Source organism: Ferrimicrobium acidiphilum DSM 19497 (genome assembly GCF_000949255.1).
GTDB lineage: Bacteria > Actinomycetota > Acidimicrobiia > Acidimicrobiales > Acidimicrobiaceae > Ferrimicrobium > Ferrimicrobium acidiphilum.
Map to the genome: position 1 here is coordinate 1 of NZ_JXUW01000007.1, position 107386 is coordinate 107386.

General features: G+C 55.3%; 84 protein-coding genes, 4 tRNA genes and 4 pseudogenes. 54 read left to right on the forward strand and 38 right to left on the reverse strand.

Going from position 1 to position 107386, the window contains the following annotated elements; all coding sequences use genetic code 11:
• Window positions 1-387: pseudogene (locus FEAC_RS15920) on the reverse strand (hypothetical protein); the annotation flags it as partial.
• A gap of 220 nt (window positions 388-607) precedes the next feature.
• Here FEAC_RS15920 and FEAC_RS16325 point away from each other — a divergent pair.
• On the forward strand, window positions 608-745 hold the full coding sequence (locus FEAC_RS16325) for a zinc ribbon domain-containing protein (RefSeq protein ID WP_201773845.1): 138 nt from the start codon (window positions 608-610) through the stop codon (window positions 743-745).
• A 167-nt stretch (window positions 746-912) separates the two neighbouring features.
• Here FEAC_RS16325 and FEAC_RS04910 read toward each other — a convergent pair whose 3' ends face one another.
• Entirely contained in the window at window positions 913-2127 is a 1215-nt protein-coding gene (locus FEAC_RS04910; RefSeq protein WP_035388902.1) for a M20 family metallopeptidase, read from the reverse strand.
• Between the two features lie 356 nt (window positions 2128-2483).
• Between FEAC_RS04910 and FEAC_RS04915 the strand changes: the two genes are divergently transcribed.
• Window positions 2484-3932, forward strand: coding sequence for an amidase (locus tag FEAC_RS04915; RefSeq protein ID WP_035388934.1), 1449 nt, complete (start codon window positions 2484-2486; stop codon window positions 3930-3932).
• Window positions 3929-4789 (forward strand): metallophosphoesterase family protein, encoded by an 861-nt coding sequence (locus FEAC_RS04920; RefSeq protein WP_052565636.1) that lies wholly within the window; start codon window positions 3929-3931, stop codon window positions 4787-4789. The genes FEAC_RS04915 and FEAC_RS04920 overlap by 4 nt, the downstream gene beginning before the upstream one ends.
• Window positions 4790-4990: 201 nt before the next feature.
• On the opposite strand, the gene FEAC_RS04925 is transcribed toward FEAC_RS04920, so the two are convergent.
• From FEAC_RS04925 to FEAC_RS04940, 4 genes are all read right to left on the reverse strand, one after another.
• Window positions 4991-5800, reverse strand: coding sequence for a class I SAM-dependent methyltransferase (locus FEAC_RS04925; protein WP_035388901.1), 810 nt, complete (start codon window positions 5798-5800; stop codon window positions 4991-4993).
• A 240-nt stretch (window positions 5801-6040) separates the two neighbouring features.
• A complete protein-coding gene (locus FEAC_RS04930) occupies window positions 6041-6457 on the reverse strand; it encodes a hypothetical protein (protein ID WP_035388900.1) in 417 nt (138 codons plus the stop codon).
• A gap of 106 nt (window positions 6458-6563) precedes the next feature.
• Entirely contained in the window at window positions 6564-7427 is an 864-nt protein-coding gene (locus tag FEAC_RS04935; protein ID WP_035388899.1) for a hypothetical protein, read from the reverse strand.
• Between the two features lie 2 nt (window positions 7428-7429).
• On the reverse strand, window positions 7430-8923 hold the full coding sequence (locus FEAC_RS04940) for an APC family permease (RefSeq protein ID WP_052565638.1): 1494 nt from the start codon (window positions 8921-8923) through the stop codon (window positions 7430-7432).
• A 352-nt stretch (window positions 8924-9275) separates the two neighbouring features.
• Between FEAC_RS04940 and FEAC_RS04945 the strand changes: the two genes are divergently transcribed.
• The 4 genes from FEAC_RS04945 to FEAC_RS04960 all read left to right on the forward strand — a co-directional run bounded on the left by FEAC_RS04945 (window position 9276) and on the right by FEAC_RS04960 (window position 13513).
• The gene (locus tag FEAC_RS04945) at window positions 9276-10706 is read left to right on the forward strand and encodes a phospholipase D-like domain-containing protein (protein ID WP_160290332.1); all 1431 of its coding nucleotides are present in this window, start codon (window positions 9276-9278) and stop codon (window positions 10704-10706) included.
• 663 nt (window positions 10707-11369) lie between these two features.
• On the forward strand, window positions 11370-11657 hold the full coding sequence (locus FEAC_RS04950) for a hypothetical protein (RefSeq protein ID WP_152623090.1): 288 nt from the start codon (window positions 11370-11372) through the stop codon (window positions 11655-11657).
• A 51-nt stretch (window positions 11658-11708) separates the two neighbouring features.
• Window positions 11709-13133, forward strand: a complete 1425-nt coding sequence (locus FEAC_RS04955) for a DUF4331 domain-containing protein (RefSeq protein ID WP_035388897.1) — start codon at window positions 11709-11711, stop codon at window positions 13131-13133.
• Complete coding sequence (locus FEAC_RS04960; protein WP_152623091.1) at window positions 13130-13513, forward strand: hypothetical protein; 384 nt, start codon at window positions 13130-13132, stop codon at window positions 13511-13513. The genes FEAC_RS04955 and FEAC_RS04960 overlap by 4 nt, the downstream gene beginning before the upstream one ends.
• A 99-nt stretch (window positions 13514-13612) precedes the next feature.
• Here the strand turns inward: FEAC_RS04960 and soxR are convergent, their stop codons facing one another.
• Window positions 13613-14080 carry a redox-sensitive transcriptional activator SoxR gene (gene soxR, locus FEAC_RS04965; protein ID WP_035388895.1) on the reverse strand — a complete coding sequence of 156 codons (468 nt, stop codon included), beginning with the start codon at window positions 14078-14080 and terminating at the stop codon, window positions 13613-13615.
• 78 nt (window positions 14081-14158) lie between these two features.
• Between soxR and FEAC_RS04970 the strand changes: the two genes are divergently transcribed.
• Together FEAC_RS04970 and FEAC_RS04975 are read left to right on the forward strand one after the other, a co-directional pair.
• Entirely contained in the window at window positions 14159-14854 is a 696-nt protein-coding gene (locus tag FEAC_RS04970) for a thiamine pyrophosphate-dependent enzyme (RefSeq protein ID WP_035388930.1), read from the forward strand.
• Between the two features lie 45 nt (window positions 14855-14899).
• Window positions 14900-15787, forward strand: a complete 888-nt coding sequence (locus FEAC_RS04975) for a transketolase family protein (RefSeq protein ID WP_035388894.1) — start codon at window positions 14900-14902, stop codon at window positions 15785-15787.
• An 89-nt stretch (window positions 15788-15876) separates the two neighbouring features.
• On the opposite strand, the gene FEAC_RS04980 is transcribed toward FEAC_RS04975, so the two are convergent.
• Window positions 15877-16893, reverse strand: a complete 1017-nt coding sequence (locus tag FEAC_RS04980) for a YihY/virulence factor BrkB family protein (RefSeq protein WP_052565646.1) — start codon at window positions 16891-16893, stop codon at window positions 15877-15879.
• A gap of 428 nt (window positions 16894-17321) precedes the next feature.
• Between FEAC_RS04980 and FEAC_RS04985 the strand changes: the two genes are divergently transcribed.
• Together FEAC_RS04985 and FEAC_RS04995 are read left to right on the forward strand one after the other, a co-directional pair.
• Entirely contained in the window at window positions 17322-18374 is a 1053-nt protein-coding gene (locus FEAC_RS04985) for an aldo/keto reductase (RefSeq protein ID WP_035388893.1), read from the forward strand.
• A gap of 1135 nt (window positions 18375-19509) precedes the next feature.
• Window positions 19510-20400, forward strand: coding sequence for a G1 family glutamic endopeptidase (locus FEAC_RS04995; RefSeq protein ID WP_035388891.1), 891 nt, complete (start codon window positions 19510-19512; stop codon window positions 20398-20400).
• Between the two features lie 557 nt (window positions 20401-20957).
• On the opposite strand, the gene FEAC_RS05000 is transcribed toward FEAC_RS04995, so the two are convergent.
• On the reverse strand, window positions 20958-22370 hold the full coding sequence (locus tag FEAC_RS05000; RefSeq protein WP_052565649.1) for an aminotransferase class V-fold PLP-dependent enzyme: 1413 nt from the start codon (window positions 22368-22370) through the stop codon (window positions 20958-20960).
• Window positions 22367-23086 carry a GntR family transcriptional regulator gene (locus FEAC_RS05005; protein ID WP_052565650.1) on the reverse strand — a complete coding sequence of 240 codons (720 nt, stop codon included), beginning with the start codon at window positions 23084-23086 and terminating at the stop codon, window positions 22367-22369. The genes FEAC_RS05000 and FEAC_RS05005 overlap by 4 nt, the downstream gene beginning before the upstream one ends.
• A gap of 410 nt (window positions 23087-23496) precedes the next feature.
• Here FEAC_RS05005 and FEAC_RS05010 point away from each other — a divergent pair, with 410 nt between their 5' ends.
• Window positions 23497-26778 carry a DEAD/DEAH box helicase gene (locus tag FEAC_RS05010; RefSeq protein ID WP_160290333.1) on the forward strand — a complete coding sequence of 1094 codons (3282 nt, stop codon included), beginning with the start codon at window positions 23497-23499 and terminating at the stop codon, window positions 26776-26778.
• A gap of 139 nt (window positions 26779-26917) precedes the next feature.
• Here the strand turns inward: FEAC_RS05010 and FEAC_RS05015 are convergent, their stop codons facing one another.
• From FEAC_RS05015 to FEAC_RS05035, 5 genes are all read right to left on the reverse strand, one after another.
• Complete coding sequence (locus FEAC_RS05015) at window positions 26918-27169, reverse strand: hypothetical protein (RefSeq protein ID WP_035388890.1); 252 nt, start codon at window positions 27167-27169, stop codon at window positions 26918-26920.
• A gap of 545 nt (window positions 27170-27714) precedes the next feature.
• On the reverse strand, window positions 27715-28998 hold the full coding sequence (locus FEAC_RS05020; RefSeq protein ID WP_052565658.1) for an MFS transporter: 1284 nt from the start codon (window positions 28996-28998) through the stop codon (window positions 27715-27717).
• Window positions 28999-29036: 38 nt separating this feature from the next.
• The gene (locus tag FEAC_RS05025) at window positions 29037-29285 is read right to left on the reverse strand and encodes a hypothetical protein (RefSeq protein ID WP_035388887.1); all 249 of its coding nucleotides are present in this window, start codon (window positions 29283-29285) and stop codon (window positions 29037-29039) included.
• A 432-nt stretch (window positions 29286-29717) separates the two neighbouring features.
• Window positions 29718-30353, reverse strand: coding sequence for a maleylpyruvate isomerase N-terminal domain-containing protein (locus FEAC_RS05030; RefSeq protein WP_035388925.1), 636 nt, complete (start codon window positions 30351-30353; stop codon window positions 29718-29720).
• 41 nt (window positions 30354-30394) lie between these two features.
• A complete protein-coding gene (locus FEAC_RS05035) occupies window positions 30395-30682 on the reverse strand; it encodes a hypothetical protein (protein WP_152623092.1) in 288 nt (95 codons plus the stop codon).
• A 1491-nt stretch (window positions 30683-32173) separates the two neighbouring features.
• Between FEAC_RS05035 and FEAC_RS05045 the strand changes: the two genes are divergently transcribed.
• From FEAC_RS05045 to FEAC_RS05070, 6 genes are all read left to right on the forward strand, one after another.
• Entirely contained in the window at window positions 32174-33049 is an 876-nt protein-coding gene (locus FEAC_RS05045; RefSeq protein ID WP_035388883.1) for an FAD binding domain-containing protein, read from the forward strand.
• A complete protein-coding gene (locus FEAC_RS05050) occupies window positions 33049-33531 on the forward strand; it encodes a (2Fe-2S)-binding protein (protein WP_035388882.1) in 483 nt (160 codons plus the stop codon). Before FEAC_RS05045 ends, FEAC_RS05050 begins: the two co-directional genes overlap by 1 nt.
• 68 nt (window positions 33532-33599) lie before the next feature.
• Window positions 33600-35951, forward strand: coding sequence for an aerobic carbon-monoxide dehydrogenase large subunit (locus tag FEAC_RS05055; RefSeq protein ID WP_052565696.1), 2352 nt, complete (start codon window positions 33600-33602; stop codon window positions 35949-35951).
• 7 nt (window positions 35952-35958) lie between these two features.
• Window positions 35959-36870, forward strand: a complete 912-nt coding sequence (locus FEAC_RS05060; RefSeq protein ID WP_035388880.1) for an XdhC family protein — start codon at window positions 35959-35961, stop codon at window positions 36868-36870.
• Entirely contained in the window at window positions 36867-37754 is an 888-nt protein-coding gene (locus FEAC_RS05065; protein WP_201773848.1) for an AAA family ATPase, read from the forward strand. The genes FEAC_RS05060 and FEAC_RS05065 overlap by 4 nt, the downstream gene beginning before the upstream one ends.
• A 46-nt stretch (window positions 37755-37800) precedes the next feature.
• Window positions 37801-38991, forward strand: a complete 1191-nt coding sequence (locus FEAC_RS05070; RefSeq protein ID WP_052565661.1) for a vWA domain-containing protein — start codon at window positions 37801-37803, stop codon at window positions 38989-38991.
• 1172 nt (window positions 38992-40163) lie between these two features.
• Here FEAC_RS05070 and FEAC_RS05080 read toward each other — a convergent pair.
• A complete protein-coding gene (locus FEAC_RS05080) occupies window positions 40164-40625 on the reverse strand; it encodes a nuclear transport factor 2 family protein (protein ID WP_035388879.1) in 462 nt (153 codons plus the stop codon).
• Entirely contained in the window at window positions 40618-40851 is a 234-nt protein-coding gene (locus FEAC_RS05085; protein ID WP_035388878.1) for a hypothetical protein, read from the reverse strand. Before FEAC_RS05085 ends, FEAC_RS05080 begins: the two co-directional genes overlap by 8 nt.
• 921 nt (window positions 40852-41772) lie before the next feature.
• On the opposite strand from FEAC_RS05085, the gene FEAC_RS05090 reads away from it, so the two are divergent.
• The 4 genes from FEAC_RS05090 (at window position 41773) to FEAC_RS05105 (ending at window position 46444) form a co-directional block, all read left to right on the forward strand.
• Window positions 41773-42396: a hypothetical protein gene (locus FEAC_RS05090; RefSeq protein WP_035388877.1), complete on the forward strand. Its 624-nt coding sequence runs from the start codon at window positions 41773-41775 to the stop codon at window positions 42394-42396.
• A gap of 334 nt (window positions 42397-42730) precedes the next feature.
• Complete coding sequence (locus FEAC_RS15105) at window positions 42731-44992, forward strand: hypothetical protein (RefSeq protein WP_160290334.1); 2262 nt, start codon at window positions 42731-42733, stop codon at window positions 44990-44992.
• Window positions 44993-45776: 784 nt separating this feature from the next.
• On the forward strand, window positions 45777-46070 hold the full coding sequence (locus tag FEAC_RS05100) for a type II toxin-antitoxin system Phd/YefM family antitoxin (RefSeq protein WP_035388876.1): 294 nt from the start codon (window positions 45777-45779) through the stop codon (window positions 46068-46070).
• Between the two features lie 8 nt (window positions 46071-46078).
• A complete protein-coding gene (locus FEAC_RS05105; RefSeq protein ID WP_035388875.1) occupies window positions 46079-46444 on the forward strand; it encodes a hypothetical protein in 366 nt (121 codons plus the stop codon).
• Window positions 46445-47608: 1164 nt separating this feature from the next.
• Here the strand turns inward: FEAC_RS05105 and fdhA are convergent.
• The 6 genes and pseudogenes from fdhA to FEAC_RS14585 all read right to left on the reverse strand — a co-directional run.
• Window positions 47609-48826, reverse strand: a complete 1218-nt coding sequence (gene fdhA, locus FEAC_RS05115) for a formaldehyde dehydrogenase, glutathione-independent (protein ID WP_035388873.1) — start codon at window positions 48824-48826, stop codon at window positions 47609-47611.
• Between the two features lie 104 nt (window positions 48827-48930).
• Window positions 48931-49713, reverse strand: coding sequence for an MIP/aquaporin family protein (locus FEAC_RS05120; RefSeq protein ID WP_201773849.1), 783 nt, complete (start codon window positions 49711-49713; stop codon window positions 48931-48933).
• A gap of 403 nt (window positions 49714-50116) precedes the next feature.
• Window positions 50117-50776, reverse strand: coding sequence for a response regulator (locus tag FEAC_RS05125; RefSeq protein WP_035388872.1), 660 nt, complete (start codon window positions 50774-50776; stop codon window positions 50117-50119).
• Window positions 50770-52167: a sensor histidine kinase gene (locus FEAC_RS05130; protein WP_035388871.1), complete on the reverse strand. Its 1398-nt coding sequence runs from the start codon at window positions 52165-52167 to the stop codon at window positions 50770-50772. The genes FEAC_RS05125 and FEAC_RS05130 overlap by 7 nt, the downstream gene beginning before the upstream one ends.
• On the reverse strand, window positions 52151-53383 hold the full coding sequence (locus FEAC_RS05135) for an iron-containing alcohol dehydrogenase (protein ID WP_201773850.1): 1233 nt from the start codon (window positions 53381-53383) through the stop codon (window positions 52151-52153). The genes FEAC_RS05130 and FEAC_RS05135 overlap by 17 nt, the downstream gene beginning before the upstream one ends.
• An 889-nt stretch (window positions 53384-54272) precedes the next feature.
• Window positions 54273-54549, reverse strand: a pseudogene (locus FEAC_RS14585) (transposase); the annotation flags it as partial.
• 25 nt (window positions 54550-54574) lie between these two features.
• On the opposite strand from FEAC_RS14585, the gene FEAC_RS05150 reads away from it, so the two are divergent.
• The 7 genes from FEAC_RS05150 to FEAC_RS16330 all read left to right on the forward strand — a co-directional run bounded on the left by FEAC_RS05150 (window position 54575) and on the right by FEAC_RS16330 (window position 62932).
• Complete coding sequence (locus FEAC_RS05150) at window positions 54575-54973, forward strand: hypothetical protein (protein ID WP_152623094.1); 399 nt, start codon at window positions 54575-54577, stop codon at window positions 54971-54973.
• A gap of 242 nt (window positions 54974-55215) precedes the next feature.
• Window positions 55216-55977, forward strand: coding sequence for an IclR family transcriptional regulator (locus tag FEAC_RS05155; RefSeq protein ID WP_052565667.1), 762 nt, complete (start codon window positions 55216-55218; stop codon window positions 55975-55977).
• Window positions 55978-56020: 43 nt separating this feature from the next.
• A complete protein-coding gene (locus FEAC_RS05160; RefSeq protein ID WP_201773851.1) occupies window positions 56021-57226 on the forward strand; it encodes a CaiB/BaiF CoA transferase family protein in 1206 nt (401 codons plus the stop codon).
• 12 nt (window positions 57227-57238) lie between these two features.
• Complete coding sequence (locus FEAC_RS05165; protein WP_035388868.1) at window positions 57239-58006, forward strand: amidohydrolase family protein; 768 nt, start codon at window positions 57239-57241, stop codon at window positions 58004-58006.
• A gap of 307 nt (window positions 58007-58313) precedes the next feature.
• Window positions 58314-59198 carry a hydroxymethylglutaryl-CoA lyase gene (locus tag FEAC_RS05170; protein WP_035388867.1) on the forward strand — a complete coding sequence of 295 codons (885 nt, stop codon included), beginning with the start codon at window positions 58314-58316 and terminating at the stop codon, window positions 59196-59198.
• Between the two features lie 232 nt (window positions 59199-59430).
• Entirely contained in the window at window positions 59431-60807 is a 1377-nt protein-coding gene (locus FEAC_RS05175) for an MFS transporter (RefSeq protein ID WP_052565669.1), read from the forward strand.
• A 1954-nt stretch (window positions 60808-62761) separates the two neighbouring features.
• Complete coding sequence (locus tag FEAC_RS16330; RefSeq protein WP_081901005.1) at window positions 62762-62932, forward strand: IS3 family transposase; 171 nt, start codon at window positions 62762-62764, stop codon at window positions 62930-62932.
• A gap of 130 nt (window positions 62933-63062) precedes the next feature.
• Here FEAC_RS16330 and FEAC_RS05185 read toward each other — a convergent pair.
• Window positions 63063-63135 (reverse strand) — tRNA-Arg (locus FEAC_RS05185).
• Window positions 63136-63371: 236 nt separating this feature from the next.
• Here FEAC_RS05185 and cutA point away from each other — a divergent pair.
• From cutA to FEAC_RS05200, 3 genes are all read left to right on the forward strand, one after another.
• Window positions 63372-63725, forward strand: a complete 354-nt coding sequence (gene cutA / locus FEAC_RS05190; RefSeq protein ID WP_052565671.1) for a divalent-cation tolerance protein CutA — start codon at window positions 63372-63374, stop codon at window positions 63723-63725.
• Complete coding sequence (gene tadA, locus FEAC_RS05195) at window positions 63722-64177, forward strand: tRNA adenosine(34) deaminase TadA (protein ID WP_035388865.1); 456 nt, start codon at window positions 63722-63724, stop codon at window positions 64175-64177. Before cutA ends, tadA begins: the two co-directional genes overlap by 4 nt.
• A gap of 24 nt (window positions 64178-64201) precedes the next feature.
• Window positions 64202-64291, forward strand: a tRNA-Ser gene (locus FEAC_RS05200).
• A 5-nt stretch (window positions 64292-64296) separates the two neighbouring features.
• Here FEAC_RS05200 and FEAC_RS05205 read toward each other — a convergent pair.
• Together FEAC_RS05205 and FEAC_RS05210 are read right to left on the reverse strand one after the other, a co-directional pair.
• Window positions 64297-65232: an MBL fold metallo-hydrolase gene (locus tag FEAC_RS05205; RefSeq protein ID WP_035388864.1), complete on the reverse strand. Its 936-nt coding sequence runs from the start codon at window positions 65230-65232 to the stop codon at window positions 64297-64299.
• Window positions 65233-65267: 35 nt separating this feature from the next.
• Window positions 65268-66473 (reverse strand): MarP family serine protease, encoded by a 1206-nt coding sequence (locus FEAC_RS05210; RefSeq protein WP_052565672.1) that lies wholly within the window; start codon window positions 66471-66473, stop codon window positions 65268-65270.
• Between the two features lie 275 nt (window positions 66474-66748).
• Between FEAC_RS05210 and gltB the strand changes: the two genes are divergently transcribed.
• The 6 genes from gltB (at window position 66749) to FEAC_RS05240 (ending at window position 74035) form a co-directional block, all read left to right on the forward strand.
• Entirely contained in the window at window positions 66749-71248 is a 4500-nt protein-coding gene (gltB, locus tag FEAC_RS05215) for a glutamate synthase large subunit (protein ID WP_236684607.1), read from the forward strand.
• Complete coding sequence (locus tag FEAC_RS05220) at window positions 71248-72711, forward strand: glutamate synthase subunit beta (RefSeq protein WP_035388863.1); 1464 nt, start codon at window positions 71248-71250, stop codon at window positions 72709-72711. Before gltB ends, FEAC_RS05220 begins: the two co-directional genes overlap by 1 nt.
• 5 nt (window positions 72712-72716) lie before the next feature.
• A tRNA-Arg gene (locus FEAC_RS05225) sits at window positions 72717-72789 on the forward strand.
• 97 nt (window positions 72790-72886) lie between these two features.
• Window positions 72887-73165, forward strand: a complete 279-nt coding sequence (locus tag FEAC_RS05230; protein ID WP_035388862.1) for a hypothetical protein — start codon at window positions 72887-72889, stop codon at window positions 73163-73165.
• Window positions 73162-73683, forward strand: a complete 522-nt coding sequence (locus FEAC_RS05235; protein WP_035388861.1) for a tyrosine-type recombinase/integrase — start codon at window positions 73162-73164, stop codon at window positions 73681-73683. The genes FEAC_RS05230 and FEAC_RS05235 overlap by 4 nt, the downstream gene beginning before the upstream one ends.
• Window positions 73684-73687: 4 nt before the next feature.
• Window positions 73688-74035: a site-specific integrase gene (locus FEAC_RS05240; protein WP_035388860.1), complete on the forward strand. Its 348-nt coding sequence runs from the start codon at window positions 73688-73690 to the stop codon at window positions 74033-74035.
• A 404-nt stretch (window positions 74036-74439) separates the two neighbouring features.
• On the opposite strand, the pseudogene FEAC_RS15930 reads toward FEAC_RS05240, so the two are convergent.
• Window positions 74440-74631: pseudogene (locus FEAC_RS15930) on the reverse strand (IS30 family transposase); the annotation flags it as partial.
• 791 nt (window positions 74632-75422) lie between these two features.
• On the opposite strand from FEAC_RS15930, the gene FEAC_RS05250 reads away from it, so the two are divergent.
• Window positions 75423-76652, forward strand: a complete 1230-nt coding sequence (locus FEAC_RS05250) for a right-handed parallel beta-helix repeat-containing protein (RefSeq protein WP_035388859.1) — start codon at window positions 75423-75425, stop codon at window positions 76650-76652.
• A 1196-nt stretch (window positions 76653-77848) separates the two neighbouring features.
• Entirely contained in the window at window positions 77849-78073 is a 225-nt protein-coding gene (locus FEAC_RS16335; RefSeq protein ID WP_306722608.1) for a transposase, read from the forward strand.
• Window positions 78074-78176: 103 nt separating this feature from the next.
• Here the strand turns inward: FEAC_RS16335 and FEAC_RS05255 are convergent, their stop codons facing one another.
• The 4 genes from FEAC_RS05255 to FEAC_RS05265 all read right to left on the reverse strand — a co-directional run bounded on the left by FEAC_RS05255 (window position 78177) and on the right by FEAC_RS05265 (window position 83585).
• On the reverse strand, window positions 78177-79523 hold the full coding sequence (locus tag FEAC_RS05255) for an alpha/beta hydrolase family protein (protein WP_201773852.1): 1347 nt from the start codon (window positions 79521-79523) through the stop codon (window positions 78177-78179).
• A 12-nt stretch (window positions 79524-79535) separates the two neighbouring features.
• The gene (locus FEAC_RS15795) at window positions 79536-80132 is read right to left on the reverse strand and encodes a hypothetical protein (RefSeq protein ID WP_201773853.1); all 597 of its coding nucleotides are present in this window, start codon (window positions 80130-80132) and stop codon (window positions 79536-79538) included.
• Window positions 80133-80759: 627 nt separating this feature from the next.
• Window positions 80760-81812 (reverse strand): lysylphosphatidylglycerol synthase transmembrane domain-containing protein, encoded by a 1053-nt coding sequence (locus FEAC_RS05260; protein WP_035388858.1) that lies wholly within the window; start codon window positions 81810-81812, stop codon window positions 80760-80762.
• 975 nt (window positions 81813-82787) lie between these two features.
• Complete coding sequence (locus FEAC_RS05265; protein WP_035388857.1) at window positions 82788-83585, reverse strand: SDR family NAD(P)-dependent oxidoreductase; 798 nt, start codon at window positions 83583-83585, stop codon at window positions 82788-82790.
• 1155 nt (window positions 83586-84740) lie between these two features.
• Here FEAC_RS05265 and FEAC_RS05270 point away from each other — a divergent pair.
• Window positions 84741-88787: a DEAD/DEAH box helicase gene (locus FEAC_RS05270; RefSeq protein WP_052565675.1), complete on the forward strand. Its 4047-nt coding sequence runs from the start codon at window positions 84741-84743 to the stop codon at window positions 88785-88787.
• 121 nt (window positions 88788-88908) lie between these two features.
• Here FEAC_RS05270 and FEAC_RS05275 read toward each other — a convergent pair whose 3' ends face one another.
• Complete coding sequence (locus tag FEAC_RS05275; protein ID WP_081901000.1) at window positions 88909-90162, reverse strand: MFS transporter; 1254 nt, start codon at window positions 90160-90162, stop codon at window positions 88909-88911.
• Between the two features lie 368 nt (window positions 90163-90530).
• Here FEAC_RS05275 and FEAC_RS05280 point away from each other — a divergent pair, with 368 nt between their 5' ends.
• Complete coding sequence (locus FEAC_RS05280) at window positions 90531-91259, forward strand: fatty acid desaturase (RefSeq protein ID WP_052565681.1); 729 nt, start codon at window positions 90531-90533, stop codon at window positions 91257-91259.
• Between the two features lie 342 nt (window positions 91260-91601).
• Window positions 91602-92192, forward strand: a complete 591-nt coding sequence (locus FEAC_RS05285; protein WP_152623098.1) for an HD-GYP domain-containing protein — start codon at window positions 91602-91604, stop codon at window positions 92190-92192.
• Window positions 92193-92436: 244 nt separating this feature from the next.
• On the opposite strand, the gene FEAC_RS05290 is transcribed toward FEAC_RS05285, so the two are convergent.
• Window positions 92437-93789 carry a D-alanyl-D-alanine carboxypeptidase family protein gene (locus FEAC_RS05290; RefSeq protein WP_081900998.1) on the reverse strand — a complete coding sequence of 451 codons (1353 nt, stop codon included), beginning with the start codon at window positions 93787-93789 and terminating at the stop codon, window positions 92437-92439.
• An 83-nt stretch (window positions 93790-93872) separates the two neighbouring features.
• Between FEAC_RS05290 and FEAC_RS05295 the strand changes: the two genes are divergently transcribed.
• The 6 genes and pseudogenes from FEAC_RS05295 (at window position 93873) to dnaB (ending at window position 97946) form a co-directional block, all read left to right on the forward strand.
• A complete protein-coding gene (locus tag FEAC_RS05295; RefSeq protein ID WP_052565687.1) occupies window positions 93873-94259 on the forward strand; it encodes a DUF5318 family protein in 387 nt (128 codons plus the stop codon).
• Window positions 94260-94469: 210 nt separating this feature from the next.
• Window positions 94470-94805, forward strand: coding sequence for a 30S ribosomal protein S6 (rpsF, locus tag FEAC_RS05300; protein WP_052565689.1), 336 nt, complete (start codon window positions 94470-94472; stop codon window positions 94803-94805).
• Window positions 94806-94836: 31 nt separating this feature from the next.
• On the forward strand, window positions 94837-95307 hold the full coding sequence (ssb, locus tag FEAC_RS05305; RefSeq protein ID WP_035388856.1) for a single-stranded DNA-binding protein: 471 nt from the start codon (window positions 94837-94839) through the stop codon (window positions 95305-95307).
• Between the two features lie 2 nt (window positions 95308-95309).
• A pseudogene (gene rpsR / locus FEAC_RS15935) lies at window positions 95310-95573 on the forward strand (30S ribosomal protein S18); the annotation flags it as partial.
• A 147-nt stretch (window positions 95574-95720) separates the two neighbouring features.
• Window positions 95721-96170, forward strand: coding sequence for a 50S ribosomal protein L9 (rplI, locus tag FEAC_RS05315; RefSeq protein ID WP_035388855.1), 450 nt, complete (start codon window positions 95721-95723; stop codon window positions 96168-96170).
• Window positions 96171-96182: 12 nt separating this feature from the next.
• The gene (gene dnaB / locus FEAC_RS05320) at window positions 96183-97946 is read left to right on the forward strand and encodes a replicative DNA helicase (RefSeq protein WP_052565691.1); all 1764 of its coding nucleotides are present in this window, start codon (window positions 96183-96185) and stop codon (window positions 97944-97946) included.
• A 619-nt stretch (window positions 97947-98565) separates the two neighbouring features.
• On the opposite strand, the gene FEAC_RS05325 is transcribed toward dnaB, so the two are convergent.
• Window positions 98566-99225 carry a hypothetical protein gene (locus tag FEAC_RS05325; protein WP_035388854.1) on the reverse strand — a complete coding sequence of 220 codons (660 nt, stop codon included), beginning with the start codon at window positions 99223-99225 and terminating at the stop codon, window positions 98566-98568.
• Window positions 99226-99430: 205 nt separating this feature from the next.
• Between FEAC_RS05325 and FEAC_RS05330 the strand changes: the two genes are divergently transcribed.
• Both FEAC_RS05330 and FEAC_RS05335 read left to right on the forward strand, forming a co-directional pair.
• Window positions 99431-99862 (forward strand): hypothetical protein, encoded by a 432-nt coding sequence (locus tag FEAC_RS05330; protein WP_035388853.1) that lies wholly within the window; start codon window positions 99431-99433, stop codon window positions 99860-99862.
• On the forward strand, window positions 99859-100569 hold the full coding sequence (locus FEAC_RS05335; RefSeq protein ID WP_035388852.1) for a hypothetical protein: 711 nt from the start codon (window positions 99859-99861) through the stop codon (window positions 100567-100569). Before FEAC_RS05330 ends, FEAC_RS05335 begins: the two co-directional genes overlap by 4 nt.
• Here the strand turns inward: FEAC_RS05335 and FEAC_RS05340 are convergent.
• Window positions 100558-101634 (reverse strand): cation:proton antiporter domain-containing protein, encoded by a 1077-nt coding sequence (locus FEAC_RS05340; RefSeq protein ID WP_035388851.1) that lies wholly within the window; start codon window positions 101632-101634, stop codon window positions 100558-100560. The two genes, FEAC_RS05335 and FEAC_RS05340, sit on opposite strands and share 12 nt — an antisense overlap.
• A 107-nt stretch (window positions 101635-101741) precedes the next feature.
• Between FEAC_RS05340 and FEAC_RS05345 the strand changes: the two genes are divergently transcribed.
• Window positions 101742-102398 carry a COG4315 family predicted lipoprotein gene (locus FEAC_RS05345; RefSeq protein WP_052565693.1) on the forward strand — a complete coding sequence of 219 codons (657 nt, stop codon included), beginning with the start codon at window positions 101742-101744 and terminating at the stop codon, window positions 102396-102398.
• Here the strand turns inward: FEAC_RS05345 and FEAC_RS05350 are convergent.
• Together FEAC_RS05350 and dcd are read right to left on the reverse strand one after the other, a co-directional pair.
• Window positions 102395-104395, reverse strand: a complete 2001-nt coding sequence (locus tag FEAC_RS05350) for a (Fe-S)-binding protein (protein WP_035388850.1) — start codon at window positions 104393-104395, stop codon at window positions 102395-102397. The genes FEAC_RS05345 and FEAC_RS05350 overlap by 4 nt on opposite strands.
• Before the next feature lie 86 nt (window positions 104396-104481).
• Entirely contained in the window at window positions 104482-105042 is a 561-nt protein-coding gene (dcd, locus tag FEAC_RS05355; protein ID WP_035388849.1) for a dCTP deaminase, read from the reverse strand.
• A 75-nt stretch (window positions 105043-105117) separates the two neighbouring features.
• On the opposite strand from dcd, the gene FEAC_RS05360 reads away from it, so the two are divergent.
• A tRNA-Gly gene (locus FEAC_RS05360) sits at window positions 105118-105191 on the forward strand.
• A 221-nt stretch (window positions 105192-105412) separates the two neighbouring features.
• Here FEAC_RS05360 and FEAC_RS05365 read toward each other — a convergent pair.
• Window positions 105413-106528: a tyrosine-type recombinase/integrase gene (locus FEAC_RS05365; RefSeq protein ID WP_052565695.1), complete on the reverse strand. Its 1116-nt coding sequence runs from the start codon at window positions 106526-106528 to the stop codon at window positions 105413-105415.
• A gap of 436 nt (window positions 106529-106964) precedes the next feature.
• Between FEAC_RS05365 and FEAC_RS05370 the strand changes: the two genes are divergently transcribed.
• The coding region (locus tag FEAC_RS05370) for a transposase (RefSeq protein WP_419195360.1) at window positions 106965-107386 on the forward strand (422 nt) is incomplete at its 3' end.

Below are 107386 nucleotides of genomic sequence, written 5' to 3' on the forward strand. Positions count from 1 at the left end.
CTCAGTGCCGGCGAGTTCACTAATTGCGACGCTTTCGTCACACGAGGGGCAATGCCCCCCGATTCCGACTCGTCGCATGAAGGTGTGACACTCTAAGCAGCGTTGCTCTCCAAGAGAGCGCTCGCCGCAAGAATCGCACTCATAGACGGTGATCTCCCGACGTGACCGTGACTTGGCTACGGTGATATTCTCCCTATCCACACTGCGTCGTCTGCGATAGCCAAGAGAACGACAAGCATCTGAGCAGTAGGTTCTCCTCCCTGATGAGGGGAAGCTATTCCCACAGACTGGGCACGTTATCGTGACGCTATCGTGACGCAACGGGGATTTGACTCCTGGTGACCCCACACTCGGGTGGAGTTGGTTGATTTCATTGACGCTGGACATGGTGACACTCCAATTCTTAGGCAGTTGTGCATTGCTGGACATGATGTGTGCTCTGGTGCGTTCTCGAGTCGCCATTGACAAACCCGATGCTCTCGCTGTTGCGCCTCAACGATGTACGCGTACTTCACCTTGAACCAGCCACCCTTGGAGGGCAGTGATGTGCGTGCAGTTTTGGTGTCCGCTACCGTGCAATTATTTGGCCGCATCTATGCATTATTGCATGGCCGCTAACACTATCAGTCCCGCATACACGAGCCTGCGTTGTTCTGAGTGTGGTTACACGGACAAGAAGAATCGCGAGAGTCAAGCTCTCTTCCACTGTCTATCGTGTGGCTCTATACGGATAACGCAGACGTGAATGCGGCCAAGAATATCATTGCCGCAGGGTTTGTGGTCCAAGAGCGTGGAGGACAATCGCACATTGTGTCTACCAAGACACAACACAGCGACCCTATGAAGCGCACCACCAATCCTAAAGTTGCGTAAGCAGCTTGGGAAGCCCCGTCCGTAAGGTCGGGGAGGATGTCACCTAGCGCTATGGAGCAGGTCCCTTGCCGCCAACAGATATACCTTGGCCGCTGCAATTATCTCTGTAACCTCGACGAATTCGTTGGCTTGATGGGCTATCCACTTGCCCCCCGGCCCATAGACGACTACCGGCAGATGGCCGTCACGGTGGAGAATGGTTCCGTCGGTTGTTCCAGGCACTCCGCCCAAGACGGGTTCGTTCGCGAGGACCACCCTGTGCGCCTCCGAGAGCGACTTGACTAGCGCTGCATCTGCCGCGATCGAGGTTGGAGGCCGATCGTCGATCACCTCGACCTCTCCCTGGCAGCCGGTCTTTGCGGCGATTCGTTGAACTTCAGTGACGAATGAGCTAACGAGCTCGTCGTGATCGACGAGAGGAGTGGTCCGCAGGTCGAAGTCGGCGGTGGCGACCGGGGGTGTCAAGTTGAGCTGAACTCTAGAACCCGCCTGGAGGACGGTCGGGGTTATAGAGATAGCACCGAGGAGGGGATCTGTGTCGTGCTGGGTCTGCAACTGGAGCTCGGTCCGCTGCGCAAAGTCAAGGATATCCATCAAGGCGGGTATCGGGTTGATGCCTTGAGTCGGCATGGCGCCATGTGAAATCCGACCATGGAAACGTACCTCGAGCCGAATGGCACCCTTTTGGGTGATGCAAATCTCGCCAGCTTCTGGCTCACAGACTATCGCGCCGAGGGCGCCCTCGGCGTATCCTTTGGCCACGAAGTCCTTTACTCCGAGCATTAACTCCTCTTCATCGACCAGAGCCGCAAGCGTGAGAGTCCCAACCAAGTCACCGCTTAGTTCGAGTGCGCGGGCGGCGTATAGCATGGCCGCGAGCCCACCCTTCATGTCTGCAGATCCACGACCGAGCAGTCGACCCTCGACGATGTCGCCGCCGAAAGGATCGAAGTCCCAGAGGTCTCGAGAACCCTCCGAGACGACATCGGTATGGCCCTCGAAGATGAGGTGGGATCCAGGGGCCGATCCGTGAAGCCTGATGATCACATTCGGACGCCCCGGGCGCACGTAGTCGACGATGGGGGTCCACCCAAAGCCTGTCGCGAGCTCGATCACAGCTTGTGCTGCGTCTTGTTCGGTCGACCCGGAGGAAGGATCGTTCACGCTGCGAATTTTAACGAGACGTTGTGCAAAGTCGATGAGCCCATCGGTGTCAAGGTAGTGAAACAGCTCGCTGGGCGACGACGTATCCATGGACCTCTCCCTTTTTGCTCAGTCTATCTGTCCTGACATCTCGCAGTAGACGACCATATCCCAGCCGCATTGCGCCGACTAAACATCGAATATATGCTTGCCAGTAACCTGATTCATGACTCCGATTCGTCAGCTGACAGGCTTTGGGGTCCAACATTATTATCCGCCTCCTATTGCTTGGACTCGCTTTGCGCTCTGGGTGTCGATGACTTGTTATAGCTTTGGTATGGTGGCCGTGTGTGCGGATTGCTTGCACAACGTCATTGGATCGAAGGTTTAAGTGACTGCTAGTGTTAGCTTTGGAGGAAGGCGCTGGTGACGGGTGCGCCTCGAAGGTCGAAAGGTACGAATCGAAGATGAGTGAACTCTGGCGCCATGACGCAACCGCTCTTGCTGAACTGATCCGATCCAAAGAGGTGAGTGCGGTCGAGGTAGTTGACGCCGCTATCGATCGCACCGAGGCGCTGAACCCCCAGATTAACGCCGTCATCTCTGATCGATTCGAGCGTGCCCATGACGAGGCGGTCAATGGTCGAACTGGCCAATTCGGTGGCGTCCCCTTATTGCTCAAGGATTTAGGAGCCGCCCAGGAAGGTGAGCCATTTTGGCTTGGCTCCGCGGTGCTACGTCGGGCCGACCACCGTGCTGGGGTGACGAGCTATTACGTCCAGTCCCTGCTCGATGCTGGTTTCATCGTCATCGGCAGGACCAACGCGCCTGAGTTTGGTACCAACATAACGACTGAGCCTGTCTCCACCGGCGCTACTCACAACCCCTGGGATCTCGAATACTCATCGGGTGGATCATCGGGTGGATCGGCTGCGGCGGTGGCGACCGGCATGGCTCCGGTTGGCCAGGCCAGCGACGGTGGCGGATCGATTCGTTTTCCAGCGAGCTACTGCGGTTTAGTTGGGCTGAAGCCCTCGCGGGGCAGGGTCTCGAAGGGGCCATTGGCTGGCGACGGTTGGGCGGGGTCGACGATTGACGGAGCTCTGACACGTTCTGTTCGAGATGCAGCTGGTGTCCTCGATGTCATGGCCGGGTATCGGAGCGGCGATCCCTACACCGCACCGGCATTCGCTCGGCCGCTTGCCGAGGAGATCGACGAACCCTTGGGTCGCATGCGGATAGGCGTGCTCGACCACCCTCTCCTACAAGCAGCGCGCCACGACCCAGTTGTCACCGCAACGGTAAGGAGCATCGCGGACCTTCTTAGTGAACACGGTCATGTCGTCGAGGAGGCGTGGCCGGAGGCTCTAGCGGAGGAGGAATTCCAGACCAGGTTTGTAGATGTAGTGAAGGGATCTATAGCCCAACAGCTGCGCTCGATTGAACGGATGCTAGGTCGTAGCGTTGAACTCGAGGAGATCGAGTCCGATAACCGTGTCTTCGTGGAGCTTGGGCGTCAACTTCCAGCCTATCGCTACGTCGAGTCTGTCGATTGGTTACAGGCGTATGGTCGACGCGTCGCCAAGTTTTTCGAGATCGATGGATATGACCTACTGCTTACTCCGGTCGCCCCTCGCCTACCTCCCAAACTCGGTTACCTCAGCGATCCCAAACTCGGCCTCGATCGTCAACTCGAGTTCCTTGGATTTACTGGACAGTTCAACGTCTCCGGACAACCGACGATCTCTTTACCACTCGCTATGAATGCTGGCCATCCAGAGCTCCCAATCGGTATCCAATTCGTCGCAGCCTACGGACGGGAGGACTTGCTGATCCGGCTCGGATCCTGGTTCGAATACGTGACTCCGTGGGCCGATCGTTGGCCGGCGCTCGCGTTCGAAGGCGGCCGACGGTGACACGAATCGTTCATGTTTCTGACCTCCACTTTGAACTTGCTCCAGAGCGCTTCAAGCCTGGAGTTCGTCAAGAGTTGGATCTGTCGATCCCCGCCATACGGGCAGCCCGACCAGATTGTTTGGTCGTGACGGGAGACCTCACCAGTTATGGATGTTTCGATCGTAGCCAGCTCGTTGGAGTGCGTCGATGGCTCGATGGCATTGGCGTCGATTATCTTGCTATTCCCGGCAACCACGACCTGTCGGCGAACGTGGTACGCGGCAGCTCATATCCGATTATGGAGACCTATGAACCCGTTCCGTGGGCTGCCACAAATTTTGCGCGAACCTTTTCCCAGGAGCCTTTGGTTCACCGTGGAGAGGGCCCAGTGACCTTGCTCGCGCTAGCGCTTCGAGAGGATGATCCCGATGGGAGTCTAGACCTACTAGCTCAGGCGCTCGATAGGCTCGAAGGTCCGGCTCTCGTGCTAGGTCACTATCCGCTGGCGGTGACCAAAGAGGTGGGAGTTCTGGCATCCTTTGGCTATCAGGGTTACATAGATCGCGTGCGGGAACGAATGCTCGAACTCTTGCACAGCCAACCGTTGGTTCGAGCCTATCTGTGTGGTCATGTTCATGCGCAGACGGTTACCCCTCTGGGCGCGGACCTGATTCAACTGAGTGCAGGGGGACTAGGTCCTGGGGCTAGTGCAGGTTGGATCATTGATGTCGTCGACTCAACGCTGGAGATCCGCTCTCTCAGAGGTGGGGGATCCAAGGTATTTTGGCCCGCAGAGATGCTCGATGGTAACGATGCACTCGATTACCATCTCTGGTGTGGTCAGGAACCTGTCGTCGTCCCTCTCTATGTTGCCTAGTTCTGTCCGCCGAGACAGATGATCGAGGTAGCGATGACTAGGACGTCATTTTCAAGCGTCTATTTTAAGGAGCCGGCAGGCACCGACGAGTTGACTTAACCCTAAGGACAGTGTGCCTGGCAGTAGGAGATCGACCAACCGGGCTCTGTTGGAGGTGCAGGTAAGACCTGAGATAGACGGGCTCAGCCAAGGTGTTGATCCTTATGGTTTGGTCGCGCAAAGTGAGAACATCAGTGGAAGTCGTGGCATCTCCGGCGGCAACTCGTACACCCTGCCATCCGCGCTTTTCCTAAGCACGGGCGACTGTTGAAATTCGGTGAATGGAAACTCATGCAGCCACCGGATCGTCAGTCCTGCACCCGCAATAGCCGATACAATATCGGCTAGGGTATGTTGCCACTCGGCGGTAGTGTTAGCGCTCGTAGTCGCCTCAGGAACGGCATAGCTGCCCTCTGGGTCGTGTTCTATATACGGGTCACCAGTAGTGAAGTAGTCGTTCTTGATCGCCCACTCCTCATCGCCAAGTATCCACGAGATAGGGTGGAACTCGACTAAGTAGAGTCGTCCACCCGAGTTCAAGAGTTTCGCCACCACCCACGCCCAGCGCTCGATATCATCAAGCCAGTTCAACGCTCCCTTGCCGGTGTAGACGATGTCGTAGGTCTTGGCGAGTGTTTCGGGTGCCTCGTATAGGTCCGAGGCAACCCAACGAATCTCGATCCCGCAACGGTTTCCAATATTCTTTGCCTGTTCTAGTGAGGCCACCGAGAAGTCAAGCCCAGTTGCCTCAAGCCCTCGGCGTGCCCAAGAGATCGTGTCTGTACCGATGTGGCACTGTAGATGTACGAAGGAGCGAGCTGACCCAATGTCGAACTCTGCGAGTTCAAAATCGTCTAGAGAGGTGGCTCCGGCGATTAATCTATCGATCCCATAGAAGGGCGATGTTGCATGCAGAGGGCCGCGTTCATCCCACCAGTTGCGATTCGCAGCGAAGAGTTGATCGCGATTCATCTAGAAGATTATAGATTGGCGCCTTGGCAGGTTAGACATAGCGTCGGAATTGAAGTGATGGGCATGGAGATCAGCCGCCTACAAGTCGCCTAGGTCACTGGCTCGTGTTCAGCGAACCGCCGAAGCTAGCCGCCGGAACTGCTGATAATTTAGCTTCTCGTCGAGGAGAGACCATCGGCAACGATGAAGAGCTGCTCCAAGAGGACAGAGGCGCTACCTCGGTGTTCTCGATCCAAGAGGTTATCGCTTTGGATACCCAAGCAGCTCCTGTTCCCAGGTTTCGATTGCCCAGTCGCCGGGTGGATCGACTCGGTAGATTCGTGTGCCGAAGGGATAGAGAACTTCGAAACCTTCGCCCAACTGTTGTTGGACGCGGTTTGCAAGCACACGACCACGCTCTCGCAGCGCCGACAGTTCGCTTGTGGCGGAAGGCGCAGTATCCATCATCTCATCGTTCCAACGTTTCAGTTCGTCGCGAAGCTCGTCGGATAACTGTGGCCACGCCGGAGTTGACCTTTGATCGTTGTTGCGAGCTGGATGCGTACTCCAAGAGCCTTGGGGTGTGGGCGCACTCATCTCATCGGAGGTGAGCACCCACCAGATACCATCTGCGCCATAATCAGCGTCGATGAGGACTCGCCGTATGCCATCATCCATCTCATCGATTCTAGTTATGGAACTGCCAGCTGTCAGTTGAGTTCGGGGCGGTCGTCCCATCCAGACGATAGCTGGTTAGTGTACGACCCTGGGTTGCTTGGAGACTCTATAGTTTGTGCGGGTCGTCTGCGCTAACACCTCTGGCAGGCAGCTGGTTGAGGCCAAAAGCGAGAGCGTTAGCTACTTTGGCCGCAGGAGTGCTGGCGTGACGCGCCATCGATCGAACCTTAGTGTTTGAATCTTGTTCCAGGCGCTGGCGTAGATGGCTGGACGTGGTTGGGTTAGCCGCCACGAAAAAGCGTACCCACGGCTCTGGATCGCTGGCGAGGAGGGCGAGCGCGGTTAGAGGAGCATCCTGGCGTTTAGCGATCGAACGACGTATCTCCCATCGACCATCGGAAGCTAGTTTGACCAGCGAATCTTTCGAGCACCGGGGGTGTTCAGCCGCGGCATCGCGGACACCGAAATCGGAGTCTTTCGCCAGGATGTCTATGCAGGCTGAATCGGTGTTCTGATTCTCAGCGAGTGCACGTCTGACCCATGGATTGTCGTCGATGGCTAGTGTGTGCTGGACCTGATGTGGACAACGTGCATTCGAGGCCACACCAGCCCGAACCTCCCACCACCAGTCATTGGCAAGCTCTGTAAGTACTCGGAGAGGGCAACGCTCGCTTCGAGCCGAGATAAGGCGGCTGTTGGGATCAGGAGAGGCTGCGAGTTCGGCGAAGGCAACCTCAATCGTTCCAGGATCTACGTCGATGGTGTCGATTATGGACTCGAGTTGATGGTCCCACGCGCGGCGTAGACGCGACCTGCGTTGCAGTTGGCAGTTCGTATCGCCTTCGTGATGTGTGCGACAGCGAATGATAATTGGAAGTGTCACCAAGATTTCAGGTGCGTAGATTTCACAGTTTCCCAGGGTGATCGTATTTCCCTGTCCTAAGCCGCGAAGTTTTGCGGAGGTCGTCATCGCTACGTCTCCTGCCAAAGGCCGAGCTCATGGATGGTCTCTCCGTGGGCTACACCGAGTTCATGGCCAGCCTGCGAAGAGGGGCCGCGGTCGCCACCTATCTTGAGGTAGGTCCAGATGATGGCTCCGACTAGAAGCAAGAGCCAAAAGATGGCTGCCCACGCAAGTGGGAAGACAAAGGGGATGATCGACTCGTAGAGCACAAACCAAAAGAGTCCCATGGCGATGATCGGAAGGACAAGATGAAAGGCGAGTTGGGTCACACGACGCTCCCGATAGGAGATGCGCATGAGTGAGAGATTCATGAGTGTGTGCGCTGTGACGAGGCCAAATAATACCGCCGTAGTGAGCACGTCAAACGCCTGAGCCGGACCCAGCCAGAGACCAAAAGCTAACCCAACGATGATCGCGGTAACCCCGACGAAGGTCACGCTCGCAGCCGGTGCTCGTCTGCCGTTGACGGTAGCAAAGCTCGTCTGGAGCAGCTTGTCTCGACTGACTGCGAAGAGTACCCGAGCGGTGCTAGTCATGAGCGCGAGGTCGTCCATGAGCGCGCTGTTGATGGCTAGGACAACTAGTGCGACCGCTCCTATGGGTCCTAGATAGTTGAGGAAGACCTGCACGCCGGGGGCTGCAGATTGAGAAAACAACCCCATCTTTGCCTGTCCCCAACCGACGGTGAGCGCATATGCCGAAATGGTGAGAGCCACTCCAACCAGAGTCAGCGAGAGAATGGCGGCTTTGCCGATCAACCTTCCTTGCTGAGTCCTAATTCCCTTTGTCTCCTCTCCCAGGGGGGCATGGCTGCCCACACCGATGAAACTGGTGATAGCGAAGATCATGCCGAGTGCCACGCCTTTTATCCCTACGCTAGCGAAGGTGAACGGATGCAATGGAGCAGTGACGTGTGCCCGGGCGATGATGATGATAGAAGAGACGATGAGAAAGACGATCTCGAGTGAACTCGTGATGAGCATGGCTTTGACGGTTGGACGAATGCCGAGCACCGACAGCAGCCATGGTACCCCGATGAAAACCAACAGCATGGGGATCCAGAACCAGCTCGGGAGCGCAATGCCCAGGTAGGAGTGAGCTAGACCTGGCAAGAACACGCCGGCGACGTAGATTGGCACGCCGGCGATGCTTATCAGCTGATAGGAGATGACCATGATGGCGGTAACGAGTGCTGGTTTTGCACCTAATCCTGCGGAGACGTAGCTGTAGTAGCCACCAGCAGAGCCGCGATGCTTGGAGAGATGGTAAAGCGTGTTTACCTCGATAAACATGAGGATAAAGGCGAAGAGATAAGAGAGGGGAAGGGCGACGAGGGCAAAGGCGGCACCGGCTGTCATGAAGGCGACGACGTCACAAGTTGGGGCCATTCCGGCGATGCTTTGACTGACCAGACCCCACAAAGAGACAATCCCTGGTTGGAGGCCATTTGATGAGCTTGACGACGGTACTCCATTAGTGGGAGAGAGATCGTTCGGCTCCATCGTCTTGTTGCCCTTTCCAGAACTAGCTAGAAGTTTTTTCTACTACTGATGCTAGCGTTTGACATGGTACAAGTATTCCGCGAAGGCGAAAGATATTTTCCGATTAGACAGTTGCCAGTCTTGCGAGATGGATTTGGTGTAGAGAGTGTCAGCGGCCGCCATGCTACTGCGCCAACAGAAGCTGGGCCAGATTTATGACTGCTGCAGTTGATTTAAGCCACGGCTGGGCCGACCGGACTGCATCGCACTCGTGATCGCCAGATTACTCCAGTGGGTGGATTGCCGAAAATGTCAGCAGTTTGGGATGAAGGAGAGTACGTTTAGATCGGGGGTTTGGCTGATGGTGCTAGATATGAGGAGGCGAAGCCGCGGAAGGTTTAGCGTGGTGCTCGTCGGAGCTGGTGCAGTGCTACTCAGTGGATGTACGACGAATACAACCAGCGGTAAACCAACGACAACCCAGGTTGCAACGAGTGTAGTGCCTGCATCGCCTAAGTCTGGTACTGGTAGTGCTGGCGCAGGAGTGAGTGTCGGTACGGTTTCATCTTCTGCTGGCCATGACAAGAAGGTGGCGCCAACCACTAAAACATCGGCGGGCACCCTGACCTTTTTGACTGAGCCACAGGCCGGCATCCAGCCGTGGCTGAACGCTATCGATGGCGCTCGCTCGGTGATCGAACTCAACGAGTACCTTCTAACCGACACCCAGTTCATAGATGCACTACGCAGTGCAGCCGGTAGAGGTGTGCAGGTGGACGTCATAGTGGACGGACATCCTTATGGAGATGCCTCTGCTCCCGGTGTCGCTGTCTCTGCTTTAGCTGGGAGCGGCGTGAATATCAAAGTGGCTCCGTCGCGTTTCGAAGGATCGTATTCCTTCGATCACGCGAAGTATCTGCTTGTTGACCCAGGCCAACCTGATCAGGTAGCTATCGTTGGTTCACCCAACGCGACTACTAGTGCCTTCGATGGTAGCAATCTCGAGGACGCAGTTGAGACCACCAGAACCAGCACGATTACGACGATAGCAGAGGTTTTCCATGCCGATTGGATCGGTGCACAGGCTGGCTTATCGCCAAGGTCGAGCCTCCTGCTCTCGCCCGGGTCTGGTCCTACAATCGCCTCACTACTTGGCGAGACGGGTCCAGTAGAGGTGATGGCTGAGGAGTTAGGTGATGCTCCGGCGTGTTATCAAGCGCTCTCAACCCATGGATCAGGTGCTCGACTCCTGGTGCCGGCGGGTCTATCCCGCGAGGCGACTGGCTATGCCACCCAACTCGTGCGCGCTGGGGTGCAGGTCCGGACACTGGCAAACCCCTATATGCATGCCAAGCTGATCCTGACACCCGTCTCTGCTTTTGTCGGCTCCGAAAACCTCTCGATTGTCTCCTTTAACGACAATCGAGAAGTGGGTATAGTCACCTCGAATGCAGCGGTGCGCAATCAGGCGCTCGGTTGGTTTAATGAGGTGTGGAATCAGGCAACTACGTGGAGGCCGGCATCAGGTGGATCGGCCGCAGCCACCCCGCCAGCAGCCACCCCGCCAGCAGCCACCCCGCCAGCAGCCACCCCGCCAGCAGCCACCCCGCCAAGTGGATCTGTGCACTCGTATCCTTACCTGAAATATGGCGTCACTGAGTCGCAGGTTACACAGCTATGGGGATCTCCCAGTTCTACATCGACCACTACCTATGACGGCCACCCAGAGGTGATTTGGATCTATCCGGCTGGCCGCGTATATTTCGAGAATGGTACCGTAAGTTATGTCCAACGAACCGGGTGAACTCTACTGTTGCTACTGTGTGAGCTGCGTTTTTATCCAGGTCTCTTGATAGAGGAACGCTATTATCGGTCGCGTGATCCAGATGGTCCGCTAGCCCACTGAAGAGATGGATTGAGCGTACCACTCTGTCCTAGTCTGCAATAACTATTGCGAGCTACGGTGAGCTGTGACCTCCAATTTCGTTGCTGCAGTAGGCGCTCTTAGTACGCTTGGCTATCTACTAACGTGCTTGCAACCAGGGACTTACTCGTGTTCTACCTCTTCTCTTGGTCGCTCAAATAGGTACGGCGGGGGCCACGGCACTCATGATCTATGCCCCTGGGACTGCAGTTCTATCCGAGACGATCTTTGAGCGAATCTGGCTTGCAAGGCTGTGCCAACCATAGATTCTTGCAGGTACCAGCAAGGTGACTAAGACATGATGGAGTTTCGGGGTGATGCCGATGTTTGGATCGACCAAACCTCAGCTATAGCCACTGATCTCACCTAGAAGAGGCGCTTGGCTTGGCGCTGCCTGCAAGTGCACAGCATCTCGGCTCTCCTCTGGATTAGGGCAAAATCTTGGAGCTCAAAGTAGGAATTCGAATGCAAGACATCCAAAGTTCAGTGGCGCTACGAACCAAGCACATCAGCAGCAACCGTTGTTTGAAGAGTGGAGGCCAAATGACCGAAGTTAGTCGTCGTTCCTTTCTGATCCGATCGTCTGCCACGCTGGCAGCCGTTGGAGCAGTCGCCGTTATTCCTGCTGGCGCCGTCCGGCTGGCCGATTCGAAAAAGCAAGCCTATCCTGAGCTAACCCCGGAGGAGTCGAGCGCAATCCAATCCTTGGTGGTGCACGTAGCCAACCCCGCCACAGGTGAGCTATCGGTAATGTTTGGAACCGAAGAGGTTCGTATTAAGGATCATCGTCTGATTGCACAACTCGCCTCGGCGATCCGTGCTCCTAAGTAAAACTCCTGCTATTAAAACCGCAAGACTGCGTTCACTGAAAGGAAAATTGTTGTGTCATCACACCGAGAAGCACCAGCCATATCGAAGGATCCAGTAGCAGACTCTACAGATCTCTACGCGTTTCGTTCGCCAGATAGTCCCGATACCGTGACTATTATCGCTAATTATCTGCCGCTGCAATTGCCAGCTGGAGGACCGAACTTCTACGAGTTCGGCGACGATGTACTCTATGAGATCCACATCTCCAATAATGGGGAGCCGTTGTCGAATATAACCTACCAGTTTCAGTTCCACACGGAGTTGGCGGACCCGAATACTTTCTTGTACAATACTGGTCAGATCACTGCACTCGACTCGCCGAACTGGAACCGACGCCAGTTTTACACGGTTACTCGTATCGACAAGAACGGTTACCATGAGCTCGCCAGCAATGCGCCGTGCCCACCCTCCAATGTTGGGCCACGCTCCATTCCTCACTATGCACCACTAGCGGATGCGGCAGTGGTAACCACGAGTGATGGCGAGAAGATTTTCGCGGGTCAGAGGGCTGAAGGTTTCTACGTGGACCTAGGTTCCATCTTCGATCTCGGAGACCTCCGTCCATTCTCTCCTGATCAACTCATTCCTGGACCGGCCTCAGCTGGAGTCAATGCTACAGCAGGGCTCAACGTAGCCTCGATCGCGATTCAGGTGCCAATCACGCTTTTAACCAGCAATGGGTCAATGCCGACATCGGTGACCGATCCCGCAGCAGTCCTTGGCATATGGACGTCGGCGAATCGGCAGAAGGTCCGTGTCTATGACCAGGCGTTCACTGGTAAGGATTCCGACGTGGGTCCGTTTGTACAGGTCTCGAGATTGGGTAATCCACTCTTTAACGAAGTCATCGTTCCAATCGGCAAGAAGGATCTCTGGAACACGCTTCCACCCTTCGCTGACCGTGAGTTTCTCTCCTATGTACAGCATCCAGAACTGAGTTCGTTACTGCCGGTGCTTTATCCTGGAGTGTTCCCTGACCTGGCTAAGTACACAGCGGCGAGAGCGGACTTGGTAGCCATCCTCTTAACCGGTATTCCCACTGGCGTGGTCGATGGTCTGAACACCTACACGGGTCCATGGTACGCTGATATGTTGCGCCTCAATGTCGCGATTCCACCGTCGAGCTCACCGTCGATTCTTGGAGTGCTTGGTGGAGATCTAGCAGGGTATCCAAATGGGCGCCGGGTCTATGACGATGTTGTCTCGATTGAGCTTCGTGCGATTGCTGGCACGACGATTCCCCTTGTTGACAAGAGCTATAAGCCAGATGCCGCAGCTGGGGCTATCTACGATGTAATCAATCCCAATAAAACTTCGCCAAGTCAGCTTGGCCCGATCGGGGAGACGTATCTCAATAGTTTCCCGTATTTGGGCATTCCCTGGGATGGATTCTCCAACCCTTCGGTGACCGCGACGCCTACCTTGGTGAATCAGTGACCGATATTACCCTTCCTCCCCTGGACCTCCTTGGGCAGCGTACGCTGCCCAAGGAGCATCTCCCTTCAATGACAGGGGCTGTCGCTATCGACATCGATGAGACGACGGGTGCACTCGTTGTCATGGGCGAGCGTGATCACGTGGGTAAGGAGTGCTTCGTAAGTGGTCATGAAGGCTTCCACAAGCATGTGTGGTTCCTAGATCGAGTGTTGCCTGGACGAACCCAGGTGGCGGCGGTGTTCGCCAGCCTTGACCCAGGCATCTATGAAGTAGACATTGAAGGCGAACAATCTTTAGGCAGTGTGACCATCCTTGCTGGGCAGGTCAGGACTCTCGTTGTCGATCCAGATGACGTGGCCACGCCAGACCGAAGCAACTAGGTCGAGCGTGATCGGCTCAACCGCTGAAGGCATAGCTAGATCGCCGCGGCTACAAGCGGCATTTGGAGGGTGACGGTGGATGGGCGGAATCCGTGTCCGTTACTCATTCGTATCGGAAGGTTCGTTGCCAAGTAGGTATCTAGCGCCGGTACCGAGCTTGGCGGCCTTGTCATCTGGGTTGTAGAGCTTACAGGTACCGAGCGAAAGACATCCACAACCAATGCAAGAGTCCAGATCGTCGCGTAGACCTTCTAGTGTCCGAATCTGTTCGTCTATCCTGAGTCTCCAGCTCGCCGACAGTCGATTCCAGTCCTTCGCGTTTGGTGTCCTCTGGTTCGGGAGTAATTCAACAGCGGTTGCAATCTCATCGAGAGTTAGTCCCACGCGTTGGGCAACCTTGATAAAGGCTACGCGTCGAATGACCGAGCGAGTGTACATACGCTTCTGGCCTTCGGTTCGGATTGAGGTCACGAGGCCGCGCTCCTCGTAAAATCTCAACGTCGCCACCGAGACTCCACAACGTCCTGCGACGATTCCAATTGGGAGAAGTTCCTGCTTGGATGGCATCTTTTTACATACTTCCTTTCCTGGCTTGACCTCAAGTCAACTTGAGATTGTAGCGTGTTTCCCATGAACATTGCTGCGATGAGTTCGTCGCCTACCTATGGTTATGAAGACCTAGCGGACCTTATTCAGCTGATGACTGGCGATGAGAAGCACGATGCCAGTGCTCACTCCACTTTGGATGTGCTCTGGGTGCTCTATGACTCGGTGCTCAAGGTAGATCGAGGCTCGATCAATGATCCGATGAGAGATAGATTGATGATCTCTAAGGGTCATGGCCCTATGGCGCTCTATGCAGTCTTGGTGGCCAAGCAAATGATGACAGTCGACGAGTTGCGAACCTATGGAGAGTTTAATTCATCGCTTGGATGGCATCCAGATCGCTTGCGTATCCAAGCTGTCGAGATCTCGAGTGGATCGCTGGGCCATGGACTTGCGATCGCTATCGGTAGCGCTTATGGGCTGAGCCTGCGTTCGTCGTCGCCACCACAAGTCTTCTGCCTACTCGGGGACGGTGAGCTAGACGAGGGTTCGGTGCATGAGGCCATTGCCTTGGCCGCACGTCTTGGCTTGGGCAATCTCACGGCTGTGGTAATCGACAATCGGAGTTCCACCCATGGATGGCCTGCTGGAATCGCCGGTCGCTTCGAGGTGGAGGGCTGGGTCGCCAGCACGGTGGCGGGTCGAGACCATAGGGCACTTGAGGCTGCATTGTGTTACGAAGGCTCCGCTCCAAAGGCGGAGCCAAGAGTCGTGGTTTGCGAGATAGATGACTGAACTGATGACGAGAGAATCCAATGCAATGAGAGAGGAACTTTGAGGATGCGGACGATGCGAGAGGCCTTCTTTGACGGCATTGTGGAGTGGATGGCCACCGACGAGAAGGCGATTGTGGTTCTGGCAGATATCTCTGCTGCTGGTCTCAGAGAGGCGAGTCATAGTTTTCCAGGGCGGGTACTTAACGTTGGCATTCGAGAACAGGCTGCAATTGGAGTTGCAGCTGGACTCAGTCTCGAAGGATTCCATCCTTTGGTGCACACCTATGCCCCCTTCTTGATCGAGCGACCATTCGAGATGATCAAGGACGATCTCTTTCATCAGGGATTGGTGGCGACGCTGGTATCGATTGGCGCATCTTATGACGAGCCTGGTTATGGCCGGACGCACCAGTGCCCTGAGGATGTGGCACTGCTCGATACACTGGGTCCGTGTACGACCCTGGTCCCAGGTCATGCTGATGAGGTCGTTCCACTGCTACAACGGGCGGTATCGTCGGATACTGTCGGCTATCTCAGACTGAGCATCGCGATGAATAGGCGATCTATTCGGAACACAACCGCGACTATGGCCAGGGTAGTGACGGGGGAAAATGGGGTTGTGATCGCCGTTGGGCCGATGTTGGATGCGGTGCTAGATGCCACGGAAGGCATGGATGTTACCGTGCTCTATGCCACCACTGTTCGTCCGTTTGACGCTGCAACGTTAAGGGAAGTTGCCGGACCAACGCCGAAGGTGGTGATAGTTGAGCCCTATCTGGCAGGCACCTCTTCCCCTGTGGTGGAGAGGGCGCTCTCTGATCTGCCACACCGCATACTGGCGCTTGGAGTCAACCATCCCGACCTTCATCGTTACGGCAGTTACGAGGACCATGATTTGGCTCAAGGACTCAATCCAGCTGGGATTTCGTCGGCTATCCGCGCCTTCCTATAACAGAGATGAGGCTGTCTCTTTTCGGTTTTTGATGCAATGCTCTTTCGGCGGCGCGCCGACTGGTGAACGCGTTCGGCTCGCCGACGCGCTCACTCGTCACTGAGAGTTGAACCGGGTTGTGTGCTCGGATCCTTTGGGTCCGATGGATCCTCGAACGTGACTGTGATCTCCTGCTCGCGACGATAGCGTTGTACTTTGGCGAGCGCTATGATTGCCGTCTTGTCTGCCGCTGTCAGCGGTGGCTGTATCAGGCTCCTTGGCCAGAGCTTTCGGACATGGACGACGTTGACCTCAGCTGCGTAGAGGGTGACGGTTGCGGTGAGTCCGAGCCAGGTGATGAGTCCGAGCACGAGTCCAAAAATACCGTAGGTAGCCGAGGTGTGTGCAAGTTCATGCCCGATGAGAAAGCCGCCGAGCTGCTCGAGGGCACTCCATGCTATGCCAGCCATCAGTGCTCCCGGGAGAAGGTCCTTCGTCGGTATTGTTTTGGGAGCAAGGAGGCGAAAGCCGGCGACGTAGAGTACCAGGTTCACCAAGATCGTCGCGATGATCAAGAGAATTTTGCTAAATTCGTGACCACCAAGTGTGGCGGTGAAGGTGGCGATCGACGAGGTTACCAGCACGTTGATGGCAAGAATCGCAAGGATGCCAAAGTTGCGAAGTGTCCGCGGTAGAAACCCGGGGCGGTCGGTCATAGGTACGTTCCAGACCGTTGCCATCGCCTGCTGGGCGGAGGACGCTATCCCTTGTGAACCCCAGAGGGTCCCGAGGATACCAACGATCAGCGTGATCGGGCTGTTGGCGTTGAGTGCGTGCACCCCCGCCTTCGAACCGAGCTCAGAGCCTATGACTGGAATCTGTGCGAAGACGGTGGTCGAGATGCGGTGAGAGAGAGTTGGATTATGAGCAAAGATGATCCCGGTAACGGTAACTGCGACCAGTAACAGTGGGAATAGGGAGGCAAACCCGTAGTAGGCGATAAGCAGAGCCCAGGTAGAAGCTGAGTCTTGCCCATATTTGCGGATGACAGCGTAGACGAAGGCAAGAGGTCGATGGCGCTGCTGCAGGCCATCGATTCGCCGCATGAACTGCTCGATATTGGGCATGTCGTTACCATCCTAGAGGTCGAAGTAACTGAGGTGATACTTAACGAGTCACCAATGGATCCTGAACGCTTCGGCTCGACCAAGACCATCTGAGGCAAAGAAGGAGGTCGCAGTTGGCCGCGATGCGACGGAGCGACACTGCCATAAGAGTGTTAGGAACTTCAACCGGTTTTGTTCTGCTCTTGTGATTGTTGCATTTTTGGTTAGTGGCGCTCGGCCTTGAGGAGACTGGCTAACTTCCTGCCCCTCACAGGACCGGTGGCTTCGCTGCAGTCAAGGATGATGAGGTGAGGGCTCTGTGCTATCGGGAGAAGAGCCCAGCTGGTATGCATGACCAGCGTCGGGTGGCAACGCTTTTGGCTAGAGGAGATTGCTGGATGCCTACGACGCGGATCGAGCGCTTACTTCAGCTTGGATAGGCTGAAGTAATGGAGTATCGCAATCTTGGTCATACCGGTATCTACGTCAGCGAGCTTTGCCTTGGCGCGATGATGTTTGGCGCATGGGGAGAACCTGATCACGATGTGTCTGCAGGGATCATTCATCGTGCATTGGATGCCGGGATCAATTTTGTCGATACAGCTGATGTCTACTCCCAGGGAGAGTCCGAGATTATTGTTGGGAAAGCTCTTGTAGGACGACGCGATGATGTGGTGTTGGCTACGAAGTTCCATGGTCCGATGGACGTCGCCATGGGGGCACCGGGCGGCGATCCGAACAGGCGGGGGAACTCGCGCCGTTGGGTGGTGCAGGAGGTCGAGAATAGTCTGCGCCGACTGCAGACTGATTGGATCGACCTGTATCAGGTGCACCGTCCGGACGCGGACACCGACGACGAGGAGACACTCTCAGCTCTTACCGATCTCCAGCGCCAGGGCAAGATCCGCGCCTTTGGATCCTCGACGTTTCCAGCGTCCAGGATGGTTGAGGATCAGTGGATCGCTGAGCGGCGGGGCCTTGGCAGGTTCGTGACCGAGCAGCCTCCATACTCTCTGCTCGATCGCGGTATCGAGCGCGAGGTGCTTCCGGTCGCGGAAAAGTACCATCTTGGTGTCCTTTCCTGGAGTCCGCTTGCCGGAGGATGGCTTTCGGGTCGAATTCGTCGCGATCAGGGTGCACCACAAACTAGGAGAGCACAGATGATGCCGGCGCGCTTTGATCTGTCCGCGCCTGCGAACCAAGCCAAACTCGACGCCGTCGAACGCTTTGCGAGCCTTGCAGACGAGGCCGGTATCTCGCTGGTCCATCTCGCCCTTGCTTTTGTGCTCCAGCATCCGGGAGTTACGACTCCGATAATCGGGCCAAGGACAATGGAGCAACTGGAAAGCCAGTTAGGTGCCGTGGATGTTCGGCTGACTACCGATCTGCTAGACCGGATCGACGAGATCGTAGCTCCGGGTCAAACGATTGGGGATGATGGTAATGCCTACGTTACCGAGGCACTCTCAAATCCGTGGTTGCGACGGCGTCGAACCGCTTGAGTTCGGGTTTACCCAAGGTTCTCGTACCTAAATAGCGATAGTCGTTTGCTGCTGGCTAGCTTGAGGTGAACAGCCTTTGTGCGCGGATGGAGTTTTAGCTGATCTCGAAGTCAGATCAGGTGGTGCAAAGCGATTCATCTTGCGCGCCGTTGCTCCCGTAATGGGAGGAGGCGAAGATTCCACCATGAAAATCCGTGAGCGGCTGCTTGGAATCTGAATTTGGTCTAGTTGATCCCAGGGCGATGCTCGCCCGCAAGCTATCAGATGCAGATGCCAACTCCGACTGTGATATGACCCATCAACTAGAGACGGTGCCGACGCACCTAAGTTGTATGTGCATACTCCACTTCAAGCCAGCTTGACGTCTCCTTCGATGGGTGAGCAGTTTCGAGATCAGCTTCCGCGCGCTTTCTGGGTCACTTGCAAGCATTTTTGTATAGCTGACTCGATCATCGAAGAAGGTTCGGTAAGTGTCACTGGCGAACCGAGGGTTCAACAGATTTTGGCTAGTAGAACAGGGCTTGTCTGGACTGTGGAGAAAGACGACAATGCCATGGCTGAGGGGTTTCTTCCTTAGTTGGAGCGGTTCATAAAGAGGTTTGTTCACCAGGTGGCGGTTTGTGTTGACACAGACCCGGGCTTACAGCTTCTTTTACGTTTCGACTTGTGAACTCCTAAGACAGAGTCCATACCTTGATGCTTGAAGGTGATGTAGTTGATGATGACAAGCATTTTCGAGACTGACAAGCTTTCTAAGAGTCGTAGGTCTCATCAGGCATCTTGCCTTGCCCTGGTTGAAGATCTACTAATTAGCCAGTCTTACGGGGATGCACAACTAGAGATGGAGGTATGAATAGCCATGGCCCGAAGGTCTTCACTTAGGAGGCTCGCCACTGTAGGCGTTGTGGCGGCGTTAGCAGTAGCGTACTGGGGGGTGCAGGGCTCCCCAACGTTCTCGTCGCAGACGAGTCGCCCACATACTTTTGCCACATCACAGAAAAGTGCCGAGTCGACAAGTTCTACAAACCCAGTTGTAAACCTGACACAACCTTACAATCAGTCCTCTCAAGCAACGCCAACCTCGTCTGTGGGAGGTGTTGCACCACTGGAAATCCAGGCTCCTAGGAGTCTCGGAGTGATAGAGGGAACTCAGGTGCAACTGCAGCTCTCGGCGACGGGCGGTGATGGCCCGCTACAGTGGTCGATCAGCAGCAACCCTAGCTGGCTCCAGATCACCCCTAGTGGTTTGCTATACGGCATTCCCACATCCCCTGGTAATGGCCAAGCCACCATCACCGTCACCGACGCGGCTGGGAGGTCGAGTCAGGTAACCTTGCCAGTCTCGGTTGATGTGCCTTCAGGAAACTGGTCAGGATATGTAGATTACTCACCCAATGGCATACCCTTTACGCAGGCGAGCGCCCAATTTGTGGTGCCAACTCTCTCCTCCTCGCTCCCGCAGTCCTGTGCGAGTGCCGTGTCTGGTGGCATGAGTCTCTCATGTTCGCTTGCAGAGTGGGTCGGTATCGGTGGAACCTCTGGCAACAATACCCTCATTCAGGCTGGCGTCTATGAGATCCCTGATCTTGCGACTGGATCCGTGAAGATAGTCCCATGGGTGGAGAATCTACCATCCCCGTCACAGCCCGTCCCGAACATGAGCGTCGCGCCAGGGAACGATATGAAGGTAAGTGTCGATCAAGTGACTGGGACGGAGTGGAAGGTGACCGTCGAGGATCTCACCACTGGTCAATCGGTGAGTGGTGTAGGTAACTACTACGGGTCCGGCGACAGCGCTGATTTCATAGTTGAGGCGCCGACGACGGCTGCAGGTCAAACCGCTCCAACTCCGTTCTCGAGCCCGATCAAGTTCTTCAATGTCAAGGTGTCGAGCTCGGCCCAGAGCGCTGGTCAGGTGATGCTGCCCACCGCCATGGTCCAGTCGGGGAACGTGGCTACCTATCCAGGACAGTTCCATAGCTCCTACGGTGGATTCAAGGTCTACTACGACGACCAACAGAGCTGATCCTCTAGATCACATAGATGGGCTCCTTAAGCTCTGTCAACTTCGGAGGTGATCCCCAAACTGTGCAATCACCTCCGAAGCCGCACGTAAAACGGGGCACGACGCCGGTTGACTGCATCGGGTCTACCTACATAGCTTTGTACGACCGGAGATATGATCGCTTCAGTTGGCTGAGTAAGAGATTTAAGCGAGCTTCCGTCTCTTGGCATTGAGTTATTGGCGTGGGTAAAGCCAGTTTTTCGATCTAGACATCCGCTCGCCTAACGTGGTGAGTTTTTGACCGTGGCCATCGAAGTAGTGGGTATTGCTTGCGTTGTCACTACATCTCACTCAACGAGACAGCGTTATGACGCGTTCCCGTCATCCATCCATCTGCTCGCAAGGATGAGGTTGTTCCAGTAGGCCGATCCTGCGATCGCTGCCTGAGCATGTTGTGCTCGTCGCGTCGTTGAAGCCACTTAGGTCGCGAACTCGATGTCAGACTCGCTCATCTATTTGTGACTTCTCGACCTGGTGTATGGCTGTAGCAGTCGTTGTAACATACATGAACCTTGCGATCAGGTTGTTCGATCGAGGGTAATAGGAAGGTCTGGCCACTCGCGTGGGTCAGGTGCGGGGGTAAACTCACCGGTGTTTGGGTCGATGGCATAGGTCCAGCTGGGACCTTCGTTGGCTATCTTGGTGAGCGAATTGACCAGGTAGTCGAGGTCGTCGCGCGTCGTGGAGACTCCGATACTCATGCGCACGGCTCCTGGGAGCCTAGGCCGATTGCCGGTCTTGATCTCTTCACGGAGGGAGGTCGCTTGCTCATCACTGACGTTGAGTAACTCAAGGATTAGTGGGTGAGCGCAGAAACATCCATGCCGCACGCCAATCCCAAACTCGGCGCTCAGGATAGCTGCGAGATGGCTGTGATCGTAGGCAGCAAGATTGAAGGGTACGACTCCGATTCGCGCCGCCTCCGGTTCCCAAAGTCGATAGAGCTCTATACCTGGTACATCTGCGAGCCTCCTGCGGGCATAGTCGGCGAGCGCGATCTCCTCCTCTGCGAGTTCATCCATTCCATAGGCGGCGAGGGTCTCGCAAGCGGCTGCCATCGCAACCGCACCAATGACGTTGGGCGACCCTGCTTCGTGTCGTGATGCCCCTCTAGACCAGAGAACCTCAGTTGGGGTCACGAAGTCGACCGCGCCGCCACCACGCAAGTAGGCCTCGGCGCTGTCAAGCCAATCGGCTCTACCCAGGAGCACACCAGCCCCGTAGGGTGCGTAGAGTTTGTGTCCTGAGGCTGCTAGATAATCGACATCGAGGGCAGTCATATCGATCGCCAGATGGGGCGCCATCTGTGCGGCGTCCACGACGATCCTAGCGCCATACTGGTGTGCTACCGTGGCGAGCTCGGCTATCGGCCAGATCTCACCGGTGACATTCGATGCACCGGTGACCGCCACCAGGGTGGTGTCCGGTTGTCCGCGAAGATAGTCGGAGAGCTGTTCGACTGCCTGACTCGCGCTCTTGGGCATGGTGAGGTAGTGGACGCTTCCCTTGGAACGCTGCCATGGCAGCAGGGTTGTATGATGCTCGGAGGTGAAGGCGACGACCTTTGCTCCTACTGGGAGGCAACTCGCCAGCAGGTTCATGGAGTCGGTAGTGTTGCGGGTAATGACGATCGTATCGGTGGGGAGTGCGCCAAAGAACGCTCGAAGTGTCTCTCGTGCACCCTCGTAAGCGCTAGTGGAGATCTGCGACTTGATGCCTGCCCCACGATGCACGCTGCTGTAGTAGGGGAGGAACTCGTCTAGTTTGGCTGCGACCTCAACCAATGCTGGTGTACTGGCGGCAAAGTCGAGATTGATGTAGCGCCGCTGCCCTCCTTGGACGAGTGGAACCTGGATATCATCACCGACCAACTCAAGGTGTGGTCTGTTTTGAGTTTGTGTGGCGTCATGGGAGGTGGATGCGGTTTTCATAGCTCCATCGCTTGATGCAGATTGACGGTAAGAAGTTCGCTATCGAAGGCACCAGTGAGGAATGCTTGGGTAACCATCTCTTGGGCGTCGTCGAGCTGGGAGTTTATCTCCTGCACCGCAGTAGATGCTTTACCTGCCTCTAGAGCAGCGATTAAGGAGCGATGCTCGTGCACGATCGCCTCGGCACGATTACTGTGCTGCAGACCAAGATAGAGAAGGCGTTCCATCTCGTCTAGAAGTGGGACTAGAAGATCGACGAGTCGAGGATTACCCGAGGCTTGAGCTACCGTTAGGTGGAACTCTCTGTTGGCCTGGAGAAAGAGTTGAATACTATCTGGGTCTGTTGGGTCATAGGTGGTCGAGCAGATCTCATCGAGTCGACGGAGCTGCTCGCCGTCGACCCGGCCAGAGGCGATTCGGGTCGTCTCGGACTCGATAAGCCTCCGGACATCAAAGAGATGTCGGACGTCGCCCATCGCGATCGGGGCTACCGCATAGCGGCGGGCGGCGAGGAGTACGATGAGTCGGCCGTGGCGTAATCGAGCGAGAGCCTCTCGGACCGGCGTCCTGCTCGACCCTACGAGCTCGGAGGCTTGTCGTTCGGTGAACTCAGCGCCTGGGGCTAACTCACCGCAGAGGATCATGCGTTTGAGAACGCGATAAGCATCGTCGGTACGTGATCCTCGAGCAGGAGATGTTGGTATACCAATGACCATAGTGATCAATATACTAACTGGTATACATTCAACGTTGCTGTCATTCCTGTCGATGCTCGACCGGGATCGGGCGACTCGCGACTGCCCATCGAAGCTCGCTCATCTCGCGGTGCGCGAATCTCAACTACTCGGACGGCGGCGAGTGGCGGCACACTTTTGGAGTGGGCGAAGCCAAGGAGGTTGTCGGTCTGCTTTTTGAGTTGCGATCGCCGATGCCACTCGATCTTGTAGCACCCCTCCCTGTGGCAGTGTTCCAGTAGAGCGCTGTTCAATCAGAATCAGAAACGCTCTACTCTAGTGCGGCCGATAGAGTGGTGTGAGAGATGAACTAGAGCACCTCAAGGTGGGTTGCTGTTTTGCAGCAGCTTGAGATGTCTCCTCACCGCGAGAGATATGCCAGGGAGTTGACGATGAACGGATTGAACTTCACCCTCGAGGACGCGGTTAGCTACTTTGGCGATCGCGAGATTCAAAAGGGCCGAGGTTATCTGAATAAGGTCAAGTTGGAATCCGTCTCTGAGGACGCCATCGTAGCCCGAGTACAGGGCACCGTTCCTAAGCCTTACCGGACCGTGATTCACTTTGCTAGCAATCGCGTACTGTCGATTTGCAGCTGTCCCGTGTCTACTCGATGTAAGCATGGTGCCGCTGCCATGCTCGTCGCGATGAAGGCTCCTAAATCCAAGGTTGGAACCGAGGTTCGTGCGGGTGCACAAGAGTGGTTGGCGGAGCTGCGACGCGCTGTAGCACCAGCGCCGGTCGATAGGGAAGTTAGTCCGACTGTAGTAGTTCTCTGGGAGATCTTGCCTGCAGAGGGCTGGTTGCCGCCCCGGCTGGTCTGTTTCAAGACCCGCCAACAGCCACAGGGGGCACCGATCGGCAAGCTTGAACCATGGAAGAGTTTTCGCAACGTGTTGAAAGCCCGCCCTACGTTTGTCACCGACGGCGACCTTGAGGCGATCAAGATGCTTTTGCTAGATTCCTCCAAAGGTGGTGACTACCAGCTCGACTATTTCAGCCTTGAGGGAGCCTACGCATTCAAGGTTTTAGAGATGCTGGCAGAGACCGGTCGTCTCATCGGCCGCCGGGATGACGGAGTTGTGCCGTTGCGTTTTGCAGAGCCCCACGAGGGCACCCTCAGATGGAGAGTACTGAGAAGTGGTGAGCAGATTCCCGTGCTCGATGTTGGTTTGGCCGAGGCATGGTGCCTGCCAACTAGCGAAGCGATTCTTTATGTTGATGCGGTCGCTGGAGCGATTGGTCATGTGATCACCGAACAGCCCAAGGATCTGGTCGTCGCCATTTTGAAGGCTCCAGCGCTAAACCCGCTTGAAGCCAAGAGTGCGAAGGAGCTGCTTAAGGGCTCTGGTCAACCAATTGCACTCCCGAGTGAGGCTCCTACGAAGAGTTTGCCGAAGGTGAAGGTGCCGCTTGTGCCGGCACTTATCGTCTCGAGCCTGGAAGTACCGCTGCATGGTGGCACCTGGAATCTACGAACCAGCGACGGTTTCATCGATTTTGCTCGTGCTGAGTTTCGTTATGGAGACATCGTGCTTGAGGTGGATGATGAGGGCGAGCTAATCGAGACCAATGACCAGGGAACTGTCCACCTAGTCAGAGATAAGAGGGCGGAGAAAAAGGCACTACGAGAACTTGCCAAGATTGAGCTCGTGGAGTTGAGCCCGCCAGAGGTCAAGTCTCTAGGCAATCAAGTTGCTCGAGTTGCTTTTGGACACCCTAACTCGTGGCATTGGGAGAAGTTCATGAACGACACGGTTCATGAACTTGAAAGCAAGGGCTGGAAGCTCGAGATCGACCCAGAGTTTCGTTACTATCACACGACGGTTTCTAGCTGGCATGTCGATATCGAGACCAGCCAAGAGGGTTGGCTCGATCTTGAGCTTGGCATCACCGTCGACGATGAACGAATCGATCTTGGCAAACTACTCGTTGATCTGTTCGCACGGGACCCTAGGTGGCTGGCTCCTGGTGGCCTTTCGATGATCGCCGATGACGAGATGATCTTTTTGAAGCAGCCAGGTTCTCCCAGGGTTGGAGTGGAGGCACGGCGACTGAAGCACATTGTGGGGACGTTGATCGACCTATTCTCACGACGATCAGACGACTTGCGACTATCGGCCTTCGATGCGAGTCGAGTGAAAGAACTCATTGGCGATAGTCAATGGGATACGACCGGACTTGATAAGGTCCGGGACCTTGCCAGCTCCCAACTGGCCGGCGACGGTCCAACGCTGGTAGAACCCCCGAGGGGACTGAAGGCTACGTTGCGCCAATATCAACTAGAGGGCTTGTCGTGGCTCCAATTTCTCAAGGAGCATGATCTTGGTGGGATCTTGGCAGATGATATGGGACTTGGCAAGACGTTGCAGACGCTCGCACACATTCTCACCGAGAAGGAGGCTGGTCGCTTGCAATCACCTGTTCTTGTGGTGCTCCCAACCAGCCTGGTTAACACGTGGCAAGATGAGGCTTCGCGCTTTACCCCTGACCTGAAGGTACTCACCCTCCACGGACCCGAACGTAAGTCTCACTTTGGAACTATAGGCGAGCATGATCTTGTCCTTACGACCTATGCGCTGGTGTGGCGTGATATCGCAGTCCTGCAGGAACAGGTTTTTCATATGCTGGTCCTTGACGAGGCGCAGAATGTCAAGAACCCAACGGCGAAGGCCTCGGCCGCCATTCGACAACTCAAGACGATGCATCGGCTGTGTCTTAGTGGAACGCCGATCGAGAATCATCTATTGGAGTTGTGGTCGCAGTTTGATATTGTCCTACCAGGATTCCTCGGTGAACGCAACTTCTTTCGAGAGATCTGGAGCACTCCGGTCGAGGTCCATCAGGATCTAGCTCGCCTTCAGGTGCTCGCCAAACGAGTGCGCCCCTTCATTCTGAGGAGAACTAAGTCCGAGGTAGCCGCTGAGCTTCCTGCCAAAACGGTGGTCATCCAGGCGGTTGAGATGCAAAGCGCCCAGCACGATCTCTATGAGTCCGTTCGAGCTACGATGGACAAGCGGATCCGTGACGAGATCGTGAGCAAAGGTATCGAGCGAAGTCACATAGTCATACTGGATGCGTTGTTGAAGCTTCGCCAGGTGTGTTGTGATCCAAGACTGCTAAAGAGCAGCACCGCGAAGCGGACGGCAAGTTCGTCAAAGCTGTCTGCGCTTATGGAGATGATTCCCGAGCTTCTTGAGGAGGGACGTCGAATACTACTGTTCTCCCAGTTCACCGAGATGCTCGACATCATCGCAGCCGAACTGAAGAGATCCAAGATAGACTTCGTCACTCTGCGCGGAGACACCAGAGACCGGAAGACCCCTGTAGACAGATTTCAGAACAAGGAGGTGCCCCTCTTCCTTATTAGTTTGAAGGCCGGGGGTGTAGGACTCAATCTCACAGCGGCAGACACGGTGATTCACTATGATCCTTGGTGGAATCCGGCAGCTGAGGACCAGGCGACCGATCGGGCGCACAGAATCGGGCAGACCAAGCCTGTCTTTGTCTACAAGCTTATCGTCGCTGGCAGTATCGAAGAGAAGATCGTCGCGCTACAGGAGCGCAAAGCGCAGTTGGCCGCCGGCGTGCTCGATGAGGCGCAGTCGAGTTCGGTTAAGTTTGGCGAGGACGATATCGCATCGCTGTTGAGCCCGCTTCCGGCGAATCGCTAAGAGGATCGAATACCTGAACGATGCGCAGTGCTGGTAAGGGGATCTACTCGTTCGGGTGGGCGTCTGAATGAGCGGACTCGCGAAAGCTATTTGCTAGATGACTAATGCTTGAGGAGTAGGTGTGCGTCGATTGGGCGGCTCATCCTATTAGTTCGAGCGGAACTACGATGAAGGCATCGTGATCAGAAACGGTGATCCTGAGCAGCGTATGAACTGCCTCCTCTGTGATCAGGTATTTCTGCATCTTCGGAAAGTTTTTGGCATCTCGCTCCGGGATCATGACGCCCGGGGTGCCATCCCGGCAAGGGCGCAAGACATACCTGTGGTCCTGGGCTATCGCTTCAAGTCGGAGTCGTTCGTCATTTTTCATGTCGTCAATAGTGGTGTGCATTCACCTTAGCCGATCACAATGGGCCCAGAGAGAGGTTGCAACAGTTGACGTACAGTTGTACTATAATACAATGTACCTGTGTGCGTGGATATTGTCACAAGGTATATATCCGCAGACGGCATACAAGTTGTATCGTGCCGGTAATTTGCCTATACCCGCACGTAAAGTTGGCCAACTCATGTTGGTGGGAGACTTAGAGTCGCAACCATCTGTGCCCAAGTCTGCCGTTACATATGCGCGGGTTTCTTCTGCGGATCAAAGAGGAGACCTAGACCGCCAGGTGGTCAGAGTGCTTACTCAACCGCCCCGAGTCTCCGTGAAACCCGGCGCGGTTCATAGATCTCCTTCCTGGTTGGTGTCAACGGAGATCTCAACCAGGCGCAGTGCAGATTTTTGAATGGTGCACACGCGGCCGATCGGAGTCTTGATCAGAAATTCATTAGTCTCAAGAAGTTTGCACCTGCGCCCGAGCCTCATCATGTCTGCGGGTCGCGATAATTTGGACGCCGAGCAGATCTTTGCCAAGCGTGATTCCGCTTTCGCTGCTACTTATCGGTGTCAGTTCCCTCTGCCTCTGACCGTCGAACATTGTCTACTCTGATCACCTCTGTCTGGGAGGCCACCGATCGATTGACGCTGCCGACGCGCCCGATCAAACCAAAGCAGATAGCCACAAACACTGCTCCCGGAACCGCCAGGACCAGACCTGCGGACGCCACCGACACGAGTGCTCCCCACCCTAGGCTTGCGAGACCCATGGCACCGGTGGTAGCTGACAGCTGCACACTCGAGACTCGGCCGCGCATGGTATTAGCAGAGCAACTCATGACGCTTCCATAGATCATCGACATAAACACGGCCTGTCCGGCACCGGCAAGCATGGACATTAGTCCCGCCAACAACTCGCTATGTGTAAAGCCAATGACGACCAATGGAGCGCCTGAAAGTATGCCGGTAGCCCAAAGCACCCAACCTGGAGGCAACCTGCGAAACAAAAGTAAGACCAGGGGTCCAAGAACCGAACCCAGTCCAAAGGTGGTCAACAAGACCCCGTAGACTCCTGCAGATCCATGGAAGTTGACACTCGCTATCGTGGGCAGTATCCCAAACGTAGCCATGGTCAAACTGCAGTGGCAGGTGACCCAGACAAAGAGCAGACCGATTGGGCTCGTGTTTTTGACATACGAAAGGCCCTCGACAACCTGGCGTCGTACGGGAGTGCGCTTTGCAAAGGTGTTCTTATCGACAATCGGCCTGGCGTGGCCCCTTACGCTGAGCAACAGCAACATACCGCCAAGATAAAACGCCGAACATAACATAAACGTCCAGCCAGGACCCATGGTGGTGAGAACCAACGTGCCTATTGCGGGACCAATGAGTTCAGATCCTTGTTGTGCGATCCTGGTCGCAAGCGCACCATCTACGATCTTGTCCTGTCCCACTAGGTTCGGAATCAGTGTCTGCCAGGCCGGACCCTGGATTGAATTACCAATCCCGACGACAGCGGCGGTAGCTAAGACGATGCCAAGACTCATTGAGTGAGTGAAGGCGAATATGCCTGCCGCAAAACAGACGGCGGCGTTGATAGTCTGGCCCACTGCTGCGACCTTTGCTCGATTCATTCGATCTGCGTAGGTGCCGGCGATGAGCCCGAAGACCATCGTGGGTGTGAGTAGAAAGAAGCTGACCAGACTTGGCCATATGGCAGAGTCCCCGCCAAGTCGGTAGGCTTCCCAGCCTGCTACCAGGATGACAGCAAAGCGACCAGAATTTCCTGACAGAGCACCGAACCAGACCTTACGAAACGGGACAATTGCAAAGACTGACATCGCGGATCTGAACGACCCTGGGGATTTTGCGGAGGTGCTCATGAGCGCGGAAAGAAGCAAGCCACAGAGTGGCCAGCACTAATCTCTTGTAGCGGTGGTTCCTCGGTGCTGCAGCGCTCGGTCGCCGCAACGCAACGGGTTCCACTCCGTACGTGACGCCCAGTTGCAGGTTCGCCGAGCACAATAGCTCGTTGTTTTGAATTCTCAGCCGACGCCTCGATGGCTACCACTACTACAGTTACGTTGTCGTAGGCGGGAATCGGCATTAGAGCACTACCGTGGTTCACTGTAACAATCCTTCTTTGATAGAACATACGAGTATGAACAGAACCTTGACGATCTCCCCACTTTCGGGGGACGGGAATCCCTGAATCAGTTTAGGCCGGCCATAATCGCCAGCCCTCATCCGCCCTTCCTTGCCGAGTTCGGCGTTTTTGCTAACTGCGCGCATGGCTGCTGGTCTTGCGGTGGCGCAAAGGCGTTTTCAGTCCCCGACCGTCTGTCGGCGACCATACTAGATTGCTCGATTGCGAGTATGCGCAAACCATCGGCGAGTATGTTGGAGGCGGCATTAACATCTCGCGCGTGAGATGTATTGCACTGTCTACAGATCTAATGACGGATCTTTAGCTTAGCTAAGCCCTTTGGATAGGTTGGGCTCTGGCAACGACAGTCGTGTGTCATATTTGGTGAGGAACTCCACTCATCTCGACTGCCTATTAAAGAACACTGAGGGAGCCCCCTTGAGTCCGTCGCCCGGTCAAGAGACGGAGTAGTTCTGGTGCATCAGAGCGGAGGGCTCCGATTTGAGCGGCAAGTTCGAGCGAAGCCGCAATAGCGTCGGTAAGTACTACAGGGAGCTCTAGTTGCAAGGCTTGAGCGATATCGAGGCTATGGACACTAAGTTCAAAGGTACGTGTCGGTAGATAATTGGCAAACGAGATCACGCCAGCGGGAATCGTAAGGAGTCTATCGTCTTTAACGCCCTCGACCAAGACCAGCACGCGACTGGCAAGCGATGAGATCATTTCAATGGGATTGGCACCCAGATCGCGTCCAGCCTCTCGGCCTCGTTCCGCGATCGCTTCGTCCTGGATTTGGCGTTGCTTAGGATCTGAACCATCGCCGAGCATGAGTCGGAAATAGGCTGCCGGACTTTCGATGAGTGAGCCCTCGGATATGGGGTTGTTGAGATAGGTTTCAAGGGTTACGAGTGCGCGAGCGCTGTGGCCAACCAGTGCCCTCACATCCCAAACGCCGAGACCAGGCAGGTGCCACTGTGGGTCTTGGATCTGGCCGACAAGTTCGACGAAGCCATCTGTAGCACAGGCGAATGCTGACCTAGTAGCGCTCATGGACACCATAGAGTAACCCTAAGTCCGATATCTTGTTCCCGTCAAGTTCCAAGGGTTAGGGCTGATGGCCCACCACTGTCCGTTCCCTGATCGAAAGCAGACAGTGGTTTACCAGAATTAGCGTACCTTCTACACCAAAGCGAGAGCTGAACCGCCACCAGACCCCTGCTCGATGTCCTCAACCATTCAGACTGCGACTGAACGAGTACAGCCATCGTCATCACCGCCCTGATGCTGCCCTTCAAGATCAGCCGCCTGAGCGTAGACTCGCAGATCTGCAAAGTCAGCGCCGCCTCTCGAACCGCGAAGCCCTGCTGTACTTGTTTCAATTGGTCCTTGTCCTTGTGATGTTTCAGCCCCTTATGGGATCCAACAATTCCTCCTCTCATCAATGTCAGAGCGACCTAATTTGCTTTGCGTCCAGGGCCATCAAAAATACCCATGCGCATAACAAGAGCGTGATCATCAGGAAGTAGGTTTTCTTCTCCCGAGGGATCGCACGATACGGCGTCGCATGCAGGATGAGTAGAGTTCGATCGACTTTGGTGACAATGTTTCTCGTTTGACTCCAACCATTCGCGGATGAGCTCATCCATGGTCTGTTGTCGCCACGGCAAGATCGTGGAATGGCAAGACCAGGGTGAAGATACCGTGAGCAAGGCCGGGAGAACGACAATAACCGGCCTATCACAGTCAGCGAATACCGCCGTATGGAGAAGCTTGAGAAGGGTTATCCCGATAGATCCAAGCTTTATGGAGAGGTCCATGATCTCGCCGCACCGTAGTGTCGTTTACGCGAGCCAAAATAAATCAATGGAGGCGCGAGCCACGAGATGGCCCTTGACAGCCATAAGGTCGAAGAGATAAAAGTCTCATCGAGCCAACCTTCGGGATCTATCCGTATTGCCCTAGGTAGACAGGTTGTGACCCAAAGCGTAGGTTACTACAAATGAGCCGCAATTGTCTTGATACGCCTGCAGGATCCTTTACTCCAAGAAGGGAGTAGGCCTCACGGTTGTATGGGCTCTGGGTTAGACGAAACCCAGAGATGAATAAGTGCACCCGTGTTATTGGTATGGACCAGCCTGGTTCTAGCATGGGTAGTCACCTGTTCTTTCACCGTCGACCAGCTTCTGCTATCGTCTCCGGATCGTAAGCTGAGTTCAATTGCGGCCAAGAGAAGACAGTTCTAGGGATGGCGATGAATAGATGAACCCCAGTTCGTCTGGCTAGCCGGTGATGGACGGGAAGCAGGCCAAAGTCGCTTTTAATAGGCCAAAAGACGTTCTTGATTTTGGTTAAGGCAATATAGTAATTCGAGAGCACGCCCGCGCTCAGCTCGTCTTGACCACATAGGCACCATGTAGCTTGTCATTGGCTGGCTTCGTCGTAATAGCGGGATCTATAACCCGGTCTACTCTGCTCTTACGCATGACCCTCTGCGAGGTTTGCGATGACTTGATCTGGTGTGTGTTTCTTGCCCTTCATGTGATTTCCTACCGTATCTATTTTGGTCGGTCCTCTCACATTAGATGTGGATCACATAGAGTCCATCACCGCAATAGGGGACACCTTTCACGATTATGGACTCGGTAAAACAGCAGCAGACTACTTCCATCTCCTAAACTTGCCCCCTCGCCGAGCTGCCTAAATAGAGATCACCCTTGTATATAACTATCCGAAGTCGGCAAATAATTACCAGATGGATATGAATTCGGGAAGAGCTTCGAAAGGTGGGTTGACACGCTCAGGTGCTGAGTGTAACATGGGCCCTGTACGGGGAAGACTAGCGGGGTTGTGTCCGCAGGTCGGGGGGAAACATGCAAGTTCCTGCGGTATTCGATTATGAGCGCGCCTCTACTGTTGAGGATGCGCTCGCGTTGTTGGTCCGTCATGGTCCGGAGGCGCGCCTGATCGCTGGGGGTCACAGCCTCTTGCCGATGATGAAACTGCGCCTCGCTCGCCCAGACGTGGTGATCGACATCAATGAACTCAAAGAGTTGGACTACATTCGTGTGGAGGGCGACGAGCTGGCTATCGGCGCTATGACCCGACATGCGACGGTACTGGAATCTCCGCTACTAGCACAGCACTATCACATATTTGCCGAGGCCGAGCGGGTTATTGCGGATCCATTGGTTCGCAATCGAGGAACGGTGGGCGGTTCTCTTTGTCAGGCCGACCCTTCCGAGGATCTATCTGCGGTTTTTGCGGCGTTGCGAGGCAGGGTGATGATCCGTTCGGCGACCCAGACTCGCACGGTCGACGCGCGAGGGTTCCACGTTGGCCCGTACCAGACTGAGGTTCGTGATGCAGAGATTCTCACAGAGGTAAGGGTGCCATTACGCCCAGGCTCCGGTAGCTGCTACCAGAAGGTGGAGCGCAGAGCGGGTGACTGGTCAATTGCGGCGGCTGGGGCTTTTGTACAGCTCGAGGGCGACTTGGTGGTTGATGTCGGCATAGGGATCACGGCCGTCGGCGCGGAGCAGTTCACTTGTAGTGAGGCAGAGGAGATCCTTAGGGGAAGTGATGGTTCGGAGTCGGTAGTGGAGACAGCTGCAAGGAGATGTGGTGAACTCTGCAACCCCTCGGCGGACCAACGAGGACCGGTTGACTACAAACGCCATCTTGTGGCGGTGTTAGTCGGACGAGCCTTGACCAAGTCTATTGCTCGAGCAAAAGGGGATATGAGCTGATGCGGGTTGCTATAAAGGTCAACGGTCAGGAGTGCTCGTCAGAGATCGAGCCGAGGCTTCTTTTGGTTCATTTTCTTCGATCGACTCTTGGACTCACCGGCACACACTGGGGTTGTGATACCTCAAACTGTGGGGCGTGCACCGTTTGGCTTGACGGCGTGCCGGTGAAGAGTTGCACTACGCTGGCCGCTATGGCCGATGGCCATGAGGTCAAAACTATTGAAGGCCTGGAGTCGAGCGGCGTTCTCGACCCGGTTCAACAAGGCTTCATTGAAGAGCATGGGCTCCAGTGTGGATTTTGTACTCCTGGAATGATGATGGCCGCTAGAGCCCTACTCGATCGCAATCCAGATCCCGATGAGGCTACGATTCGGGAGGCGATCTCCGGGAATCTTTGTCGGTGTACTGGTTATGAAAATATTGTCCGTGCTATCCGGTGGGCAGCGGCTCATCAGACCGCACAGGAAGGAGCCATCGCGTGACCGCGACCCAAACACCCACTCAGGATACGTCGCTCAGTCCGGAGGGGAACCCACTTGGGTTTGGGCGTATGCTTCGAAAAGAAGATGCGCGTTTTGTGCGCGGCCAGGGGCACTATGTCGATGACGTTAACTTGCCCGGTATGCTGCACAGCGCAATTCTTCGGAGCCCCTACGCGCATGCACGTATCGTCTCGATCGACACTAGCGCTGCCGAGGCTCATCCGAAGGTCAAGGCTGTGATCACCGGCAAAATGCTCGAAGATCTCAAGCTCGCATGGATGCCGACTCTCTCTGGTGACGTAGTGGCGGTGTTGGCGACGGATAAGGTCAGATTTCAGGGTCAAGAGGTGGCCTATGTGGTGGCCGAGGACGAGTATTCGGCGCGCGATGCGCTTGAACTCATTGAGGTAGATTATGAACCACTTCCGGCAGTAGTCGACGCCAAGCACGCTCTCGATCCAGATGCACCAATTATTCGAGATGACCTTGAAGGTAGGGCAGATAACAAGATTTACGACTGGGAGGCAGGGGATGCCGCCGCTTGTGATGAGGTATTTTCTAATGCAGAGGTCGTCGTATCCGAGGATATGATCTACCCTCGCGTTCATCCTGCCCCAATGGAGACCTGCGGGTCTGTTGCCTCTTTGGACAAGGTAACCGGCAAGTTGACGATGTGGACTACCACACAGGCACCGCACGCGCACCGGACCATCTACGCATTGGTAGCGGGGCTGCCCGAGCAGAAGATACAGGTGATATCGCCGGACATCGGTGGAGGGTTTGGGAATAAGGTCGGCATCTATCCTGGATATGTCCTCTCGATCGTAGGATCCATCGTCACTGGTGCACCTGTCAAGTGGATGGAGGATCGCTCCGAGAACCTGATGTCGACCTCTTTCGCCCGCGACTATCACATGCATGGGGAGATCGCCGCCACCAAGGAAGGAAAGATTCTGGGCCTCAGGGTTCATGTGTTGGCTGACCATGGCGCCTTCAATGGAGTTGCACAGCCCACGAAGTTCCCAGCAGGATTCTTTCACATTTTCACCGGCTCCTACGACTATCCGGCCGCACATTGCAAGGTCACTGCGGTCTATACCAATAAGGCACTCGGCGGTGTGGCTTATGCATGCTCGTTTCGGATCACAGAGGCTGTGTACTTGGTGGAGCGTATGGTGACCTGTCTGGCCTATGAGTTGCAGATGGATCCGGCCGAGTTGCGAATGAAGAACCTCTTAAGGCCCGAGCAATTTCCCTATATGTCGCCGACTGGTTGGGAATACGACTCTGGCGACTACCCGCGAGCGCTTAAGGAGGCGATGCGGATAGCGGGTTACGAGGATCTCAGAGCTGAACAGGCGGCCAGACGAGCTCGGGCTACAGAGCCGGGGGCAGATCCTTCAACTCCTCTCATGGGCATCGGTCTGTCGTTCTTCACCGAAGGGGTCGGTGCTGGTCCAAGGAAGCACATGGACATCCTGGGTCTCGGAATGGCCGACGGATGTGAGCTACGTGTGCACCCGACTGGGAAGGCACAGCTCCGGCTCAGTGTACAGACACAGGGACAGGGCCACGAGACGACGTTCGCCCAGATCGTGTCTCATGTGATAGGACTGCCGCCGGAGGACATCGAGGTGGTGCATGGTGACACCGACAACACTCCATTTGGGTTAGGAACCTATGGCTCTCGTTCTACTCCCGTATCAGGAGCGGCGGCGGCGGTGGCGGCACAACGCATCAAGGATAAGGCGCGAGTGATTGCTGCTGCTGCGCTTGAGTGCTCGGTCGAGGATTTGGAGTGGGAGCACGGACGGTGGTACGTCAAGGGTGACCCATCTCAAGGCAAGACGATTGCAGAGATAGCCATGGCCGCCCACAGTTCTCTGGAGTTGCCTGAGGGTGTGGAGGGGCACTTGGATGCCTCTGTTGTCTACAACCCACCCAATCTGACCTATCCTTTTGGGGCGTATATCTGTGTTGTCGACGTGGACCCCCAAACTGGAGCGGTGAAGGTGCGCCGGTTCATCGCAGTCGATGATTGTGGACCTCGGATTAACCCTATGATTGTTGAGGGACAGGTTCACGGGGGATTGGCTGATGGACTAGGTATGGCCCTGATGGAGGTCATCGCCTTCGATCCCGATGGCAATAATCTTGGAGGGTCGTTCATGGACTACCTGTTGCCGACGTCGATGGAGTGTCCAAGCTGGGAACTTGGAGAGACGGTCACGCCTTCTCCTCATCACCCTATTGGCGTTAAGGGAGTGGGCGAATCGGCGACGGTAGGATCGCCGCCGGCGGTGGTAAACGCAGTATTGGATGCTCTCCAGATTCGCCACGCAGACATGCCGTTCACCCCAGCTATGACGTGGCGTGCCCTGCAAGGTAGGCCAATGCGGCCGGATCTAGCTATCGAGTGAGTAAACGATGATTCGCCAGGATTTGTCGTCTCGTCGTGATGTTTTGCGCCAGTCTCGCACACCATTCGTTCATGCGCTCGTGGTGTATGCGCAACCTCCGACATCGGCCAAACCGGGTGATGAGGCAATCGTTTTATCTGACGGTACTATTGAGGGTTTCGTCGGTGGTGATTGTGCTGAGGCGACGGTTCGACAACAATCTCTTGAGACCCTTCACTCAGGCGAGACGATGCTGTTGCGCATCACCCCCGATGTAGAGAATGATGTGGTTGGCAAGAAGGTCGTTCATAACCCGTGTTTGTCGGGAGGGACGTTGGAGGTGTTCCTCGAGCCTCTGATTCCACCGCCACTCGTGTATGTCATTGGTAATACCCCCGTCGCCGAATCCTTGGTGTCCTTGGGCAGCGTCGTCGGGTACGCGATGGCGACCTACTCCGGGACGATCGCCAAAGACGCACACGCTCTTGTAGTAGCATCGCACGGAAAGAACGAGGATGAGGCACTTGTGGATGCACTTGTTGAGGGTGTGCCTTATGTTGGGCTCGTAGCCAGCAAGAAAAGAGGGGCTGATGTGGTGGCTCGACTTGCCATCGATGAAGCACTCAAGGCTAAGGTGAGAACCCCGGCGGGGCTACCCATCGGCGCTTATACGGCAGGAGAGATCGCTCTGTCGATTCTGGCGGAGATCGTTGCGGAGCGTCCTAGTGGAGTCGTTGGTTGCTACGAGGGAACTCGGGCCCTTACTACCGAGATCGATCCTGTCTGCGGCATGGAGGTGGTGGTGTCGGAGGCGTCGCTACATTCGGTGCACCCCGATCCCGATCAGAACGGGCGACTGGTGTGGTTCTGTGGGAATGGATGTCAGAGAGCATTCCTCGCCGACCCGACGGCGTTTGCAGGTGCGAGAGGAAATCATTGACGTCGCTGAAAGATCTGGCGCCCTCGCCGTCGGAGCTCCAGGTTGCTTTGGAGCATGTTGGTTACCTTGCGGATGTCGGTATCGCTACTGCGCTATTCTGTGCAGCGAGGCTGCCACAACCCCTGTTGTTGGAGGGAGAGGCTGGAGTTGGCAAAACAGAGGCTGCCAAGGCGTTGGCCGAGGTACTGCACACTCCTCTCATACGGTTGCAGTGCTATGAAGGGATCGATGCGGCAGAGGCGCTCTATGAGTGGAACTTCCCGCGGCAACTGCTCGCGATCCGTGCTGCCGAGGCTGGCCCTAACCGGATCGAGGACGATCACGTATTCACCCGAGAGTATCTCATTAGCCGCCCGTTGCTTCAAGCGGTAGATCATCCGGGTCCTCTACCCGCTGTGCTGTTGATCGACGAGGTGGATCGAGCCGATGACGAGTTCGAGGCGTTTCTGTTTGAGTTGTTGGCGGAGGCGAGCGTGACCATTCCAGAGCTTGGAACTGTGCGTGCGCAGTTCCCACCAGTTGTCGTACTTACGTCGAACCGTACGCGCGATCTGCATGATGCACTCAAGCGACGATGCCTTTATCATTGGATCGACTATCCCGGCCTTGACCAGGCGATCGCAATCATACGCCGACGTGTGCCTGCTGCGACTGAGTCACTGGCGAGTCAGGTAGCGAGGGCCATTCGTCGTCTACGATCGTTGGATATCCAAAAGCCGCCAGGTGTTGCCGAGGCGATTAACTGGGTACTTGCATTGAATTTGCTTGGTTACTCGGCGCTCGATGATGATGCGGCGTCGATGACTGTGGGTTCGGTTCTTAAGTATCGTGAGGACCTCGACGTAGTGACAGACAAGGGGTTTGGATGGCTGACGAGCGCTTGATGGGAGTTATCGCAGCGTCATGAACCAGATTGATGGCACCTGAGGCGTGGTTGGAGATCTGCAGGTTGATCTTGCGAGTGTTGTTGCGAGATTTGGATCGAAGTTACAGGCGGCTGGTGTGCCGGTTGCGGCCGATCGATCCGGCCGGTTCGCAGCTGCGATAGGTCTGGTACCACCTATTGGACTGACAGAGTTGTACTGGTTGGGACGGGTGACCTTGGTTTCCCAACAGTCGCACCTAGAGATATATGATCGTGTCTTTGCCCAGATTTTTGCTGGAATAGTTGATCCGGCCGATTTTCGCGGAGATCAGCCCCCTGCGCCAACCGGAGCACCTGGAAGGTTGCTCCCACGAGGGCGGGAGGCGGTGTCGCAGCTAAGCCAGCCTCAGGCGCACTACCCGTCATGGTTAGGGGACGTTGGAGAGGGACGTGATGAGGAGTCTTCTCAGGAGGCTAGCCTTGCAGCTACTCTGAGCGTGGAAGAGCGGTTGCGCAACAAGGATTTCGCGACCTTCTCCGAGCTTGAACTCGCTGATCTACGTCGGCTTACGACCCGCTTTGCGTTTGCAACACCACAGCGACGGAGCCGTCGCCTCGTACGATCCATTCGTGGTGGGCGGATCGACATACGTGCGACTCTGCGTCATGCGAGACGGACCGGTGGGGAGCCAGTTCATTTAGTACATCGTCGCCATCGAACTCGCTCGCGGCGCTTGGTGTTGCTGTGTGATATCTCGGGATCGATGGAGCCTTATGCCCGTGTGTATCTCCAGTTGCTGCTTGGTGGAGTCCATGGAACGAGTGCAGAGGCATTTGTCTTTGCCACCCGCCTCACCCGCCTTACAAAGGTCTTCAAAGGAGTAATTCCGGCCGTTGCTCTTGACCGAGCGGGACGGAGTGCTCCCGATTGGTCGGGAGGCACTCGGATCGGTGACGCTCTCGCGACGTTCAACAACGACTATGGACGTAGAGGGTTTTCGCGGGGAGCCATCGTCGTGATACTCTCGGACGGCTGGGATTGTGGAGCTCCGGGAGTGGTCGCCCGGGAGATGGCCAGACTTCATTTGCTTGCCTTCAGAGTGATATGGGTTAACCCTAGGAAGGCTGCTCCGATGTATGCTCCGCTGGTACAGGGAATGGCGGAAGCCCTGCCGTATGTGGACACGTTTGTGAGCGGACACTCACTAGCGGCCTTAGAAGAGGTATTGGACGCGATAGGGTCGGCTGTTGGGTAGGTGCAATGGCTTTCACGAGTCGGGACTGGTAGACCCGCCTGTCGTTAACACACAAGCGTGGAGCCCCTTATCGTGTGGGGCACGAGCTGAAGAACTCCTCGCTTTGGCTGCGTAGTAGGTTGAGAGAGCGAACTGCAGCACTCTACAGATCAGTTGGCCTACCCACCTACATCTATTGTCATCGATGAAGGCGACTGTTCACGGCGTGTCTTTCTGATGCCACCGTCCAACAAGGTGGCGCAAAAATCGAGGCCGCCTTCAGAATCTCATTGGCTCGTTTGAGCTCTTCGTTCTCAAGTTCGAGCTCACGCATCCGAGGTTTTGCATCTGTTGTGATCCAAGCACGAGCTCGCGTGTCGATCTTGCGTCTGCCCTGTCGACCCAGTGCCGAAGTGTCTCTGGGGTCATGGAAAGCCTTGATGCTATCGACACAATTGCTGCCCATTGCGATGGGTACTCGCCTCGGCGATCGACCACAATGCGAATGGCTCTCTATCTTACCTCCGGCGAGTACCTCTTTACTTCTCCTAACTACTTCATCTCAAGGTTGGGAGTCTCCATAAAAGTAGGGGATATTGACATCGGCGAGAGGTATGCCGGGCACTTGCCTTGGTTATCCTCTCCAGAACGCAAGCCGACTATCAAGATGCATCTGCGTCCAAAACTTAGACCCTACGAGTCGAGGATACGTGTGTAGTTAACGGAGGACCTAAAGGTTCCAAAGAAGCAGTGACACGCCGTTTCGAGGATCTGGCAACGACTCATCGATGAGTGTGGCACCGATGTCTCGGTGTCTGCGGTGCGGGTGATGATGCGCGAACTTAGAAGCTGAGATAATCGAGCCAGCAGCCACCGCGATGATACCCCAGGTACACGTAGCCGGCAGAACCGCCTAGGTGGACTTCGGTGATGTCTGGGTGATTGTCAGTGGCGAGAAGATCAGAGCCAACACACTTGGTACGCGTGCATCCCCCAAGGTCTTTTGGAGGTCCAATTGCTTCGGATACAGGTGGTTGTCAGACATCCTATAAGAAGGCAGTACAGTGCTGACGGCTCCATCCAGCACCAGTTCACTCGTTAATGGATTAAGGCAGACAATAGAACAGTTGCGTTACCCTCTCTCCATGGCGGCTGTGCGCATCAGAGACCTCGAGCCTGACCGGCAACGCGCCTCACCTCAGTGGGTACTCCTGACCGTACTCTTCCTTGGGGCGGGAGCCGAAGATACGCCGCTCCGCTTCGTCTATCCGAACGTCGTTAATGCTCGCCTCACGACGGCGCATCAACCCGTGCTCATCGAACTCCCATAGCTCATTCCCATAGCTGCGCCACCACTGTCCGTTTGAATCGTGACTCTCGTACTGGAATCTGACGGCAATCCGGTTTTCGTCGAAGCTCCACAGGTTCTTCCGCAAGGCATAGTCCAGTTCGCGCTCCCATTTCCACGTTAAGAACTCTATGATCTCGGCTCTTCCCGTGACAAAAATGTCCCGATTACGCCATACCGAGTCCTCCGTATAGGCGAGCGCCACCTTCTGTGGATCGCGGGTATTCCATGCGTCCTCGGCGTTCTGCACCTTTTGCAACGCCGTCTCGCGGGTAAATGGCGGTAGCGGCGGCCGCTCCTCAGTCATCTTGATCTCCCCCTCCTAAGCCAAAACATAGACTAGTTAGTTTCTCGAACTTATTGGTGTTGCTGAAGTTATCGATCTGATACATCTCGTCGTAGACGCGACGTGAAGTATAGACACGGCCCGAAGATGTTATAAGCACCCCGTCCCGTACAGCAGCCTTCAACGTATTGATGATGTGATCAGTATCGAGTATCTGGACATCTGGAATTCCGAACATCGTAGGCATGGCGAGAGAGTTGGAGGTCGCAACGAATTCATTCTGATGTCCTTAAGCACTTGGACGACGCCTCACTCCGAACTCCTCGACAACGCTGGTAGTAGGCTTCCGCTGCCGTTCACCTGATTGTGTGAGCTACGCCATTGGCTAGCTTACCAAAAGCGATATCTCTGGTGGGGTCAGGCTGTGGGATGACCTGGTTTGGAGTCTGCGTCTCGTGTATCGGTTCCTGCCGAAGCCTCTGGGTTGTCACTGAAGGGAGGGAGGTAGGGGAGGATGAACGTTGGAGGTAGCGAGCCGATTATTTGAGGGAGCTGCTTGGCGCCGGCTGCTTAGGCGCTAAAGTTGCACCTCGTAGCAACACCTCCATTCTTAACGTCTTTTGCGGCTGGACGTTCGCTATCGCACTCGAGTAGATACTTACTTTCTACAGAGTTAAGCCGACCAGTATGGCTCCGATTCAATTCTCTATTATTACCCTTCGGGCTCATGAATAGATAGTCTCATAGACTGCGTATTCCTGCGAAATCTGCCACCTGTTCTCGCTGAAACTTGCCACCCATTCTCGCTGAAGTTTGCCACCCCCTAGAGGGTGCGAGAAGGACTGTTTGAAGTGTATATCTGATGGGTCGAGAATTGGCTCCTTTCGATTGATTTATGTGCACCCCAAAGATCGGAGCTCTACTCCTCTTGGATGGTTGTATCCTCAGTTGATAAAATCGTTGAGCCGGCTAGCGAGACGCTGTGCACCATCTCTGGTCTGACCGATGACAACGATCAGTTCGTCGTTGTCGCGACGTAGCTTGACCATCCACGACCGGTCCTCGCTTCGATTTCTTGTACTAGCGGAACCGAAGTGCACCTCTGCTGTGACCGGTCCTCTCCTTCGTTGTCGATGAGCAGCTACACGACAGGCGGCCGAGCAGTACCGTGCCGGTCTTCTTCTCGGTTGTTGGCCCAGAATCTGGGCGCATCCCGGCCCCTCCTAGCGGTGAGAACTACGCGTTCGCGATCGTCGGTGTTGGCTGTGGACGGCCTTTCACGTCTAACAGCTGCGCCGGCACCGAGGTGGCTGCAGCTACCGGCGACTCAAACATAACCAACGTTGCGTTGTACTTCAACACTGGCTACACCGATGGCTACGGCCGCAACATCAACTCCGCCTGCGCGAACGACGGCATTGGCGACCCCTACACCGTCTTCAATGGAATCAAGGGTGTGCACGCCCTCTCCACTGCCCAAAGGGCGTGGGAGATAGGCTGTTCCGAAGCCCTCTACGCCAAAACCAAACCCCCGGCGGTTACACCGACGATGTGGTGGGCTTACGTCGAGACGGGCAACAGCTGGTCCACCAACACTTCCGTCAACGACTTCGCCATCGACGCTCTCAGCTACGCGATGCAAGCGGGTGTCGCTCTCCGCAGTTTTTACTCCTACACTTCCGCTTGGAACAAGGTCGCTGGGAAAGGCTCTACTCCGACGCCAGCGGAGAGCGGGAGCTGGGTCGCCTTCGCTGGTAACACCCTCAACGGGGTGAGCAATTTCGTGGTGTAGAACGGTACGTCGGACGGGGCCGCCACGACCCCGGTTCCTGACCGTAGCGGCCGGCGACGGCCTTAAAGACGACGCCGAGATAGCAGCGAAGCTCGCCGCCGGAGGACAGTTTCGGCCTAATTAGTGTCGTGATCGGAGCGACGAAGGGACCGCCAGCCCTGCAGTCCAACCGACAGGCCCAGTCGAAACAACCGGGGGCGAGTCTCTTCGCGGCGATGCCAATGCGCGTGAGCCGGTAGTAAACGCCGGTAGCGGTCTACGCCATTGACGCCCGCCCGTCATCATGGTAAACTGTCGTGTCGCCAAGGGGTTAGCGAAGGGGGGTCCCGCCACAATGGGAACCAGGATATCTGGATGGCTGAAAGCCACAGTGGCTTCGGTGGCCCTCGTGGCCGGGATCGCGTCTGGGGGCCAAGGCTCCTTGACGGCGGCATCGAGTTCCGCGGCAACGCCGGGAGACCATGCACCCGCGTGCGGTACGCCTGCTGCGGGCCACGCCCGCTGCGGGGCCATCGAATTACTGAACCCCTCGCAGAACTGGCATCCCGGCCCGAACGCAGCGGCCCCTTCCAAAAAGCCCGGCAGCGGATCTACAACGACAGCGCCCTCCGGCTACTATCCCGCCGACCTGCAAAGCGCCTACAACCTGGCCGGCGCTCTCAGCTCCATGACCAAACCCGGCGGGGCCACTATCGCTGTCGTCGACGCCTACAACGACCCCTACGCCGCCACGGACCTCGCAGCCTACCGCTCGACGATGAACGCTGCCACAGACCCGAGAACCAACCTGACCGGCACCAAGATACCGCCACTGTGCAGCAGCACGACCTCGCCCGGCTGCGTGACGTTCAAAAAGGTGAACCAGTCCGGCGGCACCAGCTACCCGAAGGGTAACACCGGCTGGGGGGAGGAGATCTCGCTGGATCTCGACATGATCTCGGCTATATGCCCGAACTGCAACATCACGCTCGTCGAAGCGTCGTCGAGTAGCTTCTCCAACCTCAACGCTGCAGTCGCCTACGCTAAGAGCCTCCACCCTGCCGCAGTGACCAACAGCTACGGCGGCAGCGAGTTCAGCTCCGAAACCTCCTACAACGCCAACTACTCATACTCCCCCTCATCGTCGGGCGGCGCGACGGCGGTAACGGCCGCTACCGGTGACAGCGGCTACGGCGTGGAGTTCCCCGCCGCCGCCCCCAACCTGACCGCAGTCGGCGGCACCAGTCTCACCTACACCGGCACCGGCGCCACCCTTGCGTGGAACCCCCAGACCGTCTGGTCCGGGGCGGGCGCGGGCTGCTCCGCCTACGAGACCATGCCCAGCTGGCAGGACACGTCCGCATTCGACGTGTCCAGCGTGTGCGCTAGCCGCCAGGTAGGAGACGTGTCCGCAGTCGCGGATCCCAACACCGGGGTCGCTGTCTACGACACCTACAGCGAGCCCGGTTGGATGGTCTTCGGAGGCACCAGCGCATCTACGCAGATCATCGGCGCCATGTACGGCCTCGCCGCAGGAGCGGGCGTCGAGCAGCCCTCCCCCGCAGGCCTCTACCAGGGGACCGGCGTGGTGGCGGTGACCTCCGGCAGCGATGGCAGCTGCGGCACTTACCTGTGCCAGGCCGGCACCGGACGGCTGTCCAGCGGATATGCCGGCCCAGTCGGCGTCGGCGTCCCCGACGGAATCGGCGCCTTCTCGGCTGCCACCGCCGGCTCGCTCAGCTTCAGCCCCTCCTCCGAGACGGCCACCGCCGGCCAACCGACAGGGTCACTGAAGGTCAACCTGTCCGCACCTGCGCCCTCCGGCGGGGTCACCGTCAACCTTGCCACCAGCTCCTCTGGCGGCAGCTTCTCCACCTCCTCGACCGGTGGGTTCAACCACACCCTCTCGCTAACTGTGGCAGGAGGCGCCACGGCTACAGGGACCTTCTATTACGAGGACACGGTCGCCGGCACCTCGACCGTGACTGCCTCGGCCCCCGGTTGGACGACAGGCAACCTCTCGGTGACCGTCGACCCCGGCCCTCTCGCCTCGATCACGGTGAGCCCATCATCGGCCACCGTGGCTGAAGGCGCCACCCAGACCTTCACCGCCACAGGGGCGGACTCCTACGGCAACCCGGTCGTCGTCGACCCGTCCTGGACCACCACCGTCTCCGGTGGCGCTGTCAGCCCGTCGAGCGGCAGTTCAACGACCTTCACCGCCGGCTCGACCTCAGGCGCTGGCGCCGTCACCGCCACACAGAACGGCGTCAGCGGTTCGGCGTCGGTCACCGTCAGCTCCCTCGCCGCCATGACCGTCACCGTCACCAACGGGTTGACGGTCCGCAAGGGCCCCAATTACCGCACTCCCGTCACCGTGACGGCCGCCGATGCCACGACGTTGGCTCCCCTCAGCGGGGCCAACGTGGCGCTCGACGTCTTCTCGGGGTCCTGCTCGACAGGCACTCTCGTCAGTTCGGGCAGCGGAACCACCGGGAGCAACGGGCAGGTGACCTTCACCTTCACGACCAAGAGCCAGGGAACTTACTGCGCCGTCGCCACCGCCACCTACAGCGGCTACAGCACCGGCACCAGCCAAGACTCCTTCACCAACTGAACCGCCCGGACACCCCGACCAACATCAAACGGCGCGCTACACCGAAGTAACCGCTAGCCAACCGAATACCACCCGGCCTACTCGGCGTCTCGCGCCCGGCTGGAAGGCGCCGCCGACTACCCCTCGCCCAAACGCCACGAAAGCACAAGAAGTTCCAAACTTCGACGCTAGAACGGCAGCGGCGTGTTGAGGGCATCTATGGAGTGGCGCGTCACTTTGAGCTGGCACCGCGTCGCTTGGCAGACCTGCTGTAGTTGGTTGGTATCCAATAGGCGGTGTGGCTCAGAGATTCGACGTGGACCTCATCGACGATGACGACGTCTTCGAAACAGGTGCGCGGCCAGCACACTTGTTTGGGCATCCCCATCTTGGCGTGGATGACATCTACGACGTGTGGGCCGCAAATCGCTGTTGTGCCTGGCGGATCCTACCAACGCACTGGCTCATGCGGGTGGACGGTCCCTTGAGTGTGCTCCACTTCCTTTGTGGGGCGACCTCCGTCATGCTATCCATCTCAGCCCCCCTAGCCCGCCGAAGGATTTCGCCCCTGACCAGTCTGCGTCCTTACACTGGTCCACTCCCGCATTGTCGTGACCGCTCCTTGCGAACCGAGATCTCGCGTCCAAGGTGGTTGCGCACATGATCGGCGAGGATCTCAAGGCCTTGGTCTCGCAAACTGGGAGCAGCCTCAAGGGATCGCCCTGGCCAGTGGTGGCCGTGAGATTACTGTTATGGCAGGAATGCTCAGTCTGAAATTTGTACAAGTTCATGTTATAATACAGCCATGGCAGAGATGGTAGTCCCTACTAGTGAGGTCAGAGCAGCTCTCGGACAGATCACCAAGCGCTTCGACGCCGGTGACTCCGAACCGGTATTCTTCGGGTCGCATCGCCGGGTCCAGGCAGTGCTTGTCCCCATCGCAACATGGGAGAAGCTGCTCGCCCATGCCGAGGACGAGTTGGACCTTGGTATAGCAAGACGCCGCCTTAGCGATCGTGGCGAGTGGCTCAGCGAAGAAGAACTCGATGCCGCAGTTACCCGTGCGATAGAGAAGGCTTCTGGGCAAGCGCCGGCTTGAAGCAACGGGTGCAACCAGCTCGCTATCGGGTTCTTGCCCACCCAGCAATAGCAGACGATCTTGCCATGCTTGCTGGCTACGGACCGCAGGCGGTGATCGCCGCTCGCAAAGTGCTCGATGATCTCGCGTATGCAAGGGTAACCGGCAAGCTCCTTGGATCCCGGTATGTCACCGGCGACTTGACCGGCTACGCCAGCGTTAAGTTCGACGTCCCCGGCAGCCCTACCCGTCGCTTCAGGCTCGTCTACGGCGACATCGACAACGAGACCCGTGGTGTACTCGCTATTGGAGTCCGTGACGAACACGCTATCTACCGACTTGCGCTAGAGCGTCTGCAAACTAGCAATGAGAGTTCCACAGCCGACGAGTTCTGATCTAGTCGTAGCGAGCCCACCGTTGCGCGGCACAACATGCCTATCAGTGGTGGGTACCTAACCGCGAGGTGTCGGTCCGTTGCTGGCAACAGCTGCCTACCATAAACTAGCGCTGCGCTGGGTATTGTCTCAATTGGCCGCAGGACATCCTATTCAGGGGCTTCTGCGGCGTTCGGGTTACGACACGTGCGAGTAGAGCTCAACCGCACCCATCCTGGGACACCCGAGCTCATCGAGCACTTTGTCGGGCTCCTTGTGAACGAACATGCACAGGTTGGCGCTGGAGTTCCTCACCAAATGGGACACACCACTCTGCTTGCCTCTGCCGCTTGTAGCGTATCGATTTGTTCGGCCGCCAATCTGCGATAGATACTCAAATGTCGACGAGTCTTCTCTTTCCTAGTTTTCTGATCTTCTATTTGAGTTGGGAATGAATCCCCTTGTGCTCTCGTGGAGAGTGTCACACTTTAATTCGTGACATTTTTAGAAATCAACTCTCGGAGTCATTGGAGTAATATGGCCTCTGAGCTGGGATAATAAGCGCGCTCGGAGAGATTCGAACTCCCAACCTTCTGATCCGAAGTTGGCCCTTGAGCCCTTAAATAAAGGTCATGAGTTTGCATCAGCGCAGCTCAGAGCAGGTATTGTGTTCAGCAGTTGTCGGGAACACTCATGGTTGTTCAAGATTCCGTGACATTTTCTGTGACACAAATTGGTAGCCATGTCAGGCGTAGCAAAGCTCTCACCCGCATCCGGAGTGGACAACACCTCTTGGTCTCCAGCAGCAAGATTGCCCGGCATAAGTCTAGCGCCCACCATAACTGGTCGCTTCTGAAGTCGGATCGGTTTTCACTTCAAAACACGCTTCCCGTGTCTATTATGGTCTGTCCTCTCACATGAGAGGTGGATCTCATAGGGTTCACCACTCCAGGTGCAAGCGCTCGCGTATGCTCATAGGTCGTTTGCAGACTGAGAGTACGACAAATAAGGATGATCGTTCATCCCCACCCTCAATGGACGATGTTTGCGCTCTCGCTCGATCATATGAATGAGGTAGGCGACAAGCGGCCTGCGAAAGTGGGAGGTAGTCCAGCGAGGGGACGTAGTAGGGGCTGGAGTCCCGAAGGATCTCAGCCCCTATCGCTCAGGTAACTATGGGTTGTATTACGACCGCAGTAGACCGTGGGGATCGAGGACGAACTTCTTGGCTACCCCCTTGTCAAAGTCGCTGTAGCCTTCAGGGGCTTTATCAAGGGGAAGTACGGTTGCATTCACTGCCTTTGCAATTTGGCATTTGTCGTGCAGGATAGCCATCATGAGTTCGCGATTGTAGCTCATCACTGGGCACTGCCCGGTAGTGAAGGAGTGCGATTTCGCCCAACCCAATCCAAGTCGTACCTTGAGCGAACCGATCTTCGCCTCTTCGTCGATGCCGCCTGGATCACCAGTTACGTAAAGTCCTGGGATACCGAGCGATGCTCCTGCTCGCGCTACCGTCATGATGTCATTTAGGACGGTAGCCGGGGCTTCACCTGCTCCGGCGCCGTGCCCCTTGGCTTCGAAGCCCACGCAGTCTACTGCCGCATCGACCTCCGGTTCACCAACTAGCTCAGCTATCATGTCCGAGAGTGGCACGTCGTTCCGAAGATCTACAGTTTCACAACCAAAGCTCCTAGCCTGGGCAAGACGGTCAGGGTTCATATCTCCGACGATCACGACAGCCGCCCCGAGCAATTGCGACGCATGCGCCGAGGCGAGTCCAACTGGTCCGGCGCCAGCGATATAGACAACCGAGCCAGTGCCGACACCGGCCTGTACGGCTCCGTGATAACCGGTTGGGAAGATATCGGACAACATCGTCAGATCGAGGATCTTCTCCATAGCTTGAGCCTTGTCCGGAAATCTGAGCAGGTTGAAATCGGCATAGGGTACCATGACATACTCGGCCTGACCACCGACCCAGCCTCCCATATCTACATAACCATAAGCAGATCCGGGTCGATCAGGGTTCACATTTTCGCAGATTCCAGTCTTGCGTTCTTTACAGTTACGGCACCTTCCACATGCGATGTTGAACGGAACGGAGACGAGGTCACCTACCTTGATGAACTCTACATCAGGTCCGGCCTCGACTACCTCACCAGTGATCTCGTGTCCGAGCACCAAGTTTGGGGGAGCCGTCGTGCGCCCACGAACCATGTGCTGGTCGCTTCCGCAAATGTTGGTAGACACTACCTTCAATATGACCCCGTGAGGACACTTGCGGCCGACGTTTACAGGATTAACCCCAGGGCCATCCTGTAGTTCCAACTTCGGATAGTCGATCGTCTGGATCTCTACTTTGCCCGGAGCTATATAAGCTACTGCCTTATTGCCTGCCATGTTATTTCCTCCTAGTCGTAGTTGCCTTGATAGAATTCCGATCCCGTCTCACAACGGTGATCACAGCACGGGTAGCAAGCAAGGCTCCTCACTGCCCGACTTCTTTAACTCGCCTCTGACGAGACTCCGCGCGCTTTGATGGCAATCCACGGATATATGCCAGCGACGGCGGCAGCACCAACCAGCTGAGCGACGATATAGACGAGCAATACGTTCCAATGGAACGCCAGACCGAGGGCTGCGTCAGCAATCATAGGTCCAGCGGTTCGTGCGGGGTTGATGCCCGCACCGGAGACATTGCCGAGCAGAATGATGAGTCCGGCAATGTTGAGCGCGATGATCAGGCCGGCCCACCCGGTGGGTGCCTTTTTATTGATAGCTAATCCATAGACGCCGAGCACCAATGCGAACGTGCCAATCATCTCCGCTACACCGGCGCGCCACAGTGGCACGCCTGGAAATGGGCCTGGCGCACCGAGCCCACCGATCGCCCATGCTTGGTGGCCGTAGACTAGGGCGATAGCGAAGGCTCCGAGGGTACCGCCGATCAGCTGAGCTACCCAATATGCCACTGCTTCACGGAGGGAGATATGCCGACGTAGGAGCAGCGCGAATGTTACTGCCGGATTGATGTGTGCCCCGCTCACGTGGCCAAACACGTATATCATTGTCATGATCGCAAAAGCAAAAGCCAATCCGATGGCTAGCCAATCACCCATACCGCCGAGTGCACCGATACCGATATCGTTAGGGTTGCCAAACGTAGGCGCTTTGTGCCCAAGGATAAGCGTCACGGCTGCAGTTCCCGCTCCAACGAAGACCAGGAAGAAGATCCCCAGCGCCTCAGCTGCGGCCTTCTGAGGTAATGACCATCGTTCCTCTTCCACACGCCCCCCATTCATTAGATGCCGTTGATCGGTCGCGGACTGTCTTTGCTCTCGACTCAGTCGTTTGAGCGGCAAAGACAACTCTACGCTTGAGGCACGGATGTTTAGAGAGGAGAATGGCCAGTTCTCGGTACCTATTGGTTAGTCATTCACTAGCCAATAGATACCGAAGAAAAGCTACGCAGCTCCTATGGACTGTGGAGGCTTGAGCAACCAAGTGTCAAGACACCTGGCATCCCCGAGGAGACACTGAGACACTGCCTAGACTTGGTTGACTCCAACGTTTCGGTCTTACTTAGACGTTCCATCTCGGTCAATTAACTGGTATCATTAGGCTCTGATCTCTGCAAGTGTGCTCAGTAGGCAATCACTAACAGCAACCCTTTCAGTCCGAAATGAGCCCTCAGTCCGAAATGAGCCCTAACCTGGTCGCGACAAAGACCATTTCCGCACGGTGGGTGACCCCAAGGTTGTGGTTAATCCGTCGAAGGTGATACTTCACTGTGCTCTCGCTGAGGAAGCATTGTTTGGCGATTTCGACATTTGTGAGGCCTTGTGCGACTAGGCGCACGATCTCAGTCTCTCGTTCTGACAGGGATGCCGTGCCGTCTTCTGCTCCAGAGCCGACAGACCCTACTAGCAAACTGACTGCTTGGTTGTCGAAGCCCACTTCACCTGCATGGACCGCCCGCACAATCTTGAGAAGATCCTCAGCGTCTACTTCTTTCTGAACATATCCGCTGGCACCGAGCTTGATCGCTTCAAGAAGCAATTGCCGATTAAGGAATGCGGTGAAGATGATGACGCGGGCTGTGGAGTTAGCCGCCACTATCTCACGACAGACCTTGAACCCCTCATCCGGTTTTGAGGCTCCGAGCTTAAGATCCAAGAGGACGATGTCGGGATTGACATCTGCCACGACCGCAAGGGCCTCTGTAGGATTGCTCGCCTGTCCGGCCACCATGATGTCCGGTTCGAGTTCCAGTACCGCCTGTAGTCCGTGACGAACGATGGCATGGTCATCGATCATGACGACTCGTATGGGGTCGAGGGGGGCTAACATAGCGGTGGCTCCTCGGATGTGTGCCTTCGAACTGACGCCACGAGGGTCAGGCGAATACCGCCTCCGTGCCTTGGAGCTACTTCGAGATGGCCGCCAAGTTCGGCTACCCGTTGGCGCATGCCGCTGATTCCACTTGATATATGGTCGCTGTTTAGCAGAAGTTCCTGAAGCGTGGCGAGGTCAGAACTGCTGTCATCTGCTACAGAGATGCGCAGCGTCCGCGTGGATGCCCAAAGGGACACCCAAATGTGTTTCGCGTTGCCGTGGCGCATTGCGTTGAAGATCGCCTCTTGAACGAAGTGAAATGCGGTATGTTCCTCGGTCGGTAGTAGTAGTGCGAGTGCCCCGTGTTGACGTACCGTTAGCTGGATCTGAGACTGAAGCATCTGAGCCAGGTTTTGGAGGGCGGCGAACAGGCCACCGTTTTCTCCCGTCATACACGAGAGTTCAAAAATGGTGGTCCGTACTCGTGCAAGTGCGCTGCGACTGAGTTCGTGAGTAGATGTGAGCCGTTCGAAAAGAGCTCCTTTTGGGTCCACTGTGCGTCGACACCATTCGAGATTCATCCCGATACTTATCAAGTGCTGAACGACGCTATCGTGAAGTTCGGTAGCGATTCGAGTGCGTTCGGATGCGATAAGGTGGTGCTGTCGTTCTTGCAGAAGTTCAAGACGAGTCGTTTGGAGCTGCTTAGACTTTTCGCTGGCATCCTTCCTCTCGCGGGCTGCCTCTTTGCGAAGAAACTCGCTCTCACGATAGAATGCGACATTGCGTACCGATACTACGATCTGCTGCGCTAAGATCTGCAGGATAGCGATGTCGGCCCGGTCGACGAGAGATGGTCGTCGGAGTAGGACGACTAAGACTCCCAGCTCGGTATCCTCAGCCAAGAGGGGCACGGCAAGGCCAACACAGAGCAGGCTGGTTATTGCATCCTGGATCAGGGCGACTCGTTTGGAGTTCTCGGTTAGCTGCACGGGGGTGCGTGAGCGTACGGCAGCCGAGGCGAGGCGGTCAGCAAGTGGTGGCAAGGGGTCGTCCCCGATGACTTCGATGCCTTCGACTAGTGCTATGGTCTCAAACGGTGTACTGTCTCCGTGAGGTGCACCAGGAATTATCGCAACAAAATTGGCATCAAAGTGGCGTGAAGCAGCGAGCAGGACCGCTCCATCAAGATCGCGGGCGCCTTCGGCGGTAGCGCAGAATGCGGTAGAAATCTCCCGAAGTGCGGTGATTGAACGCTCTAAGTCAGCTTCGGTGCGTCGCCATGCCGCATAAAAGTTCGACTTGCTTGAGTGCACTCCGGTGAGGTGCTCAAGCCACTCGTCACCCTCTCGGTCGGGAGGGCCTGGCAACTGATCATTAGTAGGTGACTCAGAGCGCTGCGACACAGATCTCACAGACATCCTCAGCCGTCAGTGCTCGCGGATTGGTGGTTATGTAGGCATCGTGGAGTGCGTTTTCGGCGAACCTTGGTATATGTTCTCTCCTCACTCCGATCGAGCTGAGGTTGCTTGGTATCCCTACCTCAGCCGCTATATGCTGCACCCGGTCGGCAAGAAGTTCGACAGTACACCGTGGATTGGATAGGTCCGCCGTGATGCCAAGTGCTTCGGCTATATCCAAATAACGGTACGGGTGAGTCGCGCCATTAAACCTAATAACGTGTGGTAGCAGTATTGCATTCAACATTCCGTGATGCAGATCTAGAAAACCTCCGATTTGGTGAGAGATGGCGTGTGTGGCACCTAAGAGGGCATTGGAAAAGGCGAGGCCCGCCTGCAAGCTCGCACGGGCGACTCCCTCTCGAGCGGCAAGATCGTTAGGGTTCTCAAGCGACACAAACAGGTGCTTGGAGATGCTCTGGACTGCCGAGAGGGCATGAGCATCCCCCAAAAAGTTGGCTCCTTTCGACACATAGGCCTCTATCGCGTGGGCAAGGGCGTCAATGGCTGTGTACGCGCTGATGTCCTGAGGCATCGTGGTCAGTAGATACGGGTCTGTGATAGAGATGTCGGGGACAAGGACCCGGCCGCCTATGGTTACCTTCAGTCGTCGAGTGGTATCGGTTACGACACAGAACTGTGAAACATCTGCGCCTGTTCCTCCGGTTGTTGGCACCATTACCATCGGTGGAACCGGAGATGTGATTCGATCCACGCCCTCGTAGTCAAGAATACCGCCCTCGTTGGTGCTAAGTACTGCAATTGCCTTTGCGGCGTCGATAGGACTGCCGCCGCCGATGGCGACAACGGAGTCGCAGGCGGTTTCGCGGAAACGTTCCAGACCGCGAGCGACATCGGTATCCTTCGTATTTGAGCTCACCCCGTCCCATACGGTGGCCTCGACGCCGGATTCGCCGATGTGTACGAGAGCGCGTTCTACCCATCCGGCAGCGCAGACGCCCGGGTCAGTCACCAGTAGGGGATGTGTCGCCCCAGTACGCCGTAGCGCATCCCCAACCTCGGCAAGCGATCCGACACCGAAGATAATCTCAGGCACCAAGTATTTGAGCATGCGATGTCTCGGATATGTCGTTATCTTCTTACCCGTTAGCAGTTCGTCGATATCCTTTTGACCTGGCATCACTGCAATCGTTCGTGCCACGACTTCCCCTTTTCGCGTCCCGGTAAGAACTGATGATAGCAGATCAGATTGGTCAAGCGTTATCAGATGACTTCGGTATAAAAGACATCGCGGTTGCAGTCGGCGACGAGCTGGCGTCGATCCCCGAGGGCCTCAGCAAAGAATGCGGCTAAGTTTTCTTGGGTATAAGAGGCGCCGCGCTTGTTGGCACCTTTCCCGATGGTGGCACAGTCGCCGGAGACGAAGGCAAGATCGTTGGCCCGACGGACGAAGTGGATGCTTCAGGATACAAAATTTTGGCCTGGGCGAGACCTTCGTTGTAGTTGCTATAGGCGTTCAGCAAAGGTACGGATAGCTCCCTTGATGGTGGCCCAGTAGACGGACGTGGCAACGGCGTGAGTGGCTTCCGCATCACCCAAATCCGGGTGGCCAGCCGAAGGTTCTTCGGAGCCGAAGTGGTAATCAGAGGCATCACGAATCTTACGTGCATCAGAGTGCCTCGCGGATACTGGCGGCAAGTTGGCTCTAGAGCTCTTAAATAAAGGTCATGAGTTTGCATCAGTGCAGCTCTGAGCTGGTATTGTGTTCAGCAGTTGTCGGGAACATTCAGGATTCCGTGACATTTTCTGTGACACGAATTGGTAGCCAAGTAGATCGCAGCAAGGCTCTCAACTACATCCGGACTGGACAACACCTGATGCTCTCCAGCAGCAAGATTGCCCGGCATGAGTCTAGCGCCCACCATAACTGGTCGCTTCTGAAGTCGGATCGGTTTTCACTTCAAAACACGCTTCCCGTGTCTATTATGGTCTGTCCTCCCACATGAGAGGTGGATCTCATAGGGTTCACCACTCCACCCCCTGTCGCCATACGATGGATATGCAGATCGCGGGTCACTCTCCCATGCAAAGAAAGTCGTCGCTGCTCTCAGAATGGTGACCGTCTGTTCGAGCTCGGCGTTCCTTCGCTTGAGTTCGCGGATCCAAGCGGCCTGCTCAGTGCGACGCCCTCTCTTGGTCGGTATCGACCCGACTTTGACGCACCCACTTACGGCGCGTCTCGGCGCTCATCCCGAGGAGAGCTGGGACCGTGGTGATCGCTGCCCATTCCGAAGAGTAGTCGCTCCGGTGATCGATTACCAGTCGAACCGCCTTCTCCTTTGTCTCCTTATCCCATCTCTTTGCCATGATGCCATCCTTATCGCTAAAGAAGGTGTGCACCAAATCCGGGTTGGCTCAAGGCGAGGTGTGTTACCTCGACTACGCGGGCATGAGCGTACCCATCTATGATCCAGTCACCAAAGCGGTAGCCTTCATGGCAGCCATCCTTGTCGCTACTCTTGCCTACTTTGGCTACAACTATGCCAAGGCTGAGCGGGCTCAATCCGAGGAGTGCTTTGTCAATGGGATCGTACGGGCCCTCACCTTCTTTGGGGGTGTGGTGGCCACCCTGTTGCCAGATAACTTGAGGGCAGAAGTCATCAGCCACACGCAAACGACTATCCGGCCCTCTCGGGCAATCATGGGAGTGGCTAGCTATTACCAACTCTTCGTAGATCCAACGCGGGTTCGCCGGCCCCGCGATAAGGCCAAAGTCGACTCTCGGCGATAAGAGTGTGAACAGTTGGTCGATAGTGATCTTGCTGAAGTCGCTGGTTGTCGAAAAATTCAGTGACCACTTCCCACGTGGCTCGGCTAGGACCGACCCAAAGGATCGGTCAAGCCTTCTACATGACTGAGGTTCTGTAGCTGCTCGATGCTCGGGGCAATCCGCCGCAGCGGCCACGGCGGCCAATTTTACGTATCTCCTTGACTTTCATCCAACAAAGCGTTAGACTTCCCCGTGTGCACAATATGGACGCGGCACCCACATTGCGGACAAGGCAGCCAGGGTCCGAGATTGCTGTGCTCGCGAAGATGGCGCAGCTCTTGGACGTGCTAGCAAGCCAGCCGACACTGACATCCGCGGAGTTGGGCAGCCGACTGGGTATGCCGCGAACCACGGTCCACCGCATCATCCAGACTTTGGTCGCCCAAGAGATGCTTACGCCAACACACGAGCCTGGCCCGCGTCTAATCCGCTGGTCCCAGAGAGCTCTACAGGTAGGGGGCCTTCGTAGCGCGAGCGGTCCGGTCTTGGACCGACTGGTAAAGACATTCGGAGAGACTACCAGCGTCTTCGTCCCCAGTGGAGCAACCCGAATCTGTATCGCACGGCGCAAGGGTACCGAGGCGGTGAGACACAACATAAACGTAGGAGACTCCGTCCCAATACACGTGGGATCTGCGGGCCGGATCCTCTTGACTTGGCTCGAGGATGAGGAGCGCGAAGCCTTGATCGAGAACTCGCATCGGCTATCTGGAGTAGCTATCGTTCAACCAATTCCAGACTGGACAGAGATACGTCGACAAGGCTGGACTGCGACCATTGGAGAGCGTGATCCCGTTCTTGCTTCAGTAAGCGTTCCTGTGTTCGGACCAGACATGAGGGTAATAGCGGCACTGTCTCTCTCTGGACCGCGACTGCGGTTTTCCGAGGATCGCATCGTAACTGCTGCAGAGGCTTTAAAACATGAGGCGGCACTAATCAGTGCCCAGATTGAGGTAGATCAATGATCGGTGCTCTGAACAGCACCTACACAGACAGACGGAGGCAACGGTGAAGGAAGCCATGGCTCTGGAAGGGCTTATGGTCCTAGAGTTTGGTCAACTGGTGGCTGCTCCGTCAGCCGGGCGCATTTTAGCCGACTTCGGCGCTAAGGTGATCAAGGTGGAGCCGCCAGATGGCGATCCCCTGCGTCACTGGGGAGAGGGTGCTCCTGACGCCGATTCCTGGTGGTGGTATACCCAGGCGAGAAATAAACGTCTGATCAGCATCGACCTTAAGACGGTTGAAGGACGAGGAGTAGCCCGAGAGTTAGCTAAGCGCTGTGATATACTCATCGAAAACCTACTTCCAGGACGACTTGAGGCATGGCATCTCGGTTATGATCAAGTGGTCGCCGAGAACCCTTCCATCATCTACGCGAGTATCTCAGGATTCGGCCAATCGGGACCGTATCGGGACCGGGCCGGATTTGGAAATATTGCCGAGTCGATGGGCGGCATCAGATATATAACCGGTTTTCCTGATCGCCCTCCCCTGCGAACGGGGGTCTCTGTTGGCGATGAGTTAGCCGCACTTCAGGCGGTCATCGGCATTCTAACCGCGCTGCATCGCCGCAATCAAGATCCCGAAGGTCACGGGGACTTCGTAGATGTGGCTCTGACCGAGGCGGTACTCAGCATCACTGAGGGGTTGTTGCCGGAGTACCTCAATGCGGGACTCGTCCAAGAACGCACTGGAAACCAGCTCCTCCGCGCGGCCCCATCTAACATATACCCAACTGCCGACGAGAGGTGGATCGCCATCGGAGCGAACACTCTCGGTACTTTTGGGAAGTTGGCAGAGGCCATGGGCCGACCAGACCTGAAAGCCGATGCTCGGCTTTCAACCAATGAGGGCCGTGTCGAACAGGTTGAAAAGTTGGACGCAGATATCGCCAAGTGGACGCAACAGCACGAGCTTCATACCCTAGTTAATCTGTTAGCCGAGTTCGGAGTACCCGCTGGTCCTGTTATGGATGCCGAGCAGATCGCAGAAGACCCCCAAATCCAGGATCGTGACATGATCCAATACGTGTCGATTGAGGACGGTGAAAGGGTTGGAATGCTCAATGTTGTACCAAGGTTGACGAATACTCCAGGCCAGGTTCGGTGGGCGGGCGGAAGGGTTGGACAACACACCAACGCAGTGCTGAGCGAGGTTCTCGAGTACCCTCCGGATGTTATCGATCACCTCCGCGCCGTTGGCGCGGTCAGGTAACGGGTTTGTGCAATGGGAAAGTGGTATATCACAGCGGAACTCTCTTACCTTCACGGAGAGCCGTATAGGAACGAGAGTTCTTACATTGAGGGCGACGACCTGGGAGAACGAGAGCTTCACCTAGATCCAGATTGCCTACTATGGCCAGGTTTCGTCGACTTCAACACACATCTGGCATCCGATGGTGAACGCAATCTCGGCCTTCATCCCAGCGATCTAATATGTTTTGGTGTCTCTGGGGCTGCCGATATAGGTACACTCGGATGCGACTACATCTCTACGGTGAGCACAACAGTGATGAACTTTCCCCGTAAGCAATGCATCTCACTGTTGCCTCAGGGGCTGATAGCCCATCCGATCCCTCCTCGCCACCAAGGCATGATACCGGAGGCAGGGGAGCAAATCCATCAGGTGTGCCAACCCTCGGGAGGAGACGTTCTCGGCATTAAGATCCGGCCTGGTCAGTACGGCCGCCGCGACGACCGGGCGCTCCTAGCCGGCGGTGTTTGTGCCGCGGACAGTCTTGGAGTGCGACTCATGGTGCACTTCACCGACACCTTCCTCCTGTTGGCGTCGATTGTCGCCGCGCTGCAGCCGAGAGATGTCCTTACCCGCGTCTTTCATGGCCTCTTGGGGCCAATTCTGGTCAACGACTACTCTGATTCGGCTATCGCTGATGCTGTCTTTCGCGGAATCGTGTCGGATGTCGGTCACAGATCCACCCACATTTTCCGGTCAGCATTCCAACGGGTACGGGCCGAGATTTGCTGGCAGACATGATGAGCATCGACATCACGCGACATACTCTCAAACAGGCTCCGGCTTTTTGCCCCGCTGTTTCCTGTTCAAAGGCTGAAACTGTGGGTCTTGACTGGTACAAGATCTGTCGGTCAAGCGTCGCAAAGCACTCCGGTTTATCGGGCTTGAAATGGCTACGAGAGTCGCTGCGGTACTGCAACTACGCTGCGATTCGGTGGCATTGGGAGATTCGCATGCCAAATTGATAGAGGGCGCGTAGGTGGAATCCGGTAGTTGTGATCTAAGGGGGGTCGTCTGAGTTGGTAAGCAACATAGAGGGAGGTAGCCAATGACGGAAGCTCTTGTAATTACAGATGTGACGCCACGCGACGGGTTGCAGGATGCGACTGGTTTTGTCCCGATAGAGGATAAGGTCGCCTTGGTCGAAGGCTTGGTATCGTCAGGCTTTACACACATAGAAGTAACTTCGTTTATGCATCCGCTCCGAATCCCCATGCTTCCCGATGGCGACCTGCTCGTCCCGCGCGTGGCGCAACTGTCTCAGTACCTAGTGGCGTTGGCGCCTAATATCAGGGGTGTCGAACGCGCCGTCGCCGCGGGTGTTCCAGCTGTAATGTTGGTCGCCTCGGCAAGCGAGAGTCATAATCAGGCCAATCTCAATCGTTCGAGAACAGAGACGATAGCGATACTGGCTGAGGCGGCGCACTACGCGCATTCGCAGGGACTCCGTGTACACGGAGCCATAAGCACCGCCTTTGAGTGCCCATTTGAAGGCTCGGTTCCTGTAGCCCAGGTGGCGGAGATGGCGGAAGCTTATCAACAGATGGGTATAGAGACGTTGAATCTCGCAGATACCCTAGGCACCGCCACGCCGAGGATGGTAAAGGAGCGGATCCGAGTGGTGCGGGAGGTGACAGATGCCGCTATACCGTTGGGGTTGCATCTCCATGACCGACAGGGATGGGCACTCGCCAACGTCGCGATGGCCTATGAATGGGATGTCCGCCACTTCGAATCTGCACTCGGCGGTCTCGGTGGATGCCCCTATGCCCCGGGGGCAGCTGGGAACATAGATACGGAAAGGCTTGTGGCGTTCTTCGAGGCTCAGGGAATAGATACAGGCGTTGATCTCGATGGGCTAGCCTCCCTTCGCCGACAGCTTCTTAGCGTCATCGCAAAGCGTCTTCCTGCACCAGAAAAGGAGGCCTCATGAATTGAAACTGCGTCAATAACCACGAATGTTGATTCAATAGGTAAGGGGCAATGGTCATCAAGCGCAATGCCACTCGGCTAAGGCGTTTATTTGCCAAATGTAGTCCATCTCGTGAGTCGGTTAAGTCTAAGTGTTGGATGACGGGTGGTGATAGTCAGTGTAAGGCAGCGCCTCTTACTCCAATTAATGACTCGGCCATCGACTACCGAACATAAACATGAAAGGTACAAGCATGAGCACTGAAGCTGATCCATCTGCTACCACAAGTAACATCTCCGGACGCCTCGAACGATTACCCTTTAGCAGTTTTCATAAAAGATTCATCGCGATGATAGCAACGGGAGAGTTTGTCGAAACGCTAATGCTTCTTGGCAACGGTGTGGTCTTAGTATTAATTGCGTCTACGTTACACTTTTCGAAGAATATAGCTACCACTGTAGTGCCCGACGCATTTTTCGTCGGAGAGTTTGTCGGTGCCATTGGTTCTGGGTATATCGCTGACAAATATGGCCGTAAGAAGATATTCTTTTACGACTTGTTGATTTTCGGCCTCGCGATGATTGCGGCTGGATTTGCGAGTTCCGCCTACTTGATTGGAGCGCTGTTCTTCATCTCCGGAATCGGTGTCGGTGGCGAGTTTGCGGCTGGCGATACGTATACGGCAGAGATGATGCCTGCACAGACACGTGGCAGAGGTATCGCGGTTATCTATACCATAGCCGTTCTCGCAGGACCGATCCTTGCCGGTCTCGGTTATTTGCTCTCCCACCATATCGCTGGTTCTGAGTCGTGGAGGATCCTTTTGTGGTTTATGGGTGGTGCGGCGCTTATTGGCTGGATTATTCGCCTCAAGGTCCCCGAGTCGCCACGCTGGTTAGAGAGTCACGGCCATCGTGCCGAAGCAGATGCGGCTATGACTGCAATTGAAGACGAAGTTATGAAGCACGAAGGTCTAACCTCCTTGCCCCCTGTGAAATCTATGCCGCCAGTAAAGACCCATAAGCTACGTTATCGCGATATCTTTGCGCCAGATGTTAGGCGCAAGACGATAATGATGCTTGTATTCGAGTTCTTTCAGTCCGGAATATTCTATGGATTCACAACGCTGGCACCAACGTTCCTGTTTTTAAAGGGTGTGACACTTGTTACCACACTCCTATTTACGATGATCATTTATTCAGGATTCTTTGTCGGGAGTGTGTTTAGTATCTTTATCATTGACAAAGTGGAACGTAAGTGGGGTATCGTTGCTACTGCTCTCATAGCGGGCGTGCTAGGAGTTTTCTTCGCGGTGATAACGAATGTTGTTATCGTAGTGATTCTGGGTTTCGTAATCTGTTTCGACCTCTGGAATTTCTCGAATTTCCTTCATGCCTACCAGGGTGAAATCTTCCCTACAAAGGTGAGATCGACCGCTGCTGGTGCCGTTTACGGCGTGAGTCGGATTTCGACTGCTATCCTTGTCCTTTTCATTACTGACTTGATTCTTCCTCACGGTCTCGTAGTCACATTTAGCGTCATCTGGGTGTTCGTGCTGATTGTAGTAATCGATATTGCGATCTTCGGGCCGAAGGCCTCCAGGTTGGCGGTTGAGGAAATCGTTAGATAGAACAGCGTTCTAACTCTATGCCTAAAACACAGGGTGGGAAACCGCCCTGTGCGTTAGGCTTTCTTCTCGAGGGTGTCAGGTTAATCTGCTTGTCGAGTCTCAGCAGAGTGGAATATCTACGCCGCCGCGATACAGCGGCCTATGACGGCGCGTACTTGCAAGGTTCTCAAATGGCGAGTCTCCTCGTAACTCCTCCAAGCGGAGGATCCGAGGTTTAGATACGTTCTTTTCTTGGACCTCGGAATAGACGGGGCTCGTGCTGATCAATGACGAGGGCGAGCGCGAGATGCGCGCATAGTTTGTGTGCTTCTTCTTGGATTGGCTGCTGCTAGTATCCCTGATCAGAAATGCCTTATTGAAGGAATTTCTGAGAAGGACACTAGGTTTTCTAGCGTGCGGATCTCAGCATTAAGTTCCCTCACGACGCACCCCATCGGAGTTCCAGACATCACGCCCGGCTTCAAGTGCACTCATTGCTGGTGTCGCGACGACAGTGACAAACTTTGCAGTAGAGGAGCGTGTCCCACGGCTATCGCGCTTAGCAAGGCGCTGCGTCGCTATTCTACATTGCCAAACTACCAAGGAAACCTGGCCGCTTATGCGTCTTTCTTCGCGGGCAAAGGTGTCTACACATTGACACCTACAGGCTCTGCTTACCAAGCGGCGGCAGTTGCGAAACAGCCAGTGTACTTGCACTCCCGGTACCGGATTGGCCTGCTGCCTGCTGGGTGGTGGCGTAATTGGACTGCGTAGTACCGAGATCACTCTTCTCTTGTGCGAGATCAGACGAAGTTCCCTGGACGTCTGATTGGAGTTGGCCCTTGAGCTCTCAAATAAAGGTCATGAGTTTGCATCAGCGCAGCTCAGAGCAGGTATTGTGTTCAGCAGTTGTCGAGAACATTCATGGTTGTTCAGAATTCCGTGACATTTTCTGTGACACAAATTGGTAGCCAAGTCGGTCGGAGCAAGGCTATCGACTATCCGGGTTGGACACAGCTAATGCTGCTCAGCAGCAAGACGGTTCGGCATATGTCTAGCGTCCACCATAACTGGTCGCTTCTGAAGTCGGATAGGTTCGACGAGGGCTGGTGAGGTCTCGAGCGAAGGTCTCGTGGTTGTGCTTGGCGACGGGATCTGACTCTCCACTGCGATATGGGATGAGTTCTAGACTCGAGTTACCAACAGGTGCGAAGCATGTAACACGACCGGTGAGAACCCCGGGGAAATTTGCGCTCAACCGGTTGTACGGACTTTTAGCCGGGGTGTTAACGGTCACTGAAAACTGCATGCTCACGGACACCTTAATTGCACGGTGACGGTCACCAGTTTTGCACGGTTGAAGGCGGTGTGAGGTGGAGTGAAAGCCTGTGGAGGGTCGTCTGAGGGTGATACTGCCAGTGGCATGAGATGGTGCAGGGGTTGATGGCTGATCCGAGAATGAGGGTGATTGAGATGTAGTAGTGAGTGCACACATGTCTACAGAACCAAGGCATCGCTGGGTCGTTGCCCAGAATGGCTACAAGTTATCTAGTTCGGGATCCCGTGCGGCGATCAGGTTAGCATTCACCAACACCGCCTACACCCGAACCCATCTCAGGCTCCTCATGCGAGACCACTTCAATTGCAACACGGTACTGGCAATGCGACTCCTGCCGTCGCGTCAGCGTTCAAAGAGAATACACATACGATTTCCCTGGTGATCAGTGGTAGTGAGATTTCGGATAGGATGCGTGTTCGGGGAGAATTCTTGGTCATACGATTGACGCCCAACTGTTCATCGACGCTCACAATTAGGCCAAGGATCTACGAGGTAGGGTTCTGTTGCCGAACACCATCTTCCACTCTGATCTCGGTTCACAATACACAAGTGACCTGTTCAGGGAGGTTCTTCGTCTCTAAGAGATGCGACAATTAATGGGAACGATTGGAGATTGCCTCTTAACCGGCTAATGCCATGGTCGAGGCACTTTGGGCGTCACTCAAAAAAGAGCTCGTCTATCGCACAAGTTTTACCACACGAGAGGAGGCAAGGACCGAAATCTTTGATTGGATCAAGTGGTACAACAAGACTCGTCGACACTCGATGCTCCAGTGTCGACGAGTCTTCTCTTGTCTAGTTTTCTGATCTTCTATTTGAGTTGGGAATGAATCCCCTTGTGGTCTCTTGGAGGGCGTCACACTCTAATCTGTGACATTTTTATAAATCAGCTCTGGGAGTCATTGGAGCAATATGGCCTCTGAGCTGGGATAATGAGCGCGCTCGGAGAGATTCGAACTCCCAACCTTCTGATCCGTAGTCAGATGCTCTATCCGTTGAGCTACGAGCGCTAGCAGGAAACATACTAGTTTACAGGTCAGCAGGCTGGGTCGATGTTCTGGAGGTAACAGGGTCAGGAATCTGAAATTCGCTTAGAGATTTGATTTGGATCGATGTGCCCATCGTTACTCAGAGATCAGATACCGATGGGTTTGTGGCTGAGAGCTGAAATCGATAGACCTCTAATCGGTCTGCTGTTCGTCGATGATGTGGAGGGTAGCACCCATCCACGGCGTACCATGGATGGGTGACAGAGCAAACCTCCTCGTCTATTTTTGAGATTCAAACGACTACTGATGAACTTTCGGCAAGCCTTGTGATCCGCGATCGGCTGGTTGAGTCGAACCTCACTCCTTGCGTGAAGATACAGCCTGGATGTCAGTCGACGTATTTCTGGGAAGGTGCTTGGCGAAACGCGCAAGAGTACGTCCTTACCGCACTTGTGCCTGAAGCACATCTTGAACAGCTTGTTTCTATCATCAAGTCGGCACACAACTACACCAATCCCGAGATCATCGCCAGGCGGTTGACCGTTTTATCAAGTGAGTACGCTAGCTGGATCCATGACAGTCTCGCCGAGCTCCAGGCGAGTCAATCATGAGTCTTGATGATGACAGAATGCAACTATGTCTGACTCTCGCTACCGAGGCATACCAACTCGATGAGGTTCCAGTTGGAGCCATAGTTGTGGTCGACGGAGAGGTGATTGCAAAGGCGCATAACCAAACTGTCGTTTCTCGCTCTGCACTCGCTCATGCAGAGCTACTCGCTCTCCAACAGGCCCTGTCCCAAGTCGGAGACCGATACCTATCGACGGCAGAAGTGTACGTGACGTTAGAGCCGTGTGCTATGTGCGCGGGAGCCCTACTGCTCGCTCGTGTCAACCGACTGGTCTTTGCTGCCCGCGATCCGAAGGCCGGCGCCTGTGGGTCGCTCTACAACCTATGTGTGGACCCTCGTCTTAACCATGAGATCGAGGTGACCCCTGATGTTCTCGCTGAGGAAGCGGGCGTACTTTTGCAAAGCTTCTTTCAACGGCGCAGGCCAGGCTAATTTCCCATAAACTGATGACGGCTCGGAGGGATGCGAGAGTGGCCGAATCGGGCGGTCTCGAAAACCGCTGTACCCGCAAGGGTACCGTGGGTTCAAATCCCACTCCCTCCGCCACCTGTTTAGTCGGCAGGGCGGGAGTTTTGGCCGTTGTGCTCACTGCGCTTTGTCAGCCACCGGCTTATACCCATAGCGTTGGCATGGACCCCGCTCAACGTAAGGAGTCGATCGCGAGCAGTTGGATCTAGATCTTTGAGGTCGGGCACGAACGCCTCTTCTAGCGCCGTCTCTATCTCACGCCCATCCATCATGGCAGCTTCGGCAACCCTGCACCAGTCGCGCAGCAGATCCTTGCCTTCATCAAGAATGTCGACCGCATTGGCGAACCGCCCATAGTGGGCGAAGGCAAGATGCGATGGAGAACGCGATTTCATCGCCTCCAGACTCTGTGTTGCCAAGGGGAGATCGAAATCGGGGGGCGGGGTAGCGGGCCAGAGGACGCCGACCTCTGGTAATTTCACACCAACAGCATCTCCACAGAACATCGTCCCCGTCGGCTCATGCCAAAGTGATAGATGATGCTTCGCGTGACCGGGCGTCATTAACGCCTCCAGATGTAAGCCTTTCGTGACTTCGATGGTGTCTCCCTCTTCAACTGCGATGATCCGGTCCGCTGGGGTTGGATCCAGGCGGCCATAGAGCGAATCGAGCAACGGTCCATAGACCATTGAAGCCGAGTTGATCAGACGCGAAGGGTCAGCGAGATGGCGAGCACCACTGGGGTGAACGTAGACTTTTGCCTTCGGAAATACCCGAGCGATGTCTCCTACCCCTCCCGCGTGGTCGAGATGGATATGCGTCAGTACAACGGCAGCTAAGTCTGAGGGGCTTATGCCGAGACTTTGTAACTCAGCGATCAGAAGAGGAGCGCTGCTTTGCGAGCCGGTTTCGATGAGAACAGGACTCTCCCCGGTAACTAGATAGCCAGCGGTGATGTGTTCCCAGCCGCCGAGTTGTGTATCGATTTCAACGATGTTGTCTGCGATGAGTTCCGTCATACCTCGCAAGCCTAGCTCTCGTCAGAAGCACCTGTCTAGGGGACGCACCCTTCGGTGGATACTTTGTGTTGTGGTGTAGTGAGCGCTGTATGCACTTCTTGGGCAACAGCTGGAGCAGCGAGCGCAAATCCGACATAGTTGTTGGTGGTCGATCGAGAGAACACTACACCAAGCACCTGTCCTGCAGAGTTGACCAGGGGACCCCCGGAGTTACCGGGGCGTACAATTGCATCGATCTCATAGACCAGACGAGTGGTCAAGCCCTGATTGTAGATATCTCGTCCTGTGGCGTCAAAGCCTGCCATGATCCCAGCAGATCCATATGTAAGCGGGCCCCCCTCAGGATAACCAAGCACGACGGCCTGAGTGCTTCGAGGTTGGACCTGGGTATCGAAATGCAACACGGGTGCGTTGAGGCCCGGCACCTTCAATACTGCGAGGTCCAGGTGTGGGTTGTACCAGATAACCGTAGCCGCTAGCTGTGAGCCATTTTGAATCACGTAGGTATTGGATTCGCCGGCTACAACGTGTGCGTTGGTGGCAACGTAACCAGGTGCGACGACAAAGGCTGAGCCTTCCTGGATTTCAGAACAGGCGAGACCCTCCACCTTTAGCACCGATGCAGAAACTTTCGATTCGATCGCCTTCACCTCAGCCGAAGACGGCAGCGCCACAGGACCGGCAAGCGCTGGTGGAATGGAGGCGAAAACTGGTGGAAAGCCAGCTGTCGAGAACAGTGCGTCGACCTGAGAAAAGACGCTAGGGGCTGGAGGTAGGACATTGTCAAGCGACTGGACGATCCTGGAACCGGAGACTTCTGAGGACAGGGCTTGAAAGGGAGCATTCAGCGCCAGGGCGGCTACGATCCAGACGATCAGCAGGGTGGCGATGATAGAGACCACGACGCCCACGCCTGCATCGATTTTCCCAAGATGGAAGCGATCAAGTTTACCGCTGAGCCGATTGCCGAGGCTTCGCCCAAGGGCCGATGTGATCGACGCAAGTCCAAAAAGAATAACGAGTGAGACGAAGGTTCGTATGATGCCCGCTGGCAGCGGAGCTGCGGCGTAGGGTGCGATCACGGCGCCAGCTAGGAGACCAACCCAAAACCCGATGTAGGAGCCGAGTTGAATGGTTGCACCGACCTTCAAACCTCTAGCGGCTGAGAACGCAACGAGCGCGAGGATTACGAGATCCACGAGGTTAAAGCCGAATATGGAAGCTAACAACGGAGCGGACACCTACCGTTTAACCTCGACACAGACATTCACACCGAATCAGTGTAGGTTCCCAACTCCCCAAAACAACTGAAATGACCATTACTTTGCTTTATAGCTCGTGTTAGTGGACTCTGCTTTACCTGCTATCGAGTTTCAACAGTTGCCAAACGGACAACGTAGTTGAAGTTGTGCACGACGCAACGAACTGATCGGCTGTCCGGCGTCATACTCTATGATGAAATGACCACGGGTCAATGGGGTCCCTTCCGCTGCACAATACGAGAGAGGATCACCAGGTGATACCCAATACCCTTCCGCCCCTCTACCCACAAGGTCTAGAGCACGATGCCTGCGGTATCGCATTTCTTGCCGATCTCCGCGGACAAGGCTCACACAAGCTAATTCAGATGGGCCTCGGAGCGCTCGTCAATCTGGAACATCGAGGTGCAAAAGGTTCGGATCCCGATACCGGAGATGGAGCGGGAATTCTTATTCAAAACCCCGATGGGTTTTGGAGGCGCGAACGTGAGCTACCGCCTCGGGGTAGTTACGTCACTGGTCTCCTCTTCATAGACGGCGACCGAGCAGAGTTGTTGCGCCAGTTGACCGATCTTCTAGCTGAGTGCAACTGGAGCATTGTTGGTACTCGCGATGTCCCCAGAAACAGCCAAATCCTTGGTGCCGGCTCGCGATCGTGTGAGCCCGACATAGTGCAACTCTTTTTGGCGGATTACAGAGGTGCTGTTGGGGATCAACTCGAACGCGCTGCATGGCTGCTTCGCCGCAAAATTGAGATAGAGATTCCACAGCTCTACTTCCCGTCGTTGTCTGGCAAGACCTTTATCTACAAGGGTATGTTGTCGGCTCCTCAAGTTGAGGAGTACTTTCTTGATCTGCAAAATGAAGAATTATCGTCTGGAATTGTGTTGGTGCACTCGCGTTTTTCAACCAACACTTTCCCGTCTTGGAGACTCGCGCAGCCTTTTCGGATGATCGCCCACAATGGTGAGATCAACACCATCGATGGCAATCGCAATTGGATGCGAGCTCGTGAATCGCTGCTGGCCTCTCCTTTGGTTGAAGGAGAAATCACGGACGCCTTTCCTTTGGTGGACGCGGCCGAGTCCGACTCCGCATCGCTCGATGGCGTCTTCGAGATGTTGGCGCTCCACGGTCGATCACTACCTCATGCAATCATGATGATGATCCCCGAGGCGTGGGAGGCAAACTCCTCGATGCCGGCTGACGTACGCGACTTCTACAGGTTCCACTCCTCGCTAATGGAGCCTTGGGATGGTCCGGCGGCGGTAGTCTTCACCGATGGTGAGATGGTGGGTGGAGTCCTTGACCGCAATGGCCTACGCCCAGCACGCTATTGGGTGACCGATGAAGGAATCGTCGTGCTCGCCTCTGAGGTTGGAGTTATTGACATCCCACCCTCATCGGTGGTTGCTCGCGGAAGGCTTGAGCCGGGCAGGATTTTCCTTGTCGATACGGTCAAGGGGGCGATCCTTGATGATGCGGAGGTCAAGGAATCGCTGGCGACTATGCGACCTTGGGGTGAATGGTTAAAGGAGCATCAGGTTGCCTTGGGGACATTGCCGCCACGGTACATGTTGGTGCCCCAACATGGATCAGTTGTGCAACGACAGCAACTTTTTGGCTATACCGAAGAGGAACTACGTCTTATCATAACCCCGATGGCCACTCAGGGTCAGGAACCTATAGGTTCCATGGGGTCGGACACGCCGTTGGCAGCACGTTCTCGGCTCCCGCGGCCACTATTTGATTTCTTCTATCAGCGTTTTGCACAGGTGACCAATCCACCACTTGATGCCATTCGAGAGGAGCTGGTGACCTCCTACGAGGGAGTTATTGGTCCTGAGGCGAATCTCCTTGAGCCTGGACCTAAGTCAGTACGACAGATCCGTCTCCCTCATCCTGTGATCGACAACGATGAGCTTGCGAAGCTGATGTACATCAACGAAGACGGTGAGTATCCGGACCTTAACGCGAAGGTTATAGACATCCTCTATCCAGTAGGTGAGGGGGCTGAAGGTCTACGTAAGGCGCTAGCTGATGTCAGGATGTCCGCTGAGGCTGCTATTCGAGACGGGTTCGCAGTTGTCATTCTCTCTGACCGCCATGCGGACTGGGAAAATGCTCCAATACCATCGCTGCTCGCGGTCTCAGCAATCCATCACCACCTAGTTCGTACGAAACTTCGTACACAAGCTGGTTTGGTGATCGAATGCGGGGATGCTAGAGAGGTTCATCATTTCGCTGCCCTCATCAGCTTTGGAGCTGCTGCGGTGAACCCTTATCTGGCCTTTGATTCGATCGTTGATCTCATTCGCGAAGGGGTACTACCTGACGTGTCGCCACGTGTGGCAGTACGCAACTATGTGAAGGCGGCAACCAAGGGAATCATCAAGGTGATGTCGAAGATGGGGATCTCCACGATCGGGTCTTATACCGGAGCACAAGTCTTCGAGATCTATGGACTCAGTCGTGAGCTGGTTGACGAGTATTTCCCTGGGGCACGTTCGCCGATTGGAGGCGCTACTCTTGTCGAGATCGCTGACGCAGTAGCTGCTCATCATCACCGAGCCTACACTCAACATCCGGAAGAGTTCATCCATCAGAGTCTCGATACCGGCGGCCAGTATCAGTGGCGCCGCGACGGTGAATATCACCTCTTCAACCCCGAGACCGTCTTTTTATTGCAGCATTCGACTCGTAAACGTCGTCTTGATGTCTTCCGGCGGTATACGGCACTGGTGGATGACCTTGGCCGAAGGGCGAACACCCTGCGTGGGCTCCTAGAGTTCCGCACAGAGGGTTTGCAGCCGATCTCAGTCGACGAAGTGGAGTCAGCGGAGTCGATTATAAGTCGATTCTCGACTGGGGCGATGTCCTATGGATCGATCTCTCAGGAGGCTCATGAGACGCTTGCAATAGCTATGAACCGTCTGGGAGCTCGGTCAAACACCGGTGAAGGAGGGGAGGATCCGGAGCGGTCGGTTCCATCGTCAGATGGTACTGATCGACGCTCCAAGATCCGCCAAATCGCCTCAGGCCGTTTCGGTGTCTCGATCGATTTCCTGAGTGCAGCGGACGATATCCAGATCAAGATGGCTCAAGGGGCGAAGCCTGGCGAAGGCGGGCAGCTGCCCGGTGAAAAGGTCTACCCCTGGATAGCCAAGACGAGAAACTCGACCCCTGGAGTGGGGCTGATCTCACCACCACCTCATCACGATATCTATTCGATTGAGGATCTCGCTCAGCTAATCTACGACCTCAAGTCTGCCAATCCGCGGGCTCGGATCCATGTCAAACTCGTCTCCGAGGTAGGGGTGGGGACGGTTGCTGCGGGTGTGGTAAAAGCACATGCCGATGTCGTGCTCATCTCTGGTGGAGATGGAGGAACCGGAGCCGCGCCGCTCAATTCCCTGAAGCATGCAGGTGGACCTTGGGAACTTGGTTTGGCAGAGACGGTCCAGACACTCGTTCTAAATGGTCTGCGTGATAGAGTCGTGGTGCAGGTCGATGGCCAGCTCAAGACAGGCCGAGATGTTATGGTAGCCGCACTTTTAGGAGCTGAGGAGTATGGGTTTGCAACTGCCCCTCTAGTCGTATCAGGCTGCATCATGATGCGTGTCTGCCATCTCGATACCTGTCCCGTCGGCATCGCTACCCAGAATCCGGAATTGCGAAGTAAGTTCACTGGCAAGCCAGAGTTTGTTGAGACGTTTTTTGAGTACATCGCACAGGAGGTGCGCGAGTACCTTGCCAAGCTTGGTCTGCGCTCGCTTGATGAGGCGATCGGACGAGCAGATCTGCTAGAGCCGCTCGATCTTCCAGCAGCACAGCTCTTGGGTCTTGATCGACTTACCTATGCCAAAGAGGGTGCACCGCGCCGATACCGAGTCGGATCTCGCCAGGACATCCTCGCAAGCAGCCTTAACTCTCAGATTGTCGAGGCGGTAGAACCGCGACTCGATAAACCGGCACCTATTCGTTTGCTCTACAAGATCAGCAATACCGATCGGGCCGTCGGTGCAACCTTGGGTGATCTCATCACTCGACGCTATGGTTCCGATTTTCTTCCACCCGATGCAGTTTCATTGACCTTCGATGGATCCGCTGGACAAAGTTTTGGCGCTTTTGTCCCTCCTGGGGTGACTATGCAGCTTCGCGGCGACGCGAACGACTACGTAGGCAAGGGCCTTTCAGGTGGTCGCCTCATCGTCGCACCCCCGATGACAGTTGGAGTCACTGCGGAGAAGGCTGTGGTCATTGGTAACGTCGCGCTCTATGGGGCGACCAAGGGAGAACTATTCGTGCATGGGCGAGCGGGAGAGCGCTTCGCAGTCCGAAACTCAGGTGCGACAGCGGTCGTCGAAGGTGTTGGTGATCATGGATGCGAGTACATGACGGGAGGGGTGGTAGTGATTCTGGGATCCATCGGACGTAACTTCGCAGCTGGCATGTCGGGAGGTTTGGCCTTTATCTGGGATCCAACGGGCCGAACAGGAGACAGGGTAAATCAAGAGATGGTCGACCTCGATCCCATCGACGAGGAGCAACAGTCGTTGCTAAAGGAGTTACTCGAGCGTCATGTGAACTACACCGGGTCGGCAAAGGCGGCGTCAGTATTGGCAGCAGAGAGTAGATGGATTCGTAATTTCGTGTGTATCTATCCGAAGGACCTGAAACGAGTCGTTCTCCAGGATCGAGCCCATCGCCGCCAAGGTGCTCGTTACTCGATCACAACATCAGATCGGGGGTACTGATGGCGGCAGATCCACGAGGCTTTCTCAAGTTCTCCCGCCAGAATCCCGAGCGACGCCCAGTTCAGGTGCGTTTACGAGATTGGAAGGAGGTCTACAAAGAATCCGACCTATCAGAACAGGTAGTTCAGGCGCAACGATGTATGGATTGTGGCATTCCCTTCTGTCATCGGGGGTGCCCATTGGGGAACCTAATTCCAGAGTGGAATGAACTTGTCGGCAGGGATCGATGGGCGAGCGCCACTGAACGACTACACGCCACCAATAACTTTCCCGAATTCACCGGGCGCCTCTGTCCAGCACCGTGCGAAACGGCCTGCGTTCTTGCCTTGAACAGGGATGCGGTTACCATCGAATACATAGAAAAGTCGATCAGTGAAGTGGCCTTTGCTCATGACTGGGTGAAACCAATCAAGGCAACGCATCAGACTGGCCATAACGTAGCGATCGTAGGATCTGGGCCGGCAGGACTGGCGGCTGCTCAACAGCTTGTACGTGCTGGACATGCGGTGACTGTCTTCGAACGAGCCGACCGCATAGGTGGGTTGCTGCGTTACGGGATACCGGAGTTCAAGATGGAGAAGGCGATTCTTGATCGCCGACTTGGACAGCTAACCGAGGAAGGTATCGAGTTTCGTCCCAACACCACCATCGGGATCGACTTGACGCTAGATCAACTCAAGGCTGACTACGACGCAGTGGTGCTCGCATTGGGTTCTACTCGACCTCGCCTGGCTGAGCTTCCAGGCAGCGACGGGCACGGTATTCTACCGGCGATGGACTTCCTGCCTCATGCCACTCGTGCTCTCCATGATCGATCGTTTACGCCACCGGTTACAGCGACTGACAAGCGCGTGGTGATCCTCGGAGGTGGTGATACTGGCGCTGACTGCTTGGGTACCGTCCTCCGCCAAGGAGCGAGTGAGGTGGTGCAGCTAGAGATCATGCCGCGACCAGCGGACAGTCGTCCCGAGACCGCTCCGTGGCCAATGTACCCTCCACTTTTTCGTATCTCGTCCGCCCATGAAGAGGGAGGCGATCGAATGTTTGCCCGAGAGACTGTTCGATTTGAACTCGATTCATCAGGTCAAGTTGTCGCACTCGTAATGGCCGAGGTGGCACTCGACGAGGATGGCAAGCTCCAGCGAGTTGCTAACTCTGAAGAACGCATAGAAGCGGACCTAGTTTTGTTGGCTATGGGATTCGTTGGACCTGACCTGTCGATGTTCGACCTGGAGCAGCGTCCGACTGTCTCTGGGCGAGGGACGATTAGTGTTGATGAACACTTTCGTACCTCGACAGAGGGAGTTTTTGCTGCAGGTGACGCGCGTCGTGGGCAGTCGCTGATCGTGTGGGCAATCGCGGAGGGTAGGTCTGTTGCTCATCATGTCGATGCGTACCTCATGGGCAATAGCGACCTCGGATGTCCTGTCGCACCTGATAGCGCTGCGCTGGCTATCATGTAGGTTAGGCGCTCGTAGCTCAACGGATAGAGCACCTGACTTCGGATCAGGCGGTTGGGAGTTCGAATCTCTCCGAGCGCGCTCATTATCCCAGTTCAGAGGCCTAATCCCAATATAGCCTCTGCCATAACCCCCATTAACCCAACAGAAAACCCAACATTTGTCACAGGGGATGGTTATGGCAGGATCGATTCGTCTCAGAAGGCAACCCAACGTCTGGGAGCTGCGGGTCTTCGTTGGAAGAGACGCTAACGGCAAGGTAAAGCATCGTTACTCCACCTTCATCGGGTCAAAGCGTGATGCAGAGCGTGAACTCGCTCGCCAGCTACTCCTCATCAACGAGGCTCCAGCTCCGGTCATAGAGGTACTAAGTGGAACAAACGAACTACCTTCAACGAGGCGATCGAAGCTTGGAAGGCAAACGGCTGGGAGGATCTATCCTCAAAGACACGGATGACCTGCAATCAGCTCTGGAGTAAATACATCCAAGCTGACATCGGCACCCGGTCCATCAGCTCTACCGGTATATATGAGGTAGAGCAGTACTTTCGCAAACTCTCAGATGGTGGGCTTGGTGAATCGGGGATTAGACAGATCCGAGCAATACTGCATCGATCCTGTAAGCTCGCCGGCAAGTGGTCCAATGGTGCTATTTCGAACCCGATCTCAGGTGCAGAACGTCCAAAGACCCCTCGACGTGACCCAGTGCGTGCACCAAGTGTTTTAGAGGTTCGAACTATTCTCACCGCGCTTGAGACCTCTGGCGACTTACGCTTACATGCCTTCTGTCGCTTAGCAATCGCCACCGGCATGCGAAGAGGTGAGATCGCTGCAATCCGATTGAATGACATCGACTTTGTGAGCGGAGAGCTACGGGTGGACGAAGGAGTGGTTATCGGTAGCGGAGGTGTCACCGTGAAGACTCTGGACGGCGGCATCGGTACGCAAGCTCTTCGTAGATCAGACAACCCTTGATCTCTTGGCCAAACTTCGTGACTCACAACTTGAACTCGGTACCCGATGCGATCTCGAACTCAGCGCCGATGCCTTCCTCTTCTCCTTCGATCCCGGTTGTACAACGCCACCCTATCCTGATATCTTCCCGAAGAACTTTGCCAAGTTTCGAACCGATTATGCGATTCCCAAAGACATCCACCTTCACTCCTTCAGGCACTTTGCAGCAACCTTCTTGGATGCTCTGGTAAGTGAACGTCAAAAACAGGCTCGCATGGGGTGGTCGATTACCCATATGAGCCGGCATTACACCGATGTCGTCTCCGATGAGGACAAGCGAGCGGCCGAGGCGATTGGGGAGATTCTCGGGTAGAGAGAGCAGAGCAGCATTTGGTTTGCCCCTGGCCGAAATGTGTACCGCGATTTCCAAGGGACTGCGAACTCGTGCATTGCGAGGCGATTGTGCTGGCGTGTTAGGAATCTCTATACAACTATCAAGAGAGTCCCGGCCCCGTCAGGCGTTTCGAGCTCACACTTCGCGCCTGACAGGGCCGTTCTCTGCCGAGTGCAGCAAGAGACCCATTCGCCACCATGCACCCGTCGACTAGAACTCCACTTGTCACATGCGTTGGTCTCGACCACACAAACATGGCTCTCAGCTCTCACATTGGTCCGGGAACAGTCCACTGGTTCATCGCTGACAAACGGGGTCTATGTAGCGTAGCGTCCGCGTCAGATTGACGGATAGCGATCGAGAAACCTCGACGGCGGGCGGTTTCAAGTGGACAGCGCAACGCACTCGGCGAGTTTCTCCACTGACGTCTTGTAGCCTAGAGTCTTTCTCAGCCTACCGTTGAGGCTGCGCTGAATCTTGTTGTTGAGATCGGCTTTGGAGTACTCCGACAGGTCAGTACCTTTGGGCATATACTGACGAAGCAGCCCATTAGTGTTCTCGCTAGGGTCCCGTTGCCGTCCAAAATCTCCTTGACTACTCACGTTCTCGCAATCCGACCCAAACCATGTCTTAGGTAGCGCCATAGCTCCAGAACGTACGCCGTCTGCCACGACCATCTAGTAGATATTACCTTTCGGTGTAGTAGCCATGCCAACTACAGGGTCCGTATCCTCTGCGACACAGCGCTACGTTAAAAATGTGCAGGTATTGACCGGTTAAGGTGGCGGGAGCCGAACCCGCATTGTTCTCTGACGGGCTCTCTAGGTTGGCTTGTTGGACCATCCCGAACTCACCCTGATACCGGCCTACAACTGACTAAATCCCCCACTCAAATCCGAAGAGCCACATTTCCGACCGTTTAGACTCCCAATTGTTCGGTTGTGACAAATACTTGGTACCTATCCATCTCCGCCCCTGAACGACAGAGTCTTTCGGCGCGCCTAGATAACTACTCCGTACTGTTTTTATTGAAACCTTCCGACATCCGGGCATTAATGGGTCGACGGAAAACTCTGTCTAACGCACCAACTAACCACAATCAGTGAAGAAATGGTATGCGAAGCTGGACAATTTAAACGAACTGCAAATATTTATGAATAACTCCCGAACACTTAATTTTGGTGGTAGTACAATTAAACGGCGTAGCACTGTGTGGAAACATAAGGCAACGGTACAGTATGGATATCGCCCGGTGATGGATACACAGGACGCGAAGGGGGATCTAATGAAGAACCAGTCGAATCATAGGAGGACTTCTATACTATTAAATCCCATTAAGCCGCCTCTTTGGCTGGAACGGTCTTTGGTGACGGTGGTTCTTGTTGCGGGTTTACTTGGTAGTATCGCTTTCACTGCTGTTGCAGCATCTGCTGCTACTACTACTACGCTCTACGTCAACAGCGGGACAATTACTGGCAGTGGAGATACCTCGTGCTCGACGGCTGCGTATTCCAGAATCCAGTCTGCAGTAACTGCCGCGTCGTCAGGCGATACGGTAGTGGTGTGTGCCGGCAGCTATATCCCTCCAAGCGGCGGCATCGATCTCACACAACCGATAACAGTGGCGGCATCGGGTTCCGTGACACTAAGTGGGGCCGGACCAATCTTCACTCTATACAACACGACTTCGCCCAGCACGGGCGTCACCAACGTGACGATCGAAGGCTTCGACTTCAAGAATGTCACGGGTTCTGGCTACAACGGCGTAATCACAGTTGGCGGGTACGGCGCAGGCGACGTGACGATCCAGAACAACACCTTCAGTAACATCACCGACGAGGCGATTGGCTATCATGGTAACCCCGGTCTCAGCGGCGCGCTCGGGACCAATTGGAAGATCCTCAACAACACGATCACAAACGTCACCGGCAATAGCACCGCGCGCGACGGTATGTTCCTCGGTGACCTGAGTGGCAGTACCATAGCAGGCAACTCCATCTCTTACACCTCGTGGGCGGGGATCATCCTGAACGGCGAACCGTCCGCAACGTTGCCTGCTCCTGAGCACAACAATGTCGTCGAAAACAATACGGTTAGCAATGTGCCCGAGGAAGGCATCCAGATCGCCTTCGGTACCAAGGACATCGTCTCGAACAACAACGTCTCGAACGCCGGGAACGGCGGCACGCCTGTGAGCGGTCGAAACTGTGCAATCTGTCTCTACAACGCCAACCAGACCGAGATTTCGGTCACCGGCAACGCCTTGACGGACAGTTATCAGGGACTTGGAGTTGGACAGGTGAATAGCACGCTCACCTCGCTCGGCTCGGGTATCACCGTGACCGGCAACTCATTCGTTGGGGACACCAACGCTGGCGTGGTTAACAACGCCACTAGCGGGACCCTACAGGCCATGAATAACTGGTGGGGAAGCCCCCTTGGACCGACCACTTCGGCAGGGTCTGGCCCCGGTCGGGCTGGGGCATTGGTGAGTACCAACGTGAACTTCACACCCTGGTGCCGAAACGCCAACTGTGTCGCGCAGGGACCACAAGGTCGGCCGCAGGGACCACCAGCAGGTCGGCCTCGCGCGTAGTTCAAAGGTAAATATTCGGTGAAGCCGTAGCTCCCCGGGTATCGAGGTACTGCAGTGGACCTTCGTGCTTCTGACAGGCTTAGCGGCAGATTGAAGAAGCCACGAAGCCCCACTTAAGTCAAGTAAACACCGAGGACGCAACGTGCGAGAACTACTTCCGGTCCGAAGCAGCATAGGGCCGAGACAAGTACAATGAGCGTGGTCGCCTCACATGCGAAGTGGACCGGGCTCAATGGGCCGTCCAAATCGCGTCAGGACTCGCGCAAAACGAAATCTGTCGCTTGTTTAGATCTATTGCAAGTCGAGTGAGCTAGCGCGAAGTTTTCCTCCATCCTTACTGTCGAGCTTCAGGGGTTCGACATGATTGACATCAACAGAATTCGCGTGAAGTTTGAGATCAATCTGTCTCTCGCAAATGAAGCAGTTTTCTGACTGCATGGAATGGAGTCTGTCGATCAGGGACTGGCGCACCTTAGGCGACAGTCTATTCAGCTATGGCGAGTTCATTTAAACGGTGCTACCAGGCAAAGTCAACCGAGCTTAATCAGGGCTAGGTTGGCAAGCGCGCGATGCTGGTGCGTATGGTCTGAAAACCTCTGGTCGGACAGAAAGGCATTTTCAATTGACCGGGTCAATGCTTAAATGAATGGGTTGCCAACCCAACTCCAGCCCAACTTTTGCCTCGCACGCACTCGCACTGGTTGGCAGCGGGAGTCGACTCGTCTCGGTTATATGGTCGCTGACCGGCGCATATGCGACTCGGTGCGAATGTATGACGACAAATGATATTGTAAAGATACATCTTCGGATCAGGCGGTTGGGAGTTCGAATCTCTCCGAGCGCGCTCATTATCCCAGCTCAGAGGCCATATTGCTCCAATGACTCCCAGAGCTGATTTATAGATATGTCACAGATTAGAGTGTGACGCTCCAAAAGAGACCACAAGGGGATTCATTCCAAAGCCAAATGGAAGATCAGAAAACTAAAAAAGAGAAGACTCGTCGACATTCGAGTATCGACAGTCAAGCATTATTGCATGGCCGCTAACACGCCGATTGGCGTTCGAACAAACCGATACGCTACAAGCGGCATAGGCAAGTTGGGTTCAGTGTCCCATTTGGTGAGCAATTGAATAACCACGGGTGTTGTGGACGCCCGGAGCAGTTCAGTGTCCCGTATCGTGAGTAGTTTCACGCATCGACTATGCAAGCCGCAAGGCTATCGTCGAACCAGCATTTGGACAGATGAAAGTTAGACAGAAAGCGGGCCACCTACGCCTTCGAGGACCATCGGGAGCCGAGACTGAATGGACGCTGCACCCGATCTGTCATAACCTACGAAAGCTTGCCAATGGCAAGAGTACATGCTGGGTTGGTGATGGCCTAGAACCCAAGGAACAGGATCCCCATCGGGATCCTTGACTCCGATTCGAAACCCAAACCAAGAACCCGAGACTGTAACTCCAATTTGGGCAGATTTTGGGGCCCCGCCACTGGATTTGGGAGGTGGTTCGGACCCACGCTACTAGGAAGCCCCGTTCTCTATCTGGACCTTCGGCGTGGATTCTCCGATGTCGAGACCGAGAATCTGAGCGTAAAATGACAGTTCCGCCTCGGCACAGTGGACGATGGTCTCTGCTTTGCGGAAGCCGTGCTGCTCCCCTTCGAATGGTAGGTAAGCAAAAGGTACCGCGTTGCTACGCAGAGCCTCCACCATCGCTTCAGCCTGCTCAGGTGGAACTACCTTATCCTCCAGTCCTTGGAGGATAATCATTGGAGTTCGAAGGAGATCCGTGTGAAAGATTGGAGATCGTTCTTCGTAGAGGTCCTCGCGCTGTGGGTATGGTCCAATCAGTCCATCGAGATATCGTGATTCGAACTTATGGGTGTCGCGCGCAAGTGCTCCAAGGTCTCCGACGCCAAAGTAACTAGCACCGGCGGCAAAGGTCTGGCGGAAGGTGAGTGCACACAGTGTCGTGTAGCCACCTGCGCTCCCGCCTCGAATCAGGAGAGAGTTCTCGTCGGCGAGGCCCTGAGAGACAAGGTAGAGTGCAGCGTTGACACAGTCGTTGAGATCCACGATTCCCCAGGCTCCCTTAAGACGCTCCCGATATTGACGCCCATATCCGGTGCTGCCGCCGTAGTTGACCGAGACGACTGCGAAACCACGCGAGGTCCAATACTGGAGATCGGTGTCGAATTCGGCAAGGCTTTGGCTGGTTGGCCCCCCGTGACTTCGAACGATGAGCGGGGGATAGGTCTCCTCAGGAGCAGCGAAGTCAGGATTTGTTGGTGGGTAGTAGAACCCGTGGGCGGTGAGCCCCTCGTTCGTTGGGAACTCGATGGCTTGTGGTTGCGCGATAGCATTTTGTTCAAGGATCAAGGCTTGCGAGGGACGCACTATGTCGCTTGCGCCGCTTCCTAGATCGATGATTGTCACTGTTAGAGGAGCGGTCGGTGAGCCAGCGATCGTCGCTACCTGGTTGTGGCCGATGAGCGTCAGACCCCCGAGGTAGGTCCAAGGCGTGGATATCTCCCGTAGCGTCCACTCTCCCTCCTGTGAGAGAGTGAGCACTCCAAGATACGAGTGTCCGAGCTTCGACCAGGTCGCAACGATGGATCCGTCGGGAGTTGGCTGATAGGTGCTCATGCCAAAGGTCCACATCGGGACGGCAAACTCTGCCTCCATGTGGAGGAGTGGCTTGTGCGTGCCACGTTGATGGGAGTAGAGGTTCCACCACCCAGATCGATCGGAAACATAAAGTAAGGTATCAGAGTCGAGATATCGCGGTTGAAGCACCGACTCTTCAACTCCGCCACAGATCACGCTCTCGTCAACGAGGCGATTACCCTGTAGGCGGGCCTCGTGCAACTCAGTGCCATCCTATGGCATTCGTGGGTGGTCCCAGGAGATCCACGAAAGCCTGTTCCCATCCGGCGAGAGAGTCGGCGAGGCAAAGAAGTCGTGCCCGTGCACAAGGACGATTGGATCGAGACTCTGGATGAGGGAGATGAGTACGATTTCGTTAATGACCTCGCCACTTGTCTCGTGTCGCTCTCGAACTGCAATCAGAGCCGAGCCATCTTGGGTGGCAATGAGATCTGCATAGCGCCATGCTCTTGGTGTCGGAGGTTCTGGGGTAACTGGGACTGGCTCGAGATGTGGGGCGATGACGCTATAGATCCTCTGGTCGTCGAAGTTCGCGAAGTAGACGGTACCGTTGTGTTCAACGTGACAGGAACCGCCATATTCATGTGCCAGCGTCCGCGCCGAGAACGGCGTTGACAAGACGTCCGTAGTCGAGCCGTCTGCATGTCGCCGAACAATGACGCTTCGACCGCTTTCCTGCGGTCTCCCCTCGGTCCATAGTAACGTTGCACCATCGAATGAGCTAAGAGATCCGAGCCGGACCGTGTCGCTGGCGAGCATCTCGGCGGAGATCTTCGAGGTCCAAGTCCCATAGGGTGCAATTTTGGTCATGATGTTTACCCTAACCCGAGCTTACGACTATATCTGACTACAACATCGCGTACGAAGTGGACCGGGCTCAAGGGGCCGTCCACTCTCATAGCGAAAATGAGCCAGAGGTCGCAGCGTGCATTGTGATAACCAGATCTCTTTCCACCATCTCGGCTAACTTTCGATCCCGGCGTGCTGAGTTACCACTTCACCGCGCATGCGTAGATCGGTCATCGCGGCTGTGAGGCGATGTCAGGCTAGCGACATGGTTGAGTTGTGGAGGGTATCAAACGTGGTTCCTAATCCGGCGGTGGAAGAGGTGCCTCCATGAATGGTTTTAAGTGTAGATACTGGCGTCTTCGAGATTGCCATCGCAATACTCATCTCCTGAGCTGTTGGAGAACAAAACGGGTGTCGTGTCTCAAGGGTTGACTGTGGCAGCATCACTGGAAGGATAGCCACGATTCATGGTTGCATGTGCCCTTGACTGTGTAGGGCATCCTAGGACCCATGTTTGTAGATAAACAGTGGTCAACATTATCTACATATTCTCCTTGCGTCAAGAGAGAGCTGGGTCAGGCCCGGGGCGTAGCTGCAATCTGGACCAAGATTACCGTTGGATCTTCAGCTGGGATTGGGTGGATCTATTCACCGAGGCGTTTGGTGTGTCGAGTCGATCTGCCCGTCTTCAATTTCTGGCTCATGAGCATCCGGGGAGAGGCTGTGAGTGCTGGAGAGGAAATAACGATAAAAGACGTACCCAGGAGGCAGTCCTATCAGTAGGTTCATGATTCGGTATACCGTCGTGACGGCGACCGCTAAGGGAAAGTCGACACCCAGGGCGATCAGGGTGCCCGCCATGCCCAACTCAAACACTCCGGTGCTGATGATCACTCCTCCAAAGATGCTGACGATGTTGGCAAAGAGATAGGCCATGACGGCGATGCCAGGATCAATCGTTTTGCCGAAGGCGAGGAAGGCCATATAGAAGGTCGCAATCTCTACGACGATGTAAAGTATCGACCATCCAAACGGCTGCAACATTCGCCGTTTGTTGCTGGTCATGGCGTGATAGCCAACGTAGAATTGGTCGACAAAGTTAATCAGCTTGTCTTCGTTGAGCGATCTGAAGAGTCGCTTCAGTTGTTTCATAACTGCGTGGATAGCTCGCCTAAGAAGTTGCTCATGTTGCACCAGAATCACCAAGCCGACGGCGAGGATTGTGATACCGATTGCCGAGAGCAGCGTGACCCGAAGCAGCGAGTGTCCACTTTTCCCGCTTTCGGCGTCGATAAGCACGAAACCAACTGGCATCATGAGGAGTACTGCCAATGCACTAAAGGCGTAACGCATCAGCTGGACCAAAACGCTCACTCCTCGGGGCACCTTCGGGGCAAGTACTTGGGAAAGATAACCAGCACCAGCGAGCCCGGCGGATGGGACGAGGTAGTTTACGAAGTTAGTTGCGAGAGCTCCCGCGAAAAGACGCGTCGTGTTGACGTCGTAGTTGAATATTCGTAGTATCGAGCGATAGTAGAGACCGTTTAGCCAGTAACTTCCCAGCTGAATGACGACCACAGAGGCGAGCACGTACCAGCGTAGCTTTGTGAGAAGTGGGAGAAATTGGCCAAGCGAGCTGCGATTCTCAAACAACACGAGTGCAAGGCCAAGAAGCCCTAAAACTGCTAAAACTTGACGCACAAGTTTGGGGGAGCTCTTTTTCATGATTCTGAAGGACATGCCTCTGTGTAGTCGGTGGAGTAGGTCGTCGCACGATCGCCAACGAAGCCGAATGGGCAGCTGTCGGTGTTCATCAGTAAACCAGATACCGGGTAGGTGCTAGTCCTTTGGCGTGAACCCACTCGGACGCCAGCAACTGGCTGCTTAGACGACTCTAACCTCTTGATTGGAGCTAGTCTTCTAATCTTCATTGCCAGACACTAACTCCGTGTTGCCAAACTCGCGGATCGGGATGATGACATTCGTGGCAAGGCGATAATCTGGTCATCTTTGGCTTGAAGGCATGTCTATCATCGGTGACGACCAAGGTGGGTACTGAGTTTCGACCTCTAGCGCGGTGATGACGGGTGTCGCCGGGTTGTGCATGGCCAACCTATATCTCCAGGCGCGACAGGCCTAGGCGATGGACCGACGGCAACAAAAAATATGTCCCGATCGCTTCGCACGGCCGACTAATCCTGTCATTTGGTGGGTGGAGTTGAAGAGGAGCCTGATACATTGTTACGCCGCAATTGTCATCCTAGTGTGATCGTCCTGCAGGCAGTGAAGTCTGTTCTTGCTTTGGGCCTGAGGTACTTGCACGGATGCATGTGCTGTCACAGGCTTACTAGCGGCTAATCGGCCTCTGGATCGGCTCCCAGACCATGGAGTAGGCTCGGTGGAGCGTGGTGAGCCTTGGGACTGGAGCGCATAGGGGCGAACTCATGGGGCAGCTCTTTGACCGCCGCCCTCTGTAAGAGCTTGAACGTGGACTGACGAGGGCGCTCTTTGTTAAGTCGGGCGCGATTCCAGATGAGTTAGCTCATGTGAATCGATTCGACGAGACCTCAGCCAATGATCTAAGCGACCCATGATGGTTTTCGTGCTCAGGTGCTAAAGGTGGTGAATCTAGAAGCCTGGAGAGCTGCATCTATGGTTATTGAGCTTTAAAGATGACTAGCCGTGGTAGAAGGTGGTGGTACATCCGCCGTCGACTGTAACGATCGAACCGGTCATGAACGAGGCATCGTCGGAGGCAAGAAAAGCCACCACTCTGGCCACTTCTGTCGTAGTCGCTTGGCGTCCTAGCGGTTGAAGCGCCGCGCTCTCCTCCCGCCGTTGCAGCATCTGAGCTGCTTGATCGGCTGGCAGGCTCGCCCGACGCCCACCGAGATCTGTGTCGATGTAGCCGGGGAGAACTGCGTTCACGCGAACCCCGAGAGGTCCGTAATCGACCGCTAGCTGTCTGGTTAGGTTGACAATGGCCCCCTTTGAGGCACAGTAGGCAGGTGCAAATGGTGCACCGATAATGCCGTAGGTAGAGGCGATATTGATGATCGCCGAAGGTGATTGGTGCAGAAGATGTGGCATCGCATACTTTGTAGTTAGGAAGGTACCGCGTAGATTAACACCGATAGTCTTGTCCCAGTCATCGACATCGATCTCGTGCAGTCTTCCGTGTGCTCCCCCTACACCGGCATTATTCACCAGGATATCCAGCCGTCCGAGGTCGGTGGTGATCGTGTCGAGTAACCTCGACGTCTCTTCGGAGTTCGAGATGTCACATAAATAGGCGTTGGCCTGCTGGCCCTTCGAGCGAATGTCGGCGACTACACGCTCAGCACCATCGTGAATGTCACAAACTGCTACTGTGACACCCAGGTTGGCTAGGGAAAGCGAAATCGCTTCGCCAATACCGCGTCCACCGCCTGTAACCAGTGCGACTCGGCCACTCATGCTTTGCTCTGTTTCCATGCTCTCATCTCCTGCCTTTTCGGTTGGCGGATGGACGATCTCCTTCTGCCAACGTAGTTGGTAGGCACTTGGTTATAGTGCATTGGCTGATCAGGTGTTCAATATGCATGTAGAGGTTGGTACTACAAGATGACGAGATGCTGGCTAGAGACGAGATTTGGTGCCCACGAGTGCATAGCTGTGGATCGGTGATCCTGGGTTGGATAACCTTTCGTTTCGCATAGTGGAACAGCTGCACAAGTTGCAATTTTTGAATCTGAGACACCGAGCACCTGCTTCATATATAAGCATCCAGCATTACAGCGAAATGTGGGCAACACTTCGCTTAACCATCGCCACCGACCATAGCTAATGATTTAATCTGTGTGAGGCGAAGAGAGGTGGAGCTTGATGGCAACTAGAAATCGCGGCGACACTTCGCTGCCGTCTCCTGTGACCGATGATTAATGCTGCAATTCCCGTGATGGTAGACCGTGGTCGTGGCGCCGCCGGCATGACGCTTCTTAGTGGTCAGAGAACGGGTAATTGCATATGTGGTGTTATCGATTGGATGCAGCGCTCTGCGTACGCTTTTGACTGATCGAGGGGTAAGTGCGTTTTTGGTAGTCCGCACTGGGTGGGCTGCACGCCGGACACCTCTTGGAACGAACGCCCTGGATAAAAATCCCATGGTTAAACTCCATTTCGCTTGTGAACCTACTATACATCGACGCTCTGATATTGGCGTTGCACTAGATCATCCATTGGCGATCGGGTGACGTCGATATCTCGTTGCCATGGCCTTCCGACTACCAGTGGGATAGGCCATTGCGGCTAGTCATACCGGCTTAGTCCCTCCGACGTGAACCAATCATGCTATCCGGGCTGTAGTCCAACCACCTCAGGCGCCGTTGCTGCCATCGCCTTCGATGCAGGGTGTTCTGCATAACCAATCCGTGAGGCGTCTCGGCTGCCAGAGAACACGCGGGGGTCTCCTATTGACAACCGTTGCACAATGCGTGGCAGCGACTGCCCTTAACCCAGTCGGGACGTCTGTTTCGTTGTGGCCACAACATTTAACCCCGTGTAGCTTGGACGCGGCGCTAGGGCTTTGACCTGGTGCCACTGCTAGCATGCAGTGACGGAGAAACAGGAAACTAGCGTCTCATAAAGGAGGTGCTCCAACTGATATCAGATACTGCGACGAGCTTGGCCAAAGCGATGGCGCTCCAGTGGGGGTTGACCACAAAAAAGCTGAGCTATGAGGTCCTTGATTCGATGGTCCGCGTTGGAATTCTCGATGGCCCAATCACCAAAGTCAAGTCCGATGCTGCATGGGCCGAACTCGAAGCGGCGGGACTTCTTGTCTCTGATCGAGTGGCTGGATACGCAAAAATCAACGGTGCATTTGGCAACGATCTATATTTTCAGCTTCTCGACACCATCCATCATTCAGAGCTAGTCGGAGTATTGCGGAGTGCGGGTTATCGAGCCTACGCGATGGATAGGTACCTGGAGGTTGGCAGGCTGCGACTAAATGCTATGCAAGGCAACCGCCCAACGAGCGAACACTTTCACTCCTCAAAGGGCGGCGAGGAGAGTGATGAGTTTCGGGAGGCATTCTTCGATCGCTTCGATCGACGTCTCTTCGGGTACCTCATGCCCAACTGGCGAGACCTGGTCGCAGGCCAGGCTCTGGCTAGTCACCTCTGGGACTTCGATGCATCCATCCTGGATATGGTGGATGCCTTGCTAGAGGGTGAGGTGGCAGATGCTGAAATTCGGTTTGCACTCGCGCAGATACTGTTCCTTAGAGGCGACAATTATGGTGCTCGAGCCTATGCCGATGATGAGTGGGGTATCTTTGCGCCGTTTATTGATGCTCTCACGCTGATACAGAAGGGAGAGTACGAGGTCGGTGCCAAGGTCTATGCTCGTGCGGTAACTGAGTTCTCCAAGGCAACACGCACCCGATTTGCTCCGATGTATCCGGTGACCGAGTTTTGGTATCCGATGGCATTGCTCGCCTCTGGTAGCGTTGCCGATCTCGAACAAGCACTCAAATATTGTGTGGCAAGTTCACACTCCAAGAATCCGCCACGTTTTTCGCTCTTTGGCAAGTGGGTGCATGCGATCCGCGTACGACTTGGGAGAGAAGGTCTAGATCCAGCAGTCTTTGTTCAACCCTATGTTCGAGGGTTGGATGCACTCTTTGACCTGTTACTGATCAACTGGTTAGCTCCCGAGTTCGAAGCGCTACAGCAGAAGACGTCGCAGCTCGAGACGACCCACGAGAGGGCGCAGCTGGTTTTCGCTTCGTGTGGTTTTAGCAGGCTGGAGGAGCTCGCCTCGACCGCGTTCGCACACGCTACCGGTGCAGAGGACTCATCACCTTTCTTCGTTGGATCCCAGCTGCCTCACTGGCGACTTGTCCTCGATTCTTTGAGAGCTCTCGATGACTCCACTCCTGAGCGCGAGAGCCGTTACGTCTGGATTATCCACCAAACCGGGAGTGGACACCTTCGTTCTGTCGAACCCTCCCTGCAAGTCAGGGGAGTCCGAGGGTGGGGAAAGCCCAAGGCGGTGAGTTTGGCACGACTAGTGGCCGACAGCGACCTTCCTGGTGAGGATGCCCGAGTGCTGCGCTCGATTCGAAAGCTGTCAGGTGGACGAAGTGGCGGCTATGACTTGGATTTGGGAGCCGCCATGATGAGCCTAATCGGACATCCCAGGGTGGTTTTGAGTACCGATCCAGAACGATTCATAGAGGTAGTCGAGGGGCGCCCTGAGATCGTAGTCGTACAGACCGATGCTGGGTTCGAGGTCAGAGTAGAGCCGCCAACACTCGCAGACCTTGTCGATCAGGCAAACGCGACTATGTGGGGTCGTGCTCCCGATGCCGAGGTTTTGCGTGTCATAGTCGAGTCGCCGGCACGACTTGTGGTGATCCGGCTCTCCAGGGCACAGCGACAGGCGATTCAGCTGATGGGGAAGCGGTTTCAACTTCCGCGTGAGGCAGGAGGGGATGTCGATGGGATGTTGGCAGCGCTAAGCGCCCATTTTGAGATCCAGTCTGATGAGGTCGTTGCTGGAAGACTCGTTGATGCAGCACCTAAGCTACGTTGCGAACTCAAACCACAGAACGAGGGCATCAGCATGCGCCTCGTCTCTGCCCCACTTGGATCTTATGGCCCTAGGCTCGTTCCTGGCGTTGGGCGTGCCAAAGTGGTGGCGAGGATCGACTCAGAGACTATAGCGGCGACTCGCGATCTCGACTGGGAGGCTGAGTTGGCCGAGAGAGTGACTGAGGCGCTCGGGGTTACGCGCAATGACATAGCATCTGAGATCGAGTTTCTGAGCGCAGATGAGGCACTCGATGCGCTCGAGACATTAAACGCATTCCTTGACGAACTCGAGCTTGACTGGCCCAAGGGCAAGGCGATTCAGGTATTTTCTCCTGGTTTGAGTGCTTTACGAGTCTCAATATCCAGCCAGCAGGATTGGTTGGCGATCAGAGGGGGAGTTCAGCTCGACAATGATAAGGTGCTGGCCATCAAAGAGTTGATCACCGCAGCCACTCGTGGCGCAAAGTTCGTGACTCTAAAGGAGGGGCAGTACCTTGCCCTGACCGGTGCACTGAAGGAGCGGGTGCTCGAACTTGCCGCCGTTACCGACAGCTCTGGTAAGGAGGTGAAGGCGTCCAAGCTGGCGGTTGGCGCGTTGCTAGAGATCGCCGATGGGGCGAAGGCAACCTTTGACACCAGCGTTGCTGAATTGATTGAGCGTTTGCGAGAGGCGGAGAAGCTGATCCCAATGCTGCCACCGACACTCGAGGCCGAGTTGCGACCGTACCAACACGAGGGATTCGTGTGGGCTATGCGGCTTGCCGAGGCAGGATTCGGGGCCTGTCTGGCCGATGATATGGGCTTAGGCAAGACGCTCCAGGCGCTGGCGGTGACGCTAGCGCGTGTGCGGTCAGATGGTGACCCAGCACTGGTCGTCTGCCCGACCTCAGTCGTCGATAACTGGATCAAGGAGACGCTTCGCTTCGCACCAACTCTCAACCCGATCAACTATAGCCAAGTAGATAGATCACGTGCGGTGGTCGAGGCGACTGGCCATGATATCTTGATCGTGTCCTACAGCGTGTTGATCCAAGATGAGGAGTTACTCGCTTCGCGTCGGTGGCGGACGCTTATCGCCGACGAAGCTCAGGCGATCAAGAACATCGCGGCTAAACGTACTCAAGCCCTCGGGGGTATCGATGCAGAGTTTAAGCTCGCGCTCTCTGGTACTCCGATAGAGAATCATCTAACCGAGCTCTATTCGATCCTAAGTTTTTTGAACCCGGGTCTCCTTGGCACGCCTGCACAGTTTGGTAGACGGTTTGTGACACCGGTGGAACGCGATAAGGACAAGCATGCCCGTCGACGGTTGAGAAAGATTGTTGGCCCCTTCATTCTTCGAAGGTTAAAGACCGACGTGTTGACTGACCTCCCACAGAGGACTGAGCTGACGCTCATGGTTGAGCCACGCGAAGACGAAGCACATTACTACGAGGCGATGCGGCTGCGAGCGATCGATGCGGCGGAACTGGCGCTCGAGCGTGACCAGGCCCAAGCGAGCTTCCACATTTTAGCGGAGCTCACTCGTCTTCGTCGAGCTGCTTGCGATACTCGGCTCGTCGAACCAAAGGTTGATAGCGCAGGATCTAAAATAGAGGCTCTTTTGGAGTTGGCGAGTGAAATCCAGGATAACGGACATCAGGCACTGGTATTCTCGCAGTTCGTCGATTTTCTTGCGTTGGTACGTGGAGCCTTCGACCAGGCAGGCTTTCGCTATCAATACTTAGACGGTTCGACCCCGGCAAAGCAACGAGCGCGTGAGGTGGAGAGCTTTCAGTCAGGAGCCTCCAACTTCTTTCTGATCAGCATCAAAGCCGGTGGTGTTGGCTTGAACCTAACGGCAGCCGACTACGTGATTATTGCAGATCCTTGGTGGAATCCGGCCGTCGAGGAGCAGGCCCTCGGACGTGCCCATCGCATTGGCCAGAGCCGCCCGGTCACCTCCTATCGACTCATTGCCCATGGGACGATTGAGGAGACTATTACCCAACTCCATGCTTCGAAGCTAGCGCTGGCCGAGGGGGTGTTGGGTGACGATGGATCGATGGGAGCTCTTCCGTCTGCTCGCGATCTTATTGATCTAATGTATCAAAAATAGGATCTTGTTTGGCATCTCTGGTGATGGGATCGGCTCGAGTCTTCGTCAGATACTCGATCTTGATTCAGTCGTCAAGATAGCGGCGTAGATGGTCGGCTTGCGAAGCGCTGTTCCAGAGTTTTTAGGTGTCGGTGTAGGGAGTGGGAACCTTGCGAAAGATGGTGAAGATAATCAGGTCATAGGCTGCTTTGAGGCCACCTGCAATCACGAATGGGTATGCGAACAGCGATACGTTAGAGAGAAAAACACCAGCAATTAGTGGAGAAGCTCCGGTTCCGAGACTCCGCGCGCCATTGGTAGTTGTGGCAAGGTATCCGCGATCCTCGGCGTCCACAATCGCCATGGTGTAGGCCTGCCGAGTCGGGACGTCCATCTGGGAGAGCATATGCCGCACGAGTAGGACGATGGCGGCCAGGAAACCCGATGGAGCAAAGGGCACTAGCGCTAACAGGATGTTGGAGGGCAGGTGGGTGAAGACCATCGTATTCAATAGGCCGAAACGCTTTGATACCCAAGCGGCGACTAACGACGAAAGGGCTGAAAACAGGTTGGTACCAAAGAATAGGAGACCGATCTGGGCGAGATCGAACCCAAACTTGACCCTGAACCAATAGACCAAGAGCCCCTGTACGATCAGACCGCTGCCAAAAGCATCGACAGCGAAAAGGGCTGTAAGGGTGCGTACCACCTTGCGAACCTCTGGGGTCGGACGGTGCCGATGAGTTGGTTCTTCGGAACCTGTTGGGATATATACCTGTTCGACTGACTGTGGTACCAGCGAGTAGAGGATGAGCTGTACCAGCGCGATGGCACTGTACGAGAGGATGATGACGCGAAAGAGACCCGCTGAGATCTCGGATGCATGCCCAAGCCCAAAGCCAAGGGAGGCCGCGATTAGAGCCCCTGCGGCGGTTGCAACGTAGCCTACCAGGGTGAACCAGGCGTAGGTCTTGGTGCGAGCATGCCCAGTAGCCAGCCTAGAGAGCATCGCCTGCTCTATGCCGAGGAAGAGGCCCACCTCTTTGCCGGTCGGGGAGATGCTGCCGAGAATGATGATTACTCCGAGCGCGAACGGTTCTTTGGTGATGAGAAGAAATGGAGCTGCAAGGAGCCATAAAAACGAGCTGAGTAGGAGAAGGCGTCGTCGACCAAAGCGATCAACGTAGCGACCTATCCACATCGATATCAACGACGATCCGAGCAGCGCAACAGTAAAGAGCGCTCCAATCTCAAACGCCGAGATGTGTTGCTCGTGCCAATAGAGCGGCAGGATAATAGCAACTACTCCGAATCCCACCTCGCGCAGTGCCCTGGCGACCAACAGGAACCAAGCAGCATGATCTGACATGGAGGAGGTGTCTGCATTCTCGTTCATTATGAAGGTTTCCTAGTTTTTATCATCTTTCCTAAGCTACAACCTAGCCAAGCCGACAGCTAGAGGCGCAAGCTATCATTGTCGTGTCGCTGTCGAATACCTTTCGCTTTCATGAGTATGGCGGCGATGCCAATGGCCGCAGGTCAGCTACTCTCGCATCCTGTGGTCTGCCCATCTATTGGCGACCGAGCTTACCGTGTCTTTCGCACGCAACTGGTGACCGCATAGTAGGATCCTAAAAATCTCAAGAAGAGCCACGCTGAAACTCATAAAAGCACTTGTATCTACCATGCATATTTTTGGCCATCTACACGGATTGTGTGAGAATATCTAAGTAAGTGGCCGGTAGTGTGATGGGGGGACCAAGTATGCTAAATAGCGTGCTATTTGCAGTCATCTTCGCCGTTTTTATTACTCAACTTTCGATTCTTTTGACAACCGTCTACCTTCACAGATCGCTGTCACATAAGTCCTTGAAGTTATCACCACCGGTGGAGTTTGTAGTTCGCATGCTTCTGTGGCTCACCACTGGGATACAACGCCGCGAGTGGGTTGGAGTGCATCGCTTGCACCATGCCCACACCGATGTCCTCGGGGATCCGCACTCACCTATCGTAGAAAGCTATTGGAAAATCCAGCTCCTGAACCTTTTCTACTACCGTCGAGCTGCTAAAAATCGGGAAGCCATTCAGCGTTACACCAAGGATCTTCCCCCGGATCGCTGGGACCGGTGGTTGTTCTCACACTCATACCTCGGCCTGGGCCTCGGCATTGGTATCCTGATCGGATTGTTTGGTGTTGAACTAGCTATTGTTGTTGCGCTGATTCATCTCGTTCTTTATCTTGGACTCAGCGCTGCTGTAAATGCGATTGGCCATCGTTTTGGCAAGCGGCCATTCGATAACTTTGCTACCAACAACCAGTGGCTTGCTCTGTTGACTTTTGGCGAAGGATTGCATAACAATCACCACGAACTGCCGACGGCTGCAAACCTTGCCTTTGTGGTTCCACAAATCGATCTGGGCTGGTATGTGATCCGGTCACTTGAGATGTTGCATTTAGCCTCAGTTAGAACGCTAAAACGCAAGGTAGCATAATGAGGCGAGTTGCCGCTCTTTCGTGGGGTGTCGGTGGATCCGCGCCTACCGTCTACCGCAGTTGTCTCGACCCCCAACAACCGAGCTGCACCTGCCCCTCGAGTAGCTCTCTATTCATTCAGACAGATACCCCACCTCGATAAAAGTTGATATGCCCAGCGATGCGTCGAATAGTTGAACACCAAGAGATTTATTGGGTTCTTGTTCCTTCGGCTCCATCACTGTCATGTCCACCGCTGCACTCACTTTTTGCACTCCACTCCAATGGGAGAATGAGAAGGGGCATTTGCTTGTCGATTGGAGCTATTTAGATGCCGGTGCACGGTGCGGGAATTCTGGGCGATGAACTATAGCGAGCTGGATGAGGGCGAATCCTATCGAAGTTCCATTGTTGAAGCACTGAATCGGGCTCTATGCCACTACGACGAGGCGACCGCAAACCACTCTGTGCGGACTGGCACCCTAGCCGGACGGCTCGCCATCCGGCTCGATCTCGATCGTCTTGACCGCACGCTCATCGTACAGGCAGGCATCGTTCATGATCTTGGCAAGCTGGCGATTAGGCTCGCAGTCCTGCACAAGACTGGCTCGCTTACCGCAGATGAACGGATCGAAATGGAGTGTCACTCCCGGATAGGGGCCGAGATATTATTAGGCATCTCGCCAGACCTTGCCCCTGTTGCGGTAGGCATCGGGTCCCATCATGAGCGCTGGGATGGGACGGGCTACCCGGACGGTCTTGCCGGCGAGGAGATACCCATGCTCGGACGAGTACTCGCCGTTGCGGATGTGTATGACGCATTGACCAACACACGGGCCTATCGGAATTGGAAATACACTCCAGACGCGGCGCTCGGCTACGTAGAGGATCACGCAGGAACGGAGTTTGATCCAAAGGTTGTTGCTGCAATGTTGGATCTTCTTCGTCCATAGAGCCACTTCCGGTATCACTTGTCCAGTTGAAGTGTCTGTTAATACATAGCCATGCCAAGCGAGGCGATGCACCGCACTTGGAACGATATTCTGATGGCCAGCGAATCCACCCCGACGTCCGCTTGTACCAGGTCCACTTCGTAAGTGAGAAGGCCGCATCCACTCATCAGCACCAGACATCAACGTTTACTCTCTGTGGTGCAGGAGTTCTGAGACCTGAAATGTTGACTGCGGCCGTGCACGCCTATGCGTGTACGAGCCGCCACCAGTCACTTGGCGCTTGGATGCGCTCGGTGGTGACCACGCTGATTCTCTCGTTATGCAGAGGCCATTGGACCTGGAGATACCCTGCGACGGTTCCCGGTGCGGTGCCAATCAAGGCGCTTGCAGCTATTAGATGGAGTTTGTAGGTGACCTTCTGCCCTGGCCATAGGTTCGCGGTAAGTGCATGGCTCAGTATCAGGTTGCTTGCTGGCTGCGTGCTTGTCGCCCACGGGACCTTTAGAGACCCGATCGACTGATGTGACCTTGCTACTGTGGCTCGAATCACTCCTAAGCTTGCTTCGTTGGCGAGACGCTCGGCGATACTGGCAGCATGGTGGAGCGATGCGGGTCCTTGTTGGTCAAGAACGACGGCGACGGCCTCGATCTTGCCGACCTTGGTAGGTTCTTGGGTTGCAATGGCGGCGCACCCTCCAGACCATATCGTGTAGCCCGATTTGATCCCGACGACATTGGCGGTCCCAATCCGAGCAACGATGTTGGGGAGGGTACCCACCAACGGAAGGGTCACCGTGTGCTCATTAACGATCCGATCAAACACTGGGTTACGCATGTCAATCGCCGCAATCGTCGCGATCGCCTTGGCGGTGGCTTTGGTCGCTGAGCTAAAACCGCTGGCATCGGCGAAGTGAGTATCCGTGAGACCGATCCGAGTTGCAGTTTGGTTCATTTGGCTTACGAACGCAGCCTCGGAACCCGCTACCCAGGTGGCGAGCAGCTGTGCAACGTTGTTTGCAGAGCGGGTGAGGAGCGCTTGAAGCAGCTGATACTCGGTCAGATGCTCGCCTGCGGTGACCTGTACCGACGACTGGTCCTGGGCCACATCGTTATAGTACTGCTGTTCATCCGCTGCCGAGATGGTAATGACCGGCCCTTGTGAACCGATGACGAGAGGGAGGTGTTTCAAGACGAGATAGGCGGTCATCAGTTTGGCGAGACTGGCAATTGGTACCGCACGTTGTTTGAGGGTTGATGCAACTGCAGCCGTGGAGATTGAGGGGATGGCGACGGCAGCTTCACCTTGGGCGGGCCAGGGCAATCGAGGTAGGGAACCGCGAGCGACTATTGTCGCTGGGGTGTGTGAGCTGACCCTGAGCGTTGGCAACGGGGAGCGCAGCCTAGCATTCACCATCACAACTGAGATAAGCACGCATCCAAGCGCCAGTGTAGCTGGCAGAGTACGTCGCCTTCGTCGAGATAGAGATACGTGCATGTGGGACACCAGGCTAGCGCCTAGTTGACGGTAGTGGCCATTGCACTCCAAAGATGGAAGTTTGGAGGTATATTTTGGTTTTTCGATGTTGGCTAAGTCCATGTCGCTGCCTAGATAGACCAAAACGTAAGTGGTTGTCGTGGCTCAGATGACTAGAGTTCGATTCGTCAAGGTATGGTGGACGCATGGGAGAAGCAGACCCGCGTCGGTCTCGACACTCGAGCTTTGATGGTCCGGCATTGGACCTGCGCCTCTTGCGTGCTCGAGTCCTTGGCGACCTGCGGCGAGGAAATCTCACGCCAGTCGATGTTTGTGATGCTGACCGGCGGTTGCTAGATGCGGCGACCAGCTTCGGGATAGCTTTACGTGACGCGTGTCCAGTTTGTGACGAGGCTGCGTTGCGCCACGTAGCCTATGGATTCGGTAAGGGTTTGCCGGCAAGCGGTCAAGTGGTGGGAGGACTCCTGAATGACTCTTCGATGCTCGAGGTGACCGATCTGAGCATGTGTATCGTTGAGGTCTGCACAGCTTGTCGGTGGAACTTTCTAATTGAACGACGGTTCAGGCGATGAGATTCTTGCCGCCATCACATCTGGAGGTTACGCTTCCACTTGGCCAAAATGGCAATCAACTGGCCAAGGGGTGCAGTGCAGCGCACGCCGCGCTGCTAACCTAGCTACGATCGACTCATCTACTGAGGGTCGTTGTATTGCTTTCCTGCTCCCTGAGCCATGTATGGTTAGGGAGTCCTGGTGAAGAGCCTGGTCCATAGGAGGTACCTTTTGAGAACATATGAACTTGCTTTAATTACGGACTCTTCGCTCGAAGAGACGGTTCGCGAAGGCGTAACCGGGCGTGTCGAATCTATCGTCGCGGCCGGTGGTGGTTCGCTTGGTGAAGGGGCAGTGTGGGGGCGTCGCACCCTTATCTATCCCATTGCCCACCATTTGGAGGGATTTTACTCTTTCCATCGTTTTCAGGCTGAGCCCGCAACCGTAACTGAGCTCGACCGAGTTCTGTCAATCGCCGACGAGGTCCTCCGCTTCAAGATCGTCCGTCTCCCTGAGCGAGCGATTCAGTCAGGAAAAGCGCCGCTCCTCAAGGGTGCAGCGCGCTAAGACACCATCACGAGGACAGGAGAAGAAAAACATGTCCGCTGGAAATACCGTCACCTTGATTGGCAATCTCACCAAAGAGCCTGAGTTGCGATTTACTTCGCAGGGTTTGGCCCAAACCACGTTTTCGATCGCAGTCAACAGACGACGTATGAATCAACAGACGCAGGATTGGGAGGAGTCAACCTCTTTCTTTGAAGTAGTGTGCTGGCGTGAGCTCGCTGAGAACGTCGCGGAGAGCCTTGAGAAGGGGTCCCGAGCAGTTGTCACCGGACGCCTTGAGCAGCGAACTTGGGAGACGCCCGAGGGTGACAAGCGTTCCAAGATTCAGGTGATTGCCGATGAGGTCGGTCCCTCGCTTCGATGGGCTACTGCCCAGGTTACGAAGGCGGATCGACGCACGGGTGGTGGACCTGACGGTGGCAGTGGCGGTCGCAATATGGCACCATCAAATACGCCAGAGCCGTCGATTGGAAGCTTCAACTACGATGAGGAGCCATTTTAACTATGGGAAAGAACGTTACTAAGAAGCGACCGGTTCGCAAGGAATCGGCAGACGCGCTCAAGAAGTTTAAAAAGAAGCCATGTAGCTTCTGCTTGAGCAAATCAGAGTGGATCGACTATAAGGACGTGGAGTTGCTCCGGCGCTATATCAGCGATAGAGCCAAGATTCGGGCTCGACGGGTTACGGGCAACTGTACGCAACATCAGGCTGAGGTGGCGAACGCAATCAAGGTGGCACGAGAGCTTGCATTGTTGCCCTATCTCGCTCGCCCAACCAATGATCGCGAGCGCGGTGCTGGCGGTGGTCGCGGACGCAGTTCTGATCGACGGGTTCGTAATGAAGACGTTGACGACATAGTCGATGTGGACGATGTCGATCAAGACGATGATTCACAAGATGGGGAAGAGTAGGTCATGGAACTTGTACTTCGCGAACCAGTCACTGGACTTGGTAGACGTGGTGACTATGTTAGGGTGGCCGATGGCTATGCCCGTAACTATCTTCTCCCTAAAGGTCTAGCCATTGTGGCGACGCCGAAGGTGGCGGCGCAGGCTGAGGCTATGCGGAAGGCCTCGGCTGAGAAGCACCAACGGGAGCTCGAAGCAGCCTCGGAACTGGCTTCCCAACTGGTAGCGCTTGAGATCAACCTCTCAAAGCGATCTTCCAGAGACGGCAAGTTGTTTGGATCGGTGACCACAGGCGAGATCGCCGAGAAGGTTACCGAGCTGGCGGGTGTGACGATCGATCGCCATCAGGTCAACATGTCAGAGCCGATCAAGACCACAGGGACCTTCTCGGTTCCTATCCGACTTCATCCCGAGGTCGAGGTTGCTATCAACGTCGAAGTTATCGCCGAGTCATAGACGTACTAAGATATGGCGACGCGTGAGCCGAGATCGATTAATGAGACTCGGGTACCGCCGCACAGTGTAGAGGCCGAGGACTCGCTGGTTGGCGCGATGTTGCTTTCGCGCGATGCGATCAGCGAGGCGGTCGAGCTCGTCAGCGAGGATGATTTTTTTCAACCATCGTTGCGCCATGTCTATGCCGCACTCTGGCATCTCTACACCGCTGGAGATCCGACCGATGTTGTCTCGGTATCTGATCAACTAAAGCGCTCCGGAGTGCTCGATCAGGTAGGTGGCACGGAGAAGCTATTGCTGTTGCAGGCGTCTACGCCGGCGATAGCAAGTGCCTCTCGTTATGCCCAGATTGTTCGTGACTACTCGCTACTTCGTAGGTTGATTGCAGCTGCGACCGAGATTGCGGAGCAGGCATATGCCTCCCCCAACGATGTCCAGGAGATCGTTGACTATGCCGAGGCTAGAATATTCGATGTTGCCAAAGGTAATAACACCGATAACGCGGTCGTGATCCGTGACGTCTTGTGGGAGGCGCTTGAGGAGCTCGAGGAGCTCTACGCCCAGGGGGAAAGTCAGACTAAAACTGCGTCGACTGGCTTCAGAGATCTTGATGAGAAACTTTCGGGTCTCCATCGGTCGAACCTGATTATCGTGGGAGCCCGCCCCGGCATGGGTAAGACCTCCTTCGCCCTCTCGATGGCCTCGAAGGTAGCCGAGAACTCTGAGGATCCCGTACTCATTTTTTCGCTAGAGATGAGTCGTATCGAGATCGGTCAGCGTCTACTCGCAGGTGAGGCGAGAGTGGATTCGATGAAGATCAGAAGCGGGAGATTAGTTGAGCGCGAGTGGGACCGTATCTCACACGCGGCTGGAAGACTGGCGGAGCGGAAGATCTTTATAGATGACGATCCAAACATTACAGTGCTCGATATCCGTGCTCGGTCTCGACGCCTGAAGGCCAACGAGGGTCTCTCGCTCGTGATGATCGACTACCTTCAGTTGATGTCATCGAGGCGTAATGTGGAGTCCCGTCAGGTGGAGGTATCAGAGATTTCACGTGGTTTGAAGTTACTCGCCCGTGAGCTCGATGTTCCCGTCATCGCATTATCGCAGCTGTCGCGAAATCTCGAGAGCCGGAGCGACAAGCGTCCACTTCTTGCTGATCTTCGCGAATCTGGATGCCTGGCCTGGGATACCAAGGTTCGCTTGGGAGACGGTAGCGCTGAGACGATTGGAATGCTGTGGGCTAAGGGCCGAGAACACTTTGAGGTGGTCTCGGCGACTCCAGAGGGTAAGGCGGTTGTGGCGCTAGCTAAGAGAGTGGTGGCCACTGGGGTCAAGCCCTTGCTCCGCATCGAGTTCACGGAGGGTGGTTATCTTGACGCTACTCATAATCATCCGATCGCTACGCCATCTGGGTTCGTGCGCGCAGATGCCCTGGCTATTGGAGGCCGGGTTCTAGCGCTCGATCAAGAGGGGACAGTCGATGCACAGACGATTGCCTCACTAGAACCGATGGGTTCGGAGTTGGTATTCGACATCGAGGTTGTCGACACGCATTGTTTTTATGCCAACGATGCTCTTGTTCATAACTCACTAGAACAGGATGCCGATATCGTTATGTTTATCTACAGGGACGAGGCTTATCGTCCTGACAGCCCCGATCGTGGTGTAGCCGAGATCATTATCGCCAAGCATAGAAGTGGCCCGGTTGGGACCGTCCATCTCGCCTTCATGGAGAACTGGGCACTCTTTGCTGATATCGCTCAGGGGTAGCCAAGTGCACCAACTGACCTGGAGGACGTAGGTAATAGCGCCACAATGTCTAGGCGCCACAACCTTGATGACGCCGCCAACATATGCCTACCTCTACATCGCGGAGAGCAGGTAACGCTTTCCATCGATGCGCGCCACGGTCGAAGTTCTCCATCTATGAATTCTAGGACTCGATCAAGACCAGCTATGAGTTCGCAGATCCGTGCACATGTTCAGCAACGACTCCAAGCTACAGCGGTCGGTGGTTGAACTCGACCCGAGACCGGTTGCCTAAAGGTTTCGTATTCATTTGACAACAAGCATCGCCAGGCCTAGATCGTGGATGCCACAACTGTTGAAAGGCTCGACTGCCCCACGACCAGAGCTAGCTGATACAAGGGACTGGCATCCGCTGCCGGTGGATAAGACAACTCAACCCGAAGTGGAGACAGCCGCCTCTGCAGTCTGGTTAGATATGGACTGGTTGTACTCGCGAATAGAGAAGTATCGCCAAGATGGCGGCACCGGGTTCACCTGCTGCGCAAGCGATGGTGGTGAGTCAAAACTGGATTGCTGTCGCCAAATGGTGATACGAGTGACCGACCTCAATGACTCAGCGCCATCCTGGCAGATGCACCTATTAGGAGCTCGGCTGCCTCTCGTGCAGCTGTGATCGATTCGGGCTTGGTAGCTCCTGAGTGGTTTCAGAGCTGATGTCGGCGGCCCGCTGGCCGATGGGGAGGTTGGTGAGGAGTCGCGAGAGGGACGACAGTAGAAGAATTGCAAAGCCGAATTGAAAGATGATCTCACCAGGCATCAGGAGATTGATTCCATTGTCCGGGAGCGAGAACATGGCTAAGATGCCGCCGACTAGCTGTACGATGATCATGCTCCAATTGATGCCGACACGCACCCAACGCGAGGTGATCCAGATCGATACCGCAAGCTGGATCACAAAGAGCGCAGCTCCGAGAGTCATATGTGCCCAGTTGAAGAATGTGTTCCATGTGTAGGGGGTGAGCATGATGCCTGCCATGAGCACGCCGATCGCAATGAAGCTAGTACGTAGCGTTCTGAAGGGCTGCTCGTCACTGGGAAGCTGTCGCCCTACATGAATGACCAGACCAATGCAGATCAGGAAGCCGAGCGCCAACGGGAAAAATGTCCTTATATGAACCAGGTAATAACTGATACCGTAGATGTTGACATTGTTAGTCGGCCACACAATACCGTCGATCAACAGAGCGCCAAAAAGAGCACCATAGGCAACCATAAGGGCTTTGATAGCATGTTCGCGCATCTCCCCTCCGATCTCTCGGGTGCTAACCGATAGATACCAATACTCTTGTAGTATACAACAAAATTCTGATCGACAATAACACATAGCCGGAGTGGCGTTGATGAGAGATTGAGAACGCTGCTGGCGATGTCGCTGAGAATCGGTGGCTGCTTTCAACTGATCGTGAAAGCCGGCCCGTCTAGACTGCGTTGTCGGAGGACGTTGCTTGAAAATCATTTGGGAGAGGCTCAGGGCCGAAGATCGTATTCTTTCGGCCACCGTAGTGGCGGTTGCCGTCACTCTGTTTCTTCCTTGGCATTCCTTTGCGATTTTAAGCGTTGCGGGAACGACAGACGGTTTCCATAGTTGGGGTTTCTTGACTGTGCTCGGAGTTTTGTTGCTTGCCTTTGTCCTGACGTCCGATGAGTCGTTCTTTGCTCGACATACACCAAAGGTTTCTATTGGTGCATGGAGAGTGGTTGGAGCTGGGTTGATGTTTGCGGGCGCTGCTCTGTACTTGACGGTTGGACCCGGTTCGTATCACTCCACCGAGGTCGCGGCTGCCTATGGTCCCTCCTACGGTGTTTACTTGACATTTTTAATTGCGCTGGCGGCGTTGTTGTTAACGTTCCGTCAGGGAAGGAGATCAGTACAGTGAAGAAGCTTCTTCTTCTCGTCCCAGTGGGGGGGCTTCTTTTGGCTGCCTGCGGCTCGAGTAGTAGCAGCGCTAACCCAGTTAGCGCTGATGCAGCCACCTTAACAAACCAGGAGGTCCACTTCTGTTTTGTAACCCAGGCTACCAGTGGCACGGATAGCACGCAGTTGCAAGGTTGTGGTGATCAGAACTATAGTGCACACCTGGCCACTGCAAACCTCACGAGCTCGGTGAGTCTTTCTGGCCAGAGCCAGAGTGAAAAGGTTGGCGTAACTCGTATTGGCAAGACCGAATGGATCTACTTCAAGAACAAGTGGTATGTCCAAAAACAGCCGTTTCCAGCTACATCCCCTGGGTCTATCTCCTCTTTGTTACGGGCAACCCCCACGGTTAAGAAGGTTGCTGGGATCAAGGTCCTGGGCCAGTCGACGACCGGATATCAAGGAGTGTTTACGGCCTCTGATCTATCGACACACAAGAAGAAGCTCACCTCATCAATGGCGACTTCGTTGACCGGTTTGAAGTCCGATACCTTCACCGCCTATCTCAATAGCAAGGGCCAGGTGGTTCAGGTGAATCAGACGGAACTTGTCTCCTCCTCGAGCACTAAGGTGACGGTTACCTCCACAGTCCAGTTCTCTCACTTTGGCGAGAAGGTAGCGATCAAGAAACCCCCAGCTAGTGAGGTCTCTAAAGGTTCACCGTCTTAAGCGGTTTAGCCGTAGTGCCACCGCCGATAGGGCTGTAGACGCAAGCACGACCGCCATCAAACTTGCGTAGTTAGAGCTTGAGATTACACCTGACTGAAGAAAAACGAGAGCCATTGCTATAGTTACCTCTCCTCTGGCGAGCATGCCGGCCCCCACGGCCAACCGGACCCGGAGATCGCCGGGCGTCGCGACGGCGATAACCAGACGTGATATAAGGAGTGCCGCCACGATGAGAGCCGCTGAGAGGAGCACGCGAGTATGGGCGAGCAGACTCAAGTGAATGTCGTAACCGGCGACCATGAAGAACATCGTCGGTAGGAGTCGCTCGAGGGTTGGCAACCAACTCCGGAACTTGTTGGGCAGATGGGGTGCGGTTTCGTGTCCATCGAAGACGCCAAGCAGTGCAGCGGAGACGCCGCTAACAATCCCAGCAATGGTGAGTACGCTGAGCTTCACCAACTTGAGGGGGGTGCCGCGCGGTCGTATGAGCAGCATTGCCACGACCACTATCACAGAGGCGACGAGTGCTATGGATGGGCTGCTCGTCAGGTCAAGGGAGGCACCCACTGCCAACAGCGGTGCCAACACGAGAAGGGTAATCCCAAAGAAGTCATCCGCAACCGCAGCGGAGATGATGGTGGCATAGCCACTTCCGTCTCCGGTGCCGTGAGGCCTTATGAGTCGAGCCGCTATCCCTGCGGAGGTTGGAATCGAGCTCAGGATGATCGCTAGAGCTACGCGACCAGGTGTTGTCTGAAGGGTTAGCAGCGTGACGATACCGATGCCTGCGAGGATAATTGCGCCTATAGAAGCCAAGCCGAGTCCGAGTGGGGTGAGTGGGCGATGCCCTAGGTCGGAGAGCTCGACGCCGACACCAAATAGCAGTGCGAAGAGGCCGATATAGGCGGCCACTTTGAATACGTCTTCGTTCGCGTGCCCACCAAGCGCTACTCGTAGAAGCGCTCCTATGGCGAGCAAGACCATTGGCTCCGGAAGACGTAGCCACTTTGGGGGAACTGTGCCGATCGCAAGACCCACCACTATGACCACTACCGCCTCTACCACCGGCCCTGACTCTCTTTCTTGTGTATCCCTCGGTACTCGCTGAGTGGCCAAGACCCAGAAAGGCTTATTATCTGTAACTCTGGTTTAGCCTAGTAGGAATGTTGGTTGTGGGTAAGTTCTTGCGGGGTGTAGCGGTGATTGGTGCGTTAGCGGTTACGCTCTCGGCGTGCCATTTTTCCAATGGACAGTATGGTCCAGCATCTGCTGGAGCAGCGGTGCCGCCCACTAACGGACCCTCGGGGTCTGGTAGCAGTGCGACAGCAAAATTGCTCGGTGGTTTTGGTGTTCCAAAGACAGCGTCCTCCTACGACGGAGCCGGATTCCCAATCCCAAACTACGGGCCGATTAGCTATCCAAACTATGTAAATGGAGACCCGAAGTACCCAGCTACGATAAGCATCAGAAACTCGCCATACGGACAGATACTGACGACGCAAAGTGGTTACACGCTCTACGTCCGACTTGGTGATGAGTTTCGCGCTAGCAAGTGCTTTAAGATCTGTCTAAATGCCTTTCCTCCTGAACTTACCAACGGTGCTCCTCAGGCCGGTCCAGGTATATTGGCTGCTGACCTTGGGGTGTTGACGGCTAATAACTCATGGGAACAGGTGTCGTATGGAGGGAGACCGCTTTACCGATATCGCTTGGACACTAAGCCAGGCGAGATCAATGCTGAAGGTAAGGGCGGCATCTGGTATGTAGTAGGCGTCAACGGGCTCCCGATCACCAAGCCGTTAGCCAAGTCGAGCGCCAAGAAAGGCTAGAGCGAACTCGTGAGGATCTGAGCGACGTCGAGCACCTGCTTGTTCGGATCTGCGCTGCCGTCGGCTTGACGTGCCTTCACGGCATCGTCGAGCATGATCATGCAGAACGGGCATGCAGTAGAGACGACATCCGCACCGGTTTCAAGCGCTTGATCTGTCCGTTCTAGATTGATGCGTTTTCCTATGTTCTCCTCAAGCCACATGCGAGCCCCTCCAGCTCCGCAACAGAAGCCCTTTTCGCGACAACGCTTCATCTCTCTGGAGTGAACACCTGGTATCGACTCCAGCACAGATCGGGGTTCGTCGTAGACGTGGTTATGACGACCGAGATAGCAGGGGTCATGGTAAGTTACCGTCTTATCGACTGGCTTGGTTGGTTTTATGCGCTCATCCGCGATCAGCCGGCTAAGCAGTTGGGAATGATGGACAACTTCGTAGTTACCACCAAGAGCAGGGTACTCGTTGGCGATTGAGTTAAAGCAATGTGGACAGGAGACGATCACCTTGCGTGCCCCGACGGCGTTTAGCGTCTCTATGTTGGACTGTGCTTGCGTCTGATAGAGGTACTCGTTACCGATACGACGTGCGGGGTCTCCGGTGCAGCTCTCGCGTGGACCTAGGACAGCGAAGTTGACTCCTGCCCCATGGAGCAGTGTGGCGATAGACCGTGTCACCCGTTGGGCCCGCTCGTCAAGTGCGCCGGCACAACCCACCCAGAAAAGGTACTCAGTCTCGGCGCTGATGGTATCGGTGACGATGGGAATCTCGAAGTCTAACCCTTGCATCCAGTCTGCACGGTGGCTGGCGCCAAGGCCCCATGGATCGCCCTGATTTTCGATGTTTCTGAGCATTGAGTTTGCCTCAGAGGGGAAACTCGACTCCATAAGTACCTGGTAACGCCGAATATCAACGATGGTGTCGACGTGTTCGATGTCGACTGGACACGCCTCGACGCAGGCACCACAGGTGGTGCACGACCACAATACATCTGGGTCTATAACGTCGGGCACGAGGTTGTCGTCATGTGATGTGCCAGAGAGCATCTTCTCGCGCAGACTCATTATGAGGAGTTTGGGAGAGAGAGGTTTTCCCGTCCCCCAAGCTGGGCATTGTTCTTGACACCGGCCACATTCGGTGCAGGCCAGTAGGTCTAGGCGTTGCTTCCAGGTCGTCTGTTCGATGGTTCCAACACCGAATACATCCTCTTCTGAAAGCGTCTCTGGGTCCATGTTGGGAGTGGTAGCGAGTGCGCCAAGTGCTATCGGGCGTCGAGCAAAAGCAACGTTGAGTGGAGCCGTGAAGATATGTAGGTGCTTGGAATGGACAACAAAGATCATGAAACTAAAGATGACCGCGATGTTGGCTACTAAGAAGATGGACTCAAGGGTGTAGTTGGTGTGCGGACCCATGTGGCGGAAGGGGATCGACAAGACATGGGACATGAACGCAAAATCTGAGTATGGGAAGTCACCGGCGTTGACCTGGAAGGCACGATAGGCGAACAGCGTGATGATGACTGCGGCGATCCAGCCAAGGGTGATCCAGGCGGTTCTGGTATGGGATCCGTAGAATCGGGAGTCGCGGTTGCGATGCTCTGGAGCTTCCCTGATGCGGATGATGCTAAAGACGCAGACTGCGATGAGAACCGCGAGTGCGAAGAAGTCTTCGAGAAATCCCAACCAACTGTCATGGCCAATGAACGGTATCGCAAAGTGGCGGTCAAAGAGCGAACCGATAGCCTCGATGATGGTTGCCAGGAGGATGGTGAAACCCCAAAAGGTAAAGAAGTGAGCGATGCCAGGTACGGTTTTGGTTAACAGCTTGCGTTGGCCGAGCACCTCAACAGCCTCCGCCTTTACCCCCTGTTCGGCGGTGGTGCGTCCGCGCTCCACCTTCTTGCCGGCTCGAACGATGCTATAGAGATAGAGACCGCGCCGCGCCACCAGGATCAGTGATACGACAATGATAACTAGGCCGACAATGAGACGGATGCTCATTCCCTCTCCTCTCGTTGATTTGCAGACATGCCTATCAGGCCCATCTACATATTACTGATCGGTAACATAGATTAGCAACCCACATGCTAAATGTCGAGTTGATAACGGCTCGGCGTTGGTCCGTCTTGACCCTGATACTTGCTGGCCAATCCGTCTGAACCATAGGGGTTGTCTGCCTCCGTCGTCATCTCTAAGAATGAGATCTGTCCGATTTTCATGCCTGGGTAGATCTTTATCGGGAGATTGGCTACATTGGAGAGCTCTAGCGTGATGGTGCCGGAGAACCCGGGATCGATGAAGCCCGCGGTTGAGTGAATCAGGAGCCCGAGTCGTCCGAGCGATGACTTTCCCTCCAGTCGTCCTACGAGGTCGGCACCTATAGAGACCCGTTCTACGGTGGCACCGAGGACGAACTCATTTGGGTGGAGAATTAACGCCCCACTGGTATCGACCTCCAGTAATTCCGTTAGGTCATCCAGAGGTTCTCGGACGTCGATTAAGCCTTTGGAGTAGTTCCGGAAAACTCGAAACTTGTTGCCAATGCGAAGGTCGACAGACGAAGGTTGAATGGCGTTCTCGGCTAGGGGGTCGATGATGACACGCTTAGTCTCGAGAGCTGCGATGATGGATCGATCGGACAAAATCATACTTCAATTACACTAACCCTTAGAGGTTGACGCTTCCGACGCCTGATTGGGGGATGTTGGAGGAATCTCAACATTGCGGGCGTAGTTCAGCGGCAGAACATCAGCTTCCCAAGCTGAGAACGCGGGTTCGATTCCCGTCGCCCGCTCCAGACATCGGAGCTGTTCAGTGGCTGTTTTAGATACCAAGTTGAGTTCGTACTGCTTCTGAAAGCTATTCTCAGACCACATTTAGACCACGTTGCGCACATTGTTACTCGAGAGTAGGGGCAGGGCGGCGGGTTCGGCATCAAATGGAAACCGCCAAACCTTGTTGAAAATTGGATTCAAATAGCTTGTTAGACGAACTATCCGACTCCATCGGTGGTTCAGTTCACTTCTGTTGGTCGGATGGTGGGCAGTTACGCCTAATATGCACAACCTCCGCAGATTCGACAAGGCTCGATAATGCAGCTGCTATCGCCCTATCCCTGTCCTCAGTAGCGTGTTGGTATATCAGAGCCGCCCTGGGCGAAGCATGTCCCATTCGAGCCATCAGTTCTCTCGTGCTCGCACCAGTTGCCGCAGCCCAGGTGTTCCCTGAATGACGGAGGTCATGGAGGTGTAGGTCGCTCCTGCCGATGCTTCGACGAGCTTGATCCCAGGATTTCTGTAGAACATGGACACGTAGTGGACCACCTTTGATCCCGGTGAATAATAAGGCATCTGGTTCCGGCGAGACATAGCAATCCAAATGCTTTACGAGCGCAAGAGTGATGTGAGGTGGCACCGCAACCGTCCGGAGTCCAGCCTGTGACTTTGGCGGTCCAACAACTACCGTCCCATCCCGGAGCTGTTGGCGAGTGGTCTCAACACGGACGGTCCCGTGCTTCAGGTCAACGTCTTTGCGCCGGAGCCCCAAAAGCTCGCCACGACGTAGTCCGCACCAAGCCGCCAAGAGCACTAGCGCCATCAACCGCTCTGGCATCGCTTGAGTCAAAGCGTCAACCTCTGCAATTGTAGCTGTTGGTCGTTCCGCCGCCCGCTCCACACCTGCTCCCTCAACACGACAGGGATTACGCGTAATCCGCTCATCTGTGACTGCAGTGTTAAGAATTGCGCGAAGCAATCTATACGCTTTTGCCGATGTTGACTTGCGCTTTCCCGCTAACTCGTTGTACCAGACCCGCACCGCCGCTGGTGTGATTCTGGTCAACTCGGTGCCTCGGAAGGCGGGAATAATGTATCGGTCTAGAAGGTCCCTATAGAGTTCCAACGTCCGCGGGCTCAAATCCGATCTCTGTGAGATCCAGAAGTCGGCATAAACATCCAGCGATATCCGTCCTTGCTGGGGATCCATCCATGCACCTCTCTGAATATCTGCACCAACGCGTTCCAGAAAGCGGCGTGCTTCGACTTTGGTGGAGAAGCTACGGCCACGCTGACGACCATTCGGATCCCGGTACCTAGCCTCCCATTGTCCGGATGGCTTACGTCTGATGCTCGACATGTTCATCCCTCGCTTCAGTGAGTGGTCTTAGGGTTCGTGGCAATTCTTCGAAGGTACTGATAAGCACAATTGTCTTATCGTCATGGCACTTGGCCCTAGGAAGACTGACGCCGCCGGAATTATTCTTGGCTTCCCAAGCAGGGAGTTTAGTCACCCTTGGCAAAGAGTGCAATAGAGTAGTGCACTCTTGGAGTCCGAACTCCGCTAGGAGCGTGGGTCAGTATCCCAACCTGAACCCCAGATAAGTAGCCCATTGTCGGGTGAGAATTGGGGTCATGAGAGCTGGCGCAAGGGGTGGTTGTGTGGTAAAATAGTAGCTATGAGCTGCGATGATGTCACTGTGGAACTTGTTGGTGTGACTAAGTCATCTAAGGGCTCAAAGACCAAGGCTCCCATCGGTAGTGCCAAGACCTTTCGTTCCTATGACCAGGGTCAGATGTTCCTCATGCCTCCCTCCCTTGATGACTGGCTTCCCAAAGATCACACAGCACGCTTTATCTCCGAGGTGGTAGATGAGCTCTTAGATCTTTCAGTTATCTATGCCTTCTATGTCGAGGCCTCTGGTGGGCCACCGTATGACCCGACAATGATGTTGAAGCTTCTCCTGTATGCCTACTCAACCGGGGTTACCTCCTCTCGGGAGATGGAGAAGAGATGCCACATCGATATAGCCTTTCGTTGGCTTAGTGCCAACACTACTCCTGACTATCGTTCACTGGCTCGGTTCCATCGCCGTCACGAGAAGGCCCTTGGTGATCTGTTTAACCAGGTACTGGTTCTCTGCTCCGAGGCAGGACTGGTCAAGCTTGGCAGGGTTGCTCTCGATGGAACCAAACTAAGAGCCTCGGCGTCTAGACG

Coding starts and splice junctions, on each gene's coding strand:
- FEAC_RS16325 (WP_201773845.1), top strand. CDS start 608: ATGGCCGCTAACACTATCAGTCCCGCATACACGAGCCTGCGTTGTTCT.
- FEAC_RS04910 (WP_035388902.1), bottom strand. CDS start 2,127: ATGGATACGTCGTCGCCCAGCGAGCTGTTTCACTACCTTGACACCGAT.
- FEAC_RS04915 (WP_035388934.1), top strand. CDS start 2,484: ATGAGTGAACTCTGGCGCCATGACGCAACCGCTCTTGCTGAACTGATC.
- FEAC_RS04925 (WP_035388901.1), bottom strand. CDS start 5,800: ATGAATCGCGATCAACTCTTCGCTGCGAATCGCAACTGGTGGGATGAA.
- FEAC_RS04930 (WP_035388900.1), bottom strand. CDS start 6,457: ATGGATGATGGCATACGGCGAGTCCTCATCGACGCTGATTATGGCGCA.
- FEAC_RS04935 (WP_035388899.1), bottom strand. CDS start 7,427: ATGACGACCTCCGCAAAACTTCGCGGCTTAGGACAGGGAAATACGATC.
- FEAC_RS04940 (WP_052565638.1), bottom strand. CDS start 8,923: ATGGAGCCGAACGATCTCTCTCCCACTAATGGAGTACCGTCGTCAAGC.
- FEAC_RS04945 (WP_160290332.1), top strand. CDS start 9,276: ATGAGGAGGCGAAGCCGCGGAAGGTTTAGCGTGGTGCTCGTCGGAGCT.
- FEAC_RS04950 (WP_152623090.1), top strand. CDS start 11,370: ATGACCGAAGTTAGTCGTCGTTCCTTTCTGATCCGATCGTCTGCCACG.
- soxR (WP_035388895.1), bottom strand. CDS start 14,080: ATGCCATCCAAGCAGGAACTTCTCCCAATTGGAATCGTCGCAGGACGT.
- FEAC_RS04970 (WP_035388930.1), top strand. CDS start 14,159: ATGAGTTCGTCGCCTACCTATGGTTATGAAGACCTAGCGGACCTTATT.
- FEAC_RS04975 (WP_035388894.1), top strand. CDS start 14,900: ATGCGGACGATGCGAGAGGCCTTCTTTGACGGCATTGTGGAGTGGATG.
- FEAC_RS04980 (WP_052565646.1), bottom strand. CDS start 16,893: ATGCCCAATATCGAGCAGTTCATGCGGCGAATCGATGGCCTGCAGCAG.
- FEAC_RS04985 (WP_035388893.1), top strand. CDS start 17,322: ATGGAGTATCGCAATCTTGGTCATACCGGTATCTACGTCAGCGAGCTT.
- FEAC_RS05000 (WP_052565649.1), bottom strand. CDS start 22,370: ATGAAAACCGCATCCACCTCCCATGACGCCACACAAACTCAAAACAGA.
- FEAC_RS05005 (WP_052565650.1), bottom strand. CDS start 23,086: ATGGTCATTGGTATACCAACATCTCCTGCTCGAGGATCACGTACCGAC.
- FEAC_RS05010 (WP_160290333.1), top strand. CDS start 23,497: ATGAACGGATTGAACTTCACCCTCGAGGACGCGGTTAGCTACTTTGGC.
- FEAC_RS05015 (WP_035388890.1), bottom strand. CDS start 27,169: ATGCACACCACTATTGACGACATGAAAAATGACGAACGACTCCGACTT.
- FEAC_RS05020 (WP_052565658.1), bottom strand. CDS start 28,998: ATGTCAGTCTTTGCAATTGTCCCGTTTCGTAAGGTCTGGTTCGGTGCT.
- FEAC_RS05030 (WP_035388925.1), bottom strand. CDS start 30,353: ATGAGCGCTACTAGGTCAGCATTCGCCTGTGCTACAGATGGCTTCGTC.
- FEAC_RS05045 (WP_035388883.1), top strand. CDS start 32,174: ATGCAAGTTCCTGCGGTATTCGATTATGAGCGCGCCTCTACTGTTGAG.
- FEAC_RS05050 (WP_035388882.1), top strand. CDS start 33,049: ATGCGGGTTGCTATAAAGGTCAACGGTCAGGAGTGCTCGTCAGAGATC.
- FEAC_RS05055 (WP_052565696.1), top strand. CDS start 33,600: ATGCTTCGAAAAGAAGATGCGCGTTTTGTGCGCGGCCAGGGGCACTAT.
- FEAC_RS05060 (WP_035388880.1), top strand. CDS start 35,959: ATGATTCGCCAGGATTTGTCGTCTCGTCGTGATGTTTTGCGCCAGTCT.
- FEAC_RS05080 (WP_035388879.1), bottom strand. CDS start 40,625: ATGACTGAGGAGCGGCCGCCGCTACCGCCATTTACCCGCGAGACGGCG.
- FEAC_RS05085 (WP_035388878.1), bottom strand. CDS start 40,851: ATGCCTACGATGTTCGGAATTCCAGATGTCCAGATACTCGATACTGAT.
- FEAC_RS15105 (WP_160290334.1), top strand. CDS start 42,731: ATGGGAACCAGGATATCTGGATGGCTGAAAGCCACAGTGGCTTCGGTG.
- FEAC_RS05100 (WP_035388876.1), top strand. CDS start 45,777: ATGGCAGAGATGGTAGTCCCTACTAGTGAGGTCAGAGCAGCTCTCGGA.
- fdhA (WP_035388873.1), bottom strand. CDS start 48,826: ATGGCAGGCAATAAGGCAGTAGCTTATATAGCTCCGGGCAAAGTAGAG.
- FEAC_RS05125 (WP_035388872.1), bottom strand. CDS start 50,776: ATGTTAGCCCCCCTCGACCCCATACGAGTCGTCATGATCGATGACCAT.
- FEAC_RS05155 (WP_052565667.1), top strand. CDS start 55,216: ATGGACGCGGCACCCACATTGCGGACAAGGCAGCCAGGGTCCGAGATT.
- FEAC_RS05165 (WP_035388868.1), top strand. CDS start 57,239: ATGGGAAAGTGGTATATCACAGCGGAACTCTCTTACCTTCACGGAGAG.
- FEAC_RS05170 (WP_035388867.1), top strand. CDS start 58,314: ATGACGGAAGCTCTTGTAATTACAGATGTGACGCCACGCGACGGGTTG.
- FEAC_RS05175 (WP_052565669.1), top strand. CDS start 59,431: ATGAGCACTGAAGCTGATCCATCTGCTACCACAAGTAACATCTCCGGA.
- FEAC_RS16330 (WP_081901005.1), top strand. CDS start 62,762: ATGGTCGAGGCACTTTGGGCGTCACTCAAAAAAGAGCTCGTCTATCGC.
- tadA (WP_035388865.1), top strand. CDS start 63,722: ATGAGTCTTGATGATGACAGAATGCAACTATGTCTGACTCTCGCTACC.
- FEAC_RS05205 (WP_035388864.1), bottom strand. CDS start 65,232: ATGACGGAACTCATCGCAGACAACATCGTTGAAATCGATACACAACTC.
- FEAC_RS05220 (WP_035388863.1), top strand. CDS start 71,248: ATGGCGGCAGATCCACGAGGCTTTCTCAAGTTCTCCCGCCAGAATCCC.
- FEAC_RS05230 (WP_035388862.1), top strand. CDS start 72,887: ATGGCAGGATCGATTCGTCTCAGAAGGCAACCCAACGTCTGGGAGCTG.
- FEAC_RS05235 (WP_035388861.1), top strand. CDS start 73,162: ATGACCTGCAATCAGCTCTGGAGTAAATACATCCAAGCTGACATCGGC.
- FEAC_RS15795 (WP_201773853.1), bottom strand. CDS start 80,132: ATGACCAAAATTGCACCCTATGGGACTTGGACCTCGAAGATCTCCGCC.
- FEAC_RS05265 (WP_035388857.1), bottom strand. CDS start 83,585: ATGGAAACAGAGCAAAGCATGAGTGGCCGAGTCGCACTGGTTACAGGC.
- FEAC_RS05275 (WP_081901000.1), bottom strand. CDS start 90,162: ATGAACGAGAATGCAGACACCTCCTCCATGTCAGATCATGCTGCTTGG.
- FEAC_RS05280 (WP_052565681.1), top strand. CDS start 90,531: ATGCTAAATAGCGTGCTATTTGCAGTCATCTTCGCCGTTTTTATTACT.
- FEAC_RS05285 (WP_152623098.1), top strand. CDS start 91,602: ATGAACTATAGCGAGCTGGATGAGGGCGAATCCTATCGAAGTTCCATT.
- FEAC_RS05290 (WP_081900998.1), bottom strand. CDS start 93,789: ATGGACTTAGCCAACATCGAAAAACCAAAATATACCTCCAAACTTCCA.
- FEAC_RS05295 (WP_052565687.1), top strand. CDS start 93,873: ATGGGAGAAGCAGACCCGCGTCGGTCTCGACACTCGAGCTTTGATGGT.
- ssb (WP_035388856.1), top strand. CDS start 94,837: ATGTCCGCTGGAAATACCGTCACCTTGATTGGCAATCTCACCAAAGAG.
- rplI (WP_035388855.1), top strand. CDS start 95,721: ATGGAACTTGTACTTCGCGAACCAGTCACTGGACTTGGTAGACGTGGT.
- dnaB (WP_052565691.1), top strand. CDS start 96,183: ATGGCGACGCGTGAGCCGAGATCGATTAATGAGACTCGGGTACCGCCG.
- FEAC_RS05325 (WP_035388854.1), bottom strand. CDS start 99,225: ATGCGCGAACATGCTATCAAAGCCCTTATGGTTGCCTATGGTGCTCTT.
- FEAC_RS05350 (WP_035388850.1), bottom strand. CDS start 104,395: ATGAGCATCCGTCTCATTGTCGGCCTAGTTATCATTGTCGTATCACTG.
- dcd (WP_035388849.1), bottom strand. CDS start 105,042: ATGATTTTGTCCGATCGATCCATCATCGCAGCTCTCGAGACTAAGCGT.
- FEAC_RS05365 (WP_052565695.1), bottom strand. CDS start 106,528: ATGTCGAGCATCAGACGTAAGCCATCCGGACAATGGGAGGCTAGGTAC.